Source organism: Saccharothrix luteola, from assembly GCF_020859565.1.
Taxonomy (GTDB): domain Bacteria; phylum Actinomycetota; class Actinomycetes; order Mycobacteriales; family Pseudonocardiaceae; genus Actinosynnema; species Actinosynnema luteola.
The window spans coordinates 1-86263 of the sequence record NZ_JAJHUO010000028.1 but is presented as its reverse complement, the minus strand read 5'-3'; the positions used below and the strand labels follow the sequence as shown (position 1 = coordinate 86263).

Here is an 86263-nt window from a genome sequence, read left to right as displayed (position 1 = left end):
TGTTTGTATGTCTGGAGCAGCAGCGGGACGCACACGCCGGGGGAGGGTCGGGTGCTGCGCAGTCTCTCGACCGCCAGCACCCGACCCTCTTCGACGCCCAACCGCGCGCCCACGTCACCGGGTGGCACGACGAGCCGCGCGTCCAGCACCTCGGTCTCCAGCTCGATGCCCTGCTCGACCAAGTCCTGCGACAGGCTCCGCAACCCGGTGAGGCCGTAGGCGAACGCGGGCCGCCGCACGAACGTGCCGACACCGTGCCGCGTCTCCAGCAGCCCGTCCGCCTCCAACGCCTGGATGGCCTGCCGGACCGTCATCAACGAGACGTCGAACTCCTCGCCCAACTCCCGTTGCGCGGGCAGCGGCGCGTCCGCCGGGTACCGCCCGTCCGCGATCCGGTCGGCCAGCACCCGGTAGATCGCCAGGTACTTGGGCACGCGCGTGCCGTAGTCGCGGCCCGTGCGCCGCCCGTCGTCCACTGGTGGGAACCCCCGACTCTCAACCTCCGACGGAGGATAGCGCCCGGCGGAACGCGGCCACCTCGTCCACGACCCCGGCGACCGGCGCGCCGTCGACGAGCATCCGCATCAGCACCGAGCCGATCACGACGCCGTCGGCGTCCGCACAGGCCTCCACCGCGTGCTCGACCGTCGAGATGCCGAAGCCGGTGACCACCGGCAGCGCGGTCATCCCCTTCACCCGCCGTGCGGTCTCCCGTGCCGTCGTGGCGAGGTCGGCGCGCTCACCGGTGATCCGCATCGAGCTCATGCAGTACACGAACCCGGACGACGCCCGCGCGATCTCACGGCACCGGTCGTCGCCGCACGAGGGCGCGGCCAGCAGCACCGCCGCGACCCCGACCTCCGCCGCACGCGCCCGGTACTCCGCCGACTCCTCCAACGGCAGGTCCGGCACGATCACGCCCTGGACGCCGACTGACGCCAGGTGGTCGAGGAACCCCGCCACACCGCGTTCGGGCGCCAACGTCATCGCCACGTTCGCGTAGGTCATGACGACCAGCGGCACGTCGAGGTCGAGCCCGGCCAGTTCGTCCAACAACGGTCTCGGCCGTCCACCCCGACCCGCGGCGAGCGCGGCGGCCCGCTGCACGGTCGGCCCGTCCAGCATCGGGTCGGAGAACGGCAGGCCGATCTCGATCGCGTCCGCGCCCGCCTCCGCCGCGCCCCGCACCAGGTCGAGCCAATCCGGCACGACGCCCGCCATCACGTACGGGATCAGCAGGGGCTCACGGGCGTCCCGCAGACGCCGTTCCAACACGCTCATCGCAGGTGCTCCCTGATCTGCTGGATGTCCTTGTCGCCACGGCCGGACAACGTGACCAGCACCGTCGACCCGACCGCCAGCTCACCGGTCGCGGCGGCGTCCACCACCCACGCCAGGGCGTGCGCCGATTCGAGCGCCGGGAGGATCCCCTCGGTCCTGGTCACCAGCTTCAACGCCCGCAGCGCCTGCTCGTCGGTCACGCTCGTGTAGTGCGCCCGCCCGGCCTCCGCGAGGTGCACGTGCTCCGGCCCGACCCCGGGGTAGTCCAGCCCGGCCGAGATCGACTCCGCTTCGAGCACCTGGCTGTCGTCGTCCTGCAGGAAGTGCGACATGAAGCCGTGCAGCACGCCGAGCTTCCCCTTCTCGACCGCGCTGCCGCCCGCCGCCTCCACGCCCACCAACCGGACCGGCGTGTCGACGAACCCGGCGAACGTCCCCGCCGCGTTCGACCCGCCGCCCACGCACGCCACCACCACGTCCGGCAAAGCCGTGGGCAGCAGCTCGGCGCACTGGGCGCGTGCTTCGTCGCCGATGACGCGCTGGAACTCCCGCACCATCCAGGGATACGGGTGCGGGCCCATCGTGGAGCCGACGCAGTAGTGGGCGTCCTCGGTCTCGTTCACCCAGGCGCGCAGCGCCCCGTTGGTCGCCTCCTTCAACGTGCCGACGCCGTTCGCCGACGTGACCGGCACGACTTCCGCGCCGAGCAGCTCCATCCGGAAGACGTTCACCGCCTGCCGCCGGACGTCGGTGTGTCCCATGTAGACGGTGCAACCCAGTCCCAGCAACGCGGCGGCGGTCGCCGTGGCCACGCCGTGCTGCCCGGCCCCGGTCTCCGCGATGAGCTTCCGCTTGCCCATCCGGCGGGCCAACAACGCCTGGCCGAGCACGTTGTTGATCTTGTGCGACCCGGTGTGCGCGAGGTCCTCGCGCTTCAGCAGGACCCGCACGCCCAACACCTCGGACAACCGCGAGCACTCCGTCAACGGCGTGGGTCGACCCACGTACGTCGCGAGCAGCCGCCGGTACTCCGCGGTGAACGCGGCATCCGACCATGCCTCGCGGAACGCCGCCTCCACCGCCTGCGCGGCGGGTACGAGCGCCTCCGGCAGGTAGCGCCCGCCGAACCTCCCGAACCGACCGGCCGCGTCGGGTGCGCCCATCCCGCCGGCCCTGACCACCTCGTGAACTGACACTTCTAGAACTCTAGAACTCCCTGGCCATCCTGGCAAGCTGCAAGTCGCCCTCGGTTCAGTTGCTCACAGTGACGTTCCGCAGTGCGTCGAGAGGTGTTCCTGATGCTCTCGAAATGGCGCCATGCTTGACCTTCGAAATTCTCGCCTTCGTTGACGTATTCACCGCCTCGGTGAAGTCGAAGATCGCCGGTGAGGGTCGGAATTCTCGATCGCCAGGAATGTGCGGCAACTACTCCGGTCTTGTGAACCCCGCAGCTCGGACGGTTGCGCGGCCACCGGGTCGGCGCTAGCCTCCGAACACAGGGGAGAATGGCGACGGCTAGGTCGAGTCGCCGCTCGGAGTGTTTCCGGGTCGCGCTCGCACCTATTCGTGGCGCGTCTGTGACTATTTCGGGGGTCAAGACATGCGCATTGTCGCGTTTGCGGTCGTCTTCATTGTGCTCGCCGCCGTGCCCGCCGGCGCCCAACCCCGGGACGACCGGTTGGCGCGTGCGCTGTCCGGATCGGTGAGCACGCCGTCCGCGCTCGCCACGCTGGTCGAGTTCGACGCCGCCGCCAAGCGCCACGGCGGCAACCGGGCCGCCGGCACCCCCGGGTTCGAGCGGTCGCGGGAGCACGTCGAGCGCGTCCTGCGGCGCGCCGGGTACCACGTGACGGCCCAGCCGGTGCCCTACACGGGGTTCACGGCCGACGTCGAGGTCTTCACCGCGCCCGATGGCGCGCGGGTCCGTGCGCTGATGGGCCAGTTCACCCCGTCCGGCCAGGTCACGGGCGCGCTCTCGGCGGCGACCGGTGACGGTTGCCAGGCCGGGCACTACCCGGCGGGCACCGCGATCGCGGTCGCGCCCGCCGGCGGCTGCCCGACGGTCGACAAGGCGGTGGCCGCGCGGGCCGCGGGCGTGCGGGCGGTGCTGTTCTACGACGTGTCGCCCGCGATCGACGCCGTGCTGCGCCGCCGCGTGCCGGGTGCCCCGCTGCCGGTGGCGTTCATCAGCGAGCGCTCGGCCCGGTCGTTGACGCCCGGCACTGCGTCGCTGGACCTGCGCGGGCACTCCTTCGACGACGTCACGGTGAACGTGTTCGCCGAGACCTCCGGCGGCCGGGCGGACAGCGTCGTCATGGCGGGCGCCCACCTCGACAGCGCGGTCGACGGACCGGGCGTCAACGACAACGGCACGAGCGTCGCGGCGCTGCTGGAGACCGCGGTCCGCCTCGCGCCGCACCAGGCGCGGGTGGTCAACAAGGTGCGCTTCGCGTTCTGGGGCGCCGAGGAGTGGCTCAACGTCGGCTCGATCCACTACGTGAGCACCCTCGCGCCGCCGGAGCTGGCCGCGATCACGCTGTACCTGAACTGGGAGCTGATCGCCTCGCCCAACTACGTGCACTTCGTCGTCGACGGCGACGACAGCGACCACCCGGGCACCGGCTCGCCGCCGGGGCCACCCGGGTCCGGTGTGGTGGAAGCCGTGCTGTCCCAGGGGTACCGGGTGCGGGACGTGCCGTTCCGCACCGCGGACCTCAACGACATCCGATCCGACCAGGAGCCGTTCGCCGCGGTGGGCGTGCCGGTCGGCGGCGCGTTCGGCGGGGTGCGCGGCATCAAGACCCCGGAGGAGGCCGCGGTGTTCGGCGGCACGGCGGGGATGACGTACGACCCGTGCTACCACCAGCCCTGCGACGACCTGTCGAGCGTCCACACCGGAGCGCTGGGCGAGTCGATGCGGGCGATGGCGTGGGCCGTGGGGCGCTTCGCCGTGAGGGACGACGACGTGCGGCCCTGACAGGGAGGGAGGTGCGCGCCATGTTCTACGTCCACTAGTAGTCGATGACCATCCGGTGGGGTGCGCCCGGGCGCACCCCACCACGGCCCGGGGGAGCCCTGTGTCCAGCATCTTCGACCCGCTGTCGGCCACGATGCTCGCCGATCCGCACACCGTCTACGCGCGGCTGCGCGCCGAGGACCCCGTGCACCGGCACGACGGGCTCGGCGCCTGGGTGCTCACCCGGCACGACGACTGCACGCGCGTGCTCAAGGACACCGACGCGTTCGGTTCGGACCCCGCCGCGCTCGGCCGGCCGGTGCCCGAGGCGGTGCGCAACCTCCACGTGCTCGACCCGCCCGAGTCCACGCCCGTGCGCCACCTGTTCCTGGGCCTGCTGCGGTCCCGGGAGGCGTTGGTCGGCGAGTCCGTGCGGCAGCTGGCCGACGACCTCGTCCAGGACCTGGACGGCGTGGTGGACTTCGTGCACGACATCGCCGAACCCCTCGCGCTGCAAGCGGTCGCGGACCTCTACGGCATCGGGTTCCCGGCCGACCACCGGCGCTACCGGGAGACGTCGCGCACGATGGTGCTCGGCATGGACTCCGGTCTCGACCCGACCCGGTTGGAACCCGCCCTCGCCGCGCGGGGTGCCCTCAACGAGCTCATCGCGGGCTGGCGGGAGGGCGCGGCGCCCGGGGGCGTGCTCGACGCCGTGCGGCCGGGAGACGACCGGGTGCTCGTCAACTCGCTGCGCGCGGTGTTCGACGCGGGCTACTCCACGACCGGCGACCTGATCGCCAACTCCCTGCACTGGTTGACCTCGCGGCGGTCGTGGACCGGCGCCGAACTGTCCGCACTGGACGGACGGGCGGTGGACGAGCTGATCCGCCTGGCCGGTCCGGTGCAGGCGGTGAGCAGGCACTGCAAGTCCGATGTGGACCTGCGCGGCCGGAGGCTTCGGCGGGGTGACGTGGTGGTCGTCGTGCTGGCCGCGGCGAACCGCGACCCCCTGGTGTTCCCCTCTCCCGACGAGGCGGACTTCACCCGCTCGCCCAACCCGCACCTCGGCCTCGGCCGCGGTGTGCACGCGTGCTTCGGCGGGCCGTTGGGCAGGCAGGTGCTGCTGACCCTGTTCCGCGCCTTGGCGGGGGTCGGCCGGCTCGACGCGGCGGGCGAGCCCGCGAGAAGGCCGACGGCGACCCAACGCGGCCTCGACCACCTGCCGCTCCGGGTGGCCTGACCCCGCCCGAGCCGTTCACCGTCGGCACCGGGCCGGGACAGGTGTCGGCGCAGCGGGTCGGGGTCCGAGGCCGCACTTCGTCGGACTGGCCACCCGACAGGGTGGACGAGCACCCCGTTCGGCCGCAGAGCGACACCCCGTGACTCCGCACTTCGGCGCTTCCACCGACGAATTCAACGCATCCGGCGACGTTCCGCCTCACCCCATCAGGGCGTTGGCCACGGGTTTGAGGCCGAGTACGGTCGGATTACCGAGGGTGGCCACCTCTTCTGCCAAACAGTCCGCGGCACGACCGCGGGTCCGACCGGGTATAGGTGGTCTCGATGCCGTTGGACGTTCTCGACCTGCTCAAACAAGGGTTGCCGGACAGCACCGCGCCACGACGGCGGATCGTCGTCGTCGGCGCCGGGATGGCCGGGCTCACCGCGGCCATGCTGTTGAAGGACGCCGGGCACGAGGTGACGATCCTCGAAGGCCAGAACCGGTTGGGCGGGCGCATCCTCACCCACCGCGGTTTCGCGGGAGACATGTACGGCGAGTTCGGCGCGATGCGGTTCCCGCAGCAGCACCCGCTCGTCTCGTGGTTGATCGAGGAGAAGTTCAAGCTCGCCACCAAACCGTTCCCCATGTACGACGAGGACACGTTCGTGTACCTCCAGGGAAAGGGCGTGCGGCGGCGGGACTTCAGCGCCGACCAGTTCTCGTTCGACCTGCAGCCCGGCGAGGCGGACCAGGCCCCGCACGACCTGCTGCGGCACACCGTGCAGCCGCTGATCGACATCATGGAGCAGGAGGACGAGGCCAAGGCGTGGCACCGCCTGCTGACCGACTACGACCGGTACACGCTGCTGGGCTACCTCAAGGAACGCGGCCTCAGCGACGGCGCCCTCTCCATGCTCGGACCGCTGTTCAACCTGGAGGGCCGCTACCACTTCTCCCTCGTCGAGTGGTTCTCGCACTTCTACGAGGACGTCTTCGGTCACCTCGTCTACATCGTCGACGGCGCCGACTCGCTGCCGCGCGCGTACGAGGCAGAGTTGATGGACGACATCCGGCTCGGCGCCCTGGTGCACGGCGTCGATCAGGACGACACCGGCGTGCGCGTGCACTACCGCGCCGGCCGCCGCACGCAGACGATCGACGCGGACGAGTGCATCGTGACGGTGCCGTTCGCGAGCCTGCGCCACATGGAGATCCAGGGGCTCGACCCGGACAAGTGGTACGCCATCCGCAACACCTACTACGGCCGGGCGCACAAGCTCTTCATGCAGTTCAGCGAGCGGTGGTGGGAGAGCGCGTACGGCATCACCCACGGCCTCACGGTGACCGACCTGGCGATCCGCAACATCGTCTACCCGCCCGCGGGCCAGGACACCCGGTTCCGCAAGGGCGTGATGATCGCGTCGTACTGCTGGGAGCAGGACAGCATGCCGTACACGCCGCTGGCCGGCGAGGAGAGCGTGATGCAGGCGTTGGAGGACCTGGTCAAGATCCACCCGGAGGCGCGGGACACGTTCGAGTTCGGCGTCTACAAGGACTGGGCGCTCGACTGGTTCGCGTGCGGCATCGGCCCGCTGTTCCGGGCGTTCGAGATGAGCGAGACGTTCTACGAGGACGTGATCCGGCCGGTGAACCGGGTGTGGTTCGCCAACGACGCGTGCGACCGGCGGCACCGGCGGTGGGTGGAGGGCGCGCTCAAGGCAGCCGTGAAGAACGCCTACGCGATCCACGAAGGACTGCGCGACGAGATGCCCTGGAAGGACTGAGCCAGGCTCAGCGCGGCGTCGCGGAGGCCAGCGGCACCGGCGTCTCCTGACCGGCCCACGTGCCGGTCAGGACGGCGCCGGTGAGCTCGCCGCCGGCGTCGAGACGACGGCGGACGGTCAGCTCGACGGTCTCCGTCACGACCAGCGTCGGATCTCCTTCGGCCACGCGCTGGACCCCACCCGCTGCGGGCGCACCGGCCGACCCGTGCCCGATCACGGCGATGCCCATGTTGGGGTCGCGGCGTTCGAGCCGGTCCTCGTGCTGCACGAACTCCTCGACCTGGCCGGCCCCGGTGAGGATCGCCTCCGCGAGCGCCGCCGCGTACACCGGGTCGCCGAACGCGTCGTAGACCCAGCGCTTGCCCAGCACCGAGTGCTCGGTGGTGCCGATCAGCCACTCGTCGCCACCGTCCAACGGCGCGTCGCGGTAGGTGAGGGGCATCTGGAGCACCGGCCCGTCGCCGACCCGCACCAGCATGGTCTCGATCCCGACCGCGCCGGCCGGGTCGTCGAAGCGGTAGGACGCCACCCGCACCACCTCGCCGGTCGGCCCGGTGTACCAGTCGCGGCCGGGCAGCCAGCCGGCCAGCAGCTCGACCTTGGTCGGGTTCACGGTTGCTTGGTGGATCAGGGCCATGCGGTCATCCTAACGACAGAGATCGACGAGCTAGCGCATGACCTGCTCGGCGTCGCGCAGCGCCTCGGCGACGCGGTCCGGCGGCCAGTCCAGCTCGGCGGCGAGCCGGTCCGCGCCCTCCGGGGTGACCGTGCGGACGAGCGCGCCGAGCACGGCCACCACGTCGGTGCTCGGACCGCCGGACATGTCGTCGGCGAGCTGCGCGAAGAACCGGCGCATCCGGTCCAGCCGGGCGCCGACCGGCGTGGCGTGGTCGAAGACCTCGACCCCGCGTTCGGCCGTCTCGGCGAGCATCGCGTTGGTCCGGGCGCTCGTCAGCCACGTCCGCAACCACATGTCGTCGTCGATGGAGTACCGCTCCCGACGCCGGGCGTCGCGTTCGCGGTGCAGAAGTTCGAGCCCTTCGAGGTAGCCGACCGCCTTGGACACCGACGCCGGGCTGACCCGCAGCCTGCCGACCAGCTCGGCGGCGGTCAGGGCGCCCGCGTCGGTCGTGACCAGGCTCGCCAGCACGCGGGCCGCCATGCGCGGCAGCCCCATCCGCACCATCAGCCCGGCGAACTCCTCCGCGAACGCCAGCACCGCCACCGGGTCGCGGCCTTCCGCTCCGACGGCGGCGGGCGGCTCGTGGTGCGTCGCGGACTTGCGCCGGCGGGCGCGTCGGAGCGTGGCCCGGTGGGCGCGGTCGGCCCGGTAGTCGCGGGGACCGCCGTTGCGGCCCACCTCGCGCGTGACGGTGGACGTCGGCCTGCCCAGCCGTCGCGCGATCTCGGCGTACCCCAGACCGCGGGTCAACCCCACCGCGATGTCACGGCGGTCCTCGTCGGTCAGCCTGCCACCCGGCATCGCCCGTCCCCTTTTCCTCGGTGGGACCAGTGTGCGTTCACGGGCATCTCAGTGCAACGTTCCCAGTCGGATCATTGCGTTCGTCGTCACCACGGTTGCAATGATTGGACGCTTCGCACCAGCTAGAACATCTCACTTGCGCTTTCACGCCGTTGCAGGAGCACAAAACGCAACGTAGCTTTCGCGCTCTCTTGAAGATCGAACCGGCAGAAAGGGGGAGGAATGGCAAGCGAGCAAGTCGCGCTCGACGTCGACGGCCTGCGCATGCGCTACGGCACGACCGACGTCCTGCACGACGTCACGTTCCAGGCCCGCCACGGCGAGGTGCTGGCCCTGCTCGGCCCGAACGGCGCGGGCAAGACCACGACGATCGAAATCCTGGAGGGTTTCCGGATGCGCTCGGCGGGCCGGGTGTCGGTGCTCGGCGTCGACCCGGCCCGCGCCGACGAGCGGTGGCGCGCCCGTGTCGGCGTCGTCCTGCAGTCCTGGCGGGACCACGGCAAGTGGCGCGTCCGCGAACTGCTGCACCACCTCGGCGTCTACTACTCCTGCTACGCCACCGACCAGGTCGCGCGACCGTGGGACCCGGACGACCTGGTCGCGGCCGTCGGCCTGACCGCGCAGGCGGGCGCGAAGGTCCGCACGCTGTCCGGCGGCCAGCGGCGCAGGCTGGACGTCGCCGTCGGCATCGTCGGCCGCCCCGAGCTGCTGTTCCTGGACGAGCCGACCACCGGGTTCGACCCGGTCGCCCGGCGTGAGTTCCACGAACTCGTGCGCGGGCTCGCGGCCCGGGAGTCGACCACGATCCTGCTCACCACGCACGACCTGGACGAGGCCGAGAAGCTCGCCGACCGCATCGTCATCCTCGACGGCGGCCGGATCGTCGCCGACGGCACGGCCGACGAGCTGGCGCAGCGCATCGCGGGCGAGGACGAGGTCCGCTGGACCCACGCCGGGCAGCGGCACGTCCGGCACGTGCGGGAGTCCACGAGGTTCGTGCACGACCTGTTCCGCCGCCACGGAGACGGGATCACCGACCTGGAGGTCCGCCAGGCCTCACTCGAAGACACCTACCTGTCGCTGGTGCGGCGGGTCGAGGCGGGAGGAGCGGCCCGATGAGCCCGACCACCACCGCGTTGCGCGCGGGCAGGCAGCGCGGCCTGATCGAGCTGCGGCAGTCCCTGACCAACGGCGCGGACCTGTGGAACCACGCGTTCTGGCCGGTGTTGATGCTCGTCGTCACGTTCTTCCTGCGTGACGTGTCGTTCGGGCAGACCGGGTTCTCCGTCGGCGCCCTGGCGCTGCCCGGCATCCTCGGCATGAACGCCGCGATGGCCATGGTCACCATGAGCCAGCTGCTGACCGCGGACCGCGAGGACGGCACGCTGCTGCGCGCCAAGGCCACGCCGAACGGGATGCTGGGCTACCTGGTCGGCAAGCTCGTGTCGGTGTCCGGCGGCCTCGTCGTGGACCTGGCGATCTTCCTCGTCCCGGGCGTGTTCCTGGTCTCCGGCCTGGTCACGGGCAGTGTCGACGCGTGGCTGACCCTGGCCTGGGTGCTGGCGCTCGGCATGCTCGCCGCCCTGCCCATCGGTGCGGTGCTCGGCTCGGTGTTCTCCAGCGCACGCGCGCAGGGCCTGCTCATCCTGCCGATCCTCGCCATGATCGCGATCTCCGGCATCTTCTACCCGGTCACGGCCCTGCCGGGCTGGGTGCAGTGGATCGCCCAGGTGTTCCCGGTCTACTGGCTCGGCCTCGGCATGCGCTCGGCGCTGCTGCCCGACGCCGCCGCGGCCGTGGAGATCGGCGAGTCCTGGCGGCACCTGGAGACCGTCGGCGTGCTCACCGCGTGGGCGGTCCTGGGCCTGCTCGTGGCGCCGGCCGTGCTGCGCCGGATGGCCCGGCGGGAGTCCGGGTCGAGCGTCGCCGAGCGCCGGGAGAGGTCACTCCAACGGGTCAGATAGGTGAATGACCCCCACCGAGCGCAACGAAAGGGCGGTTCCGCGCGACCAACCAGATGAGCGCTGGAGTGACGTGCCCCGGACCGGAGGGCGTGACCATGACCATCTTCGTCAGCTACACCCGTGCCGACGAGACCTTGGTGCGCGCCCTTCGGGACGACCTCGGCCGGATGGGGCAGCAGGTCTGGCTCGACCACGAGATCCACGGCGGCGAGCTGTGGTGGCGCGAGATCATCCGCACCATCCAGGCCGCCCGGGTCTTCGTGTTCGCGCTGTCGCAGGCGTCCTGGAAGTCGGTGCCCTGCCACGCGGAGTTCGACTACGCGCAGCAGCTCGGCGTGCCGGTGCTCCCGGTGCAGGTCGGGCCGCTGGACAACCTCCGCATCCCGATCATGGAGCGGCAGCTGGTCGACTACCGGGAGCGCAGCGCGGACGCGATCGTGTCGTTGGCGGGGGCGCTCACCGAGCTGACCGCCCAGAAGCGCGTGCCGCCGAACCCGATGCCCCCGCCGCCCAAGGTGCCGTTCGAGTACCTCTACCGCATCGCCGAACTCCTCGGGCCGCAGCCGATCGCGCCGGAGCGGCAGGAGATCATCATCGGCCAGTTGCGGCGGCACCTGCGGACGGAGCGGGACGAGATCGCCCGTGCCGACATCGTGAAGCTGCTGCGCGAGTTCCGCGAGCGCGGCGAGATCACCAACCTGAACTCGCGCGAGATCGACGAGATCCTGGCGAACGTCGAGCCGGGGGAGGGCGAAGACCTGCCCGAGGGCGTCACCTGGCTCTCGGCCGCCGACTACTGGCGGAAGAACCCGGTGGTGATCGGCCCACCGCCCGTGCCGGAGCCGGAGGGCACGGCCGGCACGGCGGTCGCGGCCGAGGCCGAGGGTTCGGGCGCCGGTGCGACGCCGGCCTGGCTGCGCAACGTGATGGCGACCGAGGCGCGGCCGGCCGCCGAGACGCCGGAACCCGGCCGGTCGCCAACCCCGCAGTGGTGGCAGGGGGAGAAGCAGACCCCGTCCACAACGGAACCACCGGCGCCGCGACCGCCCGCACCCCGTTCTCCCGAACCACAACCGCTCACGCCGGGCCCGCGCGGGCCGGTCGAGCCGGATCAGTCCTGGCCGCGACGGCACGCGCCGCGGCCAGACGCGCCACTGCCCGAGTCGCAAGAGCCCACGCCGCAACCGGGCACTCCGCAACATCCCGCGTCGCAACAGCCCGGTTCGGAATCGGACACGCCGGAGCTAGCCACGCCGGCACCACCCACCTCGCCGCCGTCGAACGACCGCTCGTTCCTGAGCGCGACCCTCGGCGCGACCGGGATCCCGTTCCTGCTCCACGCGGCGGCCGGCGGTTCCCCGGTCGCCGCGCTGGTCGGGGTGGTGGTCCTCATCGGGCTGGTCCTGGGCCTCGTGGCCATCAGGAATCACGAGCCACGCGCCCGGCAGGCCGTGGTCATCGCGTCCGTCGGCCTGCTCGGCGTCATCGTCTGCCTGTTGGCGGCCTGACCGACCGGTTCCGCCGGATCAGCCCGATCGTCAGCGTGAAGAGGGCCGTCACCAGCCCGATGAACACCCCCAGCCCGGCACCCGCGTCCATTGCGGCGACCAGCCCGAGGAAGACACCGACCACGGCGGCGACCGCGTACACGCTCACGAGCGGCGGCCGCTTGTCCACCGGTTGCGGCGGCACGGGCGCGTTCCGCAGCGCCGGGTCCACGGCGGCCCACCAGTCGCCACCGGGCGGCTGCGGCCGGGCGGCCGGCGTGGAGCGGGGCGGGGCGACGGGCGTGCGCGGAGCCGGCACGTCGACCCGCTCGGGCTGAGCCGCGACCACCGCGGGCGTGCGTTCCCACCACGGCTTGGCCCTGGGCGCGAGCAGGTCGTCCAACGCCGAGTCGGCGACCCACCCCGGCGCGCAGCACTCCTTGAGCCGCTGGGCCACCTCGTCCACCCGTGGGTCGCCGATCGCGGCCAGGTGCGCCCACGCGGGCGTGGTGAACGGCGGCTGGAAGTCCTCGCGCCGCAACAGCAGGTTCTCGCCGGTGTAGCACGTCCGCCAGCCGGTCGGGTCCTTCGCCAACGCCAGCAGCGACAGGTAGATGACCAGCCCGGAGAACGTGTCCATCCACCGGCCCCACGGCCGGTGCTCGGGCTGGTAGTTGCGGTGCCCGGTCTCGCTCGGCGCGAGTGTGCCGGAGAACCGGTCGATCCACGAGCAGTCGAAGTCGACCAGCCGCAGGTCGCCGTCCCGGCCGACCAGGACGTTGCCGTGCTGAAGGTCGCCGTGCGCGAACCCGGCCCGCTGGATCCGCGTCACCAGGGCGCGCCACGAGCTCGCCAGCGCGGACAACGACGAGGTGTCCGCACGTTCCACCAGCTCGTCCACGTGCCGGTTGAGCGTGTGGCCCTCCACCCACTGCATCCGCACCGCGGGCCACGTGCGGCCGTTGACCCGGATGCCGTCGTCGACCCACCGGGGCAGGGCGACCACGTTCTCCAGCCCGCTCGACGTGAAGTGCGCGTGCAGCGCGCCATAGCGCTCGCTGCTCGACACGTCGTCCCTGGTGAAGAACCGCAACGCCTGCGCCTGTCCGCCCGCCACCGCCTTGAACACGACGGCGCTGGTGCCCGCCGCCGGCATCGGTATCCCGTACAGGGGGTGCACGACGAGTTCCAGCCCGCGCAGCTCGTCGGCGACGAAGCAGTCCGGGTGCTGCACGGCCTTCGCGTACTCCTCGGGCGTCGGGTAGCGGATCACAGGCACACCACCAGGTGTTCGGCCGGCCTCCAGTCGAGCCGCACCCGCATGAGGGTGACGTCGTCGTTGACCATCTCGCGCGCCGCCCGGCGGCCCGCCACGAGCGCGCGGAACGCCTCGGGGTGGTCCAGCCCCGCCAACGTCGTCCACAACGCCCGCGGGTCGCGCAGGTCGGTCGTGGCGACCCACTGGGCGAACGCGTCCGTGGCCAGGTACAGCAGGTCACCGTCGGCGAGGTCGCCCTCGGCGAACGACGCCCGGCCGATCATGGCGGCCAGCCCGGCGGCGTCGGTCGGCAGGCCGTCCGGGTTGGACCCGAACTCCTCCGGCGCGATCGGCGGGAACTGGGACACCACCCGGTGCCCGCGGACGTGGAACAGCACCGCGTCGCCCAGCGCGACCGCGGTCCACCGCGGTCGCGGGCCGGCGAGGTCGCGGAGCTCGCAGCCGAGGAACGTGGCGAACGAGCCGACCGTCGCCTGCTTGAGCCGTTGCAGGTCCGTCGCGCCCGCCAGGCGGGGGTCGTCGTGCCACCGGCCCCGCATGTCCGACGCCCAGCGGTGCAGGGCGTCCACGGTCAGGTCCGGCGCCGTGCCCTGGTCCCCGACGAACCCGGCGACCAGTTGCTGCGCCCAGCGGGCGGAGCCGAAGCCCTGGGTGGCGCCGTCCGCGACGGCGAACCTGGGGCCGCGCCCGTCGCCGTCGGCGGGCGCCGCCGCCGCGCCGTCCTCCCACTCGGCCTCGGCGTTGCCGTGCTTCGGCGCGTAGAAGACGACCTGCCGGGTGTGCGTCACGGCGTGCCCCTACCTCGCGCGATCCGGCACTCTGGTGCCGATCTGCAGCACCCGCAGCAGGGTCGAGCGGCCCACGTTGAACGCCAGCCCGCGCGCGCCCGGCCGGACGTCGTAGCCGTCGACCCTGGCGTTGTCGACCATCGGCGGCGGCAGGGGGCTGCTCAGCTCGAACAGGTCCGGGCCGGGCGGTGGCAGGCCGGCCGGGTCGGAGGGGAACACGATCTCGGTGACCTCGAAGGGGGAGAGGAACACGTTGAAGAACAACGTCGCGCCGTCGTTGGTCTCGATCGACGTCAGCCGCTGCGCCCAGTCGTGCAGGGTCGCGCCGTCGTACGGGCTGTCGGTCACCATGCCGTCGGTGATGTTGACGACGATCGGCGGGAACGAGTCCGGGTGGGCGGCGGCCCAGTCGAACACGTGCGCGCCGGCGACCGCGATCGCCTGGCACATCGGCGTGCGGTAGCCGTGCACCGCATCGACCCACACCGGCATCCGCGCGGCCACCGGCATCAGGTCGATGGACGGCTCCTCCCGCACCGCCACGGGGTGCTCGGCCAACTCCGGCAGTGGCACGAGACCGCGACCGGCCAGCGCCCCGCCGAACGCCGACTCCACACCTTCGCCCGCTTCGCCCAGGCGTGCGCCGTAGCTGAAGATGCCGACGTCGAAGTAGTGCCGCACCGGTGCGTTGACCTCGGTGGTCGCCTTGATGCACATGTCCAGCAGGATGTTGTTGACGGCCAGCGCCGCGCCGTCCGCCAGGGACGCGCCGGTGCGGCCCCAGGCGAGCTTCATCGAGTCCGAGCGGTCGAGCAGGATGACCACGCACCCCGGCTCGGACCGTGACACGGACTGCCGGTACTTCTCCACAGCGACCCCCTCTTCGTCGGTCCTCACGTCAGCCGGTCAGGTTGCGGCGGATGACCGTGGTCGGCCACGGCGCACCCGCGCGCCACTCCCACCGGTGGCCGCAGTTCGGGTTGCGGCAGTGGAAGGCGCAGGAATCGCCGTCCTGCTTCAGGTCCAGTCGGAAATCGCCGCAGCGCGGGCACTGCGCGACTACCGCGCGGTCCACGTCGTAGCCCTTCGGCGTTTCGTGTCGCGGGGTGCCCGGTGGCGTGGGTGTCTCGGTCCACCAGGTCCGGTCGGGCTTCGTTCCGGGCTCGGTGGGCCGGGCGGGCACCGGCTCGCGTTCCGCCGCGCCGGGCGCCACGCGATGGATCCGGGTGACCTCGCGGTGGTCGGTGGTCAGCAGCCCGAACGCGAGCGCGACGCCGAGGAGCGCGCCGACCACCACGACCGTCACCGACCGCCAGAGGTCCAGGTCCCAGCTCTGGAGGCCGATCAGCGCGCCCGCCGTGGCGCACACCGCCGTCAGGACCAGGACGATCGCGTTCCTCGTCGTCATCAGGACCCCTTCGGCGGGGTCACGACCAGCTCGACCCGCCGGTCGGCGTTGACCTCGGCCGTGTCGACCGACGGCCAGCACCGGTATCCGTCGAGCTGTGCGGCGGGCGCGGGCGCCGACCACCGGTCCGGTAGCCGCAGGCAGATGGTGAGCGGCTCGCCCGACGTGGCGACGTCCACCTGGCCCCGGTCGTTCACCCTGAGGTCGGAGGAGTTCCGGGCGAGCACCTTGACGTGGGCGTTCGTCAACCCGGTGACCGCGCGGGCCGACTGGTCCGACACGAACTGGATGCCGACGGCCGCCGGTGGCGGGTCGGTGGGCTCGCGCGCCACGGCGCCGAGCAGCACGACCGCGAGGAACGAGGTCACCAGGGCGTAGACCGGCGCCAGCCGGCGGTCGCGCAGGCGGCTCGGCGACGTGGACCGCGTCTCGGCGGCGCCTCCCGACGTGTGCACCCGGACCTCCGCCCGCAGTGGTGGCGTGTACTCCAGGTATCGCGGAGGATCATGCTCTCGTGTCGTCGTGTCCCTCGGACGGGCGAACGGTCAGGGCACGGTCACGGCAGGTTGCCGGTGGTGGCCAGGAGCAGGGCGATGGCCGGCAGGAGGTTGTTGACCTGGTGGGCGACGACGCTCGCGAGCAAATTGCCGGTGAGCAACCGGGCCAGGCCGATCGGGATCGACAGCACCAGCAGCAGCGGGGTGCGCAGCAGTTCCAGGTGCGCGATCGAGAACACCAGGCTGGTCGCCACGAACACCACCCACCGGTTCCAGCCCAGGTGCTCCAACGCGCGCCACAGCACGCCCCGGAACAGCACTTCCTCGGCCAGCGGCGCGACCAGCCAGATCGCCAGGAACACCAGCACGGCCGCCGGCAGCCCCAGCTCGCGCCCGGCGAACGCGTCACCGACCGCGGAGCCGGCCTGGTCCTCGCCGACCCACGCGGCCCACACCGCGGCGGCGGGCAGCGTCAGCGCCAACCCGCCCAGGCCGAGCGCCAGGCCGATGGCGATCTCCTTGACGTTCCAGCGGACGGCCAGCTCGCGCGCCACTCGCCCGAGCCGCGGGCCACCACCGAGCCAGCCCGTGCCGACCACCGCCACCACCGCGCCCAACGACGTGGGCAGGACCAGCAACGCCAGCAGCCGGCCGTCTTCGAGCAGCGCCGCGTCCCCCGAGCCGTACGACAGCAGCACGACCACGGACACCAGGAGCATCGTCAGCTGCCCGCCGAGGAACACCGCGACCAACGACAGCCCGGACCGGACGTGTCGTGGTGGGGCGGACCTGGCGGGATGGGCCGCGGCCAGGGGTGGTGCGGAGGGCTGGAACTCGGCCGGCTGCGCCGCGCCGGGCTGTGGTGCGGCCGGTTGCGGTGTGGAGGGTGGCGACCCGGCCGGTGGCGGGCCGGTCACGTGGTCGTCGTGGGGCACCGGCCCGGGTTGGTCATCGCGCACAACCGTGGATAACCCGCGCGGACGGCGAGGTCAACTCGACCACCACCGTCGTGCGGCGATCGAGACCAACGAGCGGCGTCACGTCGCGTTCCGCACGGCAGGCGCCGGCCGCCACCGCCACCGCTGCTCGCCGTCGTCGCGGAACTCCCCGGTGGCGCGCATCCCGATGCGCCGCGCGACCGCCTCGCTCGCCGGGTGGTCCGGCGCGATGTGCGCGTGCACGTCCCGCGCACCCCCGTCGACCAGCCACCCCACCACGGCCGCGGCGGCCTCGGTGGCGTAGCCGCGACCCTGGAACGGCACCCCGATCACCCAGGCCACCTCGGCGGTCAGGCCGTTCGCGCCGGTCGTGGTCGTCGCCTGCACGGTGCCGACGGCGGTCTCGTCCTCGTCCCGCAGCACCACCCAGTTCAGCCAGCCCTCACGACCGTCGTCCGACGTGGGCCGCTCCCAACGCCGGTACCGCGACGTGAGCTCGGCGGCACTGGGCGGCGCACCGCCCATGATCGCGTACAGCGCGGGATCGCCCAGCACCGCCGCCATCTCCTCGGCGTGCGCGACCCGCACGGGCTCCACCCGCAACCGCGCCGTCCGCACCACAGCCGCCTGCGGCCACGGCGCCGGCACCACTGGCGGCCGGCCCACGCTGACGGATTCGCCCATGAGCTGCCCCCTCGACGTCACGTGCACAGTAGCCACTCGCGTGCCGGTACCGACCGGGATTTTCCGTAGGCCGGGACGCCGGTCGGCCGTTGCGGGATGATCGGGACGTGATCACCTCCCGGCGCGCCGACCACGAACGGCTGTCGGCCGTCCTCGCCTCGTACCGCGATCGGGAACTGGAAGCGGTCGTCGGCACGCACGGCGACACCGGCGTGGGCGGCGGCTCCGCGGTCCTCGACGTCGACGGCACGCCGGTGTTCGTCAAGCGCATCCCGTTGACCGACCGGGAGTTCGCCCGGCCGCACTCCACCGCGAACCTCTTCGACCTGCCGGTGTTCTGCCAGTACGGCATCCGCGGCCCGTCGTTCAACGCGTGGCGCGAGCTGGCGGCGAACCGGATCGTGACCGACGCGGTGCTGGCGGGTGAGACGGCGGCGTTCCCGCTGCTGCACCACTGGCGCGTGCTGCCCGGCCGCGCGCCAGTCGCCGCCGAGCACGCCGACGTGGACGAGGTCGTGGCCTTCATGGGCGGCAGCACGGCCGTGCGGGCACGCCTCGACGCGCTGGCCGCCGCGACGCGCAGCCTCGTGCTGTTCTGCGAGTACGTCCCGCACCCGGTGCAACCGTGGCTGGCCGAGGACCCCGCGGGCAAGGCCGAGGCGGTCGAACGGCAGTTCTCGGAGATCGTGGCGTTCCTCCGCGCCCGGGAACTGCTGCACATGGACGGGCACCTCGGCAACATGCGCACCGACGGCGAGCGGATCCACCTGACCGACTTCGGGCTGGTCACGTCGCCGCGGTTCGAGCTGGCGGCCGCCGAACGGGAGTTCGTCCGGCGCAACGCCACGCACGACGCCGGTTACGCCGCCATGCGACTGGTGAACTGGCTGGTGACCGACGTGTGCGGGGTGACCGTGCCGCCCGGCGGCGTCCCCACGGCCCGCAACGAGTACGTCCGCCGGTGCGCCGCCGGCGACATCCCGGGCGACGTGCCGCCCGCCGTGGCCCGGATCCTGGCCCGGCACGCACCCGCCGCCGCGCGGCTGAACGCCTTCTACTGGCGCCTGTTCGACGGCGAGTTCCACGTCGAGTACCCCGAGCCCCACGACGAGCCCATCCCGCGCGGATAGCCCTACTCCAGCGACGCGCAGTGGTCCAGCACGCGGCGCAAGCCGACCTCGGGCGGTTCGGTCGCGGAGTCCACCACGAGGTGCGGTTCGTCCCAGCTCTCCCACCGCTGCTTCATCCGCAGCACGTGGTCCCACGACACCGTCGCCGGCCAGCCGGGGATCCCGCGCGCCCGGCCCTCGACCCGGCCGCGCTGCACCGCCTCGTCCGAGCACACGCACTCCACGCCGACGAACACCCCGCCCAGGCGCTCGGTGACCGACCGCCACCGCCGCCGCGCCTCCCGGCGGTGCCCGGTCGCGTCCACGATCACGTCGAGGCCCAGCTGGAGCTGCCGCGCCACCGACGCGGTCAGGTTCAGCTCCGCCAGGTGCGTCGTGTTGTCCGTCCTCAGCCCGCCGAACGGCAGCAGCGCGCCCAGCTGCCAGTCCATCGAGAACACCGGCGCGGTGAGCCGCCAGGCGAGCGCTTCGGCCAACGTGCTCTTGCCCGTGCCCGGCACACCCGCCAGCAGGACCGTCCGGGGCCGCCGCACGGCGTCCGGGCGCGGGATCGGCCGCAGCGCCTCGTACTCGGCGTGCGCCCGATCGGCCATCAACGCCTGCAACCGCTCACGCACGACCTCCAGCGCCGGCACGCCCGGCGGCCTGGTGCCGCGCTCCTCGACCGCACGCACCCAGCCCAGCACCACGTGCTCCGGCCGCACGACCACGTCACCGAGCCGTTCGGCCTCCGAAGACGACGCCGCCAGCAGCACACCGCGCTCCACGACGCCGAAGGCCGCGAGCCCCACCCGTGCCGCCAACTCCGCCGCGATCCCGTCCTTGGGCCCGCCGGGGTCCGCGAGCAGGGCGTCGGCGGACGGGTGCACCGGGAGGTCGACCACGGGACTCCGATCGGTGGTGGGAGCCACCATGATCGCGCGCCCGTCCGACACCGGAGACTCCGGGCCTGGGCTCAACGTTTCGGCAGCTCACCCGTCCGGGTGAGTCGCTCGGCGATGACGCGCAGCTTCACGTTGGTCTGCTGGCTGGCGCGCACGAGCACGGCGAAGGCTTGGTCGGCGGTGAGCCGGTGGCGTTCCATCAGGATGCCCTTGGCCTGTCCGATCAGGTCCCGCGTCTGCACCACCTCGGCCAGGTGCTCGCGTTCCTGGGCGGTGGCCACCGCCACGGCGGCGTGTCCGGCGAACAGAAGGCCCACGTGCTCGGACTCCTCGTCGAACGCGCGCGTGTCCGGCGAGTACAGGTTGAGCGCACCGAGGTCGTCGCCCTCCACGTAGAGCCGGAACGACAGCATGCTGGCCACGTCCAGCGCGAGTGCCCGCTCGGCGAACAGCGGCCACCGCGTCTCCTCGGCCAGGTCGGGCGCGCTGACGATCTTCTGCTGGTAGAGCGCGGTCAGGCACGGTCCCTGACCGGTGTCGAACTGGGCCTGGTCCACGTCACGCGGCACGTCACCGGTCGTCGCGACGGTCCGGACCTCGCGCTTGCCCACGATCGTCATGATCCCGGCGTGCCACGCGCCGGGGATGGTGCCCACGGCCGCGCGCACGATCTCGTCCAGCGTGTCCTGGGCGGTGTCCTGCCGGTGCAGCGCGCGGGCGACCTCGTTCAGCCTCGCGGCCAGGTCGTCACTGGTCGTGTCCTCGGTCACCCGCCACCTCCGCTGGACTTCCGCCGGCCGAACCACGCCTCGGCCCTTGGGGTGTGCCCCGTCACGCCCACGCCCACACCGCCGTCCCGGGTGGAATACGAGCCGAAACCGTTCCGTTGAACCGGGTGTCGGCCCTGCCCGAGGTGCGCGGGGCGAAAGTCGTCCGAAGCCGTCATGTCGGCGGACGGCCCTCGAAATCCCTCAGGAAACCCCGCACGTCACCCGTGCGCGGGTGCGATCCGGCAAGGAGACGACCATGTCGTTGACGGTGGAGATGCCCCGCCAGACCCGCCCGACCCGCGAGCCGCGCGAGCACCGCCCGGCGACGACCGGGCGTGAGGGTGCGCGTGAGGCCGACCTCGTCGGCCGCTACCTGCGCGAGCTCACGTCCACGCCCCTGCTCACCGCCGACGAGGAGGTCGCGCTGGCCAAGCGCATCGAGGCGGGCGTGTACGCGGCCGAACTGCTGCGGAGGTCAGACGAGGGCGACGGCCCGCCGCTGGACGCGGAGCGTCATCGAGCGCTGCGCACCGTGGCCGAGCAGGGCAGGCGTGCCAAGGACCACATGATCCGGGCGAACCTGCGCCTGGTGGTGTCGGTGGCCAAGAAGCACTCGTTCCGCGGCCTGCCGATGCTGGACGTGGTGCAGGAGGGCAACCTGGGCCTGATCCGCGCGGTGGAGAAGTGGGACTACGCCAAGGGCTTCAAGTTCTCCACGTACGCGGTGTGGTGGGTCCGCCAGGCCATCGAACGCGGCCTGGCCGAGCAGACCAGGACGATCCGGCTGCCCATGCACGTCCACGAGGAGGTGGGCAAGCTGCGCAAGACCGAGCAGCGGCTGCGGGTGGAGACCGACCGCGAGCCCACGCCGGAGGAGATCGCCGAGGCGGCGAAGATGCCGGTGACCAGGGTCGTCGACCTGCTGGCCGCCAGCCGCACCGCCCTGAGCCTGGAAACACCGATCGGTGACGACGGCGGCGCGTCCGTGGCCGACCTGATCGAGGACGTCGAGGCCGTCGACGCCCAGGAGGCGGTCGAGCAGCAGGAGCTCTCCGAGGGGCTGCGCGCCCTGGTGCGCACGCTGCCCGAGCGGCAGGCGCGGATCCTCACCGAGCGCTACGGGCTGGCCGACGGGCGTCCCCGCAGCCTCCAGGAGCTGGCCGAGGAGCTCGGCCTCACCCGGGAGCGCGTCCGGCAGCTGGAGAAGGAGTCCATCCGCCTGCTGCGCGACCCCGAGCGCAACCGGGACCTGCTCGCCCTGGCCGGGTGAGCAGGCCCGCGGGCCAGCTTTTGCGGCCCGCGCCCGGGGGTAGCAGGCTCGTGGTCTCCGATCGCGAGGAGCTTCCGCCATGGCCGAGCCCGCCCACCACCTGTCCACCACCGAACTGGACCGCGGCATCCTGCTGGTGAGCGTGTCCGGCGCGCTCGACGCCGCCACGCACCAGCCGGTCGTGGCCGAGCTCGACGTCGTGTTCGAGTCGCGCCCGCCGGGGGTGGTGCTCGACCTGGGCGAGGTCGAGTTCATGGGCTCGGTCGGCATCGCGATGCTGGTCAACTGCCACCACCGGGCGGACCGGCTGCGCGTCCCGTTCGCCGTGGTCGCGAACACCCGGGCCGTGCTGCGGCCGTTGCAGATCAGCCAGGTGGACGGGGCGCTGCCGCTGCACGCGTCCGTGGACGAGGCGGTCGCGGCGGTGCGGCTGGTGTCGACCTGACCGCTCGCCGCACCCGCGCCCACCGGAGCAGGCCGAGCGCCGCGAGGACGCCGAGGAACGCCAGCCCGAACGGCCGCAGCGTCCTCGTCCACGGCCAGGCCGACCCGCTGAGCGCGAGGTGGTCGGTCGGGTACTCCAGCACCCTCGCCGTCCACGTCGCCGTGGCCACGTCGGTGGTGCGCGCGAGGTCGCGCAGCACGCCGTCGAACGGGAAACCGCCCTCCTGGTGCAGGTAGACCGGCTCCAGCTCGGCGTACGGGTCCGCCGCCCGCCGTCGCGCGGCTCCCGCGCCCGGCACGACCAGGCGGTCCAGGTCGGCGGCGGCGGTCGGGTCCGCCCTCGGCGCGAACGTCAGCCCGTGCCGCGAGCGCACCGGCTCGACACCGGGCGCGACGGCCACCGTGCGGACGGCCAACGACTGGCCGTAGGTGTCGAAGACCGACGCCAACTCGATCTCGCCGACGCCGTCGGTGAGCAGCACACCGGTCCGGTCGCGGTCCCAGCCGAACGCAGTGTTGAACCCCACGACGGCGTCGGCCGGTCGCACGTCCGCCTGCGTCATCGAGGCCGGGACGCCCCGGCGGTAGTGCCGCCAGCCGGTCGCCTGCGCCGCTTCGGCCGCGGCGTCCGGGCCGACCAACCGCTCGACCACGCGCAGCGTGCCGTCGACACCGGACAGGATCCCGGCTGTGGTGATCACGTCGCCGTCGTCCACGTACCGCGTGCCGCGGGCCCAGCCGACGGCCGGGTAGTCCTCCTCGAACGCGTCGAGGCGCAGCCAGTGCGCGGTGGCGTCACGGCCGTCGAGCAGGCCCGCCGAGGCGAGGACCCCGGATCCGTTGCACACGCCGAGCAGCAGCGCGCCGCCGGCCGCCTGCCCCTTCACCCAGTCCGTGACCGGCTTCGCCGTGCTCTCGCCGAGGTCCGGCATCGCGGGCACGACCACCACGTCCGCCGCGTCGTCCCCGAGCAGGTCGGCCAACCCGGCGAAGGTCAGGTCGGGTACCAGGTCGAGGCCGCCGGTCAGCGGCGCCGGGCGGCCGGAGGGCGCGACCGCGTAGACGTTGAACGCGCCGGTCGTGGCCAGGACCTCGTACGGGGCGAGGGTGTCGGACACGACGGCGCCGCGGTCGCCGACCACGACGACGGCGGTCGGCTTGGCCGGGTCGTGCGCCACCCGTGCGGGCGGTGGCGCGGCGCCGTCCGCACGGGGCGCGTTCAGGTCGTCGAACGCGGCGCGGACGGTCGGCGCGCCGAAAGCGGTCGGCAGGGCGAGGGCGGCGAGCAGGACCGCCAAAGCGCGTGTGACGGTGCGCATCGCCGTTCAGCACCCGTAGTCGTGGCGGCGGCGCAGCATCGCGACCAGCATGGCCGGGACCATCAGCACGTGACCGGCGGTCATCAGCGCCGACCCGGACAGGGCGTCGGCCCAGTGGAACGGCAGCAGCACGACGTACGGCACGTACATCGCGGCCGACATCTCGACGATGCCCGCCCACCCGTGCCGGCGGATCCGCATCCACAGCGCCATGCCAAGGGACATGTCGGTCGCCATCACGAGCACGTGCGCGGTCACGTTGTCGGCCAGGCCCGGCCAGGCGAACGACCAGACCGGTTCCAACGCCACCATGCCCACCACCATGGCGACGGCCATCTCCAGCGCGTGCCGGGCGAAGCGCAGGACGGCACCGGTCCGCTCGGCCCTCCGACCCTTGATCGTCTGTTCCGGACTCATGACAGCTCCTCCGTTGCGATTGCCTGTGCGCAACGGAGATCCTCCGGCCGCGGGGGAGCGCGGTCAGGTGCCGAAGGTCATGCGTGAGGTCACATGACCTCAGCAGAGCCCGAGTTCGCGCGCCCGCAGGGCGGCCTGTGTGCGGTCGCGCACCTGGAGCTTGGTCAGCACGCCGGTGACGAGGTTCTTCACCGTGCCCTCGGCCAGGAAGAGGCGGCCTGCGATCTCGCGGTTGCTGCGGCCCTCGGCGAGCAGCCGGACGACGTCGAGCTCGCGTTCGGAGAGCGGCACGGGCGGCTGCCGGGGCGGCGCGTCCTCGTGCGGCAGTTGCGCCACCCGGGCCACGAGCTTCGCCGCCACGGACGGTTGCAGCACCGATTCGCCGCGCCGCGCCGCGACGAGGGCTTCGACCAGTCGGGCCGACGAGACGTCCTTGAGCAGGTAGCCGAGCGCTCCGGCGCGCAACGCCGCGAACACGTCCGCGTCGTCGTCGAACGTGGTCAGCGCCAGCACCCGCACGCCGGGCTGCTCCACCCGCAGCCGGTTCGTGGCCGCGATGCCGTCCAGCACCGGCATCCGCAGGTCCATCAGCACCACGTCGGGCCGCAGCTCGGCGCACCGCCGCACGGCCTGCTCGCCGTCGCCCGCCTCGCCGACCACCTCGATCTCCGGCTGCACCTCGAGCAACGTCGCCAGCGCCTCCCGGAACAGGGCCTGGTCGTCCACGATCAGGACGCGGACGGGCTGGTCCGGCGCGGTCATGCCGGCACCTCGACGGTCAGCGTCACGCCCTTGCCTTCGGCCGAGTCCACCGACACCCGGCCGCCGAGCCCGGCCACCCGTTCCTCGAGCCCGACCAGGCCGAACCCGTCGCCGGACCGGTCGATGACGCCGCGGCCGTCGTCGCGCACCTCCAACCGGACCAGGTCCTCGCGCTCGTAGTCGAGCACGACCGTCGCGGCGGTCGCGGCGGCGTGCTTGCGGACGTTGGTCAACCCCTCCTGGGCGGCCCGGAACAACGACTCGTCGACCTCCGCGCGGCCGGCGCGGGCCGCGCCGCGCACCTCGAACCCGGTCGGCACACCCGCCTCGGTGGTCTCGGACGCCAACGCGCGCAACGCGTCCACCAGCGGCTCGGAGCGGGGTTCGCGCAGCGCCGCGACCGAGCGGCGCACCTCGGCCAGCGCCTGCTTCGACTGGTCCTGCGCCTTGGCCAGCATCGCGTCGAGCCGCTCGGGCTCGGCGGTGCCGATCACCGCCCGTGCCGCCTGCAGGAGCATCTGGACGACGGTCAGGTGGTGGCCCAGCCCGTCGTGGATGTCGCGGGCGACCCGGTTGCGCTCCTGCGTGGTCGCGAGCTGCTCGGCCTGGGCGGCGTACCCGCGCAGCCGCTCGTTGGCCACCGCCAGTTCCGCGCGGGCGCGCTGCTCCCGCACCAGCAACTCGGTGATGACGACCGTGAACGCGGTGACGGCCAACGTGCCGAGGCCTTCACGCAGCCCGGCGGGCCACTCCATCTCCACGTGGATCAACGGGATGACCGCGGCCACCGCGGCGGCGGCCGGCAGCGGCAGCAGCAGCACGCTCTGCGCGACCAGCACCACCAGCAGCAGCACCGCCCCGATCGCCGCGCCGGACAGGGCGAACAGCACGAAACCCAACGGCAACTGCACGAGGACGTACGCCGCCGCGAACACCCCGCGCCGCCGTTGAGCGAACGGGAAGCCGAAGACGGCCAGCGCGCCGTAGACCAGCCCGACGAGCAGCGTCGGCACGAGCAGCTGCTCGAAGCTCTCCGACCCGAGCGGCAGCGTCACGTACGCGAGCACGGTCAGGATGCTCAACGCCCTTTGCACGCGACCACTGTGCTCGACCCCGAACGCCATGGTCAACCCGGCCCTCTTGATCGAAACAGTACCCGTTCGCGGGTTCACCTCCCACCCGGTCGGGGTAGCCCCTCACCGCGTCAAACAGTCGGCGCGTCGACACCCGGGGTAATCGGGGAGAAGGCGGCGATGCGCGATGGAACTGGATTTCGACGACGCGTTGACATGGGGCCTGCGGGGTTACGTCCGGCTGGTCACCGAGGAACTGGGGCTCACCGGCGAGTGCTCGTACGTGCAGGCGGAACGGCCCGCCGGCGCGTACTTGGCGCTGGACGGCAGGCTGCCCGGGTTCCCCGACCGGGACGTGGCGCTGCTCTGGGACGAGGAGAACGGGTGGTCGGCCGCGGTGGAGACGCACAGCGGCGAGGACGTCATCGTGCAGGCGAGGTTCGGCCCGGACGTCGTGCCGCCGCCGAGAGCGGTCGCCCACTGGGTCCGGGGCCTGTTGCGCGGCGAACGGATGCCCCTGCCGCGAGCCGGGGAACCGCACGGCGCGCCCGACGACCTGCTCCGCAGGCTGGTGCCGTACACGACCGCCGCGCTCGTGCCGGCGCCGCGCCTGACCTGACCGTCCACTGAGGACCGTCGGGTCCGTCCGGTCGCCGGACGGTCGGGTTGTGGCTCGCGCCGCTCGTCGCGGTGGTGTTCCCGGCCCTGCCGCCGGACATCCCGGGCAACCGGCAGACGCTCGGCGGCATCCTCCTCACCTGAACCCCGGCCGTCGACGGGTGGGATGATCGTCCCCGACGGTGGGAGGGAACGCGTGGGGGAGTCGCCCGTGCAGCGCGCTGCGGTGCGGTCGGACGTGCCGGGGATCGCCGCGCTCATGCGCCGGTCGGTGCTGGAGCTGTTCCCGCACTTCCACGACGAGCGCGAGACCGCCAGTGCGGCCCGCTACCTCACCGAACCCGACGTGGTGCTGATCGACGACGGCACCTACTTCGTGCACGAGGTGGCGGGGGAGGTCGTGGCCTGCGGCGGGTGGAGCAAGCGGGACAAGCTCTACACCGGGTCGGGCGACCGGCCCGACGACGGCCGCCTGCTCGACCCGGCCACCGAGCCGGCCCGCGTGCGGGCGATGTTCGTCCGCGCCGACTGGACCCGCCGGGGTCTGGGCCGCGAGACACTCGCCGCCTGCGCGCGGGACGCCCGTGCCGCCGGCTTCCGGTCGCTGGTGCTGATGGCCACGCTGCCCGGCGTGCCGCTGTACCGGTCGTTCGGGTTCCGGGAGGTGAAGCGCACTCGGGTTCCGCTCCCCGATGGTGTGACGTTGGCCGGGGTCGAGATGGACTACCCGCTTGACTGAGCGAAGCGCTTCTCCCACGGTCGGGTGAGGCTGGGCCACATTCCGGTGATGGAGCCGCCGCCCCGTCCCGCCGCTTCCTACGCTCGGCACATCCCCTCGCGCGTAGAGAGCTGATGATCCTCATGACCGGGTCCACCATCCTCATCGCCACGGAACGGGCGGCAGAGGACAACACCGTGCCGGCGGCCAAGGTCGAGCAGGTCTGCGCGCACCTGCGCGAGTGCGGGCACGACGTGATGGTCGTGCACTCCGCGACCGACGCCGCCTCGGCGATCACCGCGCAGGCCGACCTCGCCGCCGCCGTCGTGAGCTGGGAGCTGGCCGGCGGCGCGCTCCGGCCACCGGACGCGGGCCCGGCCGTCGAGGGCGGCGTGCTGCGCATGCTGCTGGACCGGTTCTCCTCCCGGCTGCCCGTGTTCCTGCTGACCACCGGCGACTACAGCGACGAGACGCCGCTGTGGGTGTCCGAGGTGATCAACGGCTGGATCTGGCTGCTGGAGGACACCCCGGACTTCATCGCGGGCCGGATCGACTTCGCCGCGCGCACCTACCTCGACCACATCCTGCCGCCGTTCTTCCGCGAGCTGTGCCGGTTCGACGACACGCACCCGTACTCGTGGCACACCCCGGCGCACGCGGGCGGCATCGCGTTCCTCAAGTCGCCGGTCGGGCGGGCGTTCTTCGACTACTTCGGCGAACGGCTGTTCCGCACCGACATCTCGGTGTCCGTCGGCGAACTGGGCTCGCTGTTCGAGCACACCGGCCCGGTCGGCGACGCCGAGCGCAACGCCGCCCGCATCTTCGGCGCCGACGAGACCTACTTCGTGCTGCACGGCACGTCCACGTCGAACCGGATGATCATCCACAGCGCGGTGGCCAACGACGAGATCACCCTGCTGGACCGCAACTGCCACAAGGCGATCAACCACGGCGTCACGCTCACCGGCGCGCGCCCGGTCTACCTCGTGCCCACGCGCAACGGCTACGGGATCACCGGACCCATCCCGCCGGAGCGGCTGACGGCCGAGGCGGTGCGCGCGCAGATCGACCGCACGCCGATCGCCGAGGGCGCGGTGACCCGGGAAGCGGCGTACGCGGTCGTCACGAACTCCACCTACGACGGGCTCTGCTACGACACCGTGCGGGTGAACGAGCTGCTCGGCGCGTCGACCCGGACCCTGCACTTCGACGAGGCGTGGTTCGCCTACGGCCGGTTCAACCCGCTCTACGCGCGCCGGTACGGCATGGCGGTGGACGGCGACGGGCTGCCGGACGCTCAGCGACCCACCGTGTTCGCCACGCACTCCTCGCACAAGCTGCTGGCCGCGCTGTCCCAGTCGGCGATGATCCACGTGAAGTCCGGCGGCAAGGCGCCGTTCGACCCGTCCCGGTTCAACGAGACGTACATGATGCACGGCACCACGTCGCCGCTGTACCCGATGATCGCGTCCTGCGACGTCGCGGCGGGCATGATGGACGGCCCGGCCGGGAACTGGCTGACCACCGAGGCGATCACCGAGGCGGTCCGGTTCCGGCAGGCCATGATCCGGCTCGGCAGGCGGCTGGCCGACGCGGGCGACCGGCCGCCGTGGTTCTTCGGCGTCTGGCAGCCGGCCGAGGTCGCCGACCCGGCCACCGGCGAGCGCGTGCCGTTCGACCAGGCGCCGCTCGAGCTGCTGCGCACCGAACCGGGCTGCTGGACGTTGGAGCCCGACGCCGCGTGGCACGGCTTCCGCGACCTCGAACCCGGCTTCTGCCTGCTCGACCCGGTCAAGGTGACGATCACCTGCCCCGGCGTGGACGCGCTGGGCGACGTGTCGGCGTTCGGCATCCCGGCCCGGGTCGTCACCGCGTACCTGGAGACTCGCCGGATCGTGGTGGAGAAGACCGACGTCTACACGTTCCTCGTGCTGTTCTCCATGGGCATCACCAAGGGCAAGTGGGGCACGTTGCTCGACGCGCTGACCGACTTCAAGCAGCTGCACGACGAGCACGCGCCGCTGGGCGAGGTGCTGCCCGACCTGGTGAAGGCGCACCCCGAGCGGTACGGGCGGCTGACGTTGCCGCAGCTGTGCGACGAGATGCACCACAGCCTCGCCGACAACAAGGTCGTGCAGCTGCTGAACGAGGCGTTCACCAGCCCCACGCCGCCCACGGCGGTGATGACGCCGGCCGAGGCCTACCAGCGCTTCATCCGCGGCGAGACCGAGCTCGTCGGCCTGGACGACCTGGCCGACCGCGTGGTGGCCACCCAGGTCACCACCACGCCGCCCGGGATCCCGGTGCTGGTGCCCGGTGAGCGCGTCGGCTCGCCCGACGGCCCGCTGCCCCGGTACCTGCGCCTGCTGGAGGCGTTCGACCAGCGGTTCCCGGGTTTCGCCAGCGAGACGCACGGCGTGCACCACGAGGGCGGCAAGTACTGGATCTCCTGCGTCACCGAGTAGCGGCGATGCGGTTCGGTGGCACGCGGGTGGAGTTCCTCGGCGGTCGCGCCGGGTGCCTGACGATGCTCGTCCTGTCGATCCTGGTGTCGGTGCTGCTCACCGTGCTGCTCAACGCCCTGCTGTGAACGCGGCCGGCGCGATCCGCTCGCCGACCACGGGCAAGACCGGCCGACCACGTGGCAGCGCGGCGATCGCTAATCGGTCCCCGCGGTGCCGAGCCCGGCGCCGAGGTGGCGTCCGTAAGGCACGGCGTCGAGCAGGGTGACGCCGATGGTGCTGCCGTCCGGGACGCGGTAGGCGCGTCGTTCGCCGCGACGTGCGCCGGTGAGCGCCGTGCCCAGGGGCGAGTCGGGGGAGTAGACCTCGATGTCGCCGTGCTCGGCGGCACGTGCGCCCAGCAGGAACGTCTCGGGCTCGTCGGCGTCGTCGTACCGCACGGTGAGCACCATGCCGGGTTCGGCGATGCCGTCGTCGGGGGGGTCCTCGCCGACGACCGCGGCGCCGAGCAGGTGCTGGATCTCGCGGATGCGGTCCTGCCGCTGTCGGCGGATCGTGACGCGGTCGTCCTGGTCGATCGACTCGTCGTCCGCCCGGCGGCTCAGCTCGGCCAGTTCGGTCCGGAGGCGCTCGTGGGCGTGCGGTGTCAGCCAGATGGGTGGGGTTTGGGTCTGGGGGGCGTGGGGGGGGGGGGGGGGGGGCGGGGGGCGGGGGGGGGGGGGGCCCCCCCGCACGGCGGGGTGTCCGCGGTGCCGGGTGGTGCAGCGGCGCCGGCTCCCCGGACGGGGTGGTTGGCTCGTGTGATCAGCCGCGCGTGCGCAGGCGGAGGATCGCGTCGACGTCGTGGGCGTAGCCGGTGGCGATGTGCGTCAGGATGTCGAGCTGCACGCGCAGCAACGCGTTCTCTGCGCGCAGCCAGTGCAGCTCGGCGCGTTCGTCGCGGGAGAGCGGGTCGCGGGTGCCGTCCACGCGGGCTCTCAGCGCAGCGGGTCGAACGGGCGCAGGGCTTCCGGCTGCTTGCCGGTGGTGATCTGGTCGGCGAGCAGCCTGCCGGTGATCGGGCCGTGCGCCAGTCCCCACATGCCGTGGCCGCCGGCGACGTACACACCGCGGGCGAGCACCTCGCCGATCAGCGGACGACCGTCGGGCGTGATCGGGCGCGGGCCGACCCACACGTCACGGCGCTCCGCCCAGCGCACGCCGTCGAGCAGCGGGCGGACCGAGGCGGTGATCGCCCCCAGCCGTGCCACCACACCGGGCGCGTCCGGGTCGCGGAACTCCATCGTGCCCGCGACCCGGAGCGCTCCCTGGTAGGGCGTGCACGCCACCCGTGCGGCGGGCAGGTAGACGGGGCCGGGCACCGGGCGGTCGACGGGCACGGTGAACGAGTAGCCGCGGCCCGCGCGCACCGGGACGCGCACACCCCAGCCGGCCGCGAGCCGGGACAGCCAGGCGCCGGTGGCGACGACCGCGACGTCGGCGGTCAGCGCCTCGCCGCCGCGGGTGCGCACCGTGACGCCCTTGCCGCTGGAGTGGACGTCGACGGTCTCCAGCACGCGGAACGTCGCGCCGCGCGCCTCGACCGACCGGGCGAGCGCCTGCACGAAGCCACCGGGGTCGAGGTGCCGCTGGTCGTCGATCCGCACGCCCGCGGTCAGGGCTCCCGACGCCAGCGGCACGAGTTCGCGCAGCTCGTCGCGGTCGAGGACGGTGTGCTCGACCGGCTGGCCCGCGTCGGCCATCCGGCGCAGCTCGTGCCGCAGCACCTCGGCCTGCCGGGCGTCCTCGAACCCGGCGGTGACCGGCGCGGCGACCGTCGGCGCCTCGACGCCGTTGGCGGTCAGCACGTCGAACGCCTCGACGCACTCAGCGTTGAGCGCCCGGTTCGCGCGCACCGCCCGCGTCCAGGACGACCACCGGCAGTTCGCCGCGAACCGCGCCAGGAACGACCACAGGCCCGGGTCGACGGACAGCGGGATGTGCAGCGGCGCGGTCGGGTTCAGCAGCGACCGCAGGCCGTATCGGAGCACGGACGGCTCGTTGAGCGGGATCGTCAGGCCCGGCGCGAGCCACCCGGCGTTGCCCCACGACGCGCCCGCCGCCACCCCGGTGCGGTCCACCACGGTCACCTCGACGCCGCGCTCCTGCAGGAACCACGCGGTCGACAGGCCGACGATGCCCGCGCCGACCACGACCGCCGACCTCGGCCCGCCGTCACTGCGCCCGACGTCGACCATGACCACCTCCACACCCGAGCGGAACTGCTGTCGGAGTCAGCATCGCCCGGACGTCCCACCACGCCGTTGTCCGTTGCCGACAATCCGGACACGCGATCTTGTCGGCAACCGACAGCTACTCGGTCGCGGCCAGGTCGATGATCATGGCCAGCCGCTTGCGCGGGTCGTCCAGGTCCAGCGGCGTCACCTCGACCATCTTGCGCAGCCGGTAGCGGATGGTGTTGGGGTGCACGCCGAGCCGTTCGCCGGCCCGCGCGAGGTCGCCCTGGGCCTCCAGCCACGCGCGCAGGGTCGGCACGTAGTGGGTGGCGTGGTCGCCGTCGTGGCGGCGCAGCTCGGCGACCGGTCCCCGCGCCGGGGTGCGGCCCGCCCGTGCGGCGGCGCGCAGGCGTTGCAGCAGGATGTCGTCCCACGACTCGTCGTAGGCGGGCGGCACGGTGTCCGGCGTGCGCGCCTCGTGCAGCGCCAGGCACTCGTCGGCCTCCTGCCTGCTCGCGGGCAGGTCCGCCGCCGGGGCGGTCGCGCCGATACCGGCGGTCACCGTCACCCGGTCCGGCAGCGCGGCCCGCAGCAGGGCCACCCACTCGCGGGCCGCGCTCACCCGCTCGCCCGGGAGGACGGTGTAGAGCGTGTTGCCCGACAGCGTGCTGCGACCGGGCCGCGACCAGCCGAAACCGGTGGTGGCGCGTTCGAAGGCCAGCAGCAGCGCGGCGTGCCGCTCGTCGGCGATGTGCGCGCGGACCGCGATGACCCGCGACGGCCCCTGCGGCAACCCGAGCCTGCTGACCACCGTCGCGGCGTCCGCGGTGCCCTCCAGCAGCCGGATCACCAGGTCGGACTCCACCTGGCGCTCCAGGTCGGCGCTGGCCCGGGAGCGCAGCAGGTGCAACGCCACGGTGCGGGCGCCGTCGGCCAGCGCCGTGCAGCGGACCCCGGTCAACGGCACACCGCACGTCACCCACACCGAACCCAACAGCTCGCGGCCCGCCCGCACCGCCACGACCATCCGCCCGGTCAGGCCGTGCTCCGGGTCCGCCTCGACGAACAGCGGCTCGTCGTAGGCGCCGAGGTAGGCGAACACGCCGCGCCGCTCGAACGCCTCCCGCAACCGCGCCGGCGCCTGACGGCCCAGGATCGTCTCCAGCCGGGCCGGGTCGGCTCCCTGCTGCGAGCTGGAGTACGCCAGCACGTGGGACAGCCGGTCCTCGATGGTCACCGAGCCGCCGACCGCGCCCGCGAGGCTGTCGGCCAGCGCGAACAGGTCCGTCGGCCCGCGGCCCGACTCCGTCTCCCGGCCCTCCAGCACCAGCCCGTAGACCACGCCGGCCAGTTGGCTCCACGACACGGCCGGGTCGACCAGGAGCACCGCGACGCCGTCCGCCGCGCCGATCGTGGCCGCCTCGCGCTCGTCGTCACCGTGCAGCAGCACGACGGCCGCCTTCGCCGCGACCGCCCACCCCACGGCCTGGCCCACCGACTCGGCGCCGACGGCCAGGAACACGTCACCGCCGACCGCCCGCGCGTCACTGGCCTCGCGCATCACCACGCTGCGCAACTCCGTCGACCGGGGCACGGGGCAGCACGCCAACCGCACGCCGTAGCCACCCAGCACGTTCACCAGGCGGTCCAACCTGATCATGGGCAAACCTCTGTTCGGAGCCGACAGCACACCGTAACCGCCGGGCGCGTCAGCGCTCCTCGACCTCGTCCCGCCGCCGGATGGTGACCAGCTCGCTCGCGTCCTCGCGGCGCAGCCTGCGGATCATGGACCACGCGATCCGCTCCGCCTTCGACTTCGCCAGGTCCGCCTTCTCGCCCGCGAACAGGCCGTCGACGGTGTCGGCCCACAACGCCAGCCACCGGGTGAAGTGCGCGGTCGTCAAGGGGAAGCGCTCGTGCAGGTCGAGGTGCACGCGCAGCAGGTTCCGGCGGTACGTGCCGGCGCGGAACAGCACCGTGTCCCAGAAGTCGGCGATCACGGGCAGGTGCGTGGCGAGGTCGAGCCTGGCGACGTCGCGGAAGACCGGGCCGAGCACCCCGTCGTCGAACGCCCGCCGGTAGAACTCGGTCACCACCGCCAGCGCGTCCTCGCGGCCGGCCAGGTCCCGGGTCGCGGTCACGGTGTCCGACCCGGACGGTGCGGCACCAGGTCGAGCAGCACGGGACCGGCCGGTTCGGTCACCAGGGCCCGCACGCTCACGTCGTCCAGCACGGCGAGGAACGCCAGTTGCGCCGCACGCAGCGCGCTGCGCAGGTGGCAGCCGCCGCGCAACGGGCACGGAGGTCCGTCGCAGTCCACCACCTCGCCGTCGCCCTCCAACGCGCGCACGACGGCGCCGACCGAGGCGTCCAGCGTCGCGACCGGCACCCCGACCCCTCCGGTCCGGCCACGCGCGGTGGCCACGAAGCCGTGCCGCTGCAAGCGCTGCACGACCTTGGCCATGTGGTGGCGCGGCACCTCGAGCGCGTCGGCGAGCCGGTCGACGGTGAGCCGACCGCCGTCCGTGGCCAGGAGCATCACCACGCGCAGCGCGATGTCCGTGGACCGGATGAGGTGCATGGTGGGCAACGGTAGCAAAAGCGGTATTCTCGGTTCCTGTTTCGGGTCGGAACCAGGTCCGGGGGCGACGGTGGAATCGAACGAGAACGGCGTGCCGGAGCCGGCCGGGGACCCGGTGTGCTGGTTGTCGCTCGTGTGCCCGGAGTGCGGCTCGGTGGCCGAGGGGCCGGTGTCGGCGGTGTGCGCCCGGTGCGGCGCGGAGATGCCCGAGCGCGAAGACGGGCGATGAGTTCGTAATTGGTTCATTGCCTGTCCTTTTGTTCACGAGTGTGACCCGGCGCCGGCGATTCTGTTCACAAATATGATCGCCCGTATTCGCCGGCCTCGCGTCGTTGATCAATCACACCGGCGATCACCTCGGCGTTCGATCACATTCGACGCCCACCTGCCCGGGTCTTGGGAAAACTGTCGTTGACCTGTTGGTCAAGTGGCCTCTAACATCCCGCTGGAAAGCGGTTTCTGGAATTACCGCCGCGTCATCCACTGGTTCGGGAAACGCGCTTTCGAATGGGCTGGCCGCCGACCTCGGCGTCCCGTGAAGTGAGAAGTGGAGTAGTTCATGAGCACAGCGGATCACCGTCGATCCACCGCGCCACCGCGTGGCACGCGATGGCGCACGGGTGTGGCCGCCGCGGCGGCGGCCACGGCACTGGCCGCCACCTTCACGATGTGGTCGACCGCCACGACCGCGCAGGCGGCCGTCGGCGCGGGCACGTACACCATCAAGAACGCGGGCAGCGGGCAGTGCCTCGACGTGCCCAACGCCAGCGCGGCCGGCGGGGTCCAGCTCCAGCAGGCGTCGTGCGGCAGCGCCGGCAGCCAGCAGTGGACGTTGGCGGCGGTCAGCGGCGGCTTCCGGATCACGTCCGTCTCCAGCGGCCTGTGCGTGGGCGTCCAGGACGCGTCGACCAGTGCGGGCAAGGCGATCCAGCAGCAGTCCTGCACGGGCGCCGCGAGCCAGACCTGGTCGTTGACCGCGAGCGGCAGCAACTACCGCGTGGTCAACACCAACGGCGGCAAGTGCATGAACACCAAGGACAACTCCACCGCCGCCGGCGCGCCGGTGCAGCAGAACTCCTGCGACAGCGTGGCCACCAAGCAGTGGACGTTCACGCCGACGAGCGGCGGCCCGACGTCGACCTCCACGTCGACGTCGACGACCACCAGGACCACGACGACGACCACCACCACGGGCAACCCCGGCGGCGGTGACGGCAGCGGCCCGTGGCCGAGCGACACCGGGAGCGTGCACCAGACCACGACGCGCAACGTGGGCACGTACTTCAACGGCGGGATGAAGAAGTACTACGGCATCGGCGACGGTGGTCAGGGCGAGAGCCAGGACCCGATGTTCGTGGTGTCCAACGGCGGCACGATCGAGAACCTGTTCATCGACGCGCCGGCCGGCGACGGCATCCACTGCGAGGGCTCCTGCACCATCCGCAACGTCTGGTGGAACGACGTGGGCGAGGACGCGGCGACGTTCAAGGCCACCAGCTCCTCGGCGACCTACCTGATCGACGGCGGCGGTGCGCGCAAGGCGTCGGACAAGGTGTTCCAGCACAACGGCGCGGGCACGTTGACCATCCGCAACTTCCAGGTCGACGGCGCGGGCAAGCTGTACCGGGCGTGCGGCAACTGCGCCACGTCCTACCAGCGGCACGTGGTGATGGACGGCGTGACGGCGCGGAACACCAGCACGCTGGCCGGCATCAACACCAACTGGGGCGACACGGCCCGCTTCACCCGGATCACCGTGTACGGCGACACCACGATCTGCGAGAAGTACCAGGGCGTGCCGAAGGGCTCCGAGCCGAAGAAGATCGGTGAGGGCGCGGACGGCAGGAACTGCTTCTACTCGCCGTCGGACATCACCCAGCGTTGACGACGTCCGAATGACGCGGATCGAGGTCGCGGCCACCGGGTCGCGGCCTCGATCCCGTTCGGCCCGCCGTTGGTCCCGCCGACTTCCCGGGCGTCGCGGGCGAGTTCGGCTACCGTGTGGGACGACCGGGCGGCGTGGCGTGAGCAGGGGCAAGGGGCAACTACGGTGACCAGCTGGATCGACGTGATCAACTACGTCCGGACGCGGTACGAGGTGTTGGAGGAGACCGACAGCTGGCTGCGCTTCCGGCTCGACCTCGGCGAGAACCGGACCCAGCAGGTCTCCGTGCACCACGTGCCGGAGTCGGACGGGGTGGCGTGGGTGGAGATCTCCTCGCCCGTCGGCCGGGCCGACGCGATCGACCTGAAGCGGCTGCTCGTGCTCGCGGGCACGTCGGCCGTCGGCGGCGCCGCGGTGGTGGACGACGTCGCCCTGCTCAAGCACACCGTCCCGTTGGAGGACCTGAGCGTGCGCGAGGAGTTCGAACGGCCGCTGATGCTGCTGGTCGCCGCCGCCGACGCGTTCGAGCACGAGCTGACCGCGACCGACGACTTCTGACGGCGGCGGACCGTCATGCCGGCAGGCCGATGACGGTCCGGTCGCCGTGCTCCCAGACCGGGGTCATGGTCACCGCGCCGATCTGCCAGCCGCGACCGGTGCGCACGAGCCGGTACTCGTACCGACCGCCCAGCGTGTAGAGCCGGCCGCCGGTCAGCGGACCGTCCCGGTGCGTGGCCTGGAAGTCCGCGGTGACGCTTGCCCGCGCGCCCTCGACATGCACGATCTGGTTGCCCAGTAGGTGCTGGGTCGCCGACAGGTGGCCGAGGTTCGCGCGCCAGCCCGCCACCAGGTCGGCCGCGGCCACCGCGCCCGGTTCGCCGCCGACCAGCCCGGTGTAGTCGATCCACACCTGCGCGGCGAACACCTCCCGCAGCAGGTCCCACTGCTTCAGGTCGAACCGGACGGCCATCTGGACCGTGACCGCGATCGGGTCCTGGTCGGCCGCCGGCGCGGCGGACGCCTCACCGCTCGCCAACGCCGAGCCGATCGAGGCGCTCACGCCGACCAGCACCGTCCGACGGGTCAGCCGATCAGCTGTTCTCTCGCTCATGGTGGCGATCGTGGCGCGGCCGGTGCGGCGGCGTCCAAGACCCGGTGCCATGACCAGAACGCATGACTCCCGACGCGGACGGGGGTTTCGCGACCAGGCCTCCCCGCCGATTCCTGTTGTAGCGTGAACACCACCGTGCCGCGACGGAGGAACGTCATGACGGCTGAACGGCTCGAAGGCCACTTGGTCCGTGATCCCCGCACCTTGCACACCGATGTCGAAGCGCAGCTGGACCACGCCGCGGAGGAGGTCAGCAGGCGGCTCGGCGGCAAGGTCGACTACCAGGTCGTGCGCGCGGCCGTGTCCGACGCCTACCAGCGGCTCGCCGACAAGGCCAAGTTCCCCAACTTCCTGCCGATCCTGGCCGCGCGGTCCGCTCAGCGGAGCCTGCGCGTGACCTGATGTCACGACAGGGGCAGCTCCGCCCACACCGTCTTGCCCTCGGTTCCGAGGTGCGTGCCCCAGCGGCGTCTGGAGAGGTGGTCGACCATCATCAGACCCCGGCCGCGGAACGCGCCGAGGCGCGACGTGCCCACCTGCGGAAGGCACTCGGGGCTGCCGTCGTCCACCTCGATCCGCAGGGCGTGCCGATCACGGGATCGGTGCACGCGCAGCCGGCGTGGCGCGCACGCGTGGTCGTAGGCGTTGGCCACCAGCTCCGTGCAGACCAACATCAAGTCCTGCAGCAGGTCCTCGGCGAGCTCGGACAGGACGGTGGCCAGCCACTGCCTGATCTGCGCCAGCGGCGCGACCGGCATGGTCAGGTCGACGCTGATTCTGGCGGCGAGCGCGTTCTCCGACGAAGTCATGTGAGCGTCCCCCCAGGGCACTCAGGCCGCTCTGCCTGTTCAAAGCGGTTCCGGCCCGATGGGGTACCCCACTGCGCCGGCGTGCACACCTCGTGTTGGGCGGTGCGTTGAGCACATGCCGCGCTACGGATCGTGATCTACCCTTGCTTTCCGTGACAGAGGATGAGGTTCCGGTGGACGATCCGGTGGCGGTGCTGCGCGTGGCGGTGGACTCGGCCGTGCAGGCCGTGCTGCGCCTGGATCCTCACCACGCCGACGCCCGGCGGGAGATCGACCGCGTGCTCGCCGGGTTCGCGGCCGCCACCGCCCCGGTGCTGGACCGCTTGCAGGAACTGGCGACCCGGACGCCGAACGGCCCGGTGTCGGCCACGCTGGGCTTCCTGCGCGACGCCGGCGACCAGGCCGCCGGTGGTGACGTCCAGGCCGCTCGCGTCTTCCTGCTCGCCGGCCGCACCGCGTTGTTCCGCCTCGCGCGGGCGGGGCCGACCGAAGGCTGATCACGCGGTCAGCCGGAACGGCCCTCCGGTCCACGTCTCCGAGCCGGACAGGGTGTCGCGCGCGAGCTGCTCCAGCACGTCGGACATCAGTCCGGCACGGGCGAAGGCGCGCCGCTGCCGGTCCGCGCCGCCGCCGTCCGCGTCCAGGGTGGACAGCAGGCGCCGGACGAGGTCGGCGTCGTCGAGGTGGTCGCCGACGCGGTGCAGGAGCCGGTCGAGCAGCAGGCGCGCGGGCACGAGGCGTCCCGACAGCACGTCCAGGGACAGGCCGGTGATGCCGTCACGTGCGGCTCGCCAGCCGGCGGCGCGCAACACCTCCGTCGGCACGGGCGACGCCCGCAGGCCACGCCGGAGGTCGGCCAGCGCCGTGCGGACGAGCCCGTGCACCAGAGCGGCCAGCAGCACCGCTTCGTCCACGGTGGCCGCGACGTCGGCGACCCGGACTTCGACGGTCGGCAGGTGGGAGGACGGCCGGACGTCCCAGTAGATCATCCGCCGGTCCCGGGCCGCGCCGGCGGCCTGGAGCATGTCGCAGGTGGACTCGTAGTGCGCCGCCGACTCGAAGTACGGCGGCGGACCGGCGCTCGGCCAGCGGGACCAGACCATCGCGCGCCAGCTCGCGTAGCCGGTGTCGACGCCGTGGGCGAAGGGCGAATTCGCGGTCACCGCGCCGAGCACCGGCAGCCACGGCCGCAGGTGGTTGCAGACCTGCACCGCCGTTTCCGGGTCCGGCACGGCGACGTGCACGTGGCAGCCGCAGATGTTCTGCTCGGCGGCGAGCAGGCGGTAGTCCTCGGTGAGCCCGCGGTAGCGGTCGCGATCGGTAGTCGAGCCGACCGGCCCGCCCACCGGCGGCACGCCCACGGCCAGCAGTCGGTAGCCCAGGGTCTGGGCGGTCTCGACGGCGACCAGCCGGAGGCCGTGCAGCTGCCGGCGCACGTCCGCGACGTCGTGGCACACCGGGGTGCGGGTCTCGACCTGGGCCTCGGTGAGTTCGACGTCGAGCTCGACGCCGAACCGCCGCCCGGCCGCCTCGACCACCTCGGCGCCGTGCGGCGCGGGTTCACCCGTCCGGGCGTCGACCAGCAGGAACTCCTCCTCGACCCCGAGCGTGGGTGCCGCACCGTCCGCCAGACTGTCCATCGCGGCCTCCGATGGCTGTTCGGCCAGGGCTGTCGGGATACCCCCGGTCGGGCGAGCCAACCCGTCCCGCCGGGCGTGCCCGGGATCGCCCCTCGTAATCCGATCGGGTGAACTGCCGCTGGACCGCTCAAGTCGACGGGCCGTGGCGCCGAAGAGGGAAGTGAGCGCCGAGTCCGGTACGCGGATCCGGCGCCTCGTCGTGTCGGTGGCCTTGTCGTGCCAGTGGTGGTCGGGGTCAGCCGCAGTCGGAGTCGATGGACCCCACGGTCTGACCGCTCAACTCCGTCACCGCGTCCTCGTCGAGCGGGTAGCCGTAGGCGGCCTCCTGATAGTCGCCCTGGTAGTGCGGCACCTCGGAGAGCACGGCGATGCAGCTCAGCCCTTCGGGCAGGCCGGGCAGGCGGGCCGACCTGGGCCGGATCAGCGGGTCGATCTCGTCCTCGTTCACCAGGTGGACCGTGCCTTCCTCCTCGTCGACAGTCACCGTGCGCTGGAACAGGATCTTCCCGGTCTGGTGGGAGCCCGCGTACAGGCAGAAGTCCCGTTCGCCGCAACTCGCCCGCTTCGCCTCGGCCGTGGCGCCGACCCCAGGGGCCAGTGCGACCAGTGCGGCGGCCACGAGCACGGCCGCACGGTGACGTGCCTGCACTCCGGACATGTCTTCCTCCTTGCTCACGCAGAGCGTTCGCCTGAGCACCGAAGGTAGCGGGGCGGATTGGTTGTCGCGAGTTGAAACGGTGCTTGCGGTGTGGGCCGCGTGGAGCATTGAAATTTTCGGCTCCACGGCCCGGCCACGATGGCTTTCTCGGTCAAGTGACGTGCACGTTCGCGCGGTTTGAGGCAAGTGCCAACTGAGACTGCCGGGGGAATCCGGGACATCCGGGGCATTGACATGTTTCGTGGAGCGATTCGAAACTTTAGGTCACCATCGTGAATCGCCGTCCGGTGCTGCCCCCTTCGCCACCCTGTCTCAAAGGAGAGCCCTGGTGATCATCAGTTCAGGCCGCTTGAGAGTGCGTTCGGCGGTGCTCATGTTCGCGGTAGCGGTGTTGGCGTTGGCCGGGACGGTGACGGCGCTGGCGCGGTCCAGCACGAACCCGGCCGCGACGAGTGATGTCGTGGCGCCGGCGGGTGTCGAGGACGACGGCGCCGACTGCCCGGTCAGCCCACCCGGCTCGTTCCCCTCCACCTCGCGGTTGCCGGATCCGTTCACCAAGCTCACCGGGCAGCGGATCACCTCGCAGTCGGACTGGCGCTGCCGACGCGCCGAGATCCGCGAACTGGCCGAACGGCACGTCTACGGCGACAAACCCGCCAAACCCGCCGGCGTGACCGGCACGGTGTCCACCAGCGGCATCACCGTCAACGTCTCCCACAACGGCCGCAGCGCGAGCTTCTCCGCCGGTGTGCAACTGCCGTCGGGCACGGGCCCGTTCCCGGCGGTGATCGTCTACGGCGGGTTCGGCGGCGACACCGCCACCATCCGCGCCGCCGGCGCCGCCATCATCACCTTCGACCCCTACACCGTCGGCCGCGAAGGCACCCCACGCACCAACAAGCAGGGCGCGTTCTACACCCTCTACGGCAACACCAGCCCCACCGGCCTGCTCATGGCCTGGGCCTGGGGCGTGTCCCGCATCATCGACGTCATCGAGTCCTCCGGCGGCACCATCCTGCGCGCCGACATCGGCGTCACCGGCTGCTCCCGCTTCGGCAAAGGCGCCTTCGCCGCCGGCGTGTTCGACCAACGCGTCGCCCTGACCATGCCCATCGAATCCGGCACCGCCGGCCTGCCCGTCTACCGCGGCGTCAACGCCGAAGGCGGCCAGACCCTCTCCAGCGCCTACGGCGAACAACCCTGGTTCGGCGACGCGTTCAGCTCCTACACCGGCAATCCCAACGCCGCACCCATCGACACCCACTCCCTGGTCGCGATGGTCGCCCCGCGCGGCCTGTTCGTCATGGACAACCCCCACATCACCAACCTCGGCCCCCGCTCCGCCGGCGTCGCCGCACTCGGCGGCGCCGAGGTCTACAAAGCCCTCGGCGTGCAGAACAACCTGCTCTACCACTCCAACGTCACCGACGGAAACCACTGCGCCAACCGCACCGAATGGCGCACCCCCTCACCCAGGCCATCAACAAGTTCCTCCGCAACACCGGCACCTTCACCGGCGGCGTCACCATGCACACCAAAGCCACCGGCAACCTCTCCCAATGGCGCGACTGGACCACCCCCACCCTCACCACCGGCCCCACCAGCACCACCACAACCACCACAACCACCACCGGTGACACCACCACGACCACTACGACGACGACCACCGCGACCAGCCCCACGACGACCACCAGCCAGCCCGGCGGCAGTTGCACCGCGAGGTACTCGGAGGGCACGAAGTGGAGTGACCGCTTCAACGGCCAGGTGACCGTCACGGGGACCGACAACTGGGTGGTGACGGTGACGGTGAGCTCCCCGCAGAAGATCATCGCCACCTGGAACGCGAGCACCAGCTGGGACGGCAGCGGCAACGTGATGACCGCCCGTCCCAACGGCAACGGCAACGTGTTCGGCTTCACCATCCAACACGGGGGCAACCGGAACTGGCCCAGCCTGACCTGCCGCACCGGCTGACGTTCCGCGGACGAGAGGGGCCCGGCGCGAGTTGCCGGGCCCCTCGCCCGGGAAGGTGGCGCGCCGCGAGCGTCGGCCGCGTCGCCCAGGTCGGTGCCCGGTGTCCGTCCCTGCCAGGTGCCCCCCGGTTAGCGTGTCGTCCTTTCGAGGCACACCACTAGCGGATCCAGCCGAGGCGGAGGAAGACGGACTCGCCCGGCGCGTCCTCGACGCCGTCGTTGTCGACCACGCCGACCAGGCGGCGCAGCGGGCCGTCGCCGACGACCGCCAGTCCCTCCGGCTTGTCGTGCGCGGCGCCGCCGCCGGCGGTGAGGGCAGGCAGCAGGTCGAGCGCCTCGGTCTTCGCGGCCGAGGGCTTGGGCTGGCCGGCGGCGGCCATGGCCAGGCCCGAGATGTCGACGCGGTAGACCTTCTTGGTCACCGCCGCGTCACCTCGCTGGTTGTCGCGCTCCAGCACGAGCAGCGTGCGGTCGTCCAGCGCGGTCACCTCCGACAGGCCGACCCAGCCGGTCGACGTGGCGTCGAGCGGGTACGCGGCGAACGACCACGCGCCCGTCGCGGGGGTGAAGCGGACCAGGGTCGCCTGGCCGCGCGGGTCGTTCTTCCACTCGCGCTGCACCGCCAGCCACACCTGCTCGCCGGCACCCCACCTGGTGGTCGTGACGCCTTCGAAGCCGTTGCTCGTGGCCGTCGCCGCCACCTCGGCCGGCAGCGGCACCTCGCGCACGACCGCACCCGACGCCGACACCTCGACCAGCAGGTTCGGCCGCGCCTTCCCGTCGCCCTCGGTGGCCACCCAGTAGCCGCCGCCCCGCCGCGCGGCGATGCCCTCGCCGTCGTAGTCGACCGGCTGCCCGTCCTTGGTCACGGTCAGCTCGGCGCGCACGCGGGCCGGCGCGGCCAGGGTGTCGATCGTCAGCACGCGGGTGGGGCTGTAGGCCGAATCGGTGATGGCCACGACGTCACGGCGGTCGCCCGGGATGCCGGACAACCCCGACAGCGCGCCGAACCCGATGCCGTCGGAGACGATCGACGGCGTGCCCTCGTTGCGCGCCAACGCCAGCGCCAACGGCGTGCGGGTGAGGCGGTAGGAGGTGAGCGAGGAGCGGACGCCGTCCTCGGCGGAGTCCTCCTCGGCCGACACGACCAGCGTGCCGGTCGCCGGGATCGGCAGCAGGCCCTCCGGGCCGACACCGGTCGGCAACGCCTGCACGAAGCGCGGCCGGCGCGGGTCGTCCACGTCGTAGACGGCGACCAGGTTGGCGCGCTCAAGCCCGACGAACGCGTACCGGTGCCGGCCGAAGGACGCCACGGCCAGGCCCTCCGGCTCGACGCCCTTGTTGTCCGAACGGCCGTCGGGGTACTGGCCCTGGTTGATCGCCACCCGCTGGAGCTCGTCGCCCGAGGAGAACACGACCCGGCCGGACGCCGCGTCGAACACCGTCCACGTGCGCGACCCGCCCTGGTAGTCGCCCTCGTCGGCGGTGCCGAGCGTGCGGTCGTCCAGCCAGGCCACCGCGTCGGGCTCCCGGGCCGCGGTGATCGTCGCGGTCGGGTCGATCCGGCCGTCGTCGGCGACGTCGATGCCCGTGACCGTCACCGTGCCCGCCGAGAAGTGGTTCACCACCGTCGCCGAGCGCAGGTCGACCACCACGACGTGGTTGTTCTCCTGCAACGTCACGGCGGCCCGGCCCCGGCCGTTGACGCTGACGTACTCCGGTTCCGGGTCGTCCGGCGCGACCTCGGCGAGACCGGTGAGGGCGACCCGGCGCTGCGTCCACGCCTGCGGGCCGCCCGCGAGGTCGACGACGGTGAGGAAGCCGGCCGGCGCCTGCGGGATCACACCGTCGGCGACGTCCTCGTCACGCTGGTTCTCGATGGCCACGGCGGCGTGCCGCCCGTCAGGGGAGACGTCGATCGAGTCAGGCTGCCCGCCCAGGTCGTGCGTGGCCACGACCGCCCTGGAGTCCAGGTCGACGACCACCAGCAGACCCGACGGCGCGGTGAACGACGCGGAGGTGTCGACCGCGACCAGCGCCAACCGACCGAGGACGTCCACCGACGTGGGCTCGCCCGGCACGTCCAGCACGCCGGCGGGGGAGAGCGCGCCGTCACGGCCGACGGCGGCGAACCCGATCCGCCCGGCGGGGGAGTCGGTGTAGACGACGGTCCGGCCATCGGCCGTGGCCGCCGCGATCTCGGCGGCGGTGTGCTCACCGGCCGAGCCGTTGGCGAACACCGAAAGGGTGTCGACCCGCCCGAATCGCTCGGGCGGCATGGCCGCCGAGGGCGACGACAGGAGCGACATGGTCACCCCGCACACCACCAGACCTGCGACAACACGAACCGGACGGCTCACGGGGCCTCCAACCTCGACGACGGCGCGCGCTTTGTACCCCGTCGAGGCGTCCCCCGGGTGAACGCCGGGTGGCGTGCGACCGCACCGTCGCGTGGCGGTACGGCACTAGTGGCCGCGGGCGTCCATGACCAGCAGCATCAGCGAGAGCAGGAGTTGCAGGACGGCGACGGACGTGCCCGTGACCGCGGTCCAGTCCAGGCGGTACTCGGTCTTGGTGGCCATCGACAGCACGCCGCAGGCCACCGCGCCGACCGCCAGGACGGTGCCGCCGGCCGGGATCGGCCAGCTGAGCAGCGCGAGGCACAGCGAGATCGGCCCGAGCCAGGCGTCCTTGCCCGGTCGGTCTTTGGCGGGGAGCTGCCGCATCATGTCGTCCATGGTGCCGTGGACCGGATCTCCGGAGCGCACCGCCACCGGCTTCCCGGGTTCGTCACAGCCACCGGTTGCGCTTGAACAGCTGGTACAGGACCAGGCACACGGCCAGCGTCACCGACAGCACGAACGGGTAGCCGTACTGCCAGCGCAGTTCCGGCATGTGGTCGAAGTTCATGCCGTAGACGCCCACCACCATGGTCGGCACGGCGATGATCGCCACCCACGCGGAGATCCTGCGCATGTCGTTGTTCTGCTGCAACGACACCTTGGCCAGGGTCGCGTTGACCAGGGTGGTCAGCATCTCGTCGAAGGCGACGACGCGTTCCGCGGCGGCGGTGAGGTGGTCGTCGACGTTGCGGAAGTAGGACCGCACCTCGTCGGGCACGAGCGGGCCGCACGCGCCCTCGCTGAGCTTGCGCAGCGGGGCCGCCAGCGGCATGACCGCCCGCCGCAGCTCCATGATCTCCCGCTTGACCAGGTACATCTGCTCGACGCCGATCTCGCTGCGCGGCGCGAACACCGCGGTCTCGACCAGGTCGATGTCGCCCTCGAACGCCTCGATCACCTCGCGGTAGCCGTCGACCACGCGGTCGGCGATCTCGTGCAGCACCATCGCGGGCCCGGCGGCCAGCAGGTGCGGCGCGGCCTCCAGCTGACGGCGCACGTCGCCCAGCCCCGAGTGGTGGCCGTGGCGCACCGTGATCACGTAGTCGCGGCCGAGGAACACCATGATCTCCCCGGACTCCACGATCTCGTTCGCCGTCGTCGGCGACTCGTGCTCCACGAACCGCAGGGTCTTGAGCACCATGAACAGGTTGTCGTCGTAGCGGTCGAGCTTGGGGCGCTGGTGGGCGTGCACGGCGTCCTCGACGGCGAGCTCGTGCAGCCCGAACGCCTCGGCGACCTCGTGGATGTGCTCCTCGTCCGGCTGGAACAGTCCGACCCAGACGAACCCGCCGCCGCGCGACCGGACCTCGGCGGCGGCGTCGGCGGGCGACAGGTCGCCGGGCAGCCGCACGCCGTCGACGTAGACCGCGCACGCCACCACGGCGTCCCGCTTCACGTCCGGGACCTCGCCGGGGACGCCGTCGGCGGCAGGGCTCACCATGCCGATCATCCTGCCGCACCCGGTTCCCGGACGGGTGAGGGAGGGGAATGCGCGTTCGAGTCGCGCCAACGACGGGTTCGGGCGCGTTCGGCGGGCACCCTGCTCACGACCGGGCCGTTGTTCGCCACCCCTGCCGGCGGGCGGCACCGTACTGGTCGCGCGCTCACCGCCGTGTTCGCCTTCGCCCTCGCTCCCATCGCGGAGGCGATGCTGGTGATCACCAATCGTCCACAGTGGAGTGTTCTGGTGGCCGTCCCCGAAGCGGTCGCGGAGGAGCGCGTGCCCGCGTCCCGCCGCAGGGCGCGGACCGGTTCGCCGGGCCGGTGGACGGCCGTTCACTTGCATTGCCAGGGAACGTTCCCGGCCATTTGGGCCGGTGTTCGCACGTGGCGGGAAATCCACTGGTAGAACGGCTATCTGGCGCCGTTGTCGAACAGGCAGAAGATCGCGTCCGTGATCCCCGACGGCAGTGACAGTCCCGACGACCGCCCTTGCACGTCGGCCAGGCCGGTTCGATCACCTTCCACTGCGCATCGGTGGATGTCAGTCGGCTAGTGGCAAATCTGGCCAGCGCTTCGGGCCTGGTGAAACGGGGCAAACCGGTAACACGCCCGATCCAAGGCAGCGCGGCACGACAGGAACGGAACTCCTGACGAAACGGCGACTCGACCGTCTCTCGACCTACGAGGAGTTCCCCCGTCACCGGCACAGACAGCCGTCGCAAGATCAGTTCGGCAACAGACGCAAAGAATCTTGACAGGTTCCGTTCGCGATCTAGTTGCGGTGCGCCGATACTTGAACTTCCGGAGATCGAACTAAAAATGAAGGGGTGTCGGATATGGCAGAGAGATTGTCGCGGGCCTGGACAGCGGACGAGGCCGCCGAACATCGGCGATCACGTGGTCCCGACCGGACGGGCGAGGCGGTCCGGATGGATCGGACGGCGGAGATCTCTAGCGGGGAGGACCACCGCCCGGGCGTGGAGAGTGACTACGCCAGCGACGATGACCGCGGTGACGACCCCACACCGCAAGGGGGATGACCATGGGACTCTACTTCCAGAACAGTACGTCAACGACTGTTTGGTTCGCTTACGCCTATTCGGACAGCGACTGCGCGTCGGAGGGTGACCCGTGGTCGAAGACCGGATGGTTCATGGTCACTCCGCACACGGATCTGAAGGTGCGTTCCGGACCGGTAAACGGCGCGAAGTACTTCTTTTTCGCGGAGAACCAAGACAGAAGCCTGAGCTGGGGTGGAGAGTTCTTCACCCAAATTCCGGATCGGGCATTCGACTGGTGCTGGACCACGGGAAGCTCTGACTCCCGGCTGCTCGGCATGAAAAAGATAATCGTGCCGGTGACCTCGATCAACCATACGATCAACGTCGTCTGACGGGCTGGCCGCGCGCCGTCATCGTGAACGACCCGAACTGGACTGCGGCCCGCCCATTCGGCCCAACCACGATCTCTACGTGCCGAAAGTGCTGTTTCGTAGGTTGACTGGACGGGCCGGGTCGGCCTTCCCGGTGTTATCCGACTGGTCCTCCGCCTTGGTGGTGGGCCATTGAGGTCCAGCCACCGCGGGGCTGGTGCTGGGCGGTGAGAGTGGCATACGGCTTCTGGTGCGCTTTGGCCCTCTGTCGTGAGAACTGCCATCGGACGTCGTTGTTGTCCGGCAGGACGACGATGCGCCCGCTGGTCGGGTTCCAGCCGTCGTGCCGCAGGAAGATCCGTCCACCGGACCGGACGAGCAGGCGGAGTCCGGTGGTCCGGTAACCGGTCGCGGCCGGCTGTTCCTCGACGTGGGGAGCGCGCCGAGGAGCAGTAGGGAGACGATCCACGCCACCGCTGCCGGAATGCCGAGGCCCACCGCGAGTGTCGGCACCCTGCTGAGCGGATCGGCCAACGCCTGGGCCACGGCCAGGCAGACAAGCAGTCAGGGGCTACTTCACCCGAGCTTCACGCGATCAATCATCTATGTGGGTTGCCCGGGAGGTGTGGCCGTCAGGACCTGCGGTCAGCCGGTGATGGTGAACGGCGCACCGTTGAAGTCGCCGTTCCCCTGGTAGACGCCGCCCGACGTGTACTCCGTGCCGTGGATCTCGAACGTCTGGCCCGCAAATCTCCGGTACGAATCGGCGTTGGGGATCGACAGGCTGACGCTGAAGCTGCCGGCGCAGTCCGTCGTGGCCTCACCCATCTCGTCGGCGTGAAACGTCAGGCTGACGACGCCGTTCTTGATGTGTCCCGTTCCCGACACTGTGACGAAGGTGTCGGCCGGGCCAGAACCGGGCGAGACGGTCAGCACGGGGCGCGGCCCCGAGGAGCCACAGCCCCCGTCGGACGACGACTCGCCCTGCTGGACCGTGAGCGGTGGCGGTTGGGGTGGTGGTGCGGCTGGCTCGGTGGTGGTGGGATCGGTGGTCGGCACGACCGTGGTGGTCGCGAGGACCGGGGAGCCGGTGAGCAGGTCCCCGGACGACGAACCGGTGGTGTCGCGGGTGGCCAGGTGGTACACCGTGCCGCCCACGCCCAGCAATAGCACGGTGATCAGGACCAGGATGCCGCCGGTGTTGATCTTTCGGCTCTTTCTGATGTCACGGCCCGCGACATCGCCACCGATCTTCCCTGCCTGCACGACGTTGCCCGTGACCTGGCCCGACATCGTGTTGTGCACGGACTCGCCGTATCGGGACCCGGTGTCGCGGAGGGCGCGTTCGACCTCGGTGTCGAACCAGGCGTCCTTGGTCAGGGCGTTCGCCAGGATTGCCACCACGATCTGCCGCGTGCCCTGATCCGCGGGGGCACGGGTGAGTTGCGCGTACGCCGTTTCACCGACCGGGTCCTGCCGCAACCGGCCCGCCACCAGATCGTGCAGGCGCACTACCTCGTGGCCGGAGGCGGTGCCCGCGAGGTAGGCACCGAGCAATGCGACGGTCTGTTCCGCGTGCATCGGCACGGTCATGGCGGCGCCCCCGAACGCGAGCAGGGTTGAGCTGAACGCAGTCTGCACCCGACCAGGGACACCGCCACCGCATTAATGCTGCCTCACCCCGAACGAGCAATCTCGCGGACCACTAGGCACCCTTCGACGGGGTCCAGACCAGGCGCACCGTCATGACCAGCCTTGATCGACGTGCAACACGGGCGTCGATACGGCGCGAAACCGGCACGGTCGCACGGGCACACCGCGGGCAAGCCACCCGACCTGACCCCACCCTGCCCCCGGCGAGCAGTCCGCCACCCGTGCGCCCGTGCCGCTGCCGACACCATCCACCTCACGCACGCCACTGGAGCCGATGCCTCGCTGGGTGATCGCGACCGTGGCAGGTCTGATCGCCACGCGACGATCGGTCTAGTGATAGTGCGCTGGTGGGCAGGCACTCCGGGTTGAGCATTGGACCAGGCGGAGGCGGGATCTTCGCGCTGTACTTGGCGTGGCGACGCCAACACGCCACCGAGATCGGACTGGTGCAGAAGGAGCGAGACCAGGCCGACGTCGCCCGCGCCTACGAACTGCAACGCGAGGTCGCGGCCACAACTGAGCGCGACGCCGAATCACGCCGGATCACCGACCTACACGCGAAGTCGGTGGAGCAACTCGGATCGGAAAAGGCTCCAGTTCGGCATGGCGGCCTCTACGCACTGGAACGCCTACCCCGACAATCCTGCCCTGCGCCAGACCGTGGTCAATGTGCTCTGCGCCTACCTCCGCGCACCGTTCGGCTAACCGCCCAACGCATCCTCGCGACTGCGGGTCGCCCGGCGAGCCAGTGCCCGTTCGTCGTCGGGGGTCAGGAGGTCGGCGAGTTCGGAGCGGTTGTCGTACGTGACCCAGCCGGCGGTGACAGATGCGGCACCGAGCGTGGTCTGGTCGGGTGAGGGCAGGACGTCGGTGCAGGTCGGGTCGTCGTAGCACTGCCAGCGGACACCAGCGGAGATGGCGGGCGTCCAGAGGCGGTGGGCGACCGGTAGTGCGATGCGGCCCATGGCGTCACTGACGGTCTGGACGAGGTCGCGCTGTGGCGGCGGGTCAGATGGCGGTTCAGGTTGTTCACCGCGCCGTGTCCGATCACGATCAGGAGGACAGCCGCATCGTCGTGCTGCCGGAGAATGTCAAGCAGTTGGACGGCGATCGAGCGCCGATGCTGCGCTGGCGGCAGGTCGAGGCGAAGGGGCATCACGACGTGGTTGTGGTCGGGGCCGGTCAGGACCACGACGACGAGCGAATCGGTGGGGTGCAAGCCCAGAAGCGACGGAACGGCAGCGACAAGATCGCTCAGGTTCCTGACGCGTACAACACGGTGCGTGAGTGCTCCCTAGGAAAGGAGCCCGGATCAGCCGCCCGGCTGATCCGGGCGAGGTGGGGTGGGACGGGGACAGATCAGGCGGTGGTCAGCTCGCGCACGAGCGCTAGAGCCTTCGCCTTGAGGGGTTCGGGCCGGATCGTCGACCTGAACGGGTGGTTTTCGGACACCGTCACCGAGCGGAGACGTTAAGTTGCCCCGTGTGAAGAGATCCGTTTGGGTAGTCGTGCTCGCGCTGGTGGCAGGGTTGGTCACGCCGGTGCCGGCGATGGCGGTGGTGCGGTCGCCGGCGGAGTGCGCGGCGTCGTTGGACTGCACGGCCGCCGAGATCGACCGGATGACGATGCCGGACCGGTTGGAGTTCCTCCGGTTGGTGCAGAGCGGTCCCGCCGCGGGGCTGGGCGCGGCGGACCGCTGGCGCAACATCGAGGGCGTGCTGTCGTTCTTCGACGATCACGGGCTCGGCGCGCCGGGCACGTGGATCTCGCACGTCGACGCGGGGATCCTGGAGGGCATCGAACGCGGCGTCGCGCTCGCGCTCGGTCGGTCGACCGACGGCTTCGGCAACCCCGGTTCGGCGCGGTGGGCCGACTACCTGACCCGGCTGCACCGGGGTGAGCTGACCGTCCGCAACGTCCACGACCGGGCGTGGAGCGAAGCCGAGCAGGCCTCGACCGACCACGGCGCCGCGGTCGCCGAGCAGGTGCACGGGATCGCGCCGACGGCGGTGGAGCGCCGGTTCTTCCTGTTCTCGGAGTTCTACCGGTGGGCCCTGCGCAACCGCCCGGTGGTGCTGGACCTGCTCCTGATCTACGCCGCCCTGCTCAACCCCGTGCTGGTCGTGCGGCGCGTGCCGTTCCTGGACTGGTTGACCGACGTGCGCGAGTCGGCGCCGTCGCGCAAGGGGTCCGAGATCGCCTACGCCTACGCGCAGCTCGACCCGGTCAACGGGGCGTTCGGCACCGTCGACCTCCTGCTCGCCTACATCCCGGAGCTGTACGAGGAGTTCGAGGCGACCCGGTAGGGCTACGCGACGCGGCTGAGCGCCGTGTCGATGACGTCCCGGCTGTCCACCAGCAACGCCTCCGCCGCGGTGCGGCCCGTCGTGGCCAGGTAGGTGTCCACGAGCCGGTTGCCGGCGGCGTAGCCGGCGCCGATGGGCAGCCCGACCGGGGTCGCGCCGTAGCGGGCGGCGGCTTCGTCACCGTGCACCCAGGCGGTGAAGTTGTGCATGCCGGTCACGCCGAGGCCGGAGACGACCTTGGCGAACACCGCGTCGTCGTGCAGGTGCGGCACGCCGATGCGGGCGTGCCCGAGCTCGTCGCCGTACAACTGGCGGGCGAACGCGTCGGCGAGGCCCTCGGACACCACGTGCTCGCCCACGGTGACCGTCGCCGGGTCCCACACGACGGCGCCGGGACCGTAGCGGAGGTTGTGGTTGAGCTCGTGGACCGCCGTCGCCTCCACCCGCGCCAGGTTCTCCGGGTACGGCCAGAAGTTCAGGAACACGTAGCCGGACACGCTGCCGTTCGCCGTCATGCCCAGGTTCGGGCCCATGAAGTGCGCGTCACCGGGGTCGCCGAGGACGATGAGCACGGTGATGTCCGGCACCGTGAGGCCCGGGGTCGCGGCGAGCTGCACGTCGAGGGCGTCGTGGAGGGCGCGCTCGATCCGGTTCCACGCGTCGGCGTCGTGCAGCGCCTCCAACGCCTCCTGGCACCGTTCCTCGTCGCGGTCGATCGGGAACCCGGAGCTCATCCCGTGCATCGCGACGAGGTCGACCTCGCCGGGGAAGTGCCGGTACATGCCCGCGGCCGGTTCGAGCATGGCCTTGAGCAGCTCGGGCCGGTCGGTTCGGGGCGACCGCAGGATCTCGCGCATGGCGGGGTAGGTGTCCAGGACCGTGATCGTCATGTCGGGGACGCTAGGCGTTCCAGCGACTGGAAGTTCAAGCCCGGCTCAGGACGGCTTGGCCCCCACCGGGTCCGGGACGCCCGCGCCCACCTCGTCCGGCGCGGTCTCGTCCAGGAAGCCGCCGGACTGGTGGCGCCACAGCTTCGCGTACGAGCCGTCGGCGTCCAGCAGCTCGGCGTGCGTGCCCTGTTCCACGATCCCGCCCCGGTCGAGCACGACCAGCCGGTCCATCCGCACGACGGTGCTCAGCCGGTGCGCGACGACGAGCGCGGTGCGGCCCTCCATGAGCCGCCACAGCGCTTCCTGGACCAGCACCTCGCTCTCCGAGTCCAACGCGCTGGTCGCCTCGTCCAGCAGCAGGATCGGCGCGTCGCGCAGGATCGCGCGGGCCAGCGCGACCCGCTGCCGCTGCCCGCCGGACAGCTTGACCCCGCGTTCACCGACCATCGTGTCGAACCCGTCGGGCAGCGCCTCCGCGAACTCCGTCACGTGGGCGGCGCGGGCGGCGCGCAGGATCTCGGCGTCGGTCGCGCCCGGTCGGGCGAAGGCGATGTTCTCCCGGAGCGTCCGGTGGAACATGGCCGGGTCCTGCGGCACGTACGCGACCAGCCTGCGCAGGTCCGCCTGGCGCAGGCGCGCGATGTCCTGGCCGCCGATGAGGATCCGGCCCTCGTCGACGTCCACCAGCCGCAGCAGCAACCGGGTGAGCGTGGTCTTGCCACCGCCGGAGCGACCGACCAACCCGATCCGCGTGCCCGCCTGCACGTCCAGGTCCAAGCCGGTGAACAGCGGCTTGTTACCGGCGTGCGCGAACACCACGTGGTCGAACCGGACCCCGGAGTCCTGGACGCGCAACGGCTCCGGTTCCTCCGGGTCGAGCACGGTCGGGTCGTCGAGCAGCAGTTCGGTGAACTGCGCCGCCTCGGTGAGCGCGCTCTCGACCCGACGATAGATCTGGTTGAACTCGAACATGATCCGCGTCGCGTTGGTGAAGTACGCGAACGTCACCACGATCGCCTCCACGCCGAGCCCGCCGCTGACCCCGACGGCCACCGCGAGGCCGAGCGCGTTGGTCAGCACGGACAGCGGCGCGACCAGGGTGTCGATGCGCAGGTTGCCGTAGTCCCACGACCGCAGCGCCAGCACCCGGGTCTCGGCGGCCCGGTTCCGGTGCTCCGCGCTCTCGCGGTCCTCGGCGGCGAACGCCCGCACGGTCTCCATGTTGGTCAACGTGTCGGCGACGTGGCCGGACAGCCGGGCGTAGGCGGCCTCACGTTCGGCGACCAGGCGTTGGCGACGGCGGATGAGCGGCGCGACCACGAACCCGGTGACGACGATCAGGCCCAGCAGCACCACGACGAGCAAGGGGTGGTAGCTCCACAGCACCACGCAGGCGAAGCCCAGCGGGACGAGGTTGGCGACGATCTTGAACGCCACCGTGTCGACGAACTCCTCGAAGCGCGACGCGAAGCTCAGCACGCGCTTGGTGAGGGAGCCCGCGAAGTTGTCGTGGAAGAACGCCGCGTCCTTCGCGAGCAGCGCGTCCATGCCGAAGACGGACAGGTGCTCGATCCCGCGGCCGTCGGTGCGGTTGAGGCAGTGGACGCCGATGCGCCACAGCAACTCGGCGAAGAGCATCAGGCCGGCGAAGACCAGCAGGTACGGCAGCACGGTGGCGAAACCGGTGTCGCCGCCCTGCGCGAGGCGACCCGCGAGCGCGCCGACCGCCAGCGGGGTCAGGTAGAGCAGGCAGGTGTTGCCCAGCGCGGGCAGCACGAGCGCGCCCACGGCGAGCAACCGGTGCCGGCGCAACTCGCGCCCGTACAGGCGCAGGGCGAGCAGCACCGCGGTTTTTCGTTTGTTCACGGGTTTTCCGGACCTTGGCGCGGCCATTCGACTCCTTTCGAAGGCGACCTCGGAGTCGTCGATGTTGCCCCACCGGACCGGGTGACGGCGATCGATTAACGGCTACCTGTCGTGCCCGGCAGCCCGGAATTCCCGCTGTGCCAACGCTTTCGAGGCCGCTGAACTCCCGGAGGCCACCGCCCGCGCCGCGTGTCGGCACGGGCGGTGGTGGGGATCAGCGGCGCGTGCAGCGGTAGCTGGACGCGACCGCGGGATCACCGTGCCCGCGGTACCGCGAGACCTGCGGGTACGCGCAGAGGTCGCGGGTCCGGCTGCCGTCGGCCGTCGCCGCGGGCAGGGTCGCCGGTGCGCGGCCGTGCTCGACCCAGTCCACGAGCGCGCCGAGCGGGTTCGTCGGCGCCGGGCCCGTGCCGCCGCCGCAGTGCTCCACGCCGGGTGCGAGGAACAGGCGGTAGAAGTCGTTCACGCGGTCGGCGCCGCCCAGTCGCCGTTCCACCCGGTCGCGGTAGGCGAGCGTGCCGCCGGGCGGGATCAGCTGGTCCGCCGTGCCGACGAAGGTGAGGAGCTTCCCGCCCGCCCGCCGGAACCCGCCGAGGTCCGGGTCCGACGTGCCGATGACCTCGTCGTACTCGCGCACGGACTGGTGGAACAGCTCGGTGAACCGCTCGTAGGTGATGGTGGAGGTGTCGAACGCGGGCTGCTTCGCCAGGAACGCCCGCACCCACGCCACGGCGACCGGGAACCCCGGTGCCGACGGGACGCCGTTCTCGTCTACCACGGTCCCGGCCAGCCAGCCGAAGTCCGCGCCCTTGGGCAGCCCCGACCACAGGCTCCGGCCGCGCGTGTCGGTGGGGCCTGCCCAGATCTTGCGCACGACCTCCGCGTCCTCGGCCGTCACGGTGACCTCCTCGCCCGCGCAGAGCACCTTGGCGCCCACCAGCGCGCGGGGGTCGTAGCCGCACTCCTCCGGACGGTCGATGACGCCGTCGGTGACACCGTCGTGCGGGTCGCAGGCCGCGATCGCCGCCCGGCGGAACGCGGTGAGGACGCAAGTGCCCGGGAAGTGGCGATCGTTGTGCATCACGGTCTGCGGCCACAGGGTCGCGATCGCGAACCGCGTCCAGTCGACCGCCGGCGCGTTCGCCAGGATGCCGTCGAAGTCGCGTGGGTGGTCCTGCGCTTCCGCGTAGCCCTGCCGACCGCCGGTCGAGCAGCCGTTCCAGTACGAGTACGACACGGGACGGCCGTAGAACGCCCGCGCCACCGCCTTGCCGATCACCGCGGACTCGTGCGCCGAGCGGGTCGCGAAGTTCGTCAGCAGCGTCGTGTCGACCTCACCTCCGGCGGTCAGGGTCCAGCCGGTGTCCAAGGGGTCCGACGACACGCCGGCGTCGGTGGTCACGCCCGCGTAGCCGTCTTTGACCGCCTGGACCAGTGGCGCGCCGAAGTCGCCCGCGGCGTAGGCGCTCCCGCCGATCGCCTGCAGGCGGCCGGCCCAGCCGGTGCCCGGCAGGGCCACCGCGACCGTGACGTGGTCGTGCCCGTCGTGGGTGAGGGTGACGGTGATCTGGCAGTACGGCGGCACGTCGGCGATGGGCGCGGGTGCGGAGAACGGCGTCTGCGGGAACGTGACGGTGCCGCCGGGGCGGGGTTCCGCCCGCACCGCCTCGATCCGTGCGCCCGGCGGAGCGGAGAGGGGGATCGGGGCGCACGTGGCGTTGTGCGTCGCGCCCGAGGGCTCGGCGGAGGCCGGCGCCACGAGCAACGCCGGCGCCAAGGCGGCCAAGGCGAGTTTCGTCCAGAGTCTCATCGACTTCCTCAGTGGATTCGTGACCCGAGAAGGGTCAGCAGCGCACTCGCACGACACGTGCGAGCGGTGAGGGAGTCGCCGAGCCCGTGAGCGGGCCCGTCCGAGTGACGACCGGGTCACTGTGCCACGGCTGTTCGCAACCTGTCAAACCGGTTATTGATTGGCGTGGGTATTCAACACCTGCCAGACTGGTTACGTGGAGCACGCCTTCCCCTGCGGGGACCTCGCGCTGGATTTCGCGGGCACGCTCCGCGCCCGGCGGAGCCCTGTGCCGTGCGAGGTGCTGGGCACGCCGCGCGCTCTGGACGCGTGGTTCGTCGAGTCCGGGGTGGCCGACACGGCGCCGGGTGCCGCCGTGGCCGACCTCGCCGCGGCCGTCGCCCTCCGCGAGTCGATCTACGTCCTCGTGCGGGGCCGGATCGTGGGGGAGCGCGACGAGCCCGCGTCGGTCGACCTGCTCAACCGGGTGGCGGCCCACCCGCCGGTGGTGCCCAGGCTCGGGCCGGCCGGGCGGGTGCTCACGGCGACGGTGGAGCAGGCGCTGTCCTCCGTGGCGCGGCACGCGATCGGGATCCTCGGCGGCCCGGCGGCCGACCTGCTGAAGGAGTGCGGCCGTCCGGAGTGCACGCAGGTCTACGTCGACTCCTCGCGCGGCTTCCGCCGGGAGTGGTGCGCGATGGCCACGTGCGGCAACAAGATGAAGGCGCTGGCGCACCGGGCGCGGCTGCGCGGCAACCCGCCGCTGCGCCCTTCACGGCTGGCGGCCGGGTGATGCCGCTGCTGGGGAGGGACGCCGAGCTGAAGGCCCTGGTCGAGCTGGTGGACGGTCCGGTGGGACGTGGTGGCGTCCTCTTGCGCGGTGAAGCGGGTGTCGGCAAGTCCGCGCTCGTGGCGGAAGCCGTCGCCGCGGCGTCGATCGCCGGGCTGCGGGTGCTCGGGACGACCGGGGCGGAGGCCGAGCGGAACCTCCCGTACGCCGGGCTGCACCAACTGCTGCACCCGGTGCGGGCGGGTGTGGCCGGGCTGCCCGGTCCGCAGCGGGACGCGCTGCGGACCGCCCTCGGGCTCGCCGACGGCCCGGCACCGGGTGCCTACCTCGTCGGCCTCGCCGCGTTGACCCTGCTGGCCGAGGAGTCCGCGAACCGGCCGCTGCTGGTCGTCGCCGAGGACGTGCACTGGCTCGACCGCGCGACGCTGGACGTGCTCGCCTTCGTGGCGCGCCGGATCGAGTCCGAACCGGTCGTGCTGCTCGCGACCTTGCGGGACGGTGAGCCCTCGCCGTTGCCGGACGCGGGGTTGTCGCTGATGACCGTCGGTCGGCTGTCGGACGAGGACGCGGCCGGTGTGCTGGACTCGGTCGCGCCCGGCCTCACGCCGGTGGCGCGGGAGCGGGTGCTGGCTCAGGCGGCCGGGAACCCGCTGGCGCTGGTCGAGCTGCCGACGGTGGCGGAGCCGCTCGGGCCGGACGGGGTGCTGCCGCTGACCGACCGGCTGGAACGCGCGTTCACCGCGCGGGTCGCTGCCCTGCCCGCGCCCACCCGCACCGCGCTGCTGGTGGCGGCGCTGAACCAGAGCGACCTCGTCCCCGAGACGCTGGAGGCCACGGGCCTGCTCTTGGGTTCGGCGGCCGGGCCGGAAGTGCTCGCGCCGGCGGTGGAGGCCCGGTTGATCGAGCTCGCCGGCCCGGTGTCGACCTTCCGGCATCCCCTGATCCGCTCGGCCGTGCCCGCGGCGGCGACGTTCGACGAACGCCGGCAGGCGCACCTGGCACTCGCCGGGACCCTCGTCGCCCAACCGGACCGCCGGGCCTGGCACCGGGCCGCCGCGACGTCCGGAACGGACGAGGACGTGGCGACCGAGCTGGAGCAGACCGCCGAACGCGCCCGGCGTCGGGGCGGGCTCGCCGCCGCCGTGGCCGCCCTGGAGCAGGCAGCCCGGCTGAGCGGGTCGCGGTCCCGGCGGGCGGCACGACTGCTGCGCGCCGCCGAACTGGCGGTCGAGGTCGGCCGACGCGACACGGCCGATCGGCTGGTGCGCGACGCACAGGCCCTGGACCTCACGCCGCACCAGCGCGCCACCGCCGCCTGGGTCCTCAGCGGCTTCGAGGACGGCGTCCGCGAAGACGTCTCCCGCGTGGCGGAACTGGGCGGGCTGGCCGCGTCGGTCGCCGCCGACGGGCAGACCGACGCCGCCGCCCGGATCCTGTGGGGCGCCGCCATGCGGTGCTTCTGGGTCGAACCGGGCCCGGACGCGCGCCGTTCGCTGCTGGACGTCGCGGAGAGGCTGCCGGTCGGCGCGCACGAACCCGCCATGGTCGCCATCACCGCGTACGTCGCGCCCTTCGAACGGGGCGATGCCGTGCTGGCCGAGCTGCGCGCCCTGGTCGGCGCCACCGGCACGGACCCGGAGGTCGACCGGTACCTGGGCAGCGCGGCCCTGCAGGTCGGCGCGTTCGACCTGGCGGCACGCTCCTCCTCGGCGGCGGCGCCGGGGCTGCGTGCCCAGGGCCGCCTCGGGCTGCTGGCCAGGGCGCTGGCCGTGGAGGCGTGGTGCCGGACCCGGCTCGGCGACCTGACCGCGGCCGCGCCGGTCGCGGCCGAGGCGGCGAGCCTGGCCCGGGAAACCCGGCAGCCGTTCATGCACGGGCTCGCCACGGCCGTCCAGGCGGAGATCGCCGCGCTGCGCGGTGACCACGGGCGGGCCGCGGCGCTGGCCGCGGAGGCGGAACGGGTCGGGCTCGCGGCGGGCGCACGCCCGGTGCTGGCCACCGCGCGGCTCGCGACCGGGATCTCGGCGTCGGGCGAGGGCCGCTTCGAGGACGCGTTCGCGGACCTGAGCCGGCTGCACGACCCCGCCGACCCGGCCTACCACGTGGCCCTGCGCGCCTACTGCCTCCCCGAGTTGACCGAGGCCGCCGTGCGGGCCGGCCGGACCGACGCCGTGCGGGACATCGTGCGCGACCTGGAGCTGCCGGCCGCGTCGACACCGTCGCCGGCGCTGCACATCGGGCTGCGCTACGCGCGTGCCGTGCTGGCGCCCAACGACGAGGCGGAGCCGCAGTTCACGACCGCGTTGAACGCCGACCTGACCGGGTGGCCCGCCGAACGGGGCCGCCTGCACCTGGCGTTCGGCGAGTGGCTGCGCCGGCAACGGCGGGTGGTGGAGTCCCGGACGCACCTGCGCGCCGCCAGGGACACCTTCGACGCGCTCGGCATGACGGCGTGGGGCGAACGCGCCCGGCGTGAGCTGCGCGGCGCGGGGGAGTCGAGCCCGAACCGGGACCAGGACGCACGGGAGAAGCTGACACCGCACGAGTTGGGCATCGCGCGGCTGGCCGCCGAGGGCCTGACCAACCGGGAGATCGGGCAGCGGCTGTTCCTGTCGCACCGGACGGTCGGCACCCACCTGCACCGGATCTTCCCGAAGCTGGGCGTGACCTCCCGCGCTGACCTGGGCAAGGCGCTCGACGCGCTGCGGTGACGTACACCGGCAGCGTCACCCGACGGTCGCGGCCGCCCGCACGGCGCACCTAGCGTCGCCGTCGTCCACGGTGAGACGGCACAGGGAGCCGGAGATGATCAGCAGGAGAACGTTCGGCCGGGCGGTCGCGGCGGGCGCGGTGGCGACGTCGTTGCCCGCCGCCACCACGTCGACCGCCGCCGCGCTGAGCGGGCGGACCGGCGGCAACACCTCGCTCGGCCGGATAAAACACGTACGGGCCGGAGTGCTCGACATCGCCTACGCCGAGTTCGGCCCCCGCAGCGGCCAGGCCGTGGTGCTGCTGCACGGCTGGCCGTACGACGCGCACAGCTACGTCGACGTCGCGCCGCTGCTGGCCGCCGAGGGCTACCACGTGCTCGTGCCGTTCCTCCGCGGCTACGGCGCGACCACGTTCCTGTCGCCGCACACGGTCCGCAACGGCCAGCAGTCCGCGGTGGCGCTCGACGTCATCGCCTTCATGGACGCGCTGCGGATCGACCAGGCGGTGCTCGGCGGGTTCGACTGGGGCGCGCGGACGGTCGGCGTGGTCGCCGCGCTGTGGCCGCGGCGCTGCAAGGCGATCGTCGCGGTGAGCGGGTACCTGGTCACGAACCTGAAGAAGAACCTGGAGCCACTGCCGCCCGCGGCGGAGCAGAACTGGTGGTACCAGTACTACTTCGCCACCGAGCGCGGCGTCCTCGGCTACCGCCGGGACCGGTACGGGTTCAACAAGCTGATCTGGCGGGACGCGTCGCCGCGGTGGGACTTCGACGACGCGACGTACGACCGCAGCGCGGCGGCGTTCGACAACCCCGACCACGTCGACATCGTGATCCACAACTACCGCTGGCGGCTGAGCCTGGCGCTCGGTGAGGCCCGGTACGACCGCTACGAGCGGGAACTCGCCGCCGCACCGGCCATCGCCGTGCCCGCGATCACGATCGGCAGCGACTTCGACGGCGCGGCGGCCGACGGCGCGTCCTACCGCGACAAGTTCACCGGCCGGTACGACCACCGGATCTTCGAGGGCATCGGCCACAACGTCCCGCAGGAGGCGCCGCAGCCGTTCGCCAGGGCGGTCATCGACGCGGACCGCCTCTGAAACGCCGACGCACGCGCCCGACCCCGGCCGGGCGCGTGCGTCCACTGTGGTCAGACGGCGGTGGCGTGGAGGGCGACCTCGATGTTGCCGCGGGTCGCCTTCGAGTACGGGCACACCTGGTGCGCGCCGTCGACGAGCTGCTCGGCGGTCGCCTGGTCGATGCCCGACGCCGTCAGGCGGAGCACCGCGCTGAGCTTGAACTCGCTCGCGACGGTGTCGTGGTGCAGCGTGATCTCCGCGACCACGGCGAGGTCCGTCGGGCGGACCTTCTTCTCGGCCGCCACCCGGCGCACCGCGCCGACGAAGCAGGACGCCCAGCCTGCGGCGAACAGCTGCTCCGGGTTCGTCGCGCCGCCCGCGCCGCCGAGCTCCTTCGGCACGGCGAGGGCGACGTCGAGCGCGCCGTCGTCGGAGGACGCACGGCCACCGTTGCGCCCTTCCGCGGTGGACGTGGCGACTGCGGTGTACGTGACTTCGGACATCGGTTTCCTCTGCGTTCTCGGGAGATTCGTGCGTCGGGACCGCGGTGCTCGGACTTCACCGCAGTGCCCGGACCGACACTAGGAACGCGGTGCGGTCCCCGGCGACCGTCGGACGACGTCATGCGTGTACGTCATCGTTTTCTGTACTTGCGGGTACATTTTCGGCTCTGCATCGTGGGTCGCATGGCATTGGACGACTACTTCTTGTTGGGCCGCTCCGGACTGCGCGTCAGCCGGCTGGCGCTGGGCACGATGAACTTCGGCACCGGCGGTTTCCACGCCGCGTACGGCAAGACCGAGGACGAGGCCAGGCCGATCTTCCGGCGCTACCTGGAGGCGGGCGGCAACTTCGTCGACACCGCGGACTTCTACACCGCGGGCGAGAGCGAGACGATCGTCGGCCGCCTCGTCGCCGAAGCGGGCGTGCGCGACCGGGTGGTGCTCACCACCAAGTTCACCAACAGCGTCGACCCCGGCGACCCGAACGCGGGCGGCAACGGCCGCAAGCACATGATCCGGGCGGTCGAGGCGTCGTTGCGGCGCCTGGGCACCGACTACATCGACCTCTTCCTCCTGCACACGTGGGACCGGGTGACACCGGTCGACGAGGTGCTGCGCACGTTCGACGACCTGGCGCGGGCGGGCAAGATCCGCCACGCGGGGCTGTCCGACGTGCCCGCCTGGTACGCCGCACGGGCGCAGACCCTCGCCGAGGCGCACTCGCACACCCCGATGATCAGCCTCCAGCTGCCGTACTCCCTCGTCGACCGGACCATCGAGGCGGAACACGTCCCGGTGGGGCAGGAGCTGGGTCTCGGCGTCACGGCGTGGAGCCCGCTCGGCGGCGGTTTCCTCACCGGCAAGTACCGCCACTCCGACGCCGGCCTGACCGGCGAGGGCAGGCTCGCCGGCGGCGGGTCGTCGTGGACCGACCGGCAGTGGGAGCTGCTCACCGTGGTGGAGGCCGTGGCCGCCGAGCTGGGGGTGACGATGGCCCAGGTCGCGCTGAACTGGGCCGTGACCCGGCCCGGGATCGGCGCGGCCATCGTCGGCGCGAGCAGCGCGGAGCAACTCGGCGCGTCGGTGGCGGCGCTGGACTTCGAGCTGCCCGCGGAGCTGCGCGACCGGCTCGACCAGGCCAGTGCCGAACCGCCGGCGTCGGTCTACCGGATGTTCACACCGGACTACCAGGAGTGGCTGGTCAGCCCCGGCGTGCGGCTCGGTGACAAGCCGGCCGGCTACCGCCCCGTCGTGCGCAACTGGGTTCAGCGGTAGTCGCGCAGGTGGTCCAGGCAGAGGTCCAGGGCGGATTCCAGGTGGTCGGCGGAGCCCGTCGACAGCAGGATCGTCACCCCGCCCTGGATCGCCGCGATCACGGCGCCTGCCGTGCGGTCCGGGTCGACGCGACGGCTGATCCGGCCGCTGTCCTGCATCTGCTCGATGCCGACCCGGACCTGGTGCTGCCACCGGGCGAGCAACTGCCGGGTGACTGCCTGCGCCGCCGGGGTGTACCTGCCGACCTCGGTGATCAGCACGCCGAGCGGGCAGTGCACGCCCTGCCTGCGGTAGCGGTCGACCACCACGTCGCGCCACCGCCGCCACGCCGCCCACGACGTGAGCTGCCCGAGGTGCGGCTGCTGGTCCTCGATCACCCGGTCGGCCTCCCACTGGGCCACGGCCAGCAGCAGCTGTTCCTTGCCGTCGGGGAAGTAGTGGAACAGCTGGCTCTTGCCGGTGCCGCTGCGCCGCCCGACGTCGTCCAGGGTGACCGCGTTGATGCCGCGCTCGCGGATCTCCGCGGCCATCGCCTCGACGATCCGCTGCCGGGTCGCGGCGCCCTTCTTCGTGAGCACTGGCCCTCCCAGGACTGTACTGGCTGGTCCAGTATGGCCGGTGCGCGTCAGCTCTCGGGCCGGGACGCGTCCCGCAGCAGCACGCGCGCGTGCTCGCGGAAGGCGTCGGTGGCGGGGTGGGTCGCGCTCCGGGGCCAGACCACCCGCACCGCCACGGGGTCGGCGTCGGTGATCGGCACGTAGCGGACGCCGGGGTGCGGGTGGGTGTGCGCGGTCGCGTCGGTGGTGACCCCGACGGCGTCGCCGGTGGTGATCGCGGTGAGCCACTCGTCGGCGTTGGCGACGTCGAGCGCGGCGGGGCGGTCCTCGGCCGGCCACAGGTCGGTGCTGGTGCTGGTGGCGGTGGCGCAGATCGCGACGGGCCGGTCGGCGAGGTCGCCCAGCCGGACCGCGGGGGCTTGCGCGAACGGGTGATCTTCGGACACGGCGGCCACGCGTGGTTCGAGGTAGAGGTCGGCGGACGCGAGGTCACGATCGGGCGTCGCCGGCGAGCGCACGAACGCCACGTCGAGCTCGCCGCGCCGCAACGCGCCCTCGGGGTCGTCCGGCCGGAACACCCGCAGTTCCGCGTCGGGCCGCGCGTCGCGCCAACCGCGCAGCAACGGCACCGTGTGCCTGCCGAGCGCGGCCCACGCGAACCCGACGCGCAGCGCCCTCGGCCCGGCCTTCACCTCGGCCAGCGCGTCATCCACCTGGGTGAGGATGCGGTTGGCGTGCGCCAGCAGTCGCGCACCGGCCTCGGTCAGCGCCAGGCTGCGGGTCGTGCGCTCGACCAGCCGGGTGCCGAGCCTGCTCTCCAACTGCTCCAACGTGCGGGACAGCGCGGGCTGGCTGACGTGCAGCACGGCCGCGGCGCCGGTGATCGTGCGCTCGTTGCCGATGGCCGCGAACGCCCGCAGGTGCCGCAACTCCACGTTCATGACCGTGGAGCATAAGTGCTGCGCGATCGGCATTTCACGGACTGCGCGGCTCGGCTCTAGCGTGATCGCCATGAAGATTGTCCTCATCGGTGCCGGCGGCACGCTCGGCACGGCCGTCCACACGACACTCACCGAACGCGGCCACGAGGTCGTCACCGTCGGGCGCTCCGGCGGTGACCTGCGCCACGACGTCACCGATCCGGCGCAGGTCGCCGAGCTGTACGAACGGGTCGGCCGGGTCGATGCGGTCGTGAGCGCGGCGGGCGACGTGCCGTGGAAGCCGGTCACCGAGATGACCGCGCAGGACTACCTGGACGCGTTCCGGGGGAAGGTGCTGAGCCAGGTCGAGCTCGTCCGGCAGGGCGTCGGCCGGATCGCGGAACGGGGTTCGTTCACGCTCATCACGGGCGTGCTGGCGCGCGAGCCCGTGCCGACCGGCAGCGCGGCGTCCATGGCGAACGGCGCGGTGGAGGCGTTCGTGCGGGCGGCGGCGATCGAGATCGCGCCGCAGCGCGTCAACGCCGTCAGCCCGACCGTGTTCACCGAGAGCCTCGACGACTACGGCGACTTCTTCCCCGGCATGGAGCCGGTCGACCTGGCCAAGGTCGCCCGGGCCTACGTGCGGTCGGTCGAGGGCGCGCAGACGGGTCAGGTCTACGAGCTGTAGGCGCGTCCGGGGGAACCCGCGTGCGATCATAGGCGCGGGATGAACGACCGCAATGCCGCCGACGAGGTCGACAGCGTGCTCACCGCGCTGGTCGATCCGACGCGCCGTCAGCTGCTCGACCTGCTCGCGGCGCAGGGGGAGACCACGGCGACGAAGCTGGCCGAACAGCTCCCCGTGTCACGGCAGGCGGTGGTGAAGCACCTCGCCGTCCTGGACGCCGCCGGCCTCGTCTCGGGCGGCCGGGTCGGGCGTGAGGTGCGCTATTCGGTGCGGCCCGCGGCGCTCGACGCGACGGCGCGGTGGATGGCCTCGCTCGCCGCCGAGTGGGACCGGCGGCTGGCGGCCATCAAGCGCATCGCCGAGGCGGCGGAACGGGACGCGCCTTAGGGCTCGAAGCGGTGCGGCGGCGCGTGGGGCGATCGAGGTCGGCGCGTGTGGCTGTGCGGTGGGCTCGGCTGGTGTGGTCGGGTGCCACCGCGCAGCCCGGGTGGCGGGGACCTGGTCGCGGCGTGCAGCCGGGCGCGGTCAGGGCTGGTCCGTCGGCGTTGTCGGCGTTTCCGCCTGTTCCTGCGTGGCGGCCCAGCCGGCCAGCACCTTGAGCGCGTCGGCGGTGGGCGTGCCCGAGGCGGCGGTGTAGACGTTGAGGACCAGGCCCGGCTCGGCCGGCAGCTCCATCGACTCGAAGTCCAGGTCGAGGCGGCCGACGACCGGGTGCCGCAGCCGCTTCCGACCGTGCCGGTGGAACTTCACGTCGTGCGAGGTCCAGCGCCGGCGGAAGAACTCGCTGCGCGCCGACAGCTCGCCGACCAGCTCGAACAACGCCCGGTCGTGCGGGTTGCGCCCGGCCTGGAAGCGGAGCATCGCGGCGGCGTCGTTGGCGACCCGGTCCCAGTCGACGAAGAACTCCTGGGCGATCGGGTCCAGGTAGACGAACCTGGTGGTGTTGGCCGGTTGGCGGGTATCGGCCAGCACGGGGGCGTAGAGGGCGCGGATGAGGCGGTTCGTGGCCACCATGTCGTGCCTGCTGTTGCTCACCCACGCCGGCGCCTCGGTCATGGCGTCGAGCACTTGCCGGACGGGCGGCCGCACGTCGGCCGGTGGCGTCCGGCGGGGACGGCGGGCGCCGGTGTCGGCGGCGCGGGCCAGGGTGAACAGGTGCTCGCGCTCGGCCTCGTCCAGCCGCAGCGCGCGGGCCAGCGCGTCGAGCACGCCCTCGGAGGCGCCGGCGAGGTTGCCCCGTTCCATCCGGACGTAGTAGTCGATGGAGACGCCGGCGAGCAGCGCGACTTCCTCGCGGCGCAGTCCCTTGACCCGGCGGTTGCCGCCGTACACCGGCAAACCGGCCTGGTCGGGGGTGATGCGCGCACGCCGCGAGCCGAGGAACTCGCGGACCTCGGCGCGGTGGTCGAGCCGGCCCATCTCTCCAGGGTAGAGGGGGCGTCGCGGCCGAAGGAGTCACTGCCATTACCTGGAACGAGGAACACTCCCGGGCTCGTCGCCGGGGTCGTTGACTTCGTCCCATGAAAGCCACTTACATGTTCGGCGCCGGTGACGTGAGGGTCGTGGACGTGCCCGACCCGGTCATCCACCGCCCGACGGACGCCCTGGTCCGCGTGGTCCGGGCCTGCGTGTGCGGCACCGACCTGCACCCGTTCCACGCCATGCGCACCGTGCCCGAGGGCATCCCGATGGGTCACGAGTTCGTCGGCGTGGTCGAGGAGGTCGGCGGCGAGGTGTCCGCGGTGACGCCCGGCGACCTCGTGATCGCGCCGTTCGCCTGGTCGGACGGCACGTGCGAGTTCTGCCGCGAAGGGCTGTACACGTCGTGCAGGTACGGCGGGTTCTGGGCGGCGGGCGGCATCGGCGGAGGCCAGGCCGAGGCGGTCCGGGTGCCCTTCGCCGACGCCACGCTGGTCAAGGCGCCGGTCGGGGAGGACTCGGACCTGCTGGCCTCGCTGCTCACCCTGTCCGACGTCTACGGCACCGGCTACCACGCCGCGATCAGGGGCGGCGTGACGGACGGCAGCACGGTCACGGTCATCGGCGACGGCGCGGTCGGCCTGCTCGCCGTGCTGTCGGCCAGGCAACTCGGGGCCGAGCGCATCATCCTGATGGGCCACCACCGGGTCCGCACCGACCTGGGTCGTGAGTTCGGCGCGACCGACGTCGTCGCCGAGCGCGGCCCGGAGGGCGTCGAGCGGGTGCGCGAGCTCACCGGCGGCCACGGCAGCCGGGTCGTGATCGAGGCGGTCGGCCACCTCCCCGCCTACGAGCAGGCGGTGGGCGTCGTGCGTCCGGGCGGTGTGATCAGCCGGGTGGGCCTGCCGCAGTACGAGCAGGCGCCGATCGGGCCCGGCAGCCTCTTCCGCCCGAACATCACCCTCACCGGCGGGCCCGCACCCGTGCGCGCCTACATCGAGACCCTGCTGCCGGGGGTTCTCGACGGGACGGTCGAGCCGGGCAGGGTGTTCGACCGGGAGGTGGGCCTGGAGGACACCCCGAAGGGGTACCGGGAGATGGCCGAGCGGACCGCGCTCAAGGTCCTGATCACGTCCTAGTACACGACGTGCTTGCCGCCGTCGACGATGATCGCCTCGCCGGTGACGAGGTCCATCGCCGGCAGCCCCAGCACGGCCTGCGCCACGTGGGCGGGGTCGGCGGTGCGGCTCAGCGGCACGGTTCGCCGTTCGGCTTCCGCCCGTTCGGCGAACCCCGCCTCGCCGTGCAGCGACGCCTGCCACCGGGTGGCCACGGTGCCCGGCGCGACGGAGTTGACCCGCACGTCCGGCGCGAGGGCCACGGCGAGGTTGCGGGTCAGATGGACCCGACGTTGACCACCGCCCCGCGGGCCGCGCGCAGGTCCTCGGCGAACGCACGCGTGACGCGCAGCGGCCCGACCACGTTGACGTCGAGCACGTGGTGGAACACCTCGTCGGTGAGGGCGTCGAGGTCCGCGTGCGGCACGGCCTTCGTCGTGCCCGCGTTGTTGACCAGCACGTCGACCCGGCCGAACCGGGCGCGCACGCGTTCGGCGGTCGAGCGCACCCGGCCGTCGTCGGCCACGTCGACGCGTTCGGCCACGGCCTCGCACCCGGCGGCGGTCAGCTCGGCCACGGCGGACTCGGCGTCGGCGGCGGACCGCGAGTAGGTCACCACGACCGCCCGGCAGCCCGAACGGGCCAGTGCCAGCGCGGTCGCGCGGCCGATCCCGGTGCCGCCGCCGGTCACCACGGCGACGGTGTCGTGCAGGTTCATCAGCTCCTCCCGATCCCGCGCAGGGTGGCTACCACCCCGTCCTGGTCGATCCGGCGCACCGCGTCGGCCAGCAGCGCGCGGAACACGCGCGACTCGCGCAACGGCGGCGGCAAGGTCAGCAGGGGGAAGTCCTGCTGGTGCAGGAAACCGGCGACGGCCAGGCAGATCAGGCGCGGCTCGATGCCCAGGACCAGCAGGTCGACCGCCGGGTCGAGCAGGCGTTGGGGCAGCTTGCGCAGCGCGTCGCCGGCGATCTGGTCCAGCCGGTGGGTGATCCGCGGGTTGGCCAGCCGGGTCAGCAGCGCCTCGACCTCCCGCTCGTCCGGGCACCGGCCGAACCGGCGCAGCGACGGTCCGGTCTCGGCGCGCAGCAGGCGTTCGGCGAAGTGCGCGAACTCGGGGCGGCCCAAGGCGTCGGCGGTGCTCGTGCAGCCGGCCAGGAGTCCGAGGTGGGCGAGCGCCGAGTGCGTGCCGTTGACCAGCCGCAGCTTCGCGGCCTGGTGCGGCGCGATGTCGGCCACCAGTTCCGCGCCGACCTGGTCCCAGGCCGGACGCCCGGCGGCGAAGTCGTCCTCCACGACCCACCGGCGGTGTGGTTCCCCGACCACCGCGGCGCGGTCCTCCAAGCCGAGGACCTCGGCCACGCGGGCGATGTCGGCGTCCGTGGTGGCGGGCACGATCTGGTCCACCACGCTGGCCGGGAACCGCACGTGCTCGTCGACCCACTCGGCGAGGTCGCCCTCCCCGCGCCGGGCGCAGAACTCGCGCACCAGGCCCGCGGCCAGGCGGCCGTTGTCGGGCAGGTTGTCGCACGACAGGACGGTGAGCCCGCGGTGCCCCCGATCCCGGCGCCGCCGCAGGCCGGCGACCAGCTGCCCGACGGGGGTGCGCGGCGGTCCGCCCGCGAGATCGGCCGCCACGTCCGGGTCGTCGGCGCGCAGCCGCCCGGTGACCGGGTCGTGCCGGTAGCCGGCCTCGGTGACGGTCAACGTGACCACGCGGGTGTCCGGTTCGGACAGCACGTCCGCCAGCCGATCCGGCTGCTCCGCGGCCAGCAGCGCCTCGCGCACGCTCCCGACCACGCGCAGCCGGTCGTCCACCGCGCCGCGCTCGGTGACGGTGAACAGGTGGTCCTGCTCGACCAGCGCGTCGACCAGCCGCCCGTTGCGCTGGGCCACGGCGCAGATTCCCCACGCCCCCGGCTCGACCCGCATGGCCTCCTGCGTCAGCACCGCCTGGTGGGCCCGGTGGAACGCGCCGAGTCCGATGTGGACGATCCCGACCGGCGCGCTCGGCAGGTCGGCCGCCAACCACCCGGGCAGCCGGGCCGTCGACAGGCGGAGACGGGTCACCGCGGCGCCACCCCCGCGGTGTCGACGGCCGCGATGTCGACGTCCTTGCCCTCCGCCGACAGCAGGAACGCCACGAGCGACACGACGGCGGTGCCGATCATCCACAGCGCGACCGGCCAGCCCTGCCCGTCCGCCCGCGCGACCAGGGCGGCGGCCACCAGCGGCGAGAACCCGGCCAGCGCCGCGCCGATCTCGCGGGACGCGGCGAACCCGGTGTAGCGGACGCGCGCGCCGAACAGCTCGGCGTAGAACGCGGGCTGAACCGCGATCATCGGGGCCAGGCCGAACGCCGTCGCCACCACCAGCGCCACCCAGATCAGCACCGGTTCGCGGGTGTCGAGCAGCAGGAAGAACGGGAACGCGAACGCCGCCGTGAACACCACGCCGAACAGGTTGAGCGGTCGCCGCCCGATGCGGTCGGACAGCGCGCCGTACACGGGTTGCAGCACGATCACGACCACGCCGAACGCCACCACGCCGGTCAACCCCACCCAGCGCGGCAGCGCCAGCGACTTGGTGATGTAGGCGAGGCTGTAGGTGGCGTAGATGTAGACGATCGCCGTGTCGCAGATGTGCGCGCCGATGCCGATCAGGAAGTTGCGCGGGTAGCGGCGCAGCGCGTCGAACACGGGCAGCTGCACCGTGGTCCGCTGCCGGGCCATGCGCTGGAACACCGGCGACTCGTCGACCCTCAGCCGCACGTACAGCGCGACCGCGATCAGCGCGAAGCTGAACCAGAACGGGATGCGCCACGCCCAGTCCAGCACGGTCTGCCGGGGCAGCGTCTCGACCAGCAGGAACACCAGCGTGCCCGACAGCAGGCCGAGCTGGACCCCGGTCTGCGCGAACGAGGTGAAGAAACCACGCCTGCGCGCCGGGGCGTGCTCGGCCAGCAGCGTGGACGCGCCGCCGAACTCCGCGCCCGCGCCGAGGCCCTGGCACATCCGCAGCACGGTCAGCAGGATCGGCGCGGCGATGCCGATGGAGTCGTAGGTCGGCAGCAGGCCGATCAACCCGGTCGACACGCCCATGACCAGCGTCGTGATCACCAGCGTCGACCGGCGGCCGATGCGGTCGCCGAGGTGGCCGAACACGAAGCCGCCCAGCGGCCGGACCGCGAAGCCGACGCCGAAGGTCGCGAACCCCACGATCACCCCCGTCGCGGGGTCCTCGGTGACGAAGAACAGCTCGTTGAACACCAGCGTCACGGCGAAGCCGTAGATGAAGAAGTCGTACCACTCCAACGCGGTGCCGACCACGGACGCGCCGACGACGCGGCGCAGCTGCCCGCCGCCGGGAGGGTCGTCGCGCACCGCGTCGTGCTCGGCCGCGGTGCGGTCGGCGGCTCCGGTCATGTCGTGCCCTCCTTCGCCGTGAGCAGGCCGTGCAGCTCGCGCCAGGTCTCCCCGGTCATCGGGATGCCGTCGCGCAACCGGGCGCGACGGGTGCGCGCCTCCGGTTCACCCGGCACGAGCACCTCGCGGCTGCCGTGGGCGGGTGGGGTGCCGGTCAGCTCGCGGCAGAACAGCTCCGCCTGCTCGCGGAACCGCTCCACCGGGGTGAGCGAGCCGATGTCGACGGCCACCAGCACGGTGCCGAACCCGCCGCGGTAGCCGGGGAGGCTGCCGATGCCCATGCCGGTGAGCAGGCCGCCGACCACCTCGATCAGCACGCTCAGGCCGTAGCCCTTGTGCCCGCCGAACGGCAGCAGCGCGCCGCCGGCGTAGAAGTCGCCGGGATCGGTGGTGGGTCGGCCGTCCGGGTCGAGCACCAGGCCCTCGGGCACGCGCTCACCGCGGTCGCGGGCCACCGCCAGCTTGCCCTCGGCCACGCCGGACGTGGCCCAGTCGACCACGATCGGCGGCCGGTCCGCCGCCCGCGGCGCGGCCCAGGCGAGCGGGTTGGTGCCCAGCCGCCGTTCCCGGCCGCCGTGGGGCGCGACGGTGGCGTCCGCGTTGCCGAACGCGAGCGCGACCAGGTCGTGCTCGGCCAGGAAGCCGACGTACTCGCCCAGCCTGCCGACGTGGTTGCAGTCCTGGATCACCGCGACGCCGCTGCCGTGCGTGCGGGTCAGGGCGCGCAGCTCGCGGGCGGCGACACCGGCCGCGATCCGGCCGAGCGCGCGGTTGCCGCGGACCACGACCGTGCCGGGACGCGGGTGGTCGACGCCGGGGCGGGCGCGCGGGTCGATCCGGCCGTCGCGGATGCGGGCCACGTAGTCGACCAGCCTGCGCACGCCGTGCGAGTCGTGGCCGGTCAGGTTCGACTCCACCAGCGAGCCCGCGACCGCCTTGGCGTCGACGAGGTTCGTGCCGGCGTCGAGCAGGATCCGGACCGCGAGCTTGGTGAGTTCGCTCGACGTGACCTTCATGCGTTCCGCCTGACGGAATGGGGTTCCATCGACATGGCTCCACCATGACACGGCTTGACCGCGTTGTGAAGCCGGTCACAGGGTGATTCGGTTCAGTCGGCGCCCAAAGCGCGCGAGACCTCGGCGGCGGCGCGCACGACCAGCTGCGGCAGGTCGCTGGGCGCGTCGGCGAGGTCGACCAGCGACGCCGCCGACAGCCCGCCGACCACCTCGCCGGTGTGGTTGAGCACGGCCGCGCCGACCGCGCGCACGCCGGCTTCGTTCTCCTCGTGGTCCTCGGCGTAACCGCGGCCGCGGACCACGGCCAGCTCGGCGAGCAGGGCGCGTTCGTCGGTGATGGTGCGCTCCGTGCGGGCCGGCAGGCCGGTGCGGCGGGCCAGGGCCCGCACCTCGTCGTCGGGCAGGGCGGCCAGGATCGCCTTGCCGATGGACGTGCAGTGCAGGCGCAGGCTCATGCCGACGCGGGAGGCCAGGTGGTAGGGCCGGGCGCCCTCGACCTTGGCCACGTACACCGCCTCGTCGCCGGAGAGCAGCGCGAAGTGGACCGTCCACCCGGTCCGCTCCTGGAGGTCGCGCAGCGTCGGCCGGACGTGCTCGGCGACGTCGAGGCGCTGGAGGAACCGGCCGGCGAGGCTGAGGATGCGCGGGCCGCCGAGGTAACCGCCCCGACCGTCGGCCCGTGCGAAACCGCGCCGCACGAGGGTCTGCAGGATCCGGTGCACGGTGGGCTTCGGCAGGCCGGAGGCGTCGGCGATGTCGGCGATGCGCGAGTGGTCGGCGAGCGCTTCCAGGACGCTCAGCGTCTTCTCGGCCGCGGACAGCGGTGCGTCGCCACTCATGGCCACAATGTAGGCCAGGTTCGATCACCGCGACCGGCGCGCGCGGGTCAGCGGTGGATCTTGCGCGGGGTGACGACCGTGGTCAGGCCGTCGAGGAGGCGTTCGAGGCCGAAGTCGAACAGCGACTCGAGGTCGACGTCCGCGCCCGGCCCGGCGACCCGCGCGATGTGCGCGACCAGCGGGCCGTCCACGGCGAGCCGGGCCGTCATCCACTGCTTGCTGGTCATCCCGGTGTCCAGCTCCGCACCGGCCTCGCCCTCGATGTTCACCGCCGTGCCGCGCACGTGGTTGACCACCGCGGCGTAGACGTGCAGGCGGGTGCGCTGGTCCAGCCCGAGGCCGTCGAGCGCCCGCAACGTCCACTCCGCGTACGCGAGCAGGCCCGGCAGCGTGGCCGGCCGGACGATCGAGACCAGTCGGGGCAGCCAGGGGTGGCGTTGGTAGACCGCCCACTGGAGCCGGGCGGCGACCCGCAGGTGGGCACGCCACCCCGGCGGCGGCTGCGGGTACTCGATCTCCGCGAACGCGGCGTCGGCGATGAGCTGGGGGAGGTCGGCGTCGAGGTGCTCGCGCAGGGTCACGGTGGCGACGCCGAGCTTGGCCGCGACCGCCCGGGCGGACAGCGCGGCCAAGCCGTCGGCGTCGGCGATGCCCATGGCCACCCGGACGACGCGGTCGCGGTCGAGACCACCGACCGACCGCGACGGCAACCTGCGCCGGGCCACCACCGCGCCGACGCGGGAGGTCGACTCGATGGCGCCCGCCTGCTTGAGCGCGGTCAACGCCTTGGTCGCGGTGGCCATGGCGACGCCCCACTCGCGCATGATCGCCCTGGTGGTCGGCACCGGGTCGCCGGGCCGCAGCGAGCCGTCGGCGATGCGGCGTTCGACGTCGGCGACGATCCGGAGGTACGGCGGCTGCGGGTCGGTCATGGCGTGATCGTGCCAGGCTTCAGCGCTCGGGCAGCCAGTTGCCGTGCAGGCCGAGCGGCACCCGGGCCGGGAGGTGCACGCGGGCCACGGGTTCGCCGGTGAAGTCCTGGGCCGAGAGGATCACGAGGTCGCTCGCGTCCCGCTCGGGGTTGTGGACGTAGGTGAGCAGGTAGCCGTCGTCCTCGCCCTGGCCCGTGGCGGCGAACACGGCCTCGCCGACCGCCTCGTGCCGGCCGAACCCGTGCACCTCGGACGTGCCGCGGTCGAGGTCGTGCTTGACCAGGGCGTTGGTGAAGGCGTCGTCGGACGGCGTGCCCTCGGGCGTGAACGGGATGCCGTACAGGGCGGTCGCGGAGGAGTAGCCGTAGCGGTGCGGGCGGGTGGCGCGGGAGTCGTTGACGCGCGGGAAGTCCTGCGGCCGGTCGTCGAGGCGGCGCTGGTGGACCGCGTCGGGGGTGATCGTCCAGCGGTCCAGCGCGGGTCGGATCGCGCCGGGGTCGGCCGGGTCGAACGGACCTGCGGCCGTGACGACGTCGACCACGACCGCGTCACCGTCGTCGTAGGCGTTGAGCGTGTGGCTGACGTGGACCGGGTCGACGTCGAGCCAGCGCACGTCGCCGCCGGTCCGCGGCATGACGCCGACCCGGGTCGGGTGCTCCGGGAGCCAGCGGCACTCGAACCCGTCGAAGCCGATCGGCGTGTCCCACAGGACGATGTGGTTCCCGGTGAGCGCGAAGTCGTGCATGAACGGCGTCCGCGTCAGGGGGACGGTGGTGGTCCGGACGACGGTCCCGCCCGCGTCGATCACGATGTGCTGGACGAACTCGTGGCCCGGCAGGTACGACAGCGAGTGCAGTTCGCCGGTGAGCGGGTCGTGCTTCGAGTGCGCGCCCGCCGTGAAGCCCTCCGCGGTCGCGCCGAGGGCGCACACGCCGACCGTGTTCAGCTCCGCGTCCAGCTCGGCGGGCGGCAGGCCGCCCTCGGCCAGGGCGAACGTCCGCCGGGCGTGCTCGACCACGTGCACCATGGGCGCGTAGCCCGGTGTGCGGACGAAGCGGTTGCGGTACCACTCGGCCCGGCCGTCGCGCAGCCGCACGCCGTGCACCATGCCCTGCCCCATGCCCCACAGGTGCACGGCGGGGTCCTCGACGCCCAACGGGTTGGGCCCGTTGCGCAGGTAGCGGCCGTCGAGCTCGGCCGGGACGCGCCCGGTGACGGCGAGGTCGTGCGCGGTGATCTCTTCGGTGACCGGGGCGAAAGGCCCTTCCAGGTACTTCATGCGAAAACCGTATGCCGGAGATCGGCCGGACTCCCCGCGGTGACGGCAAATGACCCGCCGTGCACTAGTGCAACCGCACGAGCGGATCGGGATTCGGTGCGGACCATCACTCCCCGATACGAAATGTGCGGCGAACTTCGGTATTTCGACTTCGGTTCTCGGCGCGCTATTACCGCGAATGGTCGTCCCGGTTCCCGTCGCCTTCCTGCTCTACTTGCCGAATGATCACACGAAGATTCTCGATGGTCGCCGTCGCGGTGTTGACCGCGGTCGGCTCCGCGCTGTTCCCGGTGGCTCCGGCCACGGCCTCGATCTCGGCGTCGACCGTCACCACCATCGTCAACCGGGCCGCCGGCATGTGCCTGGACGTGCCGGGCGGCTCGCTGGACAACAAGAAGCCGGTGCAGACCTACCACTGCAACGGTGGTGCGAACCAGCAGTGGGAGTACCTCCCGAGCACCACGCCCGGCTACGGTCAATTCAGGAACGTCGCCAGTCAGAAATGCCTCGACGTGCGCGGCGCGAGCACCGACCCGGGCGCGACGATCCAGCAGTACATCTGCATGGACGTGCCGAACCAGAAGTGGAGCTACGTCGCGTCGCTCGGCTACCTGAGGGCGTTGCACAGCGGCGGGTGCGCGGCGGCGGAGCATTTGCAGTACAAGGCTCCCGTCACCCAGCACCCCTGCAATCCGTCCTACTTCGTGTTCACCCTCTGGAACGTGTCGATCTGATCTCCCCGGCCTCCCGGTGGCCCGCCCGGTGGCGCGTGACGTCATCGGGCGGGCGCGCGCCGACTGGGGGGATGCTTTCCCGGCACGGAGTTGTTCGAACGCGTTCGGAACAGGGCTCGACGCGTTCCGAACCGTTCGGCGGCGTGCGGGTCGTTGACGGTGAAGCGCTTGATGAGGCCGTTGATGCGCCGGTTGGGGATGGAACGGGGAGTGCGGCGCCTGGCGTGGGCGCCGGTGGGCTACACCTACTACTGCCGGATGTCGTTCGGTCCGATCCGCCGGCTGGGGTGGCGGGGGATGCGGAAGCTGCACCGGCGGTAGGCGGGTGCTGGCCGACGCCGACGGGCGGTTGGAGCACGTGCCCGCGTTCTGGCGTCCCGGCGGCGTTCCGCTGCCACCGCCGGTGTGCGCCGCGCTGAACCGGTGGGTGCACGCGAGCCTGGTGGCCGAGGACCCCGACGCGATGGCGGCGGTCGCGGTGGACGCGGTGGCGGCGTCGCGCGGCGACCTGCACCGCGCCTGCCTGCACGCGGTGACCGAGGCGAACCGGCGGCCGTTGAGGCTCGACCGGGACGGTGTCCTGCGCGGGACGGTGACCGAGTTCCTGGACGACGTGTTCCACGCGATGATGACCGGTTCGCGCCGGTTACCGGACAAGGACACGTTCCTGTGCCTCGCCGCGCGGGCCGGTGCCGCGTTGGCGGACGGCGCGCCGCCCGGCTTTTCCGAACTGGACGCCGACGTGCGCGGCGAGGTGTACCTGCGCGCGGTGACCGCGTTCGTCGGTGCGCCCGCGGCGGCGCTCACCTGGCTGGTCTGCGCGCGGCAGTTGGCCGACCTGGTCGCCGCCCGACGGCGCGCCGGAGCGGTGGAGGAGGCGTCACCGGAGCACGTCGCGCTCGAAACGCTGCGGCTGTGGCCGCCCGCGTGGCAGCACCGCCGTCCGGTGCTGCACGACCACCGGATCGGGCCGCTGGAGGCGTTGGCCGGGGACGAGGTCGTCGTGCCGGCGTACGCGTTGCAGCGGCATCCCCGGCACTGGACGGATCCCGACGTGTTCGACCCGGGTCGGTGGGCCGGATCGTCGAGCCGCCCCCAGGCCTTCGTGCCGTTCTCGATCGGTCCCGGCGCGTGCGTGGGCGCGAGCTTCGAGGTGCGCTGGTTGGCGGCCGTCGCGAAGCACCTCGCCGCCACCCCGCCGCTCGCCCTGACCCGGCGGAGCGGCAACCCCTGCGTCACCGCCGTGTTCTCCGCGCCCGAGCACGAACTGGGCGCGAGGGCGTGAGAGGCACGGTGTTCGGAAACGGCGCTCGTGCCGTTCGGGCGATATCCGAACAGCGCACGAGCGGTCCCTGTTTCGGCGGTCAGCCGGCACACCCGCGGAGTTCGTCGCCGCACCGCGGACGTTGCGGACCTGGTCCGGCCTGATCTACCAGCAGATCGAGGGCAAAGCGGCGGCGAACAAGGACGCGCTGCCCGCCAGCACGATCGCGACCACGTTGGGCCGCGCCGGTCTGCCCAGGGAGCGGTTCGTCGACGCCTTCACCCGCGCGTGCGGCCTCGGTGAGGACGACGTCCGCCGGTGGCTCGAGGTCCGGCGGCGGCTCGCGCCGGACCAGCCCGCGCCGGCGGCCGACCGGGACCCGGCCGGTGACGAGCGGGACGCGGCGCGCCCGTCCCGTTGGCGACGGGTGGCGAGCCTGGTGGCCGCGGCGGTGTTCGGCGCGGCCACCGCCGTGGGCGCGACGGCCCTGATCGACATTGCCGAGCCTGCGCCGTCCGGGCTCCCGGTGACCGGCCTGCCCGTGCGGCGGATCGGCAGCTGGGCACGCGTCCACCCCGCCCGGACGCCGGACCTGAGCGTGACCGAGGGCGTCGACCGGACGGGCCGGTACGGCACCGCCGTCGCCGCCCGACGTCCGTGCACCGGTGCGCCCCTGCCACGCGTGTTCATCGGACCAGTGGACGAGGACGTCGTGCAGATCCGGTGGCACCACCCGGAGCACGGCGTCGGCTGCCTGACCGTGCTCGTCGAGGGACCGGGCCGCGACCTGGTCGAACCGCGCGAGGACTGCGCCGAGGACGACCCGGTCCAGCGGTTCCGGATCGAGCCGTTCGGCCCACCGGTCGCCGACCGCTTCCGCATCCGCCCGGTCGTCACGGACCACTGCCTGAGCCTGCGCGACCAGGACACGGAGGACGGCGCGGAAGTGGTCCAGGGCCGCTGCGCCGCGGCGGCCGACCAGGAGTTCCTGATCGAGCTGATCCCGCCGCCCTGAGCCGGGTGGACGTGCTCGGAGGCGTGCGGGTGGCGTCGCCTACCGGGACTGGAGGGCGTCCACGGCGACGGCCTGCGCGATCACCGCGCGGCGGTCGATGTAGGGGTCGGCGATCTGGATCAGGTAGTGGTCGCGGACCCACGTCTTCTTGTCCACGCTGAACACCGGCTGACCGTTGCGGGCGAAGTCGAAGTGGTAGCGGAACGGGAACGGGATGTTGTTCACCAACGGCAGGATGCCCCACAGGCGGCGCAGGATGGCGAGGCCGTGGTTGCGCTCGCGACCCGTGGCCGTCGGCGCGTTCGGCTGGTCGAGGTGCCAGGTCGAGTTGATCAGGGACTTGCCGAAGTCCTTGCGGAACAGGGCGATGGACTGCCCGGCGCCGTCGGTCACGTCGTAGCCGCTGCCGAGGTCGATCACCTTGCGCGCGCGGAAACCCGCGAGCACCTGGCTCTTGCTCGAATCGGTGTAGATGGTCACCTGCTCCTTGAAGGCCATCCGCTTCTGCTCGACGAACGCCACGAGCGGGCCGGGCTCGCCGCCGTTGTCGGCGAAGACCTCGTAGCGGTTCACCATCAAGGTGACCTTCTGGTGCATGTGCAGCACGTTCGTGGCCTGCGTGAGCATCGGCGTTCCCCCTGGACCTCGGTGAGCCCGAAGTTTGTCACCCGACCGGATGAAGATCACCACAGGGGCCGGTGACGGGCCGGGCGCGTGGCCCGGCCCGCCGACCGGGGTCAGGCGGACTGCGCCTGGTTGTAGAGGTTCTGGGCGTCGGCGCCGAAGTACGGGCCGAACATCCAGTTCGGGAACAGGTTGATCTTGTAGCTGTTCACCGAGTTGACCGTGCCGGTGCCGGTCGCCTCGGAGAACGCGCGGAACCAGGGGCCGCCGCTGGCGCCACCGGTCATGTTGCACGTCATGCCGATGCCGTCGCTGAGGAAGGCGTTGAACGTCCGACCGCTGCAGTAGACGAGCTTCGTGCCGTCGTACGGCGCGGCGGCAGGGTAGCCGAAGGCGTAGGTGTTGTCGGCGCGCGGCAGGTTGAACGCGATGCCCTGGGCGCCGACGACGTCGGTGAGGGACTGGCCGTTCAGCTGACCGACGACGATGGCGCCGATGTCGTAGTTGATGTCCTCGCTCGCGTGCCACTGGGGGGTGGCGAAGGTGGCACGCGCGGTCCACGTGCCGTACGGGGCGTTCCCGTTGTCGTAGGCCGGGACGAACGCGACGTTGGTGTGGTAGGCGCCGTCGAGCTTCACGCAGTGCCCGGCCGTCATGACCGTGCTCTTGTTGGCGCTGGTGACGGCGTTGCCGCTGCACGAGGCGTTGCGGCCCTGGTAGGTGAAGAACACCCGGCCCGCGGTCCGCACGACCGCGCCGCCGCCGGTCCACGCGCTGCCGCCGTTGGGGAAGGCCAGCGGTGCGATGGTGGTCGGCTCGCCGGTCGGGACGGTGGAGCGCAGCGCGGAGGAGGTCGTGGTGCGGAGGTCGAGCGGAACGGCGGCGCGCATCCGTTCCGGTGTCCAGTAGGAGCCGGGTGCGGGCGCGGACTGCGCCGCCGGGATGGTGATCACCGACAGGGCGAGCGCGCTCGCCAGGGTGACCAGTCGTTTTACCGCACGGTTCATGATCTTCCACCTTTCGTGGGTCGATCAATGGCAGGGACCGTGAGGTGAAAGTTACTCAGCGCAACGCCCGGGCGTTTCCGGCGAACGGGTGAGAACCGCCGAGGCGCGCTTCGAACGCGGCTTGACCGTCCAGCGGGTGGAGTCCGTACGGTTCGGTCCATGACCCGCTGCTCCGAGTGCGGTGCAGCCGACCGGCCGCACTCGTGCGAGGAGCTGTTCCACGTCGTGCTGGCGCTCGACCACTCCCGCCGCGAGCCGTGGGGGCCGCTGCACGGCGTCACCGTGTCGTGCTTCCTGCTCCAGCACCCCGGCCGGCTGCCGGCACGGGACCGGCCCCGGCCGTGGGCCACCCTGCACGCCTACCTCGACGGCGGCCTGACCGCGCTCACCCGGTTCGCCGAAGCGATGCGCCGCGCCGACTCCCGGCACGGCAGCGGGCTCGCGGACGTCGTGGCGGGCGTGCCTGTCGCCCCGCTCGGCCCGGCGCCGAGGGCCTTCGACGTGACCATCGCCGACGTCGCCGCGGACGGCACGTTCCCCGCCGCCGGGTTCCCGGAACGCGTCGAAGCGTGGACCGCGGCCACCGTCGCGGCCTGGCGGCGCTGAACCCCGAAGGCGTCGCGTTTGTGATCGGCGGGGAGGGGGCACTTGAGGGTGTCCAGTGTCCCCGCCGGAGGGTGGTAGCGGTGTCGCTTCCTGGCCATGGCGAGCTCTTGGCCGGTCGGTACGAGTTGGCCGGGACGCTCGGCGTCGGCGGGATGGCCGAGGTGCGCCGGGCTTGGGACACGGTGTTGCGGCGGGACGTCGCGGTCAAGTTGTTCGACGCCACCGCGGACGCGGACGCGGGTCGGCGCTTCGACAACGAGGCCCGCACGCTGGCCGTGTTGTCCCACCCCGGGCTGGTCTCCGTGTACGACGCGGGCCACGCCGACGGCACGGCGTTCGTCGTGCTGCGACTGGTCGAGGGCCGCACCCTGCGTGATCGGATCGCCGACGGACCGTTGTCGGTGACCGAAGTGCGCGACCTGGGCGCACGGCTGGCGGACGCGTTGGCCTACGTGCACGAGCAGGGCGTGGTGCACCGGGACGTCAAGCCGTCCAACATCCTGCTCGACCACGACGGCACGCCCTACCTGGCCGACTTCGGGCTGGCGCACCTGGCCGACTCCACCCGCTTCACGCGCACCAACCAGATGGTCGGCACGGCCGCCTACCTGGCGCCGGAGCAGGTGCGCGGCAGCGAGGTGGGACCGGCCGCCGACGTGTACTCGTTCGGGCTGGTGCTGCTGGAGTGCCTGACCGGTCGCCGCGAGTACCCGGGCGGTGACGTCGAGTCGGCCGTGGCCCGGCTGCACCGCCCACCGGCCGTGCCCGACGACCTGCCCGCCGACCTGGTGCGCCTGCTGTCGTTGACCACCGCCCTGTCGGCACGCCGCCGGCCGTCGGCCCACGACTGCGCCGACGTGCTGCGGGATCTACCCGGCGACGAGCCGACCGTCGCCACCGCCGCGCCCTACTCACGCCCACGGCTGACGGCTCTCGTCGCCTCGGCGGCCGGGCTGGTCGGCGCGCTCGGCATCGCCTGGGCGGTGTCGCCCGGACCGGACACCTCCGCGCCCGCGGAGTCCCCGCCGCAAGCCGTCGTCCAGGACACGACCACGCCGCCGAGCTTGCCGGCGACCGGCACGGGGACGAGCACGACGACGACGACGGTCGTCGAGGAGCAGGTCCCCGCCGGTCCGAAGGTGAGACCCGCGCCCGGCCAGGACAAGGACGGGAAGGCGAAGCCGGCCGGCAAGGGGGAGAAGGCCGGGAAGGGCAAGCCCTGAGCCGGGGCACCCGCCGCGTCGGATCCGATCACGTCCGTGGAACCCTTTGGCGTTGATCCGCGTCGGTCCTGCAGTGGCGGCGTGGCGGACCCGGGGGAGTCATGGCGGAGGAGTTCGGGCCTTATCGGGTCGGCGACCTGTTGGGGCGCGGCGGCATGGGCGAGGTGCACCGGGCTCACGACACGGCGCACGACCGCGTCGTGGCGCTGAAGCGGCTCTCCGCCGAGCACAACGACGACGAGGACTTCCGCGCCCGGTTCCGGCGGGAGTCGCGGATCGCGGCACGGCTGCGCGAGCCGCACGTCATCCCGATCCACGCCTACGGCGAGATCGACGGCCGGCTCTACCTGGACATGCGGCTGGTGGAGGGTCGTGACCTGGCGGCGGTCGTCGCGGACGGTCCGCTCGACCCGGCGCGGGCGGTGCGGCTCATCGCCCAGGTGGCCGGCGCGCTCGACGCCGCGCACGCGGACGGCCTGGTGCACCGGGACGTCAAGCCGTCGAACATCCTCGTCACGCCGGACGACTTCGTGTACCTGGTCGACTTCGGCATCGCCCGGAGCGTCCTGCCCGCCGGCACGCACCTGACCGCGTCCGGCGCGGTGATCGGAACGCTGGACTACCTCGCGCCCGAACGGTTCGGCGACGGACAGGTGGACGGCCGCGCCGACGTCTACGCCCTGGCCTGCGTGCTGCACGCGTGCGTCACGGGCAACCGGCCGTTCGAGGCGGACAGCGCCGCCGCCCTGCTCTGGGCACACCTCCAACAGCCGCCACCCGCGGCCTCGGCCGCCAACCCTGCCGTGCCTCGTGCGTTGGACGACGTCATCGGGCGCGGGATGGCCAAGGACCCGGCCCACCGCTTCCAGACCGCCGGCGCCCTGGCGGCCGCGGCGGCCGAGGCCCTCGCCACCCCGCCACCTTCACCGCCCGCTCCCGCCCGAGGCCGACCGTCCCCACCACTCGCTCGCGCCACGCCACCCGCCGCTGCCCAAGGCACGCCCGCGCCGTTCACTCCCGCCAGAGGAACGCCTGCGCGACTCGCCCCCGGCCCCGCCACGCCTGCGCCGTTCACCCCGGCCCACGGCACACCTGTGCCACCCACGCCCATGGCGGGTCCGGCCCAGCGGACTACCGGCCGCAAGGTGCCGGTCGCACCGATCGTCGCCGGTGCGGTCGCGTTGGTGCTGGTAGCGGTGGTGCTGGTCTGGGCGTCGGACTGGCTGGGCGACGACCGGCTCGCAGGTTCCACCACCACGTCCATGACGACGACCGCGACGACCACCACCTCCGCCACGACCTCCAAGGCGACCACGTCGTCGACGTCCACCGCGACCACCACCGTCGACCAGCAGGCGACCGTCCTGATGGAACGGCTGCCCACCGTCTACCGGGGCAACCCGAGCTGCGCGCCCACACCGTCGAGCGGGGGAGCCGCCGCGACCGTCACGTGCACCAAGGCGAACTCGGTGCACTTCCGCTTCGCGCCGCCAGACCAGGCGGTGTTCCACCTGTTCACCGATCGCGCCGCGCAGGACGCCCATTTCAAAGCCCTGGTGGACGCCAACCGGATCCCGCGCGACGACAGCCAGGGCGGCTGCCGCCCCCTGACCCAGCCCGCGCACTACGCCCTGTACTACCGGTCCGAGAGCGGTCCCGCCCCCGGTGAGTACACGACCTGCTTCGTGGCCGACGGCGTCGGCCGGGTGTGGTGGGTCGACACCCGGACCTCGGTCACGGGCGAGCTGCGGTCGGCGACGGCAGTCGACCCGGACTCGCTCGACCAGCTCGGCTACTGGTGGAACTCGATGATCCTCACCCAGATGTCCTGAGGTCGCCGAGCTTGCGCGCCAGCACCGCCCGTTCCCGCTCGTTGCCGCACAACCGCACGGCCCGCTCCAGCTCGGCCCGCGCTTCGTCGGGACGGGCCAGCCGGCAGAGCAGCTCACCGCGCACGCTGGACAGCAGGTAGGAGTTCGCCAGCGCGTCGGAGCCCGCCAGGCCGTCCACGATCGGCAGCGCCTCGCCCGGTCCGCGGGCCATGGACACCGCCACCGCCCGGTTGAGGTCGACCACCGGTGACGGCGCGAGCCGGCCGAGCGCCTCGTACAGCAGCACGATCCGCTCCCAGTTCGTCGCCTCCACCGAGGGCGCGACGGCGTGGCACTCGGCGATGGCCGCCTGCAAGCCGTAGGCCCCGAGGCCGCGGCCCGCCTTCCCGGCACGGGCCAGCGCGGCACGTCCACGCCGGATCGCGGCGTGGTCCCAGCGCCGGCGGTCCTGGTGCTCCAGCAGCACGGGCTCGCCGTCCGGCCCCGTGCGGGCGGGGAAGCGCGCCCCGGTCAGCTCCAGCAGCGCCAGCAGGCCGAACACCTCGGGTTGGTCGGGCACCAGCCGGCTCAGCACGCGGGCGAGCCGCTGCGCCTCGCCCGCGAGGTCGAACCGGATCAGGTCATCGCCGGAGCTGGCCGTGGAACCCTCGGTGAAGATCAGGTAGATCACGTTGAGCACCGAGTTGAGCCGCGCGGCCCGCTCCTCGGCCGTCGGCACCTCGAACGGCACGCCGGCCGAGCCGAGGGTCTTCTTGGCCCTGGTGATCCTGGCCTGCGCGGTCGCGGTCGGCACCAGGCACGCCTTGGCGATCTCGTCGCTGGTCAGACCGCCGACCACGCGCAGCGTCAACGCCACCCGCGCCTCCCGCGACAGCACGGGGTGGCAGGAGATGAACATCAGCGCCAGCACGTCGTCGTCGATCTGGTCCGGGTCCCACGGCAGGTCGTCGGCGTCGACGGGTCCGCCGCCCGAGGTGGCGCCGCCCTCGCCCAGGTCGTGCGCGAGCGCGGCGTACCGCTCGTCGAGGGCGGAGCGCCGGCGGAACGCGTCGATCGCGCGCCGCCGGCCGACGGTGAGCAACCACCCCGCCGGGTTGGTGGGCACGCCGTCGCGCGGCCACGTCACCAGTGCCTCGGCCAGCGCCTCCTGCGCCAGGTCTTCGGCCAGCGCGAAATCACCGGTGTAGCGGGCGAGCGCGCCGACGATCCGCGCCGACTCGATGCGCCAGACGGCGGCGACGGCGCCGCGGCCGGTCGGGTCGCCGGTCGTCGACCCGGTCAGAGCTGACCGTTGGCTTCCCGCCACGCCCGCTCCTTCTTGATCCACTCGTTGTCCTGCGGGAACTCGTCGATCGTGGTGACCCGGCGGATCTCGGTCTTGAAGCCGGGCCCGCTGATCGGGGACCGCTTGGCCCACTCGACGGCTTCCTCCTTCGACGCCACGTTGAGGAGGTAGAAGCCGTTGAACAGCTCCTTGGTCTCGCCGTACGGGCCGTCGGTGACCACGGGCGGCTCGGACGAGTAGTCCACCACCACGCCGTCCTCGGCGTCGTCGAGGCCTTCGGCGGCGATCAGCACGCCGGCGCGGATCAGCTCGTCGTTGTACTTGCCGATCGTCTCCAGCATCTCGGTGAAGTCGATGTCGCCCATCTGCGCGTAAGCCTCGTCGGTCGCGCGCATGATCAGCATGTACTTCATGGTTCCGTCTCCCTGGCCGTCGTCCGGGCCCTCTCTCGGACCCCGTCAACCCAAGGTCGAACGGGCAGTGCCGCGGATCGACACACCCGCCGAACTTTTTCCGAGAGAGCGCGGGCAGCCTACTTCGCCGGGACAAATGTGGACACACGACGCGCCTTGCGCAGTCGGTCGCCGGAGTGGCAAGCACTCTTGCCGGTTTGGCAAGCTGCGGGGCATGGACGACGACCTGGACCGCGTGCTGACCGCCGTGGGGCCGCGGCTGCGGGCGCTGCGCCGTGCCCGCGGTGTCACCCTGGCCGAGCTGTCCGAGGCCACCGGTGTCTCCGAGAGCACCCTGTCACGGCTGGAGAGCGGCCGACGGCGGCCGAACCTGGAGTTGCTGCTGCCGCTGGCCCGGGCGCACGGGGTGCCGCTCGACGAGCTCGTCGGCGCACCGCCCACCGGCGATCCGCGCGTCCACATCCGCTCGGTCCGCCGGCACGGCATGACGTTCATGGCGCTGAGCCGCCGACCGGGCGGCGCGCAGGCGTTCAAGGTGATCATCCCGGGCTCGCTGCACGACGCCGTGCCCACGCCGCAGACCCACGAGGGGCACGAGTGGCTCTACGTCCTCAACGGACGGTTGCGGCTCGTGCTCGGCGAGCAGGACATCGTGCTCACGCCGGGAGAGGCGGCCGAGTTCGACACCCGCGTCCCGCACTGGCTCGGCGCCGCCGACGCCGCGTCCGTCGAACTGCTGATCCTGTTCGGCCCGCAGGGCGAGCGCGCCCACGTGAGGGCCCGAACCTGACCAAGCACGCCGGTGTGCCCCGCACCTCGCTGTGCGGGGCACACCGGCGTGCGTCACGGGGTCCGGCAGCTGACGGTCGGCGCGGCCCACTGGCCGTTCGCCATCACGGTGAAGCCGAACGTGGTGCTCGCGCCCGCGGCGAGGTTGCCGTTGCCGTTGGGCTTCATGGTCATCACGTTGCCGCTGGAGTCCCAGTTGGGCGTGCCGCTCCAGGTCGCGGAGATCCTCTGCGGCGACGTGGTGGTCACGGTGGCGGTCCAGCTGGTGATCGCCGTGGCACCGGCCCGGATCGTCACCTCGCCGTTGAAGCGGTCACCCCACTGCTGGCTCGTGCGGTAGGTCGCGGTGCAGGAGCCGCCGCCCGGCTGGGGCGTCGTGGTGGTGGTCGGGTTGGTGGTGCCCGGCGGGGTGTCCGTCGGCGCGACGGCACGACCGGTCGACGGTGAGATCATGCCCGCGCACAGGCCGCGGCTCGCCAGGTTCGCGGCGATCTGCGGGACGGCGTTGATGGTGGTCTGGTAGCCGTCGTGCATGAGGATGACGCCGCCGTTCTGGAGGGTGGAGGCGGCTTGCACGATCTGGGCGGTGCTGGCGTTGTTCCAGTCCTGGGAGTCGACGTTCCAGAGCACCTCGGTCAGGCCGAACTGGGCTTCGACGGCTTTGAGGGTGCTGTTGGTCTCGC

Annotated in this window: 87 protein-coding genes and 2 pseudogenes; 36 read left to right on the top strand and 53 right to left on the bottom strand. The window is 72.4% G+C overall.

From position 1 onward, the window contains the following. The 3 genes from LNK82_RS34315 to trpB form a co-directional block, all read right to left on the bottom strand. A partial coding sequence (locus tag LNK82_RS34315) for a GntR family transcriptional regulator (protein ID WP_230571079.1) occupies positions 1-476 on the bottom strand: 476 nt, incomplete at its 3' end. Positions 477-495: 19 nt separating this feature from the next. Further along, a complete protein-coding gene (gene trpA, locus LNK82_RS34310) occupies positions 496-1281 on the bottom strand; it encodes a tryptophan synthase subunit alpha (RefSeq protein ID WP_230571078.1) in 786 nt (261 codons plus the stop codon). Continuing rightward, positions 1278-2444, bottom strand: a complete 1167-nt coding sequence (gene trpB, locus LNK82_RS34305; protein ID WP_230571137.1) for a tryptophan synthase subunit beta — start codon at positions 2442-2444, stop codon at positions 1278-1280. Before trpB ends, trpA begins: the two co-directional genes overlap by 4 nt. 437 nt (positions 2445-2881) lie before the next feature. On the opposite strand from trpB, the gene LNK82_RS34300 reads away from it, so the two are divergent. The 3 genes from LNK82_RS34300 to LNK82_RS34290 all read left to right on the top strand — a co-directional run bounded on the left by LNK82_RS34300 (position 2882) and on the right by LNK82_RS34290 (position 7246). Further along, complete coding sequence (locus LNK82_RS34300) at positions 2882-4258, top strand: M28 family peptidase (RefSeq protein ID WP_230571077.1); 1377 nt, start codon at positions 2882-2884, stop codon at positions 4256-4258. Between the two features lie 100 nt (positions 4259-4358). Further along, complete coding sequence (locus LNK82_RS34295; protein WP_230571076.1) at positions 4359-5480, top strand: cytochrome P450; 1122 nt, start codon at positions 4359-4361, stop codon at positions 5478-5480. A gap of 323 nt (positions 5481-5803) precedes the next feature. Next, positions 5804-7246 carry a flavin monoamine oxidase family protein gene (locus LNK82_RS34290; protein WP_230571075.1) on the top strand — a complete coding sequence of 481 codons (1443 nt, stop codon included), beginning with the start codon at positions 5804-5806 and terminating at the stop codon, positions 7244-7246. Positions 7247-7253: 7 nt separating this feature from the next. On the opposite strand, the gene LNK82_RS34285 is transcribed toward LNK82_RS34290, so the two are convergent. Further along, positions 7254-7883: a CG0192-related protein gene (locus LNK82_RS34285; RefSeq protein ID WP_230571074.1), complete on the bottom strand. Its 630-nt coding sequence runs from the start codon at positions 7881-7883 to the stop codon at positions 7254-7256. Between the two features lie 30 nt (positions 7884-7913). Then, complete coding sequence (locus LNK82_RS34280) at positions 7914-8729, bottom strand: GbsR/MarR family transcriptional regulator (RefSeq protein WP_230571073.1); 816 nt, start codon at positions 8727-8729, stop codon at positions 7914-7916. 222 nt (positions 8730-8951) lie between these two features. On the opposite strand from LNK82_RS34280, the gene LNK82_RS34275 reads away from it, so the two are divergent. The 3 genes from LNK82_RS34275 to LNK82_RS34265 all read left to right on the top strand — a co-directional run bounded on the left by LNK82_RS34275 (position 8952) and on the right by LNK82_RS34265 (position 12201). Continuing rightward, on the top strand, positions 8952-9848 hold the full coding sequence (locus LNK82_RS34275) for an ABC transporter ATP-binding protein (RefSeq protein ID WP_230571072.1): 897 nt from the start codon (positions 8952-8954) through the stop codon (positions 9846-9848). Continuing rightward, on the top strand, positions 9845-10693 hold the full coding sequence (locus LNK82_RS34270; RefSeq protein ID WP_230571071.1) for an ABC transporter permease: 849 nt from the start codon (positions 9845-9847) through the stop codon (positions 10691-10693). Before LNK82_RS34275 ends, LNK82_RS34270 begins: the two co-directional genes overlap by 4 nt. A gap of 95 nt (positions 10694-10788) precedes the next feature. Further along, a complete protein-coding gene (locus LNK82_RS34265) occupies positions 10789-12201 on the top strand; it encodes a toll/interleukin-1 receptor domain-containing protein (RefSeq protein WP_230571070.1) in 1413 nt (470 codons plus the stop codon). Here the strand turns inward: LNK82_RS34265 and LNK82_RS34260 are convergent. From LNK82_RS34260 to LNK82_RS34230, 7 genes are all read right to left on the bottom strand, one after another. Then, positions 12176-13453: a hypothetical protein gene (locus LNK82_RS34260; RefSeq protein WP_230571069.1), complete on the bottom strand. Its 1278-nt coding sequence runs from the start codon at positions 13451-13453 to the stop codon at positions 12176-12178. The two genes, LNK82_RS34265 and LNK82_RS34260, sit on opposite strands and share 26 nt — an antisense overlap. Continuing rightward, positions 13450-14247: a hypothetical protein gene (locus tag LNK82_RS34255; protein WP_230571068.1), complete on the bottom strand. Its 798-nt coding sequence runs from the start codon at positions 14245-14247 to the stop codon at positions 13450-13452. The genes LNK82_RS34260 and LNK82_RS34255 overlap by 4 nt, the downstream gene beginning before the upstream one ends. 9 nt (positions 14248-14256) lie before the next feature. Next, entirely contained in the window at positions 14257-15117 is an 861-nt protein-coding gene (locus LNK82_RS34250; protein WP_230571067.1) for a hypothetical protein, read from the bottom strand. Positions 15118-15145: 28 nt separating this feature from the next. Then, on the bottom strand, positions 15146-15655 hold the full coding sequence (locus LNK82_RS34245) for a hypothetical protein (protein WP_230571066.1): 510 nt from the start codon (positions 15653-15655) through the stop codon (positions 15146-15148). Then, the gene (locus LNK82_RS34240) at positions 15655-16110 is read right to left on the bottom strand and encodes a hypothetical protein (RefSeq protein ID WP_230571065.1); all 456 of its coding nucleotides are present in this window, start codon (positions 16108-16110) and stop codon (positions 15655-15657) included. Before LNK82_RS34240 ends, LNK82_RS34245 begins: the two co-directional genes overlap by 1 nt. Positions 16111-16211: 101 nt before the next feature. After that, positions 16212-17087: a CPBP family intramembrane glutamic endopeptidase gene (locus LNK82_RS34235; protein WP_230571064.1), complete on the bottom strand. Its 876-nt coding sequence runs from the start codon at positions 17085-17087 to the stop codon at positions 16212-16214. A gap of 102 nt (positions 17088-17189) precedes the next feature. Continuing rightward, positions 17190-17774 (bottom strand): GNAT family N-acetyltransferase, encoded by a 585-nt coding sequence (locus LNK82_RS34230; protein ID WP_230571063.1) that lies wholly within the window; start codon positions 17772-17774, stop codon positions 17190-17192. A gap of 107 nt (positions 17775-17881) precedes the next feature. Here LNK82_RS34230 and LNK82_RS34225 point away from each other — a divergent pair, with 107 nt between their 5' ends. Beyond that, on the top strand, positions 17882-18904 hold the full coding sequence (locus LNK82_RS34225; RefSeq protein WP_230571062.1) for a serine/threonine protein phosphatase: 1023 nt from the start codon (positions 17882-17884) through the stop codon (positions 18902-18904). 2 nt (positions 18905-18906) lie between these two features. Here LNK82_RS34225 and LNK82_RS34220 read toward each other — a convergent pair whose 3' ends face one another. After that, a complete protein-coding gene (locus tag LNK82_RS34220; protein ID WP_230571061.1) occupies positions 18907-19788 on the bottom strand; it encodes an AAA family ATPase in 882 nt (293 codons plus the stop codon). Between the two features lie 71 nt (positions 19789-19859). Then, a complete protein-coding gene (locus LNK82_RS34215) occupies positions 19860-20558 on the bottom strand; it encodes a GAF and ANTAR domain-containing protein (protein WP_230571060.1) in 699 nt (232 codons plus the stop codon). Between the two features lie 256 nt (positions 20559-20814). Here LNK82_RS34215 and LNK82_RS34210 point away from each other — a divergent pair, with 256 nt between their 5' ends. Continuing rightward, positions 20815-21828 carry a sigma-70 family RNA polymerase sigma factor gene (locus LNK82_RS34210; RefSeq protein ID WP_230571059.1) on the top strand — a complete coding sequence of 338 codons (1014 nt, stop codon included), beginning with the start codon at positions 20815-20817 and terminating at the stop codon, positions 21826-21828. A 79-nt stretch (positions 21829-21907) separates the two neighbouring features. Further along, positions 21908-22273 (top strand): STAS domain-containing protein, encoded by a 366-nt coding sequence (locus tag LNK82_RS34205; RefSeq protein ID WP_230571058.1) that lies wholly within the window; start codon positions 21908-21910, stop codon positions 22271-22273. Here the strand turns inward: LNK82_RS34205 and LNK82_RS34200 are convergent. The 4 genes from LNK82_RS34200 to LNK82_RS34185 all read right to left on the bottom strand — a co-directional run bounded on the left by LNK82_RS34200 (position 22194) and on the right by LNK82_RS34185 (position 25864). Then, the gene (locus tag LNK82_RS34200) at positions 22194-23591 is read right to left on the bottom strand and encodes a DJ-1/PfpI family protein (RefSeq protein ID WP_230571057.1); all 1398 of its coding nucleotides are present in this window, start codon (positions 23589-23591) and stop codon (positions 22194-22196) included. The two genes, LNK82_RS34205 and LNK82_RS34200, sit on opposite strands and share 80 nt — an antisense overlap. 6 nt (positions 23592-23597) lie before the next feature. Then, positions 23598-24008 (bottom strand): hypothetical protein, encoded by a 411-nt coding sequence (locus LNK82_RS34195; RefSeq protein WP_230571056.1) that lies wholly within the window; start codon positions 24006-24008, stop codon positions 23598-23600. A gap of 99 nt (positions 24009-24107) precedes the next feature. Further along, entirely contained in the window at positions 24108-24770 is a 663-nt protein-coding gene (locus tag LNK82_RS34190; protein ID WP_230571055.1) for a response regulator, read from the bottom strand. Beyond that, on the bottom strand, positions 24767-25864 hold the full coding sequence (locus tag LNK82_RS34185) for a sensor histidine kinase (protein ID WP_230571054.1): 1098 nt from the start codon (positions 25862-25864) through the stop codon (positions 24767-24769). Before LNK82_RS34185 ends, LNK82_RS34190 begins: the two co-directional genes overlap by 4 nt. A gap of 166 nt (positions 25865-26030) precedes the next feature. Here LNK82_RS34185 and LNK82_RS34180 point away from each other — a divergent pair, with 166 nt between their 5' ends. From LNK82_RS34180 to LNK82_RS34170, 3 genes are all read left to right on the top strand, one after another. Further along, on the top strand, positions 26031-26462 hold the full coding sequence (locus LNK82_RS34180; protein WP_230571053.1) for a DUF6292 family protein: 432 nt from the start codon (positions 26031-26033) through the stop codon (positions 26460-26462). A gap of 210 nt (positions 26463-26672) precedes the next feature. Next, positions 26673-27200: a GNAT family N-acetyltransferase gene (locus tag LNK82_RS34175; protein WP_230571052.1), complete on the top strand. Its 528-nt coding sequence runs from the start codon at positions 26673-26675 to the stop codon at positions 27198-27200. A 113-nt stretch (positions 27201-27313) separates the two neighbouring features. Then, a complete protein-coding gene (locus LNK82_RS34170; protein WP_230571051.1) occupies positions 27314-29644 on the top strand; it encodes an Orn/Lys/Arg family decarboxylase in 2331 nt (776 codons plus the stop codon). Positions 29645-29838: 194 nt separating this feature from the next. On the opposite strand, the gene LNK82_RS48430 is transcribed toward LNK82_RS34170, so the two are convergent. From LNK82_RS48430 to LNK82_RS34140, 6 genes are all read right to left on the bottom strand, one after another. Then, positions 29839-30081, bottom strand: coding sequence for a GreA/GreB family elongation factor (locus LNK82_RS48430; RefSeq protein WP_372470721.1), 243 nt, complete (start codon positions 30079-30081; stop codon positions 29839-29841). 364 nt (positions 30082-30445) lie between these two features. Further along, positions 30446-30610: a hypothetical protein gene (locus tag LNK82_RS34160; RefSeq protein ID WP_230571050.1), complete on the bottom strand. Its 165-nt coding sequence runs from the start codon at positions 30608-30610 to the stop codon at positions 30446-30448. A gap of 8 nt (positions 30611-30618) precedes the next feature. After that, the gene (locus LNK82_RS34155) at positions 30619-31878 is read right to left on the bottom strand and encodes an NAD(P)/FAD-dependent oxidoreductase (RefSeq protein WP_230571049.1); all 1260 of its coding nucleotides are present in this window, start codon (positions 31876-31878) and stop codon (positions 30619-30621) included. Positions 31879-31993: 115 nt separating this feature from the next. Further along, positions 31994-33517, bottom strand: coding sequence for a PucR family transcriptional regulator (locus LNK82_RS34150; RefSeq protein ID WP_230571048.1), 1524 nt, complete (start codon positions 33515-33517; stop codon positions 31994-31996). Positions 33518-33566: 49 nt separating this feature from the next. Beyond that, positions 33567-33998 carry a group III truncated hemoglobin gene (locus tag LNK82_RS34145; protein ID WP_230571047.1) on the bottom strand — a complete coding sequence of 144 codons (432 nt, stop codon included), beginning with the start codon at positions 33996-33998 and terminating at the stop codon, positions 33567-33569. Continuing rightward, positions 33995-34438 carry an RrF2 family transcriptional regulator gene (locus LNK82_RS34140; RefSeq protein WP_230571046.1) on the bottom strand — a complete coding sequence of 148 codons (444 nt, stop codon included), beginning with the start codon at positions 34436-34438 and terminating at the stop codon, positions 33995-33997. The genes LNK82_RS34145 and LNK82_RS34140 overlap by 4 nt, the downstream gene beginning before the upstream one ends. A 70-nt stretch (positions 34439-34508) precedes the next feature. Between LNK82_RS34140 and LNK82_RS34135 the strand changes: the two genes are divergently transcribed. The 3 genes from LNK82_RS34135 to LNK82_RS34125 all read left to right on the top strand — a co-directional run bounded on the left by LNK82_RS34135 (position 34509) and on the right by LNK82_RS34125 (position 36881). Further along, positions 34509-34667 (top strand): hypothetical protein, encoded by a 159-nt coding sequence (locus tag LNK82_RS34135; RefSeq protein WP_230571045.1) that lies wholly within the window; start codon positions 34509-34511, stop codon positions 34665-34667. Positions 34668-34997: 330 nt separating this feature from the next. Continuing rightward, entirely contained in the window at positions 34998-36323 is a 1326-nt protein-coding gene (locus tag LNK82_RS34130; RefSeq protein ID WP_230571044.1) for a pectate lyase, read from the top strand. A gap of 165 nt (positions 36324-36488) precedes the next feature. Further along, a complete protein-coding gene (locus tag LNK82_RS34125; RefSeq protein ID WP_230571043.1) occupies positions 36489-36881 on the top strand; it encodes a hypothetical protein in 393 nt (130 codons plus the stop codon). 13 nt (positions 36882-36894) lie between these two features. Here LNK82_RS34125 and LNK82_RS34120 read toward each other — a convergent pair whose 3' ends face one another. After that, entirely contained in the window at positions 36895-37434 is a 540-nt protein-coding gene (locus tag LNK82_RS34120) for a nuclear transport factor 2 family protein (protein ID WP_230571042.1), read from the bottom strand. 156 nt (positions 37435-37590) lie between these two features. Between LNK82_RS34120 and LNK82_RS34115 the strand changes: the two genes are divergently transcribed. Continuing rightward, positions 37591-37836, top strand: a complete 246-nt coding sequence (locus tag LNK82_RS34115; protein ID WP_230571041.1) for a three-helix bundle dimerization domain-containing protein — start codon at positions 37591-37593, stop codon at positions 37834-37836. A gap of 2 nt (positions 37837-37838) precedes the next feature. Here LNK82_RS34115 and LNK82_RS34110 read toward each other — a convergent pair whose 3' ends face one another. After that, positions 37839-38243 carry an ATP-binding protein gene (locus tag LNK82_RS34110; RefSeq protein ID WP_230571040.1) on the bottom strand — a complete coding sequence of 135 codons (405 nt, stop codon included), beginning with the start codon at positions 38241-38243 and terminating at the stop codon, positions 37839-37841. Positions 38244-38395: 152 nt separating this feature from the next. Here LNK82_RS34110 and LNK82_RS34105 point away from each other — a divergent pair, with 152 nt between their 5' ends. Continuing rightward, positions 38396-38740 carry a hypothetical protein gene (locus LNK82_RS34105; RefSeq protein ID WP_230571039.1) on the top strand — a complete coding sequence of 115 codons (345 nt, stop codon included), beginning with the start codon at positions 38396-38398 and terminating at the stop codon, positions 38738-38740. Here LNK82_RS34105 and LNK82_RS34100 read toward each other — a convergent pair whose 3' ends face one another. Beyond that, positions 38741-39883, bottom strand: a complete 1143-nt coding sequence (locus LNK82_RS34100; RefSeq protein ID WP_230571038.1) for a carboxylate-amine ligase — start codon at positions 39881-39883, stop codon at positions 38741-38743. It lies immediately after the preceding gene. A 235-nt stretch (positions 39884-40118) separates the two neighbouring features. Continuing rightward, positions 40119-40541 carry a hypothetical protein gene (locus LNK82_RS34095; RefSeq protein ID WP_230571037.1) on the bottom strand — a complete coding sequence of 141 codons (423 nt, stop codon included), beginning with the start codon at positions 40539-40541 and terminating at the stop codon, positions 40119-40121. Positions 40542-40770: 229 nt separating this feature from the next. Between LNK82_RS34095 and LNK82_RS34090 the strand changes: the two genes are divergently transcribed. Together LNK82_RS34090 and LNK82_RS34085 are read left to right on the top strand one after the other, a co-directional pair. Continuing rightward, positions 40771-42309, top strand: a complete 1539-nt coding sequence (locus tag LNK82_RS34090; RefSeq protein ID WP_230571036.1) for a glucuronyl esterase domain-containing protein — start codon at positions 40771-40773, stop codon at positions 42307-42309. Then, a complete protein-coding gene (locus LNK82_RS34085; RefSeq protein WP_230571035.1) occupies positions 42306-42515 on the top strand; it encodes a hypothetical protein in 210 nt (69 codons plus the stop codon). The genes LNK82_RS34090 and LNK82_RS34085 overlap by 4 nt, the downstream gene beginning before the upstream one ends. Positions 42516-42672: 157 nt before the next feature. Here LNK82_RS34085 and LNK82_RS34080 read toward each other — a convergent pair whose 3' ends face one another. From LNK82_RS34080 to LNK82_RS34070, 3 genes are all read right to left on the bottom strand, one after another. After that, on the bottom strand, positions 42673-44823 hold the full coding sequence (locus LNK82_RS34080; RefSeq protein ID WP_230571135.1) for an esterase-like activity of phytase family protein: 2151 nt from the start codon (positions 44821-44823) through the stop codon (positions 42673-42675). A 156-nt stretch (positions 44824-44979) separates the two neighbouring features. Beyond that, positions 44980-45243, bottom strand: a complete 264-nt coding sequence (locus LNK82_RS34075) for a hypothetical protein (protein ID WP_230571034.1) — start codon at positions 45241-45243, stop codon at positions 44980-44982. A 61-nt stretch (positions 45244-45304) separates the two neighbouring features. Next, positions 45305-46357, bottom strand: coding sequence for a magnesium and cobalt transport protein CorA (locus LNK82_RS34070; protein WP_230571033.1), 1053 nt, complete (start codon positions 46355-46357; stop codon positions 45305-45307). A gap of 1044 nt (positions 46358-47401) precedes the next feature. Between LNK82_RS34070 and LNK82_RS34065 the strand changes: the two genes are divergently transcribed. After that, positions 47402-47752, top strand: a complete 351-nt coding sequence (locus LNK82_RS34065; protein WP_230571032.1) for a DUF1036 domain-containing protein — start codon at positions 47402-47404, stop codon at positions 47750-47752. Positions 47753-48376: 624 nt separating this feature from the next. Here LNK82_RS34065 and LNK82_RS34060 read toward each other — a convergent pair. From LNK82_RS34060 to LNK82_RS48425, 3 genes and pseudogenes are all read right to left on the bottom strand, one after another. Further along, on the bottom strand, positions 48377-49372 hold the full coding sequence (locus LNK82_RS34060; RefSeq protein ID WP_230571031.1) for a hypothetical protein: 996 nt from the start codon (positions 49370-49372) through the stop codon (positions 48377-48379). 713 nt (positions 49373-50085) lie between these two features. Then, a complete protein-coding gene (locus LNK82_RS47155; RefSeq protein ID WP_268997528.1) occupies positions 50086-50349 on the bottom strand; it encodes a DUF4192 family protein in 264 nt (87 codons plus the stop codon). A gap of 122 nt (positions 50350-50471) precedes the next feature. Further along, positions 50472-50576: pseudogene (locus tag LNK82_RS48425) on the bottom strand (hypothetical protein); the annotation flags it as partial. Between the two features lie 292 nt (positions 50577-50868). Between LNK82_RS48425 and LNK82_RS34050 the strand changes: the two are divergent. After that, the gene (locus LNK82_RS34050; protein ID WP_230571030.1) at positions 50869-51690 is read left to right on the top strand and encodes a hypothetical protein; all 822 of its coding nucleotides are present in this window, start codon (positions 50869-50871) and stop codon (positions 51688-51690) included. Positions 51691-51692: 2 nt separating this feature from the next. Here the strand turns inward: LNK82_RS34050 and LNK82_RS34045 are convergent, their stop codons facing one another. The 3 genes from LNK82_RS34045 to LNK82_RS34035 form a co-directional block, all read right to left on the bottom strand. Further along, positions 51693-52580, bottom strand: a complete 888-nt coding sequence (locus LNK82_RS34045) for a DUF2268 domain-containing putative Zn-dependent protease (protein ID WP_230571029.1) — start codon at positions 52578-52580, stop codon at positions 51693-51695. A 45-nt stretch (positions 52581-52625) separates the two neighbouring features. Further along, a complete protein-coding gene (locus tag LNK82_RS34040; protein ID WP_230571028.1) occupies positions 52626-54446 on the bottom strand; it encodes an ABC transporter ATP-binding protein in 1821 nt (606 codons plus the stop codon). Positions 54447-54660: 214 nt separating this feature from the next. After that, the gene (locus tag LNK82_RS34035) at positions 54661-56256 is read right to left on the bottom strand and encodes a tannase/feruloyl esterase family alpha/beta hydrolase (protein WP_230571027.1); all 1596 of its coding nucleotides are present in this window, start codon (positions 56254-56256) and stop codon (positions 54661-54663) included. A gap of 196 nt (positions 56257-56452) precedes the next feature. On the opposite strand from LNK82_RS34035, the gene LNK82_RS34030 reads away from it, so the two are divergent. From LNK82_RS34030 to LNK82_RS34020, 3 genes are all read left to right on the top strand, one after another. Further along, positions 56453-57028 carry a CGNR zinc finger domain-containing protein gene (locus LNK82_RS34030; RefSeq protein WP_230571026.1) on the top strand — a complete coding sequence of 192 codons (576 nt, stop codon included), beginning with the start codon at positions 56453-56455 and terminating at the stop codon, positions 57026-57028. Next, positions 57028-59736, top strand: a complete 2709-nt coding sequence (locus tag LNK82_RS34025; protein ID WP_230571025.1) for an ATP-binding protein — start codon at positions 57028-57030, stop codon at positions 59734-59736. Before LNK82_RS34030 ends, LNK82_RS34025 begins: the two co-directional genes overlap by 1 nt. A 94-nt stretch (positions 59737-59830) precedes the next feature. Beyond that, on the top strand, positions 59831-60838 hold the full coding sequence (locus LNK82_RS34020; protein ID WP_230571024.1) for an alpha/beta fold hydrolase: 1008 nt from the start codon (positions 59831-59833) through the stop codon (positions 60836-60838). A 50-nt stretch (positions 60839-60888) separates the two neighbouring features. Here the strand turns inward: LNK82_RS34020 and LNK82_RS34015 are convergent, their stop codons facing one another. Beyond that, a complete protein-coding gene (locus LNK82_RS34015) occupies positions 60889-61320 on the bottom strand; it encodes an organic hydroperoxide resistance protein (protein ID WP_230571023.1) in 432 nt (143 codons plus the stop codon). Between the two features lie 183 nt (positions 61321-61503). Between LNK82_RS34015 and LNK82_RS34010 the strand changes: the two genes are divergently transcribed. Continuing rightward, positions 61504-62595 carry an aldo/keto reductase gene (locus LNK82_RS34010; RefSeq protein WP_230571022.1) on the top strand — a complete coding sequence of 364 codons (1092 nt, stop codon included), beginning with the start codon at positions 61504-61506 and terminating at the stop codon, positions 62593-62595. Here the strand turns inward: LNK82_RS34010 and LNK82_RS34005 are convergent. Both LNK82_RS34005 and LNK82_RS34000 read right to left on the bottom strand, forming a co-directional pair. Then, positions 62586-63173: a TetR/AcrR family transcriptional regulator gene (locus LNK82_RS34005; protein ID WP_230571021.1), complete on the bottom strand. Its 588-nt coding sequence runs from the start codon at positions 63171-63173 to the stop codon at positions 62586-62588. The genes LNK82_RS34010 and LNK82_RS34005 overlap by 10 nt on opposite strands. 47 nt (positions 63174-63220) lie before the next feature. Beyond that, positions 63221-64093 carry a LysR family transcriptional regulator gene (locus LNK82_RS34000; protein ID WP_230571020.1) on the bottom strand — a complete coding sequence of 291 codons (873 nt, stop codon included), beginning with the start codon at positions 64091-64093 and terminating at the stop codon, positions 63221-63223. 70 nt (positions 64094-64163) lie between these two features. Here LNK82_RS34000 and LNK82_RS33995 point away from each other — a divergent pair, with 70 nt between their 5' ends. Together LNK82_RS33995 and LNK82_RS33990 are read left to right on the top strand one after the other, a co-directional pair. Next, complete coding sequence (locus LNK82_RS33995) at positions 64164-64760, top strand: short chain dehydrogenase (protein ID WP_230571019.1); 597 nt, start codon at positions 64164-64166, stop codon at positions 64758-64760. A 39-nt stretch (positions 64761-64799) separates the two neighbouring features. Next, complete coding sequence (locus tag LNK82_RS33990) at positions 64800-65147, top strand: ArsR/SmtB family transcription factor (RefSeq protein WP_230571018.1); 348 nt, start codon at positions 64800-64802, stop codon at positions 65145-65147. A 138-nt stretch (positions 65148-65285) separates the two neighbouring features. On the opposite strand, the gene LNK82_RS33985 is transcribed toward LNK82_RS33990, so the two are convergent. Then, entirely contained in the window at positions 65286-66179 is an 894-nt protein-coding gene (locus LNK82_RS33985) for a helix-turn-helix transcriptional regulator (protein WP_230571017.1), read from the bottom strand. A gap of 101 nt (positions 66180-66280) precedes the next feature. Here LNK82_RS33985 and LNK82_RS33980 point away from each other — a divergent pair, with 101 nt between their 5' ends. Then, entirely contained in the window at positions 66281-67318 is a 1038-nt protein-coding gene (locus LNK82_RS33980; protein WP_230571016.1) for an alcohol dehydrogenase catalytic domain-containing protein, read from the top strand. Here LNK82_RS33980 and LNK82_RS33975 read toward each other — a convergent pair. The 7 genes and pseudogenes from LNK82_RS33975 to LNK82_RS33945 form a co-directional block, all read right to left on the bottom strand. Next, positions 67315-68015, bottom strand: a pseudogene (locus LNK82_RS33975) (SDR family NAD(P)-dependent oxidoreductase). The gene LNK82_RS33980 and the pseudogene LNK82_RS33975 overlap by 4 nt on opposite strands. Continuing rightward, on the bottom strand, positions 68015-69367 hold the full coding sequence (locus LNK82_RS33970; protein WP_230571015.1) for a mannitol dehydrogenase family protein: 1353 nt from the start codon (positions 69365-69367) through the stop codon (positions 68015-68017). Before LNK82_RS33970 ends, LNK82_RS33975 begins: the two are co-directional and overlap by 1 nt. Next, positions 69364-70722, bottom strand: coding sequence for an MFS transporter (locus LNK82_RS33965; RefSeq protein ID WP_230571014.1), 1359 nt, complete (start codon positions 70720-70722; stop codon positions 69364-69366). The genes LNK82_RS33970 and LNK82_RS33965 overlap by 4 nt, the downstream gene beginning before the upstream one ends. After that, complete coding sequence (locus LNK82_RS33960; RefSeq protein ID WP_230571013.1) at positions 70719-71738, bottom strand: Ldh family oxidoreductase; 1020 nt, start codon at positions 71736-71738, stop codon at positions 70719-70721. Before LNK82_RS33960 ends, LNK82_RS33965 begins: the two co-directional genes overlap by 4 nt. Positions 71739-71830: 92 nt before the next feature. Beyond that, entirely contained in the window at positions 71831-72577 is a 747-nt protein-coding gene (locus LNK82_RS33955) for an IclR family transcriptional regulator (RefSeq protein WP_230571012.1), read from the bottom strand. Between the two features lie 47 nt (positions 72578-72624). After that, a complete protein-coding gene (locus tag LNK82_RS33950; RefSeq protein ID WP_230571011.1) occupies positions 72625-73509 on the bottom strand; it encodes a GntR family transcriptional regulator in 885 nt (294 codons plus the stop codon). A 19-nt stretch (positions 73510-73528) separates the two neighbouring features. Further along, positions 73529-74788 carry a carotenoid oxygenase family protein gene (locus LNK82_RS33945; RefSeq protein WP_230571010.1) on the bottom strand — a complete coding sequence of 420 codons (1260 nt, stop codon included), beginning with the start codon at positions 74786-74788 and terminating at the stop codon, positions 73529-73531. Between the two features lie 221 nt (positions 74789-75009). Between LNK82_RS33945 and LNK82_RS33940 the strand changes: the two genes are divergently transcribed. The 4 genes from LNK82_RS33940 to LNK82_RS33925 all read left to right on the top strand — a co-directional run bounded on the left by LNK82_RS33940 (position 75010) and on the right by LNK82_RS33925 (position 77801). Continuing rightward, the gene (locus LNK82_RS33940; RefSeq protein ID WP_230571009.1) at positions 75010-75522 is read left to right on the top strand and encodes an RICIN domain-containing protein; all 513 of its coding nucleotides are present in this window, start codon (positions 75010-75012) and stop codon (positions 75520-75522) included. 171 nt (positions 75523-75693) lie between these two features. Further along, entirely contained in the window at positions 75694-75843 is a 150-nt protein-coding gene (locus tag LNK82_RS33935) for a hypothetical protein (RefSeq protein ID WP_230571008.1), read from the top strand. A 4-nt stretch (positions 75844-75847) separates the two neighbouring features. Next, complete coding sequence (locus tag LNK82_RS33930; protein WP_230571007.1) at positions 75848-76807, top strand: cytochrome P450; 960 nt, start codon at positions 75848-75850, stop codon at positions 76805-76807. Between the two features lie 121 nt (positions 76808-76928). Then, positions 76929-77801 (top strand): RICIN domain-containing protein, encoded by an 873-nt coding sequence (locus tag LNK82_RS33925; protein WP_230571006.1) that lies wholly within the window; start codon positions 76929-76931, stop codon positions 77799-77801. A gap of 39 nt (positions 77802-77840) precedes the next feature. On the opposite strand, the gene LNK82_RS33920 is transcribed toward LNK82_RS33925, so the two are convergent. Both LNK82_RS33920 and LNK82_RS33915 read right to left on the bottom strand, forming a co-directional pair. Then, a complete protein-coding gene (locus LNK82_RS33920; protein WP_230571005.1) occupies positions 77841-78428 on the bottom strand; it encodes an LURP-one-related family protein in 588 nt (195 codons plus the stop codon). A 110-nt stretch (positions 78429-78538) separates the two neighbouring features. Further along, the gene (locus LNK82_RS33915) at positions 78539-79432 is read right to left on the bottom strand and encodes a trypsin-like serine peptidase (protein ID WP_230571004.1); all 894 of its coding nucleotides are present in this window, start codon (positions 79430-79432) and stop codon (positions 78539-78541) included. A gap of 159 nt (positions 79433-79591) precedes the next feature. On the opposite strand from LNK82_RS33915, the gene LNK82_RS33910 reads away from it, so the two are divergent. The 3 genes from LNK82_RS33910 to LNK82_RS33900 all read left to right on the top strand — a co-directional run bounded on the left by LNK82_RS33910 (position 79592) and on the right by LNK82_RS33900 (position 83093). Beyond that, a complete protein-coding gene (locus LNK82_RS33910; protein WP_230571003.1) occupies positions 79592-80038 on the top strand; it encodes a DUF5946 family protein in 447 nt (148 codons plus the stop codon). Between the two features lie 80 nt (positions 80039-80118). Then, positions 80119-81261: a serine/threonine-protein kinase gene (locus tag LNK82_RS33905; protein ID WP_230571002.1), complete on the top strand. Its 1143-nt coding sequence runs from the start codon at positions 80119-80121 to the stop codon at positions 81259-81261. A 101-nt stretch (positions 81262-81362) separates the two neighbouring features. After that, positions 81363-83093, top strand: a complete 1731-nt coding sequence (locus LNK82_RS33900; protein WP_230571001.1) for a serine/threonine-protein kinase — start codon at positions 81363-81365, stop codon at positions 83091-83093. On the opposite strand, the gene LNK82_RS33895 is transcribed toward LNK82_RS33900, so the two are convergent. Together LNK82_RS33895 and LNK82_RS33890 are read right to left on the bottom strand one after the other, a co-directional pair. Beyond that, on the bottom strand, positions 83077-84375 hold the full coding sequence (locus LNK82_RS33895) for an RNA polymerase sigma factor (RefSeq protein WP_230571134.1): 1299 nt from the start codon (positions 84373-84375) through the stop codon (positions 83077-83079). The genes LNK82_RS33900 and LNK82_RS33895 overlap by 17 nt on opposite strands. Continuing rightward, the gene (locus LNK82_RS33890) at positions 84372-84791 is read right to left on the bottom strand and encodes a YciI family protein (protein ID WP_230571000.1); all 420 of its coding nucleotides are present in this window, start codon (positions 84789-84791) and stop codon (positions 84372-84374) included. The genes LNK82_RS33895 and LNK82_RS33890 overlap by 4 nt, the downstream gene beginning before the upstream one ends. A gap of 214 nt (positions 84792-85005) precedes the next feature. Here LNK82_RS33890 and LNK82_RS33885 point away from each other — a divergent pair, with 214 nt between their 5' ends. Then, complete coding sequence (locus LNK82_RS33885) at positions 85006-85581, top strand: helix-turn-helix domain-containing protein (protein ID WP_230570999.1); 576 nt, start codon at positions 85006-85008, stop codon at positions 85579-85581. A gap of 53 nt (positions 85582-85634) precedes the next feature. Here LNK82_RS33885 and LNK82_RS33880 read toward each other — a convergent pair. Further along, positions 85635-86263: polysaccharide deacetylase family protein (locus LNK82_RS33880; protein WP_230570998.1), on the bottom strand; the 629-nt coding region annotated here is incomplete at its 5' end.

Coding starts and splice junctions, on each gene's coding strand:
- LNK82_RS47155 (WP_268997528.1), bottom strand. CDS start 50,349: ATGGGCCGCATCGCACTACCGGTCGCCCACCGCCTCTGGACGCCCGCC.
- trpB (WP_230571137.1), bottom strand. CDS start 2,444: ATGGGCGCACCCGACGCGGCCGGTCGGTTCGGGAGGTTCGGCGGGCGC.
- LNK82_RS33935 (WP_230571008.1), top strand. CDS start 75,694: ATGAGGCCGTTGATGCGCCGGTTGGGGATGGAACGGGGAGTGCGGCGC.
- LNK82_RS34270 (WP_230571071.1), top strand. CDS start 9,845: ATGAGCCCGACCACCACCGCGTTGCGCGCGGGCAGGCAGCGCGGCCTG.
- LNK82_RS34020 (WP_230571024.1), top strand. CDS start 59,831: ATGATCAGCAGGAGAACGTTCGGCCGGGCGGTCGCGGCGGGCGCGGTG.
- LNK82_RS34195 (WP_230571056.1), bottom strand. CDS start 24,008: ATGAGTCCGGAACAGACGATCAAGGGTCGGAGGGCCGAGCGGACCGGT.
- LNK82_RS33980 (WP_230571016.1), top strand. CDS start 66,281: ATGAAAGCCACTTACATGTTCGGCGCCGGTGACGTGAGGGTCGTGGAC.
- LNK82_RS34230 (WP_230571063.1), bottom strand. CDS start 17,774: ATGGGCGAATCCGTCAGCGTGGGCCGGCCGCCAGTGGTGCCGGCGCCG.
- LNK82_RS34115 (WP_230571041.1), top strand. CDS start 37,591: ATGACGGCTGAACGGCTCGAAGGCCACTTGGTCCGTGATCCCCGCACC.
- LNK82_RS33920 (WP_230571005.1), bottom strand. CDS start 78,428: ATGCTCACGCAGGCCACGAACGTGCTGCACATGCACCAGAAGGTCACC.
- LNK82_RS33965 (WP_230571014.1), bottom strand. CDS start 70,722: ATGACCGGAGCCGCCGACCGCACCGCGGCCGAGCACGACGCGGTGCGC.
- LNK82_RS34210 (WP_230571059.1), top strand. CDS start 20,815: ATGTCGTTGACGGTGGAGATGCCCCGCCAGACCCGCCCGACCCGCGAG.
- LNK82_RS34300 (WP_230571077.1), top strand. CDS start 2,882: ATGCGCATTGTCGCGTTTGCGGTCGTCTTCATTGTGCTCGCCGCCGTG.
- LNK82_RS33950 (WP_230571011.1), bottom strand. CDS start 73,509: ATGACCGACCCGCAGCCGCCGTACCTCCGGATCGTCGCCGACGTCGAA.
- LNK82_RS33890 (WP_230571000.1), bottom strand. CDS start 84,791: ATGAAGTACATGCTGATCATGCGCGCGACCGACGAGGCTTACGCGCAG.
- LNK82_RS33940 (WP_230571009.1), top strand. CDS start 75,010: ATGATCACACGAAGATTCTCGATGGTCGCCGTCGCGGTGTTGACCGCG.
- LNK82_RS34200 (WP_230571057.1), bottom strand. CDS start 23,591: ATGCGCACCGTCACACGCGCTTTGGCGGTCCTGCTCGCCGCCCTCGCC.
- LNK82_RS34205 (WP_230571058.1), top strand. CDS start 21,908: ATGGCCGAGCCCGCCCACCACCTGTCCACCACCGAACTGGACCGCGGC.
- LNK82_RS34265 (WP_230571070.1), top strand. CDS start 10,789: ATGACCATCTTCGTCAGCTACACCCGTGCCGACGAGACCTTGGTGCGC.
- LNK82_RS34130 (WP_230571044.1), top strand. CDS start 34,998: ATGAGCACAGCGGATCACCGTCGATCCACCGCGCCACCGCGTGGCACG.
- LNK82_RS34010 (WP_230571022.1), top strand. CDS start 61,504: ATGGCATTGGACGACTACTTCTTGTTGGGCCGCTCCGGACTGCGCGTC.
- LNK82_RS34000 (WP_230571020.1), bottom strand. CDS start 64,093: ATGAACGTGGAGTTGCGGCACCTGCGGGCGTTCGCGGCCATCGGCAAC.
- LNK82_RS33915 (WP_230571004.1), bottom strand. CDS start 79,432: ATGAACCGTGCGGTAAAACGACTGGTCACCCTGGCGAGCGCGCTCGCC.
- LNK82_RS34045 (WP_230571029.1), bottom strand. CDS start 52,580: ATGACGATCACGGTCCTGGACACCTACCCCGCCATGCGCGAGATCCTG.
- LNK82_RS33960 (WP_230571013.1), bottom strand. CDS start 71,738: ATGAAGGTCACGTCGAGCGAACTCACCAAGCTCGCGGTCCGGATCCTG.
- LNK82_RS34180 (WP_230571053.1), top strand. CDS start 26,031: ATGGAACTGGATTTCGACGACGCGTTGACATGGGGCCTGCGGGGTTAC.
- LNK82_RS34120 (WP_230571042.1), bottom strand. CDS start 37,434: ATGAGCGAGAGAACAGCTGATCGGCTGACCCGTCGGACGGTGCTGGTC.
- LNK82_RS33945 (WP_230571010.1), bottom strand. CDS start 74,788: ATGAAGTACCTGGAAGGGCCTTTCGCCCCGGTCACCGAAGAGATCACC.
- LNK82_RS34150 (WP_230571048.1), bottom strand. CDS start 33,517: ATGATCAGGTTGGACCGCCTGGTGAACGTGCTGGGTGGCTACGGCGTG.
- LNK82_RS34035 (WP_230571027.1), bottom strand. CDS start 56,256: ATGAGACTCTGGACGAAACTCGCCTTGGCCGCCTTGGCGCCGGCGTTG.
- LNK82_RS34110 (WP_230571040.1), bottom strand. CDS start 38,243: ATGACTTCGTCGGAGAACGCGCTCGCCGCCAGAATCAGCGTCGACCTG.
- LNK82_RS34275 (WP_230571072.1), top strand. CDS start 8,952: ATGGCAAGCGAGCAAGTCGCGCTCGACGTCGACGGCCTGCGCATGCGC.
- LNK82_RS34015 (WP_230571023.1), bottom strand. CDS start 61,320: ATGTCCGAAGTCACGTACACCGCAGTCGCCACGTCCACCGCGGAAGGG.
- LNK82_RS33995 (WP_230571019.1), top strand. CDS start 64,164: ATGAAGATTGTCCTCATCGGTGCCGGCGGCACGCTCGGCACGGCCGTC.
- LNK82_RS34290 (WP_230571075.1), top strand. CDS start 5,804: ATGCCGTTGGACGTTCTCGACCTGCTCAAACAAGGGTTGCCGGACAGC.
- LNK82_RS34285 (WP_230571074.1), bottom strand. CDS start 7,883: ATGGCCCTGATCCACCAAGCAACCGTGAACCCGACCAAGGTCGAGCTG.
- LNK82_RS34100 (WP_230571038.1), bottom strand. CDS start 39,883: ATGGACAGTCTGGCGGACGGTGCGGCACCCACGCTCGGGGTCGAGGAG.
- LNK82_RS34095 (WP_230571037.1), bottom strand. CDS start 40,541: ATGTCCGGAGTGCAGGCACGTCACCGTGCGGCCGTGCTCGTGGCCGCC.
- LNK82_RS34140 (WP_230571046.1), bottom strand. CDS start 34,438: ATGCACCTCATCCGGTCCACGGACATCGCGCTGCGCGTGGTGATGCTC.
- LNK82_RS34025 (WP_230571025.1), top strand. CDS start 57,028: ATGCCGCTGCTGGGGAGGGACGCCGAGCTGAAGGCCCTGGTCGAGCTG.
- LNK82_RS33955 (WP_230571012.1), bottom strand. CDS start 72,577: ATGAGTGGCGACGCACCGCTGTCCGCGGCCGAGAAGACGCTGAGCGTC.
- LNK82_RS34075 (WP_230571034.1), bottom strand. CDS start 45,243: ATGATGCGGCAGCTCCCCGCCAAAGACCGACCGGGCAAGGACGCCTGG.
- LNK82_RS34190 (WP_230571055.1), bottom strand. CDS start 24,770: ATGACCGCGCCGGACCAGCCCGTCCGCGTCCTGATCGTGGACGACCAG.
- LNK82_RS34155 (WP_230571049.1), bottom strand. CDS start 31,878: ATGGTCGACGTCGGGCGCAGTGACGGCGGGCCGAGGTCGGCGGTCGTG.
- trpA (WP_230571078.1), bottom strand. CDS start 1,281: ATGAGCGTGTTGGAACGGCGTCTGCGGGACGCCCGTGAGCCCCTGCTG.
- LNK82_RS34280 (WP_230571073.1), bottom strand. CDS start 8,729: ATGCCGGGTGGCAGGCTGACCGACGAGGACCGCCGTGACATCGCGGTG.
- LNK82_RS34245 (WP_230571066.1), bottom strand. CDS start 15,655: ATGACGACGAGGAACGCGATCGTCCTGGTCCTGACGGCGGTGTGCGCC.
- LNK82_RS33985 (WP_230571017.1), bottom strand. CDS start 66,179: ATGGGCCGGCTCGACCACCGCGCCGAGGTCCGCGAGTTCCTCGGCTCG.
- LNK82_RS34065 (WP_230571032.1), top strand. CDS start 47,402: ATGGGACTCTACTTCCAGAACAGTACGTCAACGACTGTTTGGTTCGCT.
- LNK82_RS34170 (WP_230571051.1), top strand. CDS start 27,314: ATGATCCTCATGACCGGGTCCACCATCCTCATCGCCACGGAACGGGCG.
- LNK82_RS33990 (WP_230571018.1), top strand. CDS start 64,800: ATGAACGACCGCAATGCCGCCGACGAGGTCGACAGCGTGCTCACCGCG.
- LNK82_RS33900 (WP_230571001.1), top strand. CDS start 81,363: ATGGCGGAGGAGTTCGGGCCTTATCGGGTCGGCGACCTGTTGGGGCGC.
- LNK82_RS34070 (WP_230571033.1), bottom strand. CDS start 46,357: ATGGTGAGCCCTGCCGCCGACGGCGTCCCCGGCGAGGTCCCGGACGTG.
- LNK82_RS34080 (WP_230571135.1), bottom strand. CDS start 44,823: ATGTCGCTCCTGTCGTCGCCCTCGGCGGCCATGCCGCCCGAGCGATTC.
- LNK82_RS33910 (WP_230571003.1), top strand. CDS start 79,592: ATGACCCGCTGCTCCGAGTGCGGTGCAGCCGACCGGCCGCACTCGTGC.
- LNK82_RS33885 (WP_230570999.1), top strand. CDS start 85,006: ATGGACGACGACCTGGACCGCGTGCTGACCGCCGTGGGGCCGCGGCTG.